Origin of the sequence: Variovorax sp. V35, from assembly GCF_041154465.1 — a bacterium.
GTDB classification, from domain to species: domain Bacteria; phylum Pseudomonadota; class Gammaproteobacteria; order Burkholderiales; family Burkholderiaceae_C; genus Variovorax; species Variovorax boronicumulans.
The window spans coordinates 5,519,661-5,633,686 of sequence record NZ_AP028666.1; the positions used below are offsets into that span (position 1 = coordinate 5,519,661).

Sequence of the window (114,026 nt, forward strand, 5' to 3'; positions counted from 1 at the left end):
CGAAGGTCGTGTACGAGCTCGAACACTTCGGCATGCCCTTCGACCGCAACCCCGACGGCACGATCTACCAGCGTCCGTTCGGCGGCCACACGGCCAACTACGGCGAGAAGGCCGTGCAGCGCGCCTGCGCCGCGGCCGACCGCACCGGCCACGCGATGCTGCACACGCTCTACCAGAAGAACGTCGAAGCCCGCACCCAGTTCTTCGTCGAATGGATGGCGCTGGACCTCATCCGCGACAACGAAGGCGACGTGGTCGGCGTCACGGCCCTCGAAATGGAAACCGGCGACCTGCACATCCTGCAGGCCAAGACCGTGCTGCTGGCCACCGGCGGCGCAGGCCGCATCTTCGGTGCGTCCACCAACGCGTTCATCAACACCGGCGACGGCTTGGGCATGGCCGCACGTTCGGGCATCCCGCTGCAGGACATGGAGTTCTGGCAGTTCCACCCCACCGGCGTGGCCGGCGCGGGCGTGCTGCTGACCGAAGGCTGCCGCGGCGAAGGCGCGATCCTGCTGAACAGCAACGGCGAACGCTTCATGGAGCGCTACGCGCCCACCCTGAAGGACCTGGCACCGCGCGACTTCGTGTCGCGTTCGATGGACCAGGAAATCAAGGAAGGCCGTGGCTGTGGTCCCAACAAGGACTACATCCACATGAAGCTGGACCACCTGGGTGCCGACACCATCCACAAGCGGCTGCCGTCGGTCTACGAGATCGGCATCAACTTCGCCAACGTCGACGTCACCAAGGAACCGATTCCCGTGGTGCCCACCATCCACTACCAGATGGGCGGCATCCCGACGAACATCAACGGCCAGGTCGTCATCCAGAAGGGTGAAGACAACAGCGCCGTGGTCAACGGCCTGTACGCGGTGGGCGAATGCTCCTGCGTGAGCGTGCACGGCGCCAACCGCCTGGGCACCAACTCGCTGCTCGACCTCCTGGTGTTCGGCCGCGCGGCCGGCAACCACATCGTCGAGTTCAACGACAAGCTCAAGGATCACAAGGAACTGCCCAAGGATGCGGCCGACCGCACCCTGCAGCGCCTGAACGAGCTCGAAGCCTCCACCGGCGGCGAATACGCCCAGGACGTGGCCGGCGAGATCCGCGCCGTCATGCAGCAGCACGCCGCCGTGTTCCGCAAGCAGGCCTCGATGGACGAAGGCGTGGTCAAGATCGCCGCCGTGCGCGAGCGCGTCAAGTCGATCGGCCTGAAGGACAAGTCCAAGGTGTTCAACACCGCCCGCATCGAAGCGCTGGAAGTCGACAACCTGATCGAAGTGGCGCAGGCCACCATGGTCTCGGCCGCCGCCCGCAAGGAATGCCGCGGCGCCCACACGGTGGAAGACTACGAGCGTCCCGCGGACGACCCGGTCGCACCGCTGGGCCGCGACGACGCCAACTGGATGAAGCACACGCTCTGGTACAGCGCGGACAACCGCCTCTCGTACAAGCCCGTCAAGCTGCAGCCGCTGACGGTGGCATCCGTGCCGCCCAAGGTCCGCACGTTCTAAGAATATTTACAAGGTCCATACGATGAAGCGCACATTCCAGATCTACCGCTACGACCCGGACAAGGACGCCAAGCCCTACATGCAGACGGTCGAGGTCGAACTCGACGGCCATGAACGCATGCTGCTGGACGCCCTGATGAAGCTCAAGGCGCAGGATCCCACGCTGTCGTTCCGCCGCTCGTGCCGCGAAGGCGTCTGCGGCTCCGACGCGATGAACATCAACGGCAAGAACGGTCTGGCCTGCCTGACCAACATGAACACGCTCAAGGGCACCGTCGTGCTCAAGCCGCTGCCGGGCCTGCCCGTCATCCGCGACCTGATCGTCGACATGACCCAGTTCTTCAAGCAGTACAACTCGATCAAGCCGTACCTGCAGAACGACACCGTGCCGCCCGAAAAGGAGCGCCTGCAGTCGCCCGAAGAGCGTGAAGAGCTCGACGGCCTGTACGAGTGCATCCTGTGCGCGAGCTGCTCCACGAGCTGCCCGAGCTTCTGGTGGAACCCCGACAAGTTCGTCGGCCCGGCCGGCCTGCTGCAGGCCTACCGCTTCATCGCCGACAGCCGCGACGAAGCCACCGCCGAGCGCCTGGACAACCTGGAAGACCCGTACCGCCTGTTCCGCTGCCACACGATCATGAACTGCGTCGACGTGTGCCCGAAGAGCCTGAACCCGACCAAGGCCATCGGCAAGATCAAGGAACTGATGGTGCGCCGCGCCATCTGACGGTTTTTCCGAGAAGCCTTACTTATGTCGCCCCCCGCCAACGCCCCCGATACGCTGCTCGGCGAACGCGCGCTGAGCAAGCTCAAGTGGCGTTGCCGGCGCGGCCTGCTGGAGAACGACCTGTTCATCGCCCGCTTCTTCGAGCGGCACGAATCCCACATGACCGTCGGTCAAGCGGGAGCGATGGAGACATTGATGGACCTGTCGGACAACGACCTCCTCGACCTGCTGCTGTGCAGAAAGGAGCCCGAGCCCGCATGGGCCGGGGCCGAGGTGGTCGCATTGCTGCAGCTGATGCGTACCGACGGCGCTCAGCGTCCTGCCATTTTTTCTCCTTCGTCCTGAATCCACCTCTGAAAGTAAACCGAAATGAAAGCATCCGATACCAAGGCCACGCTGTCGTTCAGCAATGGCGGCGACAACGTCGAACTGCCGATCTACAAGGGCACCATCGGGCCCGACGTGATCGACATCCGCAAGCTGTATGCACAGACCGGCATGTTCACGTACGACCCGGGCTTCATGTCGACCGCCGCCTGCCAGTCGGCCATCACCTACATCGACGGTGACAAGGGCGAGCTGCTGTACCGCGGCTACCCCATCGAGCAGCTCGCGACCAACTGCGACTTCATGGAAACCTGCCACCTGCTGCTGTACGGCGAGCTGCCGGACGCAGGCAAGAAGGCCAGCTTCACCAAGCTCGTGACGAACCACACGATGGTCAACGAGCAGATGCAGTTCTTCCTGCGCGGCTTCCGCCGTGATGCCCATCCGATGGCCATCATGACCGGCCTCGTGGGCGCCCTGTCGGCCTTCTATCACGACAGCACGGACATCAACAATCCCGAGCACCGCGAGATCGCCGCGATCCGCCTGATCGCGAAGATGCCCACGCTCGTGGCCATGGCCTACAAGTACACCGTCGGCCAGCCGTACATGTACCCGAAGAACGAACTCAGCTATGCAGGCAACTTCCTGCACATGATGTTCGCCACGCCGTGCGAAGAGTACAAGGTGAACCCGGTGCTCGAGCGCGCGCTCGACCGCATCTTCATCCTGCACGCCGACCACGAGCAGAACGCCTCGACCTCGACGGTGCGCCTGTGCGGCTCGTCGGGCACGAACCCCTTCGCGGCCATTGCAGCCGGCGTGGCGTGCCTGTGGGGCCCGGCCCACGGCGGCGCCAACGAAGCGGCGCTGAACATGCTGTACGACATCCAGCGCGAAGGCGGCGTGGAAAAGATCGGCGAGTTCATCAAGAAGGTCAAGGACAAGAACTCGAACGTCAAGCTGATGGGCTTCGGCCATCGCGTGTACAAGAACTACGACCCGCGCGCCAAGCTGATGCAGGAAACCTGCAACGAAGTGCTGACCGAGCTGGGCCTGGAAAACGACCCGCTGTTCAAGCTGGCCAAGGAGCTCGAGAAGATCGCCTTGGAAGACGAGTACTTCGTGTCGCGCAAGCTCTACCCGAACGTCGACTTCTACTCGGGCATCGTGCAGCGCGCCATCGGCATCCCCGTGCCGCTGTTCACCGCGATCTTCGCGCTGGCCCGCACGGTCGGTTGGATCGCCCAGCTGAACGAAATGATCGGCGACCCCGAGTACAAGATCGGCCGCCCGCGCCAGCTGTTCGAAGGCTCGCCCAAGCGTGACGTGAAGCCGATCTCGGCCCGCTGATCGAACGGCTGCGGAACCTCCGCTCCCTGAAAAAGCTGCCTCCGGGCAGCTTTTTTATTGCCCGTTCGGCATGCCCCTCCTCGCCAGCCGGCAGCGAGGTCATCGCGCATCGCGATGGCAAAGGCTTCAAAACAGGAAGAAAATAGCCAACTCATCGCCAAACGCGATGCCCAAGCCCCCATGAGCACGTCCGAACGCAACTTTGCCCGCCGCATCGACCTCACGTCGCTGCAGCTGTTCGTGGCCGTGTGCGAGCTGGGCAGCATCGGGCGCGCGGCGGAGCGCGAGTTCATTGCGGCCTCGGCCGTGAGCAAGCGGCTGTCCGACCTGGAAGCCACGCTCGGCACCGCCCTGCTCTACCGCCATGCGCGCGGCGTCGACCTCACGCCGGCCGGCGAAAGCCTGCTGCACCACGCCCGCTCGGTGCTCTACAGCCTCGAGAAGATGCAGGGCGAGCTCAGCGAATACGCCGACGGCGTGCGCGGGCACGTGCGGGTGCACGCCAACATCTCGGCCATCGTGCAGTTCCTGCCGGAAGACCTGGGCGTGTTCTCGCGCGCGCACGAGGCCATCAAGATCGACCTCGAGGAGCACCTGAGCAGCGAAGTGATCCGCGCGGTGCAGGAAGGCGCGGCCGACCTCGGCGTGTGCCACGTGGCCGGCGGCGCGGGCGAACTGCAGAGCCTTTCCTACCGGCACGACCGCCTCGCACTGATCGTTCCCGAGGGGCACGCGCTGGCCGCGCAGGACGCGATCGATTTCGTCGACTCGCTGGCCTTCGACCACGTGGGCCTGCACACCAACAGCTCGATCTACGTGGCGATGCACGAAGCGGCGCTCGGCGCCGGCCGCAGCGTGAAGCTGCGCATCCACGTCACGGGCCTGGACGCCATGTGCCGGATGATCGACAACGGCCTGGGCATCGGCGTGATGCCGCAGCGCGCCTTCGAACTCATGCACAACGGCATCGGCCGCGGCCTCGTGAGCGTGACGCTCAACGACGCCTGGGCGGCGCGCGAGATCCGGCTGGTGGCGCGCGACTTCTCCACCCTGCCGGTGGCGGCGCGCACGCTGGTGAACCACCTGCACGCGGCGGCCGATTCGGCCGACGCCACCGAACGACTCGCGGCCTAGACCGCGTCGACAGACAATCCATTTCCCCACGAAAGACAAGAGACCGACATGGCACGCACGCTCTACGACAAGATCTGGGACGAACACGTCGTCCACACCGAGGAAGACGGCACCGCGATCCTCTACATCGACCGCCACCTGGTGCACGAAGTGACCAGCCCGCAAGCCTTCGAAGGCCTGCGCGAGGCCGGCCGCAAGCTGTGGCGCATCAGCTCGGTGGTGGCCACTGCCGACCACAACACGCCGACCACCGGCTGGGAGCGCGGCTACGAAGGCATTGCCGACCCGACCAGCAAGGAGCAGGTCACCACGCTGGACCACAACATCGCCGAGTTCGGCGCCGCCGCGTTCTTCCCGTTCCTGAGCAAGCGCCAGGGCATCGTGCACGTGATCGGCCCGGAAAGCGGCGCGACGCTGCCGGGCATGACGGTGGTCTGCGGCGACTCGCACACCTCCACGCACGGCGCGTTCGGCGCGCTCGCGCACGGCATCGGCACCAGCGAGGTCGAACACGTGATGGCCACGCAGACGCTGCTGGGCAAGAAGGCCAAGAACATGCTCGTGAAGGTCGAAGGCAAGCTGCCCTTGGGCTGCACGGCCAAGGACATCGTGCTGGCCATCATCGGCAAGATCGGCACCGCCGGCGGCACGGGCTACACGATCGAATTTGCCGGCTCGGCGATTCGCGACCTGAGCATGGAAGGCCGCATGACGGTCTGCAACATGGCCATCGAGGCCGGCGCGCGCGCCGGGCTGGTGGCGGTCGACGAGAAGACCATCAGCTACGTGAAGGGCCGCCCGCTCGCGCCCACCGGCGTCGAATGGGACCAGGCCGTGAGCTACTGGCGCACGCTGCAGTCCGACCCCGGCGCGACCTTCGACGCCGTGGTCGAGCTCGACGCCACACAGATCCAGCCGCAGGTCACCTGGGGCACCTCGCCCGAAATGGTGGTCGAGATCAACGGCCGCGTGCCCGATCCCGACAAGGAAAAGGACGCCAGCAAGCGCAGCGCCATCGAGCGCGCGCTGGTTTACATGGGCCTGGAGCCCAACAAGGCCATGAACGACATCTTCATCGACAAGGTGTTCATCGGCTCGTGCACCAACAGCCGCATCGAGGACATGCGCGAAGCCGCCGCCGTGGTGAAGAAGCTGGGCCAGAAGGTCGCGAAGAACGTGAAGCTCGCGATGGTCGTGCCCGGTTCGGGTGTGGTGAAGGAACAGGCCGAGCGCGAAGGCCTCGACCTGATCTTCAAGGCTGCGGGCTTCGAATGGCGCGAGCCCGGCTGCTCGATGTGCCTGGCAATGAACGCCGACCGGCTCGAGCCCGGCGAGCGCTGCGCATCGACCAGCAACCGCAACTTCGAAGGCCGCCAGGGCGCCGGTGGCCGCACCCACCTCGTGAGCCCCGCGATGGCCGCCGCCGCAGCCGTGCACGGCCACTTCGTCGACGTGCGCACCTTCGCCTGATCTGGAGACATCACATGCAGAAATTCACCGTGCACAAGGGCCTCGTGGCCCCCATGGACCGCGAGAACGTCGACACCGACGCGATCATTCCCAAGCAGTTCCTCAAGTCGATCAAGAAGACGGGCTTCGGCGTGAACCTGTTCGACGAGTGGCGCTACCTGGACGCCGGCTTTCCGGGCCAGGACCCGGCCAGCCGCAAGCCGAACCCCGACTTCGTGCTGAACCAGCCGCGCTACGCCGGCGCCTCGGTGCTGCTGGCGCGCAAGAACTTCGGCTGCGGCTCGTCGCGCGAGCACGCGCCGTGGGCGCTCGACCAGTACGGCTTTCGCGCGATCATTGCGCCGAGCTATGCGGACATCTTCTTCAACAACAGCTTCAAGAACGGCCTGCTGCCGATCGTGCTGCCCGAGTCGCAGGTCTCGCAGCTGTTCGACGAAGCCTTCGCCTTCCCGGGCTACACGCTGACCATCGACCTGGAACGCCAGGTGGTGGTGAAGCCCGACGGCCAGGAGTTCGCGTTCGACGTGCAGGCCTTCCGCAAGTACTGCCTGATCAACGGGCTGGACGACATCGGCCTCACGCTGCGCCACAAGGACAAGATCAAGGCCTTCGAGACCGAGCGCCTGGCGCAAAAGCCCTGGCTCGCGCACACGATGATCTCGTGATCGGCGGCCTTTCCGTTTTCAAGAAAAAACCTCAGACCAACTTATGAAAATCGCAGTTCTCCCGGGTGACGGCATCGGCACCGAAATCGTGGCGGAAGCCGTCAGGGTGCTCGAAGTCCTCGACCTGAAGTTCGAGATGGAATCGGCTCTGGTCGGCGGCGCGGCCTACGAGGCGCACGGCCACCCGCTGCCCGAATCGACGCTGAAGCTCGCCAAGGACGCCGACGCGGTGCTGTTCGGCGCCGTCGGCGACTGGAAGTACGACAAGCTCGACCGCCCGCTGCGGCCCGAGCAGGCCATCCTGGGGCTGCGCAAGAACCTGGGCCTGTTCGCCAACTTCCGCCCGGCCATCTGCTACGAGCAACTGGTGGGCGCCTCGAGCCTGAAGCCCGAGCTGATCGCGGGCCTGGACATCCTCATCATTCGCGAGCTGACCGGCGACATCTACTTCGGCCAGCCGCGCGGCCGCCGCATCGCCACCGACGGCCACTTCCCGGGCGCCGAGGAAGCCTTCGACACGATGCGCTACTCGCGCCCCGAGGTCGAGCGCATCGCCCGCGTCGCCTTCGAGGCGGCCCGCAAGCGCAGCAAGCGCGTGACCAGCGTGGACAAGGCCAACGTGCTGGAGACCTTCCAGTTCTGGAAGGACATCGTGACCGAGGTCGGCAAGGAGTACCCGGACGTCGAACTCGACCACATGTACGTCGACAACGCAGCCATGCAACTCGTGAAGGCGCCCAAGAAGTTCGACGTGGTGGTCACCGGCAACATGTTCGGCGACATCCTCTCGGACGAGGCCGCGATGCTCACCGGCTCCATCGGCATGCTGCCCTCGGCCTCGCTCAATGCGAGCAACCAGGGCCTGTACGAGCCCAGCCACGGCAGCGCGCCCGACATTGCTGGCAAAGGGGTTGCCAATCCTTTGGCTACAATCCTGTCCGCTGCCATGATGCTCCGCTTCTCCCTCAACCAGCCCGAAGCTGCCGACCGTATCGAGTCGGCGGTCAAGCACGTGCTCGCCTCCGGGCTGCGCACGGGCGACATCTGGTCCGAAGGCACGAAGCGCGTCGGCACCCGCGAAATGGGCGACGCGGTCGTAGCAGCCATCACCAAAAAGACGATTACCGGCTAACCGCAGCCCGCTTCGTCACGCCCTCCCCCGGCCGACGAGTCGGGGGCAAAAAAGACTGATTTTTTCTTTCTTCACTAAGGGCAAACTGAAATGGCGAACGCATCCAAGCAACCTCTGGTCGGCCTCGTGGGCTGGCGCGGCATGGTCGGCTCGGTCCTCATGGACCGCATGCAGGCCGAAGGCGACTTCGGCCTCATCGAGCCGGTCTTCTTCTCGACCTCGAACGCGGGCGGCAAGGCCCCGGCGATGGCCAAGAACGAAACCACGCTCAAGGATGCGAACGACATCGAGGCACTGAAGAAGTGCGACATCGTCATCACCTGCCAGGGCGGCGACTACACCAGCGAGGTCTTCCCCAAGCTGCGCGCCGCCGGCTGGAACGGCCACTGGATCGACGCGGCCTCCACGCTGCGCATGAACGATGACGCGATCATCGTGCTCGACCCCGTCAACCTGCCCGTGATCCAGAACGCGCTCGCCAAGGGCGGCAAGAACTGGGTCGGCGGCAACTGCACCGTCAGCTGCATGCTCATGGGCGTGGGCGCCCTCTACAAGGCCGGCCTGGTCGAGTGGATGACCAGCATGACCTACCAGGCAGCCTCGGGGGGCGGCGCGCAGCACATGCGCGAGCTGCTGACCCAGTTCGGCACCCTGAATGCCGAAGTGCGCGCCCTGCTCGACGACCCGAAGTCGGCCATCCTCGAGATCGACCGCAAGGTGCTGCACAAGCAGCAGAACCTGAGCGCCTCCGAAATCGCCAACTTCGGCGCCCCGCTGGGCGGCTCGCTGATTCCCTGGATCGACAAGGACCTGGGCGACGGCATGTCCAAGGAAGAGTGGAAGGGCGGCGCCGAGACCAACAAGATCCTCGGCCAGGGCGCGGGCTTCGGCACCGCCGCCACGCCGGTGGACGGCTTCTGCGTGCGCATCGGCGCGATGCGCTGCCACAGCCAGGCCCTGACCTTCAAGCTCAAGAAGGACGTGCCGGTGGCCGACATCGAAGCGATGATCGCCGCCGACAACCCCTGGGCCAAGGTCGTGCCGAACACGCGCGAAGCCACCGTGAAGGACCTGACGCCGGTGGCCGTGACGGGCACCATGGACATCCCGGTCGGCCGCATCCGCAAGCTGGCGATGGGCCCCGAGTACGTCGGCGCCTTCACCATCGGCGACCAGCTGCTGTGGGGCGCGGCCGAACCGCTGCGCCGCATGCTGCGCATCCTGCTCGAAGCCTGATGCGGGCAGCTCAGGGCCTTGAAATACAAAAATGTTGCCGAAAGGCAACACAGGATGTCATCGGAAGTATGCGCGCACTGGGTAGATCAGGCGCATTGCCTTGTCAGTGCATGTTGATGATGCTAACGTCCTCTTACAAATTCAGGGCCTGAGCCGCCCCTATCAGCATGACAAGACATCTGTTGCCCGCGGCCCGCCCTTCGGCCGCCCGCCCCGCCCTGCCGTCGAATGGCTGGCGCCTTTCCATCCTGGGTGCCGCTGCGGCCCTGACGCTGGGACTGGCCAGCGCCGATGCCAGCGCCTTCGCGCTGGGGCCGCTGCGGGTGCAGTCGGCACTGGGCGAACCCCTGCGCGCCGAGATCGATGTCACTGAAATGGCCGCCAACGAGGCGGAAGGCCTGAAGATCAACATCGCCACGGCCGAAGCCTTCAAGAACGCAGGCATCCCGTACAACGCGGCCCTCGGCGACGTGAAAGCCACGCTGCAGCGCCGCGCCGGCGGCCAGTACGTCGTGCGCCTGGCCGGCAACCGCCCGCTCAACGACCCCTTCATCGACCTGCTGCTCGAAGCCAATGGCGCCTCGGGCCGCATCGTGCGCGACTACACCGTGCTGCTCGATCCGCCGGCCACGCGCCAGGCGGCAGCCGCGCCGGTCGCGCCCATCGCACCGCAGATCGCCACGCCGGTCGAGCGCCCCGCGCCCGCCCCGCGCGTGCGCCGCGAGCCTGCGCCTGCAGTCGCTGCAACGCCTGCACCCGCTGCGGCTGCACCGGCCCCTGCGACCGCACCGGCTCCTGCGCCGGCACGTGCCGCCGTCGCCGCGCCCAGCGGCGGCAGCGGCGAGCAAGTCACGGTGCGCCGCGGCGACACCGCCGGCAAGATCGCCTCCGCTCACAAGCCCGCCGATGTCTCGCTCGACCAGATGCTGGTCGCGCTGCTGAACGCCAACCCCGACGCCTTCGTCGGCGGCAACGTCAACCGGATGAAGGCCGGTGCCGTGCTCGACCTGCCGAACGCTGCCGCAGCGGCCGCCGTGCCGGCCGCCGACGCACGCCGCACGATCACCGCACAAAGCCGCGACTTCGGCAGCTACCGCCAGCGCCTCGCCGAAAACGCCCCGACCACCAACGTGGCCGCCGCGAGCCGCCAGGCCTCGGGCAAGCTGCAGGCCAGCGTGGAAGACCGCAATGCCGCCGCCAGCGCCCCCGACAAGCTCACAGTGTCGCAAGGCAACGCCGCCGCACGCGCCGCCGACGAAAAGGTCGCGCAGGCCCGCCAGGCGCAGGACAGCAGCAACCGCGTCGCCGAGCTCACGAAGAACATCAACGAGCTGAACAAGCTCAAGGCCGGTACCGGCACGGGCACCGGATCGTCCGCTGCGGCCGCCGCGCCTGCAGCGCCGGCCACCACGCCCGGCATCGCCGTTCCCGCGCCGCTGACCGGTGCCACGACGCCGACGCCAGCGGTCGCGGCCGCTCCTGTGCCCGCCGCGGCCGCCGCAGCCACTGCACCGGCAACGCCGGCGCCGGCAGCCGCTCCCGCTGCAACGCCCCCCGTCGCCGCGGCCTCCGCTGCAGCACCCGCCGCACCGTCGGCCACCGACGCAGCCGCCCTGCCCGTGGCAGCCGCAGCCAGCGCTGCAGCCGCCGCCGCGCCCATCGTCGCTCCCAAGCCTGTGGTCAAGGCCGCACCGCCGCCGCCCCCGCCGGAACGCAGCTTCCTCGAGGAGCTGCTCGACAACCCGCTGATGCTCGCGGGCGCCGCGCTGATCGCGCTGCTGGTCGGCTTCCTGCTGTACCGCGTGCTGGGCCGCCGCCGCGAAGAAATGAGCGAAAGCGTGTTCCTCGAGAGCCGCATCCCCAAGGACTCGTTCTTCGGCGCCAGCGGCGGCGAATCGGTCGACACCAAGAACCGCGGCGACTCCACCGTGTCGTCGCTGTCGTACTCGCCGAGCCAGCTCGACGCGGGCGATGTCGACCCGGTCGCCGAAGCCGACGTCTACCTCGCCTATGGCCGCGACCTGCAGGCCGAGGAAATCCTGCGTGAAGCGCTGCGCCTGAACCCGGACCGCACCGCCATCCACCTCAAGCTGCTCGAAATCCACGCCAAGCGCCGCGATGTGCGCGCCTTCGACGGCCTCGCCACCGAAGTGCACAAGCTGACCAATGGCGCGGGCTCCGAATGGAACCGCGTGGTCGATATGGGCAAGGACCTCGACCCGGGCAACCCGCTGTACGAATCGGGCACGGGCACCTCGCGAGGCGCCAGCCAGGCCGAAACCGCCGCATTCGCCGGCGCGCTGGCCGCCGCCGCCAAGCCGGCTGCTGTCGCCGCGGCCGCCGTCGTGGCACCGCCGCCCCCGGCCGCACCGCCCGTGGCGTCGGCCCCGCCGGCCTTCATGCCCTCGGTCGCACCACTGGACTTCGACCTCGACCTGACCCAGCCGCCCGCACCGGCACCTGCTCCGGTGGGTGCCAGCCTGCCGAAGTCGGTCTACGCGCCGACGGCCGCACCGGCCCCGCTGAGCAACGGCCACGCCGCAGCACCTGTCGATCTCGAAAACGATTTCGACACGGCCCCCGGCGCCCTGACTGCCCATACGCGCCCCTCGTCGCTGAACGACGCGGAGCACAACACCCGCCCGGCCATGCTGCGCGACACGCTGCCTGCGGACTCGGGCTTCATCGAGTTCGACATGAGCGCCCTCGCCGGCCTGCCGGCCCGCTCCGCCGCCGCCGAAGCACCGCGCTCTGCGGCCGTGGCCACCTCGCCGTCCGCCCTGGACGACGACGGTGACGACAACCCGCACGCCGTGAAACTCTCGCTGGCCCGCGAACTGCAGGCCATCGGCGACGTCGAAGGCGCGCGCTCGCTGGTCGAGGAAGTCGAAGCCGAAAGCGCCGGCGACCTCAAGTCGCAAGCCAAGCAGCTGCTCGCCGAACTGCGCTGAGCCGCTTGCCGACTGCCCTTCTGATCGCTTCGTGAGGCTGGCACTCGGCATCCGCTACAACGGCCAGGCATACGAGGGCTGGCAGAGCCAGCGCTCGGGCCGCACGGTGCAGGACAAGCTCGAAGCCGCCCTCGCGAAGTTCGCCGGCCTGCCCGCCGGCAGCCGGGTCAGCACGCTGTGCGCCGGCCGCACCGATGCCGGCGTGCACGGGCTGATGCAGGTGGTGCATTTCGACACCGACATCGAACGCGATCCGTTCTCCTGGATGCGCGGCACCAACCGCTACCTACCCGACGACATCGCGGTGCAGTGGGCGCACCCGGTGCCCGCCGAATTCCATTGCCGCGCCAGCGCCCTGGCACGCCGCTACGTCTACGTGCTCTCGCAATCGCCCGTGCGCCCCAGCCTCGATGCGGGCCGGGTCGGCTGGTCGATGTACCCGCTCGACGGCGATGCGATGCGCGCCGCGGCGGCGCTGCTGGTCGGCCGGCACGACTTCAGCTCGTTCCGCGCCTCGGCCTGCCAGGCCCTCTCGCCGGTCAAGGACCTGCGGCGCCTCGAGATCACGCGCGTGGGCGACGGTGAGCGCTGCCGCTGGCACTTCGAGTTCGAGGCCGACGCCTTCCTGCACCACATGATCCGCAACCTGATGGGCAGCCTGGTGCGCATCGGCCGCGGCGATGAACGGCCCGAATGGATCACCGAGGTGCTCGAGGCGCGCAGCCGCAAGGTGGCCGCGCCCACCTTCTCCGCCGACGGCCTGTACTTCCTCGGCCCGTTGTACGACGCCAAGTGGGGTCTGCCGGCCGAGGCCACGTTCCAGGGCGAGCGGGCTTCGTATGATGGCCCGCCATGACATCTCCTGCTCCTCTCGCCCCACGCACCCGCATCAAGATCTGTGGCCTCACGCGTGAGGCCGACGTGGACGCGGCGGTCGAGGCCGGCGCCGACGCGATCGGTTTCGTGCTCTACCCGAAGAGCCCGCGCGCCGTGAGCGTCGAACGCGCCGCCGAACTGGCCTCGCGCCTGCCGCCCTTCATCACGCCCGTGCTGCTGTTCGTGAACGCGGACGCTCCCGAAGTCCTGGCCTCCCTGGCCCGCGTGAAAGGCGCGATCGCGCAGTTCCACGGGGAAGAAACGCCCGAACAGTGCGAGGAAGCCACCGGCCCGGGACGCTTTCGTTACATGCGCGCCGCCCGGATTCCGCTGGGGGCTGCCGGGGCCGGCTTCGACCTCGTAAAATACGCGTCCGATTACTCCCGCGCCCAGGCCATCCTGCTCGACGCCCATGTCGAAGGTTATGGCGGAGGCGGCAAGGCTTTCGATTGGTCACTTCTTCCACCCGCCGTCGACGCTCACCTCGTCTTGAGTGGTGGGCTCACACCTGCAAACGTGAGCGATGGCATTCACAGCCTGCGGACGCGCTGCAAGACGCTGTCCGTTGATGTGAGCTCGGGCGTCGAAATCGACGGTCCCGGGCACAAGGGCCTCAAGGACGCCGGAAAGATCCGGGCATTCGTCGCCGCCGTGAGAGCCGCAGATGCGGCGAACACTGTCAAAGCCTCGGCTGCCGACGCTTCGTCCTTCTCCAGTTAGCCGCCGCACCCGATCGCATTCGGGCTGCGGCCCATCGATCGAGAACCATGCAAAGCCAATTCCAGGACTACCAGCAACCCGACGCCAGCGGCCACTTCGGCCCCTACGGCGGCACCTTCGCGAGCGAGACGCTCACTCACGCGATCAACGAGCTGCGCGACGCGTATGCGAAGTTCAAGGACGACCCGGCCTTCCTGGCCGAGTTCCACTACGAGCTGAAGCACTTCGTCGGCCGCCCCTCGCCGATCTACCACGCCGCGCGCACCAGCCGCGAAATGGGCGGCGCGCAGATCTACCTGAAGCGTGAAGACCTCAACCACACCGGCGCCCACAAGATCAACAACGTGATCGGCCAGGCGATGCTCGCGCGCCGCATGGGCAAGCCCCGCGTGATCGCCGAGACCGGCGCCGGCCAGCACGGCGTGGCCACGGCCACCATCTGCGCGCGCTACGGCCTCGAATGCGTGGTCTACATGGGCAGCCAGGACGTGAAGCGCCAGAGCCCCAACGTCTACCGCATGAACCTGCTGGGCGCGACCGTCGTGCCCGTCGAATCGGGCAGCAAGACGTTGAAGGACGCGCTCAACGAGGCGATGCGCGACTGGGTCACCAACGTCGAGAACACCTTCTACATCATCGGCACGGTGGCGGGCCCGCACCCCTACCCGACGATGGTGCGCGACTTCCAGAGCGTGATCGGCACCGAGTGCATCGCGCAGATGCCCGCCATGCTGGCGGCCGACGGCATCACCGGTGAAGCCGAGGGCAAGCAGCCCGACGTGGTGGTCGCCTGTGTGGGCGGCGGCAGCAATGCGATCGGCATCTTCCACCCCTACATTCCGTTCGCGGGCACGCGCCTCATCGGCGTGGAAGCCGCCGGCGAAGGCCTGGACAGCGGCAAGCACGCCGCCTCGATCCTGCGTGGCAGCCCCGGCGTGCTGCACGGCAACCGCACCTACCTGCTGCAGAACGACGACGGCCAGATCACCGAGACGCACAGCGTCAGCGCCGGCCTCGACTACCCGGGCGTCGGCCCCGAGCACGCCTACCTGGCCGACATCGGCCGCGCCGAGTACGTCGGCATCACCGACGTCGAGGCGCTCGAAGCCTTCCACTACCTGTGCCGCACGGAGGGCATCATTCCCGCGCTCGAATCCAGCCACGCCCTGGCCTACGCCCTGAAGCTCGCCAAGACCATGCGCCCCGACCAGTCCATCCTCGTGAACCTCTCGGGCCGCGGCGACAAGGACATCGGCACCGTCGCCGACCTGTCGGGTGTCGATTTCTACGACCGCCCCTCGATGCGCGGTCTGAGCGTGAAGGGAGGCAAGTGATGAGCCGCATTGCCGCCAAGTTCCAGGCCCTGCAAACGCAAGGCCGTCGCGCGCTGATCCCCTACGTCACCGCCGGTTTCCCCTTCGCCGACATCACGCCCGAGCTCATGCACGGCATGGTCGAGGCCGGTGCCGACGTGATCGAGCTGGGCGTGCCCTTCTCCGACCCGATGGCCGACGGCCCCGTGATCCAGAAGGCCGGCGAGGCCGCGCTGGCGCTGGGCGTCGGCATGAAGCAGGTGCTCGCCATGGTGGCGGCCTTCCGCGCCAAAGACACGACCACGCCGGTCGTGCTCATGGGCTACGCCAACCCGGTCGAGCGCTACGACCTCGTGCACGGCAAGAAGGCCTTCATCCGCGACGCGGCCGCGGCCGGCGTCGATGGCCTGCTGGTCGTCGACTACCCGCCCGAGGAATGCGAGGACTTCGCCGCCGACCTGAAAGCCGCCGGCATCGACCTGATCTTCCTGCTGGCCCCCACGAGCACCCCCGAGCGCATGGCGCAGGTGGCGCGCATCGCGAGCGGCTACGTGTACTACGTGTCGCTCAAGGGCGTGACCGGCGCCGGCCACCTCGACACCGAGGCGGTCGGGCGCATGATCCCGCGCATTCGGGAGCACGTGAGCATCCCCGTCGGCGTGGGCTTCGGCATCCGCGACGCGCGCACGGCGCAGGCCATCGGCTCGGCGGCGGACGCCGTGGTCATCGGCACGAAGATCATTCAACTCATCGAAGACCAGCCCCGCGACAACGTGGTGCCCACGGTGCGCGAATTCCTGGCCGGCATCCGCGAGGCGCTCGACGCCCTGCCGGCCGCCACGGCCAAGAACGCGGCTGGTCGATAATCACTGCCCTCACAAGGAGCCCCCATGAGCTGGCTTGAAAAACTGCTACCCGCCAAGATCGCACAAACCGACCCGTCCGAGCGCCGCCAGGTGCCCGAGGGCCTGTGGATCAAATGCCCGGCCTGCGAGACCGTTCTGTACAAGACCGACCTCGAGCACAACCAAAACGTCTGCCCGAGCTGCAGCCACCACCACCGCATCGGCGCCCGCGCCCGGCTCGATGCGTTCCTGGACGCCGAAGGCCGCTACGAAGTCGGCCAGGAAGTGCTGCCGGTCGACGCCCTGAAGTTCAAGGACAGCCGCAAGTACCCTGAGCGCCTGAAGGAAGCGCTGGAGAACACCGGCGAGACCGACGCGCTGGTCGTCATGGGCGGCTCGGTCCACAGCATCAGCGTGGTCGTGGCCTGCTTCGAGTTCGAGTTCATGGGCGGTTCCATGGGCAGCGTGGTCGGCGAGCGTTTCGTGCGCGGCGTCGAGACCGCCATCGAGCAGAAGGTGCCCTTCGTGTGCTTCACCGCCACCGGCGGCGCGCGCATGCAGGAAGGCCTGCTCTCGCTGATGCAGATGGCCAAGACCAACGCCGCGCTCACCCGCCTGGCGAAGAAGGGCCTGCCCTACATCAGCGTGCTGACCGACCCGACCATGGGCGGCGTGAGCGCCGGCTTCGCCTTCGTGGGCGACGTGGTGATCGCCGAGCCCAAGGCGCTGATTGGCTTTGCCGGCCCGCGCGTGATCGAGTCGACCGTGCGCGTGACGCTGCCCGAAGGCTTCCAGCGCGCCGAGTTCCTGCAGACCAAGGGCGCGATCGACTTCATCAGCGACCGCCGCGAACTGCGCAAAACCATCGCCAGCACGCTGGCCATGCTGCTGCGCCAGCCGGCCGACGCGGTGCTCTGACCTTCACCGTAGCTCAGGCTCCGGCCTGAACGCCCGCACGCCGAAAGGCGGTGCGGGCGTTTTGCTGTCTGGGGTACCCCGACGCGTCAGGCGCCGAGCCGGAACGCGAAGACCAGCAGGTTGCCCAGCACGATCGCCACCACCTGCAGCACCACGATGGCGGCCAGCGGCGACAGGTCGACGCCGCCGATCAGCGGAATGAAGCGCCGGAACGGCCGCACCAGCGGCTCGGCCAGGCGCGAGATCAGGTCGAGCAGCATCGGCGACGCGCCCGGAATCCACGACAGCACCGCGTACACCACCAGCAGCGCCGTCAGGCCCGACACCGCCAGCTGCAGCAGGCCGACCAGCGACACCAGCGGCAGCGCCGTGATCCGCGCCAGGCTGCCGGCCAACAGCCACAGCACCAGGAACTTGAGCATCACCAGCAGCCAGGCCGCGATCAGGCTCGCGAGGTCCCAGCGCTTCACCGCGGGCACGATGCGCCGCAGCGGCAGCACGATCCAGTCGGTGATGGCGAACACGAAACGCCCCAGCGGATTGCCGAAGGGCACGCGGTGGTACTGCATGTACAGGCGCAGCAGGCAGGCGCCACCGAGCAGGCCGACGATCACGTCGAGAAGAAACGAAGGAATCTGATAGAGCATGGGGCGCAGCCGTGAGCGGAATGCGATGATAGCCACGCAAGGTTCTTCGATGACGACACAACCCCTTTTGCATTCACTGCCATTGTTCCCACTCGGCACGGTTCTCTTCCCCGGCGGCCTGCTGCCCTTGCGCATCTTCGAGGTCCGCTACCTCGACATGATCGGCAAGTGCCGCAAGGCCGGTGCCCCCTTCGGCGTGGTCAGCCTGACGAGCGGCGCCGAGGTGCGCAAGGCCGGCGCCGAAGCCGAGAGCTTTGCCGCCGTCGGCACGCTCGCCGACATCCGCACCTTCGACGCCCCGCAAAGCGGCCTGCTGCAGATCGAATGCGTCGGCACGCAGCGCTTTCGCGTGCGCAGCAGCGAGCTGCAGAAGCACGGCCTGTGGATCGCCGAGGTCGAAGCCGTCGCCGACGACGTCGACCTCGAAATTCCCGACGACCTGCGCCACACCGCCACCGCGCTGCGCCGCCTGATCGACACCCTCGAAGAGCGCCGCCACGCGCAGGGCGACACCGTGCGCCTGCCGATCGGTGCGCCCTACCGCCTCGACGACTGCGGGTGGGTGGCCAACCGCTGGTGCGAGCTGGTGCCGATGCAGGTCGAGCTGAAGCAGCGCCTGATGGAACTCGACAGCCCGCTGATGCGGCTGGAGCTGGTGAGCGACCTGCTGGCGCGCACCGGCATCACTGAATAGTTCGCTTCTTTTTTCATAGCGTGTTGCGCAGGATTGACGGGCGCTCGCAGGCGGTTTCATTCAAGACCGATCAGCTAAAATGCCGGGCTCGCGCACGCTCCGGTTGCGCCTCATCCGCTCCTCATGTCCGATCACCTGACCCCTCCCATTCCCGCGCCCGCTGCTGCCCCCTCCTCGGCACCCGCCGTCGACGACAACCAGCTCATCGTCGAACGCCGCGAAAAGCTCAAGCTGCTGCGCACGGCGCAGACCGAAGGCAAGGGGGTCGCGTTCCCGAACGACTTCAAGCCCGGCCACCGCGCCGCGGCGCTGGTCGAGCAGCACGGCGGCACCGAGCCGGAAGCCCTGGAAGCACAGGCCGTCGCCGTCAGCGTGGCCGGCCGCATGATGCTCAAGCGCGTGATGGGCAAGGCCAGCTTCGCGACCGTGCAGGATGCCACCGGCCGCATCCAGCTGTACGTGACGCGCGACGCCATCGGCGAAGAGGCGTACGCCGACTTCAAGCGCTGGGACCTCGGCGACATCCTCGGTGCCGAAGGCACGCTGATGAAGACCAAGACCGGCGAGCTGTCGATCAAGGTCAGCCGCCTGCGCCTGCTCACCAAGAGCCTGCGTCCGCTGCCCGACAAGTTCCACGGCATGGCCGACCAGGAGCAGAAGTACCGCCAGCGCTATGTCGACCTGATCACCGACGAATCGGCCCGTGTGCGCTTCACCGCGCGCAGCAAGGCCGTGAGCGCGCTGCGCGAGTTCATGGTGGCCAACGACTTCCTCGAGGTCGAGACGCCCATGCTGCACCCGATCCCGGGCGGCGCCAACGCCAAGCCGTTCAAGACGCACCACAACGCGCTCGACCAGGAAATGTTCCTGCGCATCGCGCCCGAGCTGTACCTCAAGCGCCTGATCGTCGGCGGCTTCGAGCGCGTGTTCGAGATCAACCGGAGCTACCGCAACGAGGGCATCTCGGTGCGGCACAACCCCGAGTTCACGATGATGGAGTTCTACGCGGCCTACTGGAACTACCGCGACCTGATGGACTTCACCGAGACGCTGATCCGCACCATCGCCGACAAGGCCGTGGGCACGCAGCAGCTCACCTACGGCGGCAAGGCCGTCGACCTGACGCAGCCCTTCGAGCGCCTGACGATCCGCGAAGCGATCCTCAAGCACACCGATGCCGGTGACGGCGTGGACGACACCGCCTGGCTCATCAACGCCCTGCGCAAGCTCGGCCTGAGCGAAGAAAAGGACAAGCTCTCGCAGCGCAGCCTCGCCAGCCTGCAGGTGATGTACTTCGAGGAGACCGTGGAAGAGAAGCTCTGGCAGCCGACCTTCATCATGGAGCACCCGACCGAGATCTCGCCGCTGGCACGCGCCAACGACGAGCGCCCCGAGGTCACCGAGCGCTTCGAGCTGTACATCACGGGCCGCGAATTCGGCAACGGCTTCAGCGAGCTGAACGACGCCGAAGACCAGGCCGCGCGCTTCAACGCGCAGGTGGCCGCCAAGGACAGCGGCGACGACGAAGCCATGTTCTACGACCACGACTTCGTGCGCGCCCTCGAATACGGCATGCCGCCCACCGGCGGCTGCGGCATCGGCATCGACCGCCTGATGATGCTGCTGACCGATTCGCCGAGCATCCGCGACGTGATCCTGTTCCCGGCGCTGCGCAGGGAATCTTGAGCGTGTTGTCACCGTCGTCGCTGCCGACGATCGGCATCGACTTCGGCACCTCCAACTCCGCCGTGGCCTGCCGGGTCGACGGCGTGGCCCGCCTGCTGCCCATCGAAGGCGCGGCCACCACCTTGCCCACCGCGATCTTCTTCAACGCCGAAGACCGCACGACCCACTTCGGTCGCGACGCCATCGGCCAATACCTCTCGGGCACCGAAGGCCGCCTGATGCGCTCGCTGAAGAGCCTGCTCGGCAGCGCGCTGATGCAGGAGAAGACCGCCATCTACGACGGCCTTGTGAGCTTCGAGGACATCATCGCGCGCTTCCTGCGCGAACTGGCCATGCGCGCCAGCCGCGAACTCGGCCAGATGCCCGAGCGCGTGGTGATCGGGCGACCCGTGCATTTCGTGGATGACGATCCGAAACGCGATGAGCGTGCCGAGGAAAGCCTGCGCCACGCGGCCCGCGCCGCGGGCTTTCGCGAGATCGGCTTCCAGCTCGAACCGATCGCAGCCGCCTTCGACTACGAGCAGCGCATCACCAAAGAGTCGATCGTTCTCATCGTCGACATCGGCGGCGGCACCTCCGACTTCACCGTCGTGCGCGTCGGCCCCGAGCGAGCTGCACGCGAGGACCGCACCGACGACGTGCTGGCCACCAGCGGCGTGCACATCGGCGGCACCGATTTCGACCAGCGCCTGAACCTCGAACGCGTGATGCCGCAGTTCGGCTTTCGCCACACCGGGCCGCAAGGGCGCGAGGTGCCGAGCAAGGTGTTCTTCGAACTCTCGTCCTGGCACCTGATCAACTGGCTCTACGCCGCCAAGGCGGTGCGCCAGGCGAAAGACCTGCGCACGAGCTACGGCGACACGCGGTTGCACGACCGGCTGATGACCGTGCTCGAAGAACGGCACGGCCACCGCATCGCGAGCGCGGTGGAAGCGGCCAAGATCGATGCGTCAGTGACCGACGCGGCGACAGCCATCGACCTCTCCTGCGCCGAGCGCGGACTGGTGGCCTCGCTCACACCGGACGATATGGCGCAGCAGCTGGCCGGCCCGCTCGAGAACGTGATCGCCTGCGCACATGCGTGCGTCAAGCGCGCCAGCTTGCGCAGCAGCGACCTCGATGCGATCTACCTCACCGGCGGCTCTTCGGCGCTGCGGCCATTCCAGCACGCTCTGCGCAAGAGCTTTGCGGGCGTGAACCTGGTCGAAGGCGACCTGTTCGGTGGCGTGGCCACGGGGCTGGCCTGCGCGGCGCACACGGAGCGCCGTCGCGCATGAAGTACCTGGCGGGCTATCCGGCGCCCCTGCTGGACCAGGTCCGCCAGTTGGTCGCCGAGGACAAGCTGGGGGTGCTGCTCGGCAAGCGCTATCCCGACGGCGTGCACGGCATCCAGACCGATCGCGCACTCTACGACTACGTGACCGAACTCAAGAACGAGTTCATGCGCAAGGCCGCCCCGCTGTCGAAGGTGATGTTCGACAACAAGCTGCACGTGATCCGCAACGCGCTGGGCACACACACCACGGTGTCGCGCGTGCAGGGCGGGAAGCTCAAGGCCAAGCGCGAGATTCGGGTGGCGAGCCTGTTCAAGGACGTGCCCCTGGCGTTGTTGCGGATGATCGTCGTGCACGAGCTCGCGCACATGAAGGAGCGCGACCACGACAAGGCTTTTTACGCGCTGTGCATGCACATGGAGCCGGACTATCGGCAACTTGAATTCGACTTGCGGCTGTATCTGACGCACCTGGATTCAGACGGAACGCCGCTCTGGGCATCGAACGGCCGCGCTCATCGTCTGGCCGCCGAGTCAAACGGGGCGTAAACTTTTTCAGCTCGCAGGCGTTGGGCAAGATCCCGAGTGACTGCGAGGAGTGAAAAAATGAAACTCCTGATCACAGGCATCAACGGGTTTTGCAGGAAAAATGCTGTGACCAACGAAAATCTTGATCGAGCCCACCTCGACACCTTTGCTCGCAGGCAGCGCCCCTAGCCCGTGATCATTCAATGAATCCGAAACTGCATCTCACTTCTGTCGGCGACCCGCAAATGGTCGGGGAGATCGTCGAAGGCTTCCGGCTGGGATTGTGCGAGCTCGGGTACGACGTCACGTGGAACTACGCTCAGATCGATGCGGCTCGAGTCAACATCATCATGTTCGGGGCCGCATCGCTGAAGTGGAAGGATCTCGCTCATCTGGCGCCGAACTGCATCGTCGTGAACGTCGAGCAACTCGTGGAGGGTGGAAACGCCTTCAATCCGATCTATCTGGAAGTTCTGCGTAACAGCTACGTGTGGGAGTACAGCGAGCTGAACTTTAGAAGGTACGCGGAACTCGGCATACCGCACGCCAGCCTGGTTCCACTCGGCTACCAGGCCGGGGCGATCCTGGCGCCGCCGGAAGCTCAGGCCCCTCCCGTGGAAGACATCGATGTGCTTTTCTTCGGCAGCCTGAATGCGCGGCGACATCGCCTCCTCGATGAAATGCGCGAGCGAGGGTTGCGTGTCGAAGCACATCACTCGATTCCTGCCGAAGAGAGGTCTGCGCTCCTGATGCGAAGCAAGTTGATGCTCAATGTGAGCTATCTTGACACCACGCGAACCGTGGAGCTTCCGCGGCTGGCCGTAGGATTTGTCGCAAGGAAAGCCATCCTCACGGAGATCTACGATGACAGCGAATTGCGCGCCGAGTTGCGCCAGGGCCTTTTCGGCGTCCCCTACGAGCAGCTGGTCGACACAGCAGAGCGACTGATTTCCACGCCCGAGCAGTTGCGCGAACGCGCCGACCTGGGGCATCGGCTATTTACCGCGAAGTCCCAGGCTTCGTTCATTCAGCCAGCACTGAAACAATTCTTCGCTTGGCGCGAGAACCAGGCTGCGCGCTGATTCAGTTGACGGTTGAGGTGGGTTCGCCGCTCGGTTTCAGCGAAAAAAATCGGCCAACTCGCGCGCGAGTGTTTCCAACTCTTCCTGCGACATGCTCTCGATGGCGTTCGACGCGCGCAAGTTGTCGGAGTCGCGGATGCTCTCGATCAATGCATTGCGAGAACCCGAGTCGTGGTGCAAATGGAAGAGGGGCACGGGTATCGAGTGCCAGCGCAACCCCAGCCGCCCCGCCCTGCGCAGCAGTTCATCGTCCTCGCCGCCCCACCCCTCCAGGCGCGCGTTGTATCCGCCGACGCGGATGTACTCGCTGCGCTTGAACAGCACAATGCCCCCGTTGGCATTCGAGTACAGCACGCTGGTGTCCGCAGGCAACTGCTCCGCGTTGATCGATGCGAACCATGCGTAGTCGGGCGACTGCATGAAATTGCGCTTGAGCTCGCCGGCAATGTTGATGACGTTCCAGTAAGGGCACAGTACGTCGCTGTCGCCTCGGTCCAGCAGCGCATCGACGCAGCCGCGCAGCGTTGACGGTTGGGCAATGGAGTCGGCGTCATGGAAGCAGATGACAGGGCTGCGGGCCAGCCGAACGCCCGTGTTGTAGAGCATCGATTTGGGAAACGGCCCGTCGTGGTGGATGAAGACATGCCGGATCTTCGGATCATTCAACCTCTGCCACTCGAAGCGCGGAGTCGGCGCAGCCTCCATCAACCACAACCGGTAGTCGGTATAGGTGCGGCCCAGATGCGCCAGCACGGCGTAGAGGTTCTCTCGCCGCTCTTCATTCGCCTCCCTGTAGGAGACGATGATGTCGATATCACGAAGGGAGATCTTGTCGGCTTCGGCCATGGGACAACGCTTGTCAGAGGGGGCGATACAGCACCACATTGTGCCCGTCGGTCTGTTCCTTGTAGCGCGTGTCGCGAATCGTCAGGTTGACCGGCAGCTTCTGGCCGCTGGAATGTCCGTTGAAAAGTCCGGCCCCATTGACCGCACTCACCACCTCGGCCAGACCGGGCCCGGCCCAGTTGTCATATCCCATTCCGGGGCGGAAACGATGAGATAGCGCGACCGGTAGTTGAGAAATTCCAGCAGGTCGCGGCCTTGCGCGTGGAGCATGTGCTCGATGACATCGCCCAGGATCACCACGTCGTAGAGATCGTTGCTGCGCTCATGGAGCTTGTCGGCCGTGATCGGAAGAATCTGGTGGTAGCGTGTGCTTCCCAGCTTGTGGCAATGCACCGGCGTCGTGCCTGCCTACCGGACCTGCTGCGACGCGGCGTCCATCGCAGCCATGTACACGGACCGATAAGGCTCGGCGAGGCTCACGAAATGCACGAGCAACGTGTCTTCGCTTGCAAGCAAGGGTGGCGTGTTGATGGTCAGGTTGTCGAGCACGCTGCGCTCGTCCAGGAGCGACGCCTGGCTCAACACCTCGTTGGTGTAGTACTGGTCGCCCATGCTGCTGTAGACGCCCGACTTGTCGGCCACCTCGCCGATCCGCGACCAGATCTGCGCCAGCAATTCGAGGTTGCGCGGCGTGTTGCGGAACCCCATCACGCCGGAATTGAAGAGCCACGCGCCCACATCCTTGGCCAGCAGCAGGTCACGCCCCTGCAGCAGGGGCTCGATCGGACGAGACTGGTTGAAGAAGAGCACATCGGCATCGACCCAGATCACCCAGTCGTGATCTGGCAGGTGCTGTTGCAGCAGCCAACTCCTGACCCAGGAGCCGTTGATGCCCGGTTCGATCTCGTGGGGAACCTCGCGATACACGTGATACGCGTAGCCGTGCACGTCGCAGTAGCGGCGCACGTTGTGCTCCGAGACCCGGGCATAGGTCTGCACGTGGTGGGTGTAAAGCGTCACAAACGCGATGCGTGCGCCGGGGTTGAGGCTGCTGAGAGGTTCGTCGCCAAGCGAGGGGTATTGGGGTGGCTGCAGTACGGGCCGACCGTGCATCAGCGCGCCGTTGACTTCGCGCACCAGCAAGGCCTGCAGGTTCACGTCGTGCAGGACCTCGTCGCGCCATCCACCGCCTGGCAACGGAACAGGCAATGGCGCCAGATTGACCACGAAGACCCGCGCGTTGTGCCACTGCGCAATGCGCCAGGACACGTTGAAGTAGACATCGGCCACGATGCCATTGCACGCCAGCAGTCCCGCTGGACGCAGCCGTGCTGTCTCGTCGAGCCGGTCAGACTCCAGTGCAACGACATGGCCCGAGTCCACGATCAGCTGGTGCAGCAACGCCCGATTGGCCGCCGTGTTGCGCACGACCAGCGTGTTGGTCATGGCCGGCCCCGGTCGACCGTCGGTTGGCGGCCCTTCCGCCGCGAGCAGGTCGAAGCCTTGCACCAAGGTGTCGATGGCCACGGGGTGAAAGATCACCGAATCGCCATCGAGAAAAAGCAGCCAGTCACCCTCGTCCAGCGTCCGCAAATGGCGAAGGATCTGGCTGTACTTGGCGCTGGCACGCAGCGCCGGATGGATCAGCTTGTCGCTCTCCAGCCATTGGTGAGGGTAGCCAAACAGGCGACAGTAGTGCGCATGGTTGCGCAGCACAGCCTCATCCATGCGCTGAAAAAGACTGAGGCACAGGGGCATGGCGGGCTCTGGATTGGCGGGACAGCAGCGCTCAGATGTCCACGATCCGCCTTGCGTCGCGGTATCCGCGCGAGGCGACCAGCGTCTGCCAGTCGGGTGCGGCGCCCGTCGGCAGCAGGGCCTGCCGGCGCGCTTCGCTGTTCGTGTCCGGCTGCCATCGGCCCGCGCGCACGGCAGCCTCGAATCCGTCGAGGAAGTCGTCCAGCAAACGCCCGTCTCCCACACTCTGGTTGCACAACAGCGCCAGATCGCATCCGGCTTCGAGCGCAGCCAGCGCCGCATCTGTATAGCTCAGCAGCTCGCCATCGATGTAGCGCCCCGCCTCCATGCTCAGGTCATCGCTGAACACGGCGCCGTCGAACGCGAAGCGCTGGCGCAGGATTGCCTTGAGCCATTTCGACGAGAAACCCGCCGGCCGCTTGTCGACCTTCGGGTAGATCACGTGCGCCGGCATCACGGCCGCAAGCGTGCCGCCCAGCCAGTCGTAGGGCCGCGCGTCGTCGGCCAGGATGGCCTTCAGGCTGCGCCGGTCGACCGGGATCTCGACGTGCGAATCGGCCTGCACGAAGCCATGCCCCGGAAAGTGCTTGCCGCAGTTGCGCATGCCCATCTGCAGCATGCCGTGCATCACGCTCTTGGCGAGCAGCGCGACCACGCGCGGGTCGCGGTGAAAGCTGCGGTCGCCGATCACGCTGCTGCCGCCGTAGTCCAGATCGAGCACCGGCGCGAAGCTGAAGTCGACACCGCAGGCGCGCAGCTCGCCGGCCAGCACCTGCCCGGCGGCGGTGGCGACCTGCGTGGCGCGCAAGGCATCGTGCATCCACAGCTCGCCCAGGCTGCGCATCGAGGGCAGCCGCGTGAAGCCGTCGGTGCGAAAGCGCTGCACCCGGCCGCCTTCGTGGTCGACGCAGATCAGCAGGTCGGGCCGGATCGCCTTGATCTCGGCGTTCAGCGCGGTCATCTGCGCGCGATCCTGCCAGTTGCGGGTGAAGTGGATCACGCCGCCCACGTGTGGGTTGGCGAGGCGCCGGCGGTCGGCGGCGGTGAGTTCGGTGCCAGCCACATCGATGAGGAGCGGCGCGTGGTTCAGGTCGGTCATGTCGGTCGATCGGTCGGCAAGGCGCAACGGCGCCGGAGATTCGTTCAGGCCTTTTCCACCACCACGAAGCTGGCGGCGTACTCGGTTTCGTCGGTGACGGTCACGTGCGCTGTCAGGCCCTGCGCCTCGAACCAGTCTTTCAGCTCGCCGTGCAGCACGATCACCGGCTTGCCGCTGCGCAGGTTGGCGATCTCGCACAGGCGCCAGCTCATCGGCATGCGCATGCCCAGGCCGATGGCCTTGCTGAAGGCTTCCTTGGCGGAAAAACGCGTGGCGAGGTAGCTCAGGCCGCGCTTGGGCCAGCGTGCGGCGCGGGCCTGCCAGATGGCGAACTCGGCGTCGCTCAGGACCCGGCGGGCGAAGCGCTCGCCCTGGCGCTCGAAGGTGGCCGCGATGCGGCGCACGTCGCAGATGTCGGTCCCGATGCCGTAGATCATGCGGCGTCGGCGATGCAGCGCAGGTAGTCGCGCGTGGTCGCGGCGTACCCGAGTTCGAGCGCATCGGCGACGAAGGCATGGCCGATCGACACCTCGTGCACGCCGCGCACCGCGCGCAGGAACGGCGTGAGGTTGTCGCGGCTCAGGTCGTGGCCGGCGTTGACGCCCAGGCCCGCCGCATGGGCGGCCTGCGCCGCGGCCACGTAGCGCGCGAGCACGGCGGCTTCCTGCGGCGTGCCGCGCGAGGCGGCGTAGCCCTCGGTGTAGAGCTCGACGCGGTCGGCGCCCACGGCCTTGACGGCGGCCATCATCTCGGGGATCGGGTCCATGAACAGGCTCACGCGCACGCCCAGCGCCTTGGCTTCAGCGATCAGCGGGCGCAGGCGCTCGGCGTCTTCCGGGAAGCTCCAGCCGTGGTCGCTGGTCGACTGGGTTTCGCTGTCGGGCACGAAGGTGGCCTGATGCGGCTTGAGTTCGCGCACGAAGTCCATCAGGTTGTGGAAGGGGTTGCCTTCGATGTTGAACTCGATGCCCGGCCAGTCCTTGGCGAGCAGTTCCGACAGGTCGCTCACGTCATGCGCGCGGATGTGGCGCGCGTCGGGGCGCGGGTGCACGGTGATGCCCTGCGCGCCCGCGGCCAGGCAGGCCTGGGCCGCGCCCACCACGCTCGGGATGCCCAGGTGGCGCGTGTTGCGCACCAAGGCGACCTTGTTGAGATTGACTGACAGGGCCGTGGTACCGGCATCGCCCGAAGAAGTGCTCATAGTGCTTGCAGATCTCTCATCATTTGCCGCGTGCGCAGCGTGGTCACGCCGCAATGGTAGTTGAGCAAGGCCCGCAGCTGGTTGCGCAGGGCACTGTTGCTGCCGGCGTTCATCGTCGCGACCTCGCGCAGGGTGGCGGTGAACGGGGTGCGGTCGTCGAGCACCTCTTGAAGCGCTCGCCAGTCGGCACCGGCCAGCGCGGCCTCGTCCTTGGCCGCCTGGCGCAGGCCGGCTTCGGGCACGAGGGTGTAGCGCGTGCGGGCCGCCAGCGGCTCCAGGGTGAGCGTCTGCACGTCGAGCGAGGGCAGCAGGCCGACCGAACGCAGCAGCAGCAACTCGAAGGCGCGCAGCGCGGCGGCCTGCGTCGCGGCCTGGGCGCCCGCATGGTCGCCGGCCAGCACCTGCACCACGCCGGCGTAGGCGTCGAACAGCGCCTCGTGCGCGTCGTCGCGCGCCAGCAGGCGCAGCAGCAGTTCGTTGACGTAGTAGCCCGAGAGCAGCGCCTCTCCCGTCGGCATGACGTGGCCGCCCATCCATTCGGCGCCTTTCAGCGTGCGGATCTCGGCGTCGCCGCCGTAGTTGAGCTGCAGCGGCTGCAGCGGCAGCAGCACCGGGCGGAAATTGGAACTCGGCCGCTTCGCCCCCTTGGCCACGAGCGCGATGCGCCCGTGGTGGCGGGTGAAGACCTCGAGGATCAGGCTCGACTCGCTCCAGTCGTAGCGATGGAGCACGTAAGCCGGTTCATGCGAAACGCGATGAGCGGCGGCCACTTCATTCGTAGCCGAACGAACGCACGCGAGCTTCGTCGTCGGCCCAGCCGGAGCGCACCTTCACCCACAGCTCGAGGAACACCTTGGCGTCGGCCAGCTTCTCGAGCTCGACGCGGGTTTCCATGCCGATGCGTTTGATGCGCTCGCCCTTGTCGCCGATCACCATGGCCTTGTGGCCGTCGCGCTCGACCACGATGGTGGCGGCGATGCGCAGCAGGCGCTTCTGGCCCTTCTTCTGGGGCGGCTCTTCCTCGAACTTGTCGATGATGACGGTCGAGGTGTAGGGCAGCTCGTCGCCCGTGAGGCGGAAGAGCTTTTCGCGCACCAGCTCGCCGGCGAGGAATTTCTCGCTGCGGTCGGTGAGCTCGTCCTCGTCGTAGAACCAGGGCTGCTCGGGCAGGTATTTTTCGCAGATGCCGAACAGGCGCTCGACGTCCTTCGCGTTCTTGGCCGACATCGGCACGAATTCGGCGAAGCTGTGCTTGGCCTGCATCGTCTGCAGCCAGGGCGCGATGTCGCCGCGGCGGTGCACGTTGTCCAGCTTGTTGGCCAGCAGCACCGTGGGGATGCCCTTGCCCAGCAGCTTGAGCACGCGCTCGTCGGCCGGCGTGAAACTGCCGGCCTCGACCACGAACAGGATCAGGTCGACGTCGCCGACCGCGCCCTGCACGGTCTTGTTGAGCGACTTGTTCAGCGCGTTGGCATGCAGGGTCTGGAAACCCGGCGTGTCGACGAACACGAACTGCGTGGCGCCCAGCGTGCGCATGCCGGTGATGCGGTGGCGCGTGGTCTGCGCCTTGCGCGAGGTGATGCTGATCTTCTGGCCGACCAGCGCATTGAGCAGCGTCGACTTGCCCACATTGGGCTTGCCGACGATGGCGATCAGGCCGCAGTGCTGCGGCCCGGTGGCAGGCGTGTCGCCTGCGGTGTCTTCGGGTCCCGCTGCGGGATTGGTTACATCGTTCATTCTGATTTCACGCGGCGCCGCGTGCCTTGAGCCGGATCAACATGGCGGCCGCGGCAGCTTGCTCGCCGGCGCGGCGCGAGCCGCCGATGCCGCGCTCGCGAAGGCCCAGCTCGGGCACCTCGCACTCGACATCGAAGGTCTGCTTGTGCGCTGCACCCAGCGTCGCTGCCACGCGGTACACCGGCAGCTTCATTTTGTGGCCCTGCAGCCATTCCTGCAATTCGGTCTTCGGGTCTTTCGCGGCGGCTTCCATGCGCGGATTGATCTCGACCGCCTCGTAGAGCCGGTGCACCAGCGCCTGCGCGGCGGCAAAGCCGGCGTCCAGGTAGACCGCGCCGATCAGCGCTTCGAGCGCGTCGGCCAGGATGGAGGGCCGGTTCGGGCCGCCCGAGCGGGCCTCGCCTTCGCCCAGGCGCAGCAGCGGCGACAGCGCCAGTCCCAGCGCGAGCCGGTGCAGCGTGTCCTGCTTGACCAGGTTGGCCCGCACGCGCGACAGGTCGCCCTCGGGCAGTTCCGAGAGACGGATGTACAGCAGGTGCGAGACGGCCAGGTTCAGCACCGAGTCGCCGAGAAACTCGAGGCGCTCGTTGTGGTCGGCCGAGAAACTGCGGTGCGTGAGCGCGAGCTGGAGCAGGCGCGGGTCCGAGAACGTGTACTGAAGGCGCGCCTGCAGCGCGACGAGGCTGCCGTCCACCTTCTTGTTCGACACCGCGGTCAGCGGGACGCGCCCTTGTATTTGAGCGTCAGGTAGGCCGGCCCGAACAGGGGGATCTCGCGTTCGTACGCATACGACACCACGACCTTGTCGCCCACCTTCTTGATCTCGAGGTCCCGGCCGCTGACCGACTTGAAGTCGTCGATGGCCTGGGCACGGTCGAAGATCGCGCGGATCTCGGGCACCGTGGCGCCTTCCTTGGCCTTGTTGGCGGCCTTGTCGATGGCCTGCCATTCGATCAGCGTCGGAATGACCTGCGCGACGACAACGCCCACGCAGCCCAGCACCGCCGCGACGAACACCAGGCCGATGAACGAGATGCCGCGCTGGTGCGCGGCACTGCCACGGACGGACCGACTGTTGGTTCTCATGCCCTCTTACCCCTCGAACAGTAACGTTGACTGTTGATTAATTATTGAAACGGACCGATGCGACCGAGATCGCCGAAGTTCATCCAGACGAAGAAGGCCCTGCCCACGATGTTCTTGTCCGGTACGAATCCCCAGAAACGGGAATCGGCCGAATTATCGCGGTTGTCGCCCATCATGAAATAGTTGCCTTCGGGCACCTTGCACACCACGCCCTCGACCGAGTAGCGGCAGTTCTCGCGGAATGGGAAGTCGCTGGCACCCGGCACGAAGGCGGGGGCGTTCTCGTCGTTGAGGATCTTGTGCTGCTTGCCGCCGAGGTCTTCGTCGAACTGCTTCAGGATGCGCATCGACTCGCCATCGAGGTAGTCGGCGATCGGGGCCTTGCCCACCGGCTGGCCGTTGATCGTGAGCTTCTTGTTCAGGTAGGCCACCTCGTCGCCCGGGATGCCGACCACGCGCTTGATGTAGTCCATGCTGGGCTTGGGCGGGTAGCGGAACACCACCACGTCGCCGCGCGCCAGCGGCGTGCCATCGGTGAGCTTGGTGTTGACGACCGGCAGGCGCAGGCCGTAGGTGAACTTGTTGACCAGGATCAGGTCGCCGGTCAGCAGCGTGGGCATCATCGAGCCCGAGGGAATCTTGAAGGGCTCGTACAGGAACGAGCGCAGCAGGAACACCACCAGGATCACCGGGAACAGGCCCGCGGTCCAGTCGAGCCACCAGGGCTGCATCAGCAGGCGCTCGCTGGCCTTGGCGTCGGTGGTGTCGACCTGGGTGATGCCCTGCCCCGCCAGCCGCGTGTTGCGTTCAGCGATGGAGCTCTCGAGCGTGGCGGCGGCGCGTTCGCGCTGCGGCAGGAAGTAGAAGCGCTCGGCCAGCCAGTAGACCCCGGTGACCACCGTGGCCACGAACAGCAGCAGCGCGAAGTTGCCTTCGAGCGCGCCGAAATACCAGGCGCCGACGTAGCTGGCGAACGCCGCGAGAACCAGGGTGGTGAGGTATGCCATGTTCGTGGTGATCAGTCTTCGACTTGCAGAATCGCGAGGAAGGCCTCTTGCGGGACTTCGACGGAACCGATCTGCTTCATTCTTTTCTTGCCCGCCTTCTGCTTCTCGAGCAGCTTCTTCTTGCGGGAGATGTCGCCGCCGTAGCACTTGGCGAGCACGTTCTTGCGAAGTGCCTTGATTGTCTCACGCGCAATGATCGTGACCCCGATGGCCGCCTGGATCGCCACGTCGTACATCTGGCGCGAAATGATCTCGCGCATCTTCGACACCACCGCCCGGCCGCGGTACTGCGACTGGCTGCGGTGCACGATGATCGACAGCGCATCGACCTTGTCGCCGTTGAGCAGGATGTCGACCTTCACCACGTCGGAGGCGCGGTACTCCTTGAACTCGTAGTCCATGGAGGCGTAGCCGCGGCTCACCGACTTCAGCTTGTCGAAGAAGTCGAGCACGATTTCGCCGAGCGGCATCTCGTAGGTCAGCATGACCTGGCGGCCGTGGTAGGCCATGTTCAGCTGCACGCCGCGCTTCTGGTTGGCCAGCGTCATGACGGAGCCGACGTATTCCTGCGGCATGTACAGGTGCACGGTGACGATGGGCTCGCGGATCTCCGCCATCTTGCCGACGTCGGGCATCTTGGACGGGTTCTCGACCATGATCACTTCGCCGTCGTTGCGCACCACCTGGTAGACCACGCTCGGCGCGGTCGTGATCAGGTCCTGGTCGAACTCGCGCTCCAGGCGCTCCTGCACGATCTCCATGTGCAGCAGGCCCAGGAAGCCGCAGCGGAAGCCGAAGCCCAGCGCCTGGCTCACTTCGGGTTCGTAGCGCAGCGACGAATCGTTGAGCTTGAGCTTCTCGAGCGCGTCGCGCAGCGAGTCGTACTCGCTGGCTTCGGTCGGGTACAGGCCCGCGAACACCTGCGGCTGGATCTCCTTGAAGCCGGGCAGCGCCTCGGTGGCCGTGGCGGCAGCACCGCCGGTGCCGGGCCGGATCAGCGTGACCGTGTCGCCGACCTTGGCCGCCTGCAGTTCCTTGATGCCCGCGATGATGTAGCCCACCTCGCCGGCCTCGAGCGACGCGCGCGCTTCGTTGGCGGGCGTGAAGACGCCGATGCTGTCGGCGTTGTACATGGCGCCCGAGGCCATCATCTTGATGCGCTCGCCCTTCACGAGGCGGCCGTCGACCACGCGCACCAGCATCACGACGCCGACGTACGGGTCGAACCAGCTGTCGATGATCATCGCGCGCAGCGGGCCGTCGGGATTGCCGCGCGGTGCGGGCATGCGCGCGACGATGGTCTCGAGGATGTCGTCGATGCCGACACCGGTTTTTGCGGAGCACGGAATCGCGTCGGTCGCGTCGATGCCGATCACGTCTTCGATTTCAGTGCGCGCGTTGTCGAGGTCTGCGTTCGGCAGATCGATCTTGTTGAGCACCGGGATCACTTCGACGCCGAGGTCGAGCGCGGTGTAGCAGTTGGCCACTGTCTGCGCTTCAACGCCTTGCGATGCGTCGACAACGAGCAATGCGCCTTCACATGCGGACAGCGAGCGGCTCACTTCGTACGAGAAGTCGACGTGGCCCGGCGTGTCGATCAGATTGAGGTTGTAGACCTGTCCGTCGCGTGCCTTGTAGTGCAGCGCGGCGGTCTGCGCCTTGATGGTTATCCCACGCTCTTTTTCAATGTCCATCGAGTCGAGCACCTGCGCTTCCATCTCGCGTTCCGCGAGGCCGCCGCAACGTTGGATCAAACGGTCTGCGAGCGTCGACTTGCCATGATCGATGTGCGCAATGATCGAAAAATTTCTGATGTGATTCATCAACGGGAACGCTTAAGTACTTGAATTGGCTCGGGCGCCGAGGGGCGGGGCCAAGAAAAAAGGGCGCGTCTTCTGGAGACGCGCCCTGAACCAACAAGCAATGGCAACTGCAGTAGTTGGAACTTCATTGTAGGCAAAAAGGGAAGCACGTACATCCGGGAACAGGGTCCAAAGGGCTCGTTGCAGGTCCACAACATCAAAGATACTCACAACTTATCAACAGGATCGGTGGAGCAGTAGCTGAACAACTTGTGGGCGATCTGTGGAGCACCGGTGGACGGCTGTGTGACATCTCGCATCGTGAAGGCCATCGCCCTCTTTATGCGCTGACTGGCCGCCAGGAGCTGTCTATTCTACCGAAATTCGTCCTTAGCCCTTTTGTAAGTTAGTGACCGCAAACAAATCTTGGCGTTTTCGAGGCCTCGGATTTTTTTAGAGGCCGGCGCCGAAGCGTCGTAAACACCTCGAAAAAATGGCCCCAAACCCGACTGCCGGGTGGGGCCACTTGACGCCGCCGCCGTATCAGCGTGCGGGTCGGATCAGGGCGTACTGCGCCCAGTCGCCCCGACGGTAGAGCACGCTGAGCGACTTGGCCTTGTCCGCCTTGGCGACCGCCGCCTCGAATTCGCGGGCATTCGCCACCTCGAGATTGCCCACCGCGAGGATGACGTCACCCTCGCGCAGGCCGGCCCGCGCCGCGGCGTCGTTGGCGGCATCGACCTTCACGCCGCCCTTCAGCTTGAGCTCTTTCTTCTGCGCATCGCTGAGGTCGCTGACCGCGAGGCCGAGCGACTTGAGGGCCGCGGAAGCAGACGGCTTCGCAGCCGGCTCGTCGCGGTCGGTTGCGCGTTTGGCGGGCTTGTCCGGCTCGATCTCGGCGATGGTCACGCTGAGGTCGCGCGAGCTGCCGCGGCGGAACACGGTCAGCGTGCTCTTGGTGCCCGGCTTGGTATTGCCCACGAGGCGCGGCAGGTCGCTCGGCTTCTCGATCGCCTTGCCGTCGAACTTGGTGATGACGTCGCCCGGCTCCACGCCGGCCTTCTCGCCCGGCGAACCGGCTTCGACGCCGCGCACCAGCGCGCCCTGCGCCTTGCCCAGGCCGATGGCTTCAGCCACGTCCTTGGTGACCTGGTCGATCTGCACGCCGATGCGCCCGCGCGAGACGCGCCCCGAGGTGCGCAGCTGCTCGCTGACGCGGATCGCCTCGTCGATCGGGATCGAGAACGAGATGCCCATGAAGCCGCCCGAACGCGAATAGATCTGGCTGTTGATACCCACCACTTCGCCGCGCATGTTGATCAGCGGGCCGCCCGAGTTGCCGGGGTTGATGGCCACGTCGGTCTGGATGAACGGCAGGTACTCGCCCGTGTCGCGCTGCTTGGCGCTCACGATGCCGGCCGTGACGGTGTTCTCCAGGCCGAAGGGCGAACCGATCGCCATCACCCACTCGCCCACGCGCAGCTTGGAGATGTCGCCCACCTTCACCGCGGGCAGGCCTGTGGCTTCGATCTTCACCACGGCCACGTCGGTGCGCTTGTCGGCACCGATGATCTTGGCCTTGAACTCGCGCTTGTCGGGCAGCGTGACCAGCACCTCGGAGGCGTCTTCCACCACGTGCGCGTTGGTCATGACGTAGCCGTCGCCCGTCAGGATGAAGCCCGAGCCCACGCCACGCGGACGCTCTTCTTCCTGCTGCGGACGGTTCGGGCGCGGCCCCTGGCGCGGCGTGCCCGGCAGCGGCTGACCGAAGAAGCGGCGGAAGAACTCCTGCATTTCCTCGTCCATCTCGCCGTTGCCGCCGCCGCGCTGCGCGACCTTCTCGACGGTGCGGATGTTGACCACGGACGGACCGACCTGGTCGACCAGGTCGGTGAAGTCGGGCAGCGTGCGCGTCTGCGCATGCACCGACTCGACCGGCAGGAAAGTGGCGCCGGCCGTCATTGCCAGCGCAAAGGCCAGCAGACCGGAACGAAGCTTGTGTCCCTCGACTTTGAACATCATCGGTTGTCTTTCCAAAAGAACAGAGCTGCAAATAACGACAGAGGCTATGAGTACCCGGCGCCGGCTTGGTTCAGCCCGAACGCCTGCACGGCGTCAGCGCATCGCCCGTCAGCGCGTGCGCGCGAGGCTCTGGGCAAAGGCATTGAGCGTCTGCTGCGGCACCTCGCCGACCGCGGTCAGCCACCAGTCGCTGGCCGGTGCGGGCAGTCGCCGGCGGATCGCGTTGGTGGCGCCGATGGTCAGCACGCCGTCGCCCGGCGTGCGCGTGGGATCGTAGCGTTCGATGAAGAGCGAGACCGTCGCCAGGCCATCGGAGAAGGTCCACTGGACGGTGGTCGCCTCGGGCTTGGGCGGCTTGCCGTCGCCGGAGGGCAGCGCGGGGCGCCGGAAGAAGCTTCGGGGCTTGAATCCGGCCACGGGTGTGCGCAGCATCCAGCCTTCGTCCTGCGCGGTGCTGCGCTCGAGTTCGAGCTTCTCGATGCGGTAGCCGCTCGTGTTGGCCATCATCTGCGCGAGCGCCTGCGCCTTCACGGGCGCATCGAGCTGCAGTTCGGAGAACGCCGACTGCTCGACCACGCGGGTGTCGCTGTCGACGGTCTGGAGCTTCACCACGAGGCCGGAGCGGCGCTCACTCCAGATGCGGTAGCCGAAGCGCAGGCCGTCCCGCGGTACCAGCTGCACCACGTCGGCGTCGAAGCCCGCGACGCGGTCCTTGCCGATGGCGCGCACGTCGTAGTAGTCGCCCACCGACGAATCGGGCTTGTCGGGCAGGTTGGGGAAGAGGTCGAGGTTCTCGCGCTTCTCGACCTTCACGACCTTCGCCTCGGGCAGGAAGGTCATCACGTTGCGGTTGCGCCGGAAGGTCGAGCGCGGCGGGCCCGACAGCGCTTCGATTCGCTCCAGCTGGTGATCGCCGTCGCGCACGTGCCAGATGCGCGCGCTCGACAGGTCCCCGCCCGGGGCCGACACCACGAAGGTGCCCACGTAGCTGCGCTGCCGCGCGCCCGCATGCATGCGCTGCAGCCACTCGGTCACGCCCATGGCCGGCGGTTCGTCGGTCTGCGCCGAGGGCACGCTCTTCGTGTTCGCCGCACCGTAGCGGGTCTGCGCGGTGGCCATCTGCCCCAGGCAAAGAACAGCAAACGCGAGCACCAGGGTGCGTGCGGAAATCGGCATGTGAACAACGGTCATTGCAGGCGGCGACGGGCGCGCAATCAGCGCGTGGGGCCCTCGAAGGTGGCGTTGCGCAGGAAGCCGGACGGCATTTGCGATGCGCCACCGGCCTGCTGGTGAGCTTCGAGCAGCTGGTCAAGGCGCGGATCGCGCAGCATGACCTGCGGATTGCCGCTGCCGACCAGCACGCGGGTCGGCGTCAGGGCGCCGTTGCTGGGCAACGCACTGCCACCGGCAGCCGCCGCCAGAACCGAGTTCGCCACGGGCTGCTGCGCCGCTGCCAGTTGTGCACCTCCGCTCGGCACCGCGGCACCGTTGCCGACCAGCGTCCAGCTGATGGCCGCCACGGCCATCAGCGACGCGGCACCGGCCACCAGCTTCCAGCGGAACACCGGCTCGTTGGCCGCCTCGGCGCGTTGCCGCACGGGTATCGCGGCCGGCACGGCGGCGAGCGGCGCCACGGCCGCGGGCGGAGCGATCACGACCGGCTCTTCGGCAAGCCGCTGCTGGAAACGCGCCAGGAAGGCCGAGGTGTCGCTGCAGCGCGAATGCGCCGACGAGCGCAGCACATCGCCCACCACGTGGTACGCGTGCCAAGCGTCGCGCGAGTCGTCTTCAGCGCAGACGGATTCGATCGCACGCGCGAACGCTTCGCCCTGCAAATGGCCGTCCGCGAGTGCGGACACCTGTTCCCGAACCGTCATCGTCTGATTCATGTCATTCACCTGCTGATCTACCAACGCTTGCCGGACTGGTTGTCCAGCAGCGGCTTGACCCTGGCCGAAATGGCCTCGCGCGCCCGGAAAATACGCGAACGCACCGTGCCGATCGGACAATCCATGACCTCGGCAATCTCTTCGTAACTCATCCCCTCGATCTCGCGCAGCGTGACCGCCTGGCGCAACTCGGTGGGGAGCGCTTCCATGGCAGCCTCGACGGCACTGGCGATTTCGTTCGCCGCCATGACCGATTCGGGGGTTTCATCGCTGGTTGGTTCGTTTCCAGGACGGTAAGTTTCATCTTCGTCATCCGAGGACGAACGCAGTGCGCTTTCGGAGACGGTCGGATCGCGCTTCATGTCCACCAGCGCCTTCTTGGCGGTGTTCACCGCGATCCGGTACAGCCAGGTGTAGAACTGCGCCTCGCCGCGGAACTGGTGCAGTGCGCGGTAGGCGCGAATGAAGGTTTCCTGGGCGATGTCCTCGATCAGGTCGACATCGCGCACCATGCGCCCGATCAGCCGTTCGATGCGGCGCTGGTACTTGATGACCAGCAGCTCGAACGCCTTCTGGTCGCCCGCGACGGTGCGCTGGACCAACTGGAAATCGACCTCACCCGGGCGCGGCGCCTGCGCCGCCTCATCGGGCAGCGCGGACTCCGGAGGCACGGGAGGCAAGGACGTGGTCATCGAAACGGGTCAGGGCGCATCGGCCGGAGCGGTCGCGCGCCAGGGGTCGCCGGCCACCTCGGCGACCGGGGGCCGTGCGTAGACCGCACGGCGCACGTCGCGCCAGCGTTCCGGCATGGCCCGCTGCTCGAGCCAGACCCAGCGCGCCGCGCGGCCGGGTTCGGCCAGGCGGATCAGCAGCAGCGACTGGAAATCGAGCGCCACCACGGCGCGCGCGGCGAGCACGCCGCGCGTCGGATCGGCACCGGTCAGCGACCAGTGCAATCCGTCGAAATGCAGCGTCGCCGCACCGTCCCGCCGCAGGCCAAAGCCTGCCGCGACACCAGAGAAGACGACGCTGAGGAGCAGCAGCAGCTGACGCCAGCCATTGCTATCGAACAGATAGCAGGCCGCGCCCGCGCAGCAAACGCCCAGAGTCCAAAGGGCCAGAAGAATCCGGGTCGCGCCGCGGGTGCGCCCCACCGGATAGGTCACCGACGGTGCGCTGTGCATGGGAGAGCGACGCTCAAGCGCGCTTGAACACCAGCGTACCGTTGGTACCGCCGAAGCCGAAGTTGTTCTTGACCGCGACGTCGATCTTCAGATCGCGCGCCTCGTTGGCGCAGTAGTCGAGATCGCACTCCGGATCCTGGTTGAAGATGTTGATCGTCGGCGGGCTCTTCTGGTGATGCAGCGCAAGCACCGTGAACACCGATTCGATGCCGCCCGCGCCGCCCAGCAGGTGGCCGGTCATGGACTTGGTCGAATTGACGACGAGCTTCTTCGCGTGATCGCCGAACGCCAGCTTGACCGCGTTGGTCTCGTTGAGGTCACCGATCAGCGTCGAGGTGCCGTGCGCGTTCAAGTACTGGACCTCGTCGGCGTTGACACCCGCATTGGCCAGCGCCATCGCCATCGAACGGCGCGGGCCGTCGACGTCGGGCGCGGTCATGTGGTACGCGTCGCCGGTCATGCCGAAGCCTGAAACCTCAGCGTAGATCTTGGCGCCGCGCGCCTTGGCGTGTTCGTACTCTTCGAGCACCAGCACGCCGGAGCCCTCGCCCAGCACGAAGCCGTCGCGGTCCTTGTCCCACGGGCGCGAGGCCGTGGTGGGATCGTCGTTGCGGGTGCTCAATGCGCGAGGCGCGGTGAAGCCGCCGATGCCGAGCGGAGAAATGGTCGATTCGGCGCCGCCCGCGATCATGACGTCGGCATCGCCGTACTCGATCATGCGTGCCGACGTGCCGATGGCATGCAGGCCGGTGGTGCAGGCGGTCACGACGGCGATGTTCGGGCCCTTGAAGCCGTACTTGATCGAGACGTGGCCCGAGATCATGTTGATGATCGACGCCGGCACGAAGAACGGCGAAATGCGACGCGGGCCGCGGCTCGCGTACTCGCCATGCGTCTGTTCGATCATCGGCAGACCGCCGATGCCCGAGCCGATGTTGCAGCCGATGCGCACGGCCTTTTCATAGGACAGCGCGTCGCCGGTCGGCAGTCCGCTGTCCTGCACCGCCTGGATGGCGGCGGCGAGTCCCAGATGAATGAAGCGGTCCATGTGACGCGCTTCTTTCTCCGAGATGTATTGGGTGATGTCGAAACCCTTGACCTCACCGGCGAACTTGCAGGCGAAGGCGCTTGCATCGAACGCGGTGATGTTCGCAATGCCCGACTTCCCGGCCAACAGGTTGGTCCAGGATTCGGCTGCGGTGTTTCCGACAGGAGCGATGCAACCGAGTCCGGTCACGACGACGCGGCGTTTGGTCATGCCGGCAAACCTTTCTGGAAGCGCTGGACAGCTGCCGAGCGGCGCGGGCGGTTGAAAAAAGAGCCGCCGGCCGTCGTTGCAGTGTCAGCTGGCCGATCAGGCCTTTTGATTCTTGGTGGCGTAGTCGACGGCGTTCTGCACCGTCGTGATCTTCTCTGCGTCTTCGTCCGGGATCTCGATGCCGAACTCGTCTTCGAGTGCCATCACGAGTTCGACCGTGTCGAGCGAGTCAGCGCCGAGGTCGGCCACGAAAGCCTTTTCGTTCGTCACTTGGGACTCTTCCACGCCGAGTTGCTCGGCGATGATTTTCTTGACACGTGCTTCGATATCGCTCATTTGATTCCCTCTAAGGGTTGTAGGTAACTGGTGGATTTTAGCCGGGCGGCCCGTGGCATTTGCCCCGCGCTCCGGTACGGAAAAAGATTGCGCCTTTCGGCTACATGTGCATGCCGCCGTTGACGTGCAGTTCCTGCCCCGTCACGTACGAGGCCTGCGGCGATGCGAGGTAGGCCACCGCATGCGCGATGTCGGCCGGCTTGCCCAGGTGGCCCAGCGGGATCTGCGAGAGCAGCGCCTGTTGCTGGGCTTCCGGCAGGCTGGCCGTCATGTCGGTTTCGATGAAGCCCGGCGCGACACAGTTGACCGTGATGTTGCGGCTGCCGAGTTCGCGGGCCAGCGCACGGGTCATGCCCGACACGCCGGCCTTGGCGGCCGCGTAGTTGGCCTGGCCGGCATTGCCGGACGCGCCCACCACGCTCGTGATGCTGATGATGCGGCCATAGCGCTGCTTCATCATCGGGCGGATCACCGCGCGCGAGAGACGGAAGACGGCCTTGAGGTTGGTGTCGAGCACCGCATCCCAGTCGTCGTCCTTCATGCGCATGGCGAGCGTGTCGCGCGTGATGCCGGCGTTGTTGACCAGCACATGGATCGCGCCGTAAGCCTGCACGATCTCGTCGATCAGGGCTTCGACAGCAGCGCCGTCGTTCACGTCGAGCGCACGGCCGCGGCCGTCGAACGCGCTCAGCGCCTGGGTGATCTTGGCTGCGCCGTCATCGGTGGTGCCGGTGCCCACGACCTTGAGGCCGCGCTGCGCGAGTTCGAGCGCAATGGCGGCACCGATGCCGCGCGTTGCGCCGGTGACCAGGGCGACCTGGCCTTCGAATTTGGGAGTGCTCATAAGAGAGAAAGAGTATCGGGGCCTGGCGGCGTTCAGCCGGCGAGCGATTGTCGGACGTCCGCGAGGGTGGCCGGGTCGTACACCGACGCGGCTTCCAGTTCGGGGGCGATGCGCTTCACCATGCCGGCCAGCACCTTGCCGGGACCGCACTCGATGATGGCGGTTGCACCGCGCAGTTTCAAGGCCTGAACGCTCTCGACCCAGCGCACCGGACCGGCGGCCTGGCGCACCAGGGCGTCGCGGATGCGGTCGGCATCGGTCTCGACGGCCACGTCGATGTTGTTGAGCACCGGAATCTGCGGCGCGGCCAGCGCCACGCTCGCGAGCTTCTCGCGCAGGGCTTCGGCCGCGGGCTTCATCAGGCTCGAATGGAAAGGCGCGGACACCGGCAGCGGCAACGCGCGCTTGGCGCCGTTGGCCTTCAACAGCTCGCAGGCCTTGTCGACCGCGGCCTTGCTGCCGGCGATCACGGTCTGCATCGGATCGTTGAAGTTCACGGCCTCGACCACCTCGACGCTGCCGGGGCCGAACGTGGCGGTGGCTTCGGCGCAGCCGGCGACCACCTTGTCGGACGCCATGCCGAGGATCGCCGCCATCGCGCCGACACCGACCGGCACCGCCTGCTGCATGGCCTGCGCACGAAAACGCACCAGCGGTGCGGCCTGCGAGAGCGTGAGCACGCCCGAGGCCACCAGCGCCGAATACTCGCCCAGCGAATGACCGGCGACCACGGACGGCGTGGCGCCGCCTTCAGCCAGCCAGGCACGCCAGGCGGCCACGCCAGCCACCAGCATCACGGGCTGCGTGTTGGTGGTGAGCGCCAGTTCTTCCTTGGGACCGCTCTTGATCAGTGCACCGATGTCTTCGCCCAGCGCTTCGGAGGCTTCACGCAAGGTCTCGACCACGGCCGGGTGATCGCCCCAGGCGTCGAGCATGCCGACCGCCTGCGAGCCCTGACCCGGAAAGACAAAAGCAAAGGATTTCATTGTTGTTTCTTCGTCACCGCGCCGACGCCCGCTTCGGGGCGTCGCGACGCACTACAGATTCAATAGCACCGCGCCCCAGGTGAAGCCACCGCCCACGCCTTCCAGCATGAGGGTCTCACCCTTCTTCACCTTGCCCGAGCGCACGGCTTCGTCGAGCGCCAGCGGGATCGAGGCGGCCGAGGTGTTGCCGTGCTCGTGCACCGTGACGACCAGCTTCTCGCGCGGCAGCTTCAGCTTCTTGGCCGTGCCTTCCATGATGCGGATGTTGGCCTGGTGCGGGATCAGCCAGTCGATGTCGGCCTCGGTCTTGCCCGCCTTGGCGAGCGTGGCGCGCGCGGCGTCTTCGAGCACGCGGACCGCCAGCTTGAAGACGGCCTGGCCGTCCATGTGCAGCAGCGGCGTGCCGAGCACATTGCCGCCTGACACATGACCCGGCACGCACAGGATGCCGACGTGCTTGCCGTCCGCATGCAGGTCGCTGGCCAGGATGCCAGGCTCGTCGGAGGCCTCGAGCACCACCGCGCCCGCGCCGTCGCCGAACAGCACGCAGGTGGTGCGGTCGTTGAAGTCGAGGATGCGGGAGAACACTTCGGCGCCGATCACCAGCGCGCAGCGCGCGGTGCCCGTGCGGATCATCGCGTCGGCCACCGTCAGTGCGTAGACGAAACCGCTGCAGACCGCCTGGACGTCGAAGGCCGGGCAGCCGGCAATGCCGAGCTTGTGCTGAAGGATCGCGGCCGACGACGGGAACACCATGTCGGGCGTCGAGGTCGCGACGATGATCAGGTCGACGTCGCTCGCCTTGCGGCCGGCGGCTTCCAGCGCATGCTTCGCGGCTTCGAGGCCGAGATCGCTGCTGCTGACATCGGGCGCCGCGAAGTGGCGCGCGTGAATGCCGGTGCGCTCGACGATCCACTGATCGGAAGTTTCGATGCCGCGTGTCGCCAGATCCTTGGCAAGGTCGTCATTGGTGACGCGGCGGGGGGGCAGGTAGCTGCCGGTGCCGGTAATGCGCGAAAAAGGGGTCATCAAGCGTGAAGGGCTGTCGCGTCGGCCGGCACCGCCGACTCCTGCCGCGCGAGCAAAGGCGCGGCGTGGGCGATGCGGGCCCGCACGCGATCGAGCAGGTTGTTGCGAGCGGCATCATAAGCGCGATCCAACGCATGGCCGAAAGCCACTTCGTCGGCCGAGCCATGGCTCTTGAACACCAGCCCGCGCAGGCCCAGCAAGGCCGCACCGTTGTAGCGACGGTGATCCAGGCGACCTTTGAACGCTTTTAGAACCGGGTAAGCAACAATAGCCGCCAGTTTCGTGAGAATGTTTCGCGAAAACTCGACGCGAATGAACTCGCCGATCATCGACGCGACGCCTTCGCTGGCCTTCAGCGCCACATTGCCGACAAATCCGTCGCACACGACGATGTCGGTCGTACCTTTGAAAATGTCGTTCCCTTCGACGTTGCCGTAGAAGTTCAGATCCTTGGAGTTGGCAGCTGCACGCAGCAGTTGGCTGGCCTTCTTGATGGTTTCGCTGCCCTTGATGGCCTCTTCGCCAATATTGAGCAGACCTACCGAAGGCGATTCGTTGCCGGTCAACGCCGAAACGAGTGCGGAGCCCAGCACGGCAAACTGGAGTAGGTCCTCGGCGTCACAATCGACGTTTGCGCCGAGATCGAGCACGGTGGTCGCCCCACCCTTCACATTGGGCAGCTGGGGCGCAATGGCAGGACGATCGATGCCATCGAGCGTCTTGAGGAGATAGCGTGCGATCGCCATCAATGCGCCTGTGTTGCCGGCAGATATCGCCGCTTGCGCCGCGCCATCCTTGACCTGCTGGATCGCGACGCGCATCGAAGAGTCTTTCTTCTTGCGCAGGGCGATTTCGATGGGATCGTCCATGCCGACGACTTCGCTGGCCGGTACGATGCGGGCGCGCGGATGGTCGGCAAACCCCGCCAATGCGGCCGGCGCACCGACGAGCAGCAACGAGGCTTCGCTGTGCCGCTCGAGAAACGCGCGGCAGGCCGCGAGCGTGACACGCGGCCCATGGTCACCCCCCATGCAATCCACGGCGAGCGTGATTGCGGCGGGCGCAGCAGTGAGTTCGGGAGAAAAAGGCGCAGCCATCAAAACAAAGGCCCGACGCTACAGCAAAAGTAGCTTCGGGCCTTGGCCTTGGGATTCGAGATCAGGCTTCGGACTTGTTCTTGAGCACCTGACGGCCGCGGTAGAAACCGTTCGGGCTGATGTGGTGGCGCAGGTGCGTTTCGCCGGTGGTGGGCTCGACAGCGATGCCGGGCACGCCCAGGGCGTTGTGGGAACGGTGCATGCCGCGCTTGGAAGGCGACTTCTTGTTTTGCTGGACGGCCATGATGGCTCCTGGACGGTTAGGTGGGTGACTGGATGCGGGCTCAAGCGGTGGCAATGAGGCGAAAGCTCCGGCGGCATGCATGGAATGCCACGTTCTGCCTTTGCCTTGTATGCATTGCTGCTCACGGCGGCGCGCGCGAAGCCCATGATTATAGCCCAGCCAGAGAGAAAGGGCTACTTGCCCTCTTCGGGCTTGCGCGGACGCAACGCACCGAGCACGGCAAAGGGGTTCGGCTTGGCCTCCTCGGCCGCCTGGAAATCGTCGTCGCTGGAGGACAAGCGCACCGGCGTCGGGCACACGTCGTGGACCGGCATGACGGGGATTTCCATCAGCAGCTCGTCCTCGATCAGCCCGCGCAGGTCGAAATCGCGGCTGACGACCAGCAAGTCTTCATCGGACTCCTCGTCTTCCGCCTCGGCCGTGGCCTCGTCGGCCACGAAGCGGAACCAGCGGTCCACGAACAGTTCGGTGTCGACGGGCGACAGGCAGCGCTGGCAGACCAGGGGCACGGTGGTTTCGACATCCAGGTGCAGCCAGGGCGTCGCCTTGCCGTCGGCGCCGGGACGCTCTTCGCCGGTCGCTTCCCAGCGGACCACGGCATCGGTGGCCGGCGTCGCCAGTTCGGCGACCAGGCGTGCGAAACCCGGGACCGGATCAGCACCATCCAGCGTGGCAGCCGCCGCGGTGAACGCGGGCACATTGAGCCTTTCGGGGGCAAATTCTCTCTTCATCCGCCCCAGTCTAGCGCGCCGGCCGGCCTCCCAGGCGAGCAACCCGTCGAGCCGGTCGGGTCCGGTCGCTCACGCACAATCGCTGCATGCAACGCACCGTGATCCTCGCCTCGACCTCGCGCTACCGGCGCGAACTGCTCACCCGCCTCCATCTGCCCTTCGAGGTGCACGCCCCCGACGTCGACGAAACCCCGCTCGACGGCGAAACGCCCCGCGCGCTGGCCGAGCGCCTGGCACTGGAAAAGGCCAACGCCGTGGCCGCGCGCTTTCCCGACGCAGTGGTGATCGGCTCCGACCAGGTTGCCGACCTGGCGGGCGCAGCACTCGGCAAGCCCGGCGACCACGCACGGGCCACCGCCCAGCTGCGCCGCATGCGCGGCCAGACGCTGATCTTCCAGACCGCCGTGGCCGTCGTCTGCCATGCGACGGGCTTCGTCCAGCGCGACATCGCTCCCGTGCGCGTGGTGTTCCGCGACCTCTCGGACGCCGCCATCGAGCGCTATCTATTAGCGGAACAGCCCTACGACTGCGCCGGCAGCGCCAAGAGCGAGGGCTTCGGCATCGCGCTACTCGATGCCATCGACAGCGACGACCCGACCGCGCTGGTCGGTCTGCCCCTGATCCGCACCTGCCGGATGCTGCGCGCCGCGGGGGTCGACCTGCTGTGACCACAAAAGGCAAGCTCTACCTCGTCCCCGCGCCGCTCGATTTCGGCTGCGACCTCCAGGCCCCGCTGCAGGACGCCCTGCCGCTGGGCACGCTGCAGGCCGCCGCAGGCATCACGCACTGGATCTGCGAGAACGCCAAGTCGGCCCGCGCCTACCTGAAACGCATCGACGCCGTCGTGCCGCTGGCCGCGCCGCTGCAGGCGCAGAACATCCAGGAACTGCCGCGCGAGGTGCACAAGAAAGGCGACCACGCTGGCCAGTTCGACGCCCGCCCGCTGCTCGCCGCCGCACTCGAAGGCCACGACGTCGGCCTGCTGAGCGAAGCCGGCATGCCCGCCGTGGCCGACCCCGGCTCGTCGGTGGCGCGCGCCGCGCACGACCTGGGCATCACCGTCGTGCCGCTCACCGGACCGGTGTCTTTGCTGTTGGCCCTCGCAGCAAGCGGCCTGAACGGACAGAACTTCGCCTTCGTCGGCTACCTGCCGCAGGATGGCGGCGAACGCCAGGCGCGCATCCGCGAGCTTGAGGCGCTCGCACTCAAGACCGGTCAGACGCAGCTCTTCATCGAAACGCCGTACCGCAATGCCGCCCTGCTGCAGGCGCTGGTGCAGACGCTGCAGCACAACACCCGTCTCGCGGTGGCGCGCGGCCTGACGCTCGCCACCGCGCAGGTGCGCAGCGAGACGGTAAAAGCCTGGCGCGCAGCCAAGCCGCAGGCCACGACCGACGAGCGCCTGCCCGCCGTGTTCGCGATCGGGCGCTGAGGGTGGGGCCGGGCGTCACGGCCGGTACGCGCTGGGCGTCGCGCGCCCAGTTCTTCGCATCCGGTTTTATCTTCGCGACCTGGGGCGTGCATGTGCCGACGGTCAAGGCGCACTACGCCATCGACGAGGCGCAGCTTGGGCTCGCCATGCTCGCGGCCGGTGCCGGCGCGATGGTCGGCCTGACCAGCGCCGGGCGCTGGATCGGCCGCCACGGCCCGCGCCGCATGGCCGCGCTGTGCGGCTGCGTCTACGCACTGCTGATCGCCGGCCTGATCGCGATGCCCGGCTATGCCGCGCTGCTGGGCCTGCTGGCGGTGTTCGGCCTGGTCACCAGCGTGTTCGACGTAGCGATCAACACCGAAGCCGCGCAGCTCGAACTGCGCGGCGGCCAGCCGTTGATGAGCGGCATGCACGGCATGTTCAGCCTCGGCGGCATGGTCGGTGCCGCGAGCGGCAGCGCGGCGCTGGCCGCCGGCATGGCGCCGCAGACGCACCTGTGGACGGTGGCCGTGGTGATGATCGGGGTGGTCGCGATCGCATCGACGCGCATGCTGCCCACGCCAACCGCGCCCGCCGACGGTGCGGCCGCAGCGGACCACGGCTTTCGCCTGCCGCGCGGCGTGCTCGCGGTGCTCGGCGTGCTGGCCGCGCTGGGGCTGATCGCCGAGGGCGCCATTTACGACTGGAGCGTGCTCTACATGCAGCAGGAACTGGGCAGCCCACAGCAGCAGGCCGCACTGGCCTATGCGAGCTTTTCCGCCGCGATGGCGGCTGCGCGTTTCGGTGGCGACGCGATGCGCGCCCGTTTCTCACCCACGGCCTTGCTGCGCGGCAGCGGCCTGCTCGCGGCGGGGGCGATGACGTTGGTATTGCTGACCGACCTGCCCTGGCTCGCGCTGCTGGGCTTCGCGGGGGTCGGCGTCGGCTTTGCGAACGTGGTGCCGATCCTGTTCGGGGCCTCGGCCCGCGTGCCGGGTGTGGCGCCTGCCAACGGCATTGCCGCCGTGTCGGCCATCGCCTATCTGGGGTTCATGGCAGGGCCCGCGGTGATAGGCCTACTGGCGCGGGTCAGTTCGCTGACCGCCGCGCTCTATGTGGTGGTGGCCTTTGCCGCCGCGCTGGCAGCCTCGGCCCGGTTCACCGGCAGCGGCGACAGCAGCACCGCCTGAAAAAAGCCGCGCTCAGCGCAGCGCTGGCGAGGTCTTCAGCGCGCTCACCGAGGCCGCGCCCATGGCGGCGCCGAACTTCTTGGCCAGCTTCTCGGCCACGTTGTCGCGGCGCGTGTAGTCGATGACTTCCTCCGCCTTGATCACCTCGCGTGCCACGAAGTCGACGTTGCCCAGCTGGTCGGCCAGGCCGAACTCCACGGCCTGCTCGCCGCTCCAGAACAGGCCGCTGAACAGGCCCGGGGTGTCGAGCTTGAGGCGGTCGCCGCGGCCTGTCTTCACCACGTTGATGAACTGGGTGTGGATCTGGTTGAGCATCGCCTGGGCATGCGCGCGCTGCGCGTCGTTCATCGGGCTGAACGGATCGAGGAAGCCCTTGTTTTCACCGGCCGTCAGCAGGCGGCGCTCCACGCCGACCTTTTCCATCACGCCGGTGAAGCCGAAGCCGTCCATCAGCACGCCGATGCTGCCGACGATGCTGGCCTTGTCGACGAAGATCTTGTCGGCGGCCGCGGCGATGTAGTACGCCGCCGAAGCGCAGGTCTCTTCGACCACCGCGTAGACCGGCTTCTTGTGCTTGGCCTTCAGGCGCTTGATCTCGTCGTTGATGATGCCGGCCTGCACCGGGCTGCCGCCGGGCGAGTTGATCAGCAGCACCACGCCCTTGGCACCCTCGTCCTCGAAGGCCGTCTTCATGGCGGCGATCACGAACTCGGCGCTGGCGTCGCCGCCGTTGGCAATCTCGCCCTTGATCTCGACGACGGCCGTGTGGGCCGTGGTCTTGGCGGTGCTTGGCGTGCTGCGCGAGAACGCGAACCAGGCCAGGAACACGAAGAAAGCCAGCCAGCCCAGGCGCACGAAGGTCTTCCAGCGGCGCGTGGCCTTCTGCTCATTCAGGGAGGCGAACGCGAGTTTCTCGAGCGTGGCGCGCTCCCACCCGGGGCGCTGCGTGGGATCTTGGGCCATGGTGCGGGGGCTGTCTTGGGATGTCGTGAGGGGGACGGCCGGCTCCAGCGGTTCGAAACCCTGGGGTTCCCTGCGATTCGGATCGGTCATGTCAGAAGGAAAGAGGTTGGAGGTTCCAGTCAGTATGCCAGTGCACCACGCCGTCTTCTTCGCTCAGCGCGATCTTCACGAGCCCGCCGCGGCAGGGCCCGCCCGCGCATTCGCCGGTGTCGGGCTTGTAGACGGCGCCGTGGGTGGCGCACAGCAGCCACTGGCCGCTGTCGTCGAAGAAGCGGTCGGGCTGGAAGTCCATCTCCATCGCCACATGGCTGCAGCGGTTGAGGTACGCATGCGGCAGGCCCTCGAAGCGCACCGCGAAGGCGCGGCAGGTTTCACCGCCGTGGACCACGTCGAAGGGCACGGCGTTGCCACCCTCGACCAGGTCCGAGGCATTGCACAGCGGGATGCGCGAGTCGCTCATGCCTTGGCCCTCAGGCGTTGTCGAGCAGCCAGGCCTGCAGCTCGGCGATCGACTGCGCCACGTACAGCGGCTTGAACTCGTCGAAGGTGGACGACGCATGCGCGCCGAAGCCCACGCCCACGCTGGCGCAGCCGGCGTTCTGGGCCAGCTGCAGGTCGTGCGTGGTGTCGCCGATCATCAGCGTGCGCTCGGCCGGCACGTCGAGCTCTTCCATCAGTTCGAGCAGCATGCGCGGATGCGGCTTGCCGAAGGTTTCATCGGCAGTGCGCGAGGCGTCGAAGCGGTCGCGCAGCGCCACTGTCTTCAAAGCTTCGTTGAGGCCGCGGCGCGACTTGCCCGTGGCCACGGCCAGCTTGTGGCCGCGCGCGCGCAGCGCATCGAGCATGGGCAGTACGCCGTCGAACAGCACGAGGTCGTCCTGGTGCTGCAGGAAGTGATAACGGTAGCGGGCGCCGAGTTCGGGGTACTTTTCCTTGGGCACGTCGGGCGCCGCGCGCGCGAGCGCCTCGGCCAGGCCCAGGCCGATCACCCAGGCGGCATCGTCCTCGCTGGGCTTGGCACCGCCGACATCGACCACGGCCGCCTGGATGCAGCGCACGATCAGGCGGGTGGAGTCGTAGAGCGTGCCGTCCCAGTCGAAGGCGATCAGGTCGAAGCGAGGGGAGCGTGCAGGGCTGGCGGAAGAATCAGTCATGGGCCGTGGGGGTGGGGTGTTGCGCCATCGCCTCGAGCGCCGCGCGCGACATCAGCGCATGCAGCTCAGGCGGCAGCCCGGCCTGCAGCGCAATGCGCTCGCCGCTGGCCGGGTGGTTGAATTGCAGCCGCCACGCATGCAGGAACATGCGCTTGAGGCCGAGTTTGTGCAAGGCACGCTGCCGATCGGACTCGCCATATTTGTCGTCGCCGGCAATCGGATGCCCGGCCGAGGCCAGGTGCACGCGGATCTGGTGGGTGCGCCCGGTCTTGATGGTCACCGCCAGCAATGACAGCGGCGTGGCGTCGCCCGGCAGGCTGAGGCGGGCCAGCACGCGCACCAGCGTGACGGCCCGCATGGCGTCGGGGTGGTCCTTGGCGACCACGCGCACGCGGCGTTCGCCGGCACCGGCGCCCGAGCCGTCGGGCAGCAGGTACTTGGCCAGCGGCGCGTCGAGCACCTTCTTGTTGGCGGGCCAGTCGCCTTCGACCAGCGCCAGGTAGGTCTTGCCGGTCTCGCGCTCGCGAAACTGGTCCTGCAATGCCACCAGTGCGCTGCGCTTCTTGGCGACCAGCAGGATGCCGGAGGTTTCGCGGTCGAGCCGGTGCACCAGTTCCAGGAACTTGGCGCCCGGGCGCGCCGTGCGCAATTGTTCGATCACGCCAAAGCTCACGCCGCTGCCGCCGTGCACCGCGACACCGGCGGGCTTGTCGATGGCCAGCACGGCCTCGTCTTCGAGCAGCACCGGAAACTCGCGCGCCGGCGCCGGCGGCGTGGCGCCCTCTTCGGCGCGTGGCGAGATCCGCACGGGCGGAATCCGGACCAGGTCGCCGTCTTCGATGCGGGTTTCGGCCTGGGCGCGGCCCTTGTTGATGCGCACCTCGCCCGACCGGATGATCCGGTAGACGTGCGTCTTCGGCACGCCTTTCAGATGGCGAAAAAGGAAGTTGTCGAGCCGTTGCCCGGCGGATTCGGCGTCGACGGTCAGGAAGTGGATGGCGGCGTGCGGCGTGCCGGTGTCGGCGCCCGCGGGTCGATCCGCGGGATTTGGAGCCCCCGCGGGGCTTTTCTTCGCACCTATAATGTTTTTCACCAGCGCGGTCGTGTAAGTGCTTGATTAGACAGAAGTTTAGAGCACTGACGACCATGCTGTGAGGTCGATGCCGCTTTGGCGTCCAGCCCGCAAACCCCGCGCAATCGCGCAAAGTGGCAGGCCAGGCACCCAAGTCAAGCCGACACCCACGAAACACCGATACGGAATACCCAGCCTGCAGCTTCCAAGCTGCAGGCGGATCGAAGCGAGTCCCTTGTTGTGTTGATGCTGCTGATTCAAATATGCCTGCGCTGGTCGACCTGGTTTCGACCAGTCGCCTCAGGCATTGAATCGCCCGCAGTGCGCGCCACCCTTGCGCAACCGGCTGTCAAAAAGGCAGCCACCCAACACCGAATCTGGCTCGCGCCCATCCACGCGCCCCCACCCCGGCTGTCTTCTTGAGCTGACGCTCGAGAGGCCTGCTCGCGCCTGGCGCGGCAGTCACAGCATCCGGGGCCAAGCGGCAATTCCCTGGTTTCGCGGGCGTCGTCCGTGCATCGTTGGCTCGTCATGAGCCGGTAGAACGATACATATAAGGACAACGCATCATGAAGCGGATGCTGATCAATGCCACGCAGGCCGAAGAACGCCGCCTGGCCATCGTCGACGGGCAGAAACTGCTCGACTACGAAATCGAAATCGAAGGGCGCGAACAGCGCAAGGGCAACATCTACAAGGCGGTCGTGACCCGCGTCGAGCCGTCGCTCGAAGCCTGTTTCGTCGACTACGGCGAAGACCGCCACGGCTTCCTGCCGTTCAAGGAAATCTCCAAGCAGTACTTCGCCGAAGGCGTGTCGGCCAGCCAGGCCCGCATCCAGGACGTGATCCGTGAAGGCCAGGAACTCACCGTCCAGGTCGAAAAGGAAGAGCGCGGCAACAAGGGCGCGGCCCTCACCACCTTCATCTCGCTGGCCGGCCGCTATGTCGTGCTGATGCCCAACAACCCCCGTGGCGGTGGCGTGTCGCGCCGCATCGAGGGCGACGACCGCGCCGAACTCAAGGAGGCGATGGACCAGCTCGAGTACCCGAAGGGCATGAGCATCATCGCGCGCACCGCCGGCATCGGCCGCTCGGCGCCCGAACTCCAGTGGGACCTGAACTACCTGCTCAAGCTGTGGACCGCCATCGACGGCGCGGCCAAGGGCGGCAAGGGCGCCTTCCTGATTTATCAAGAATCGTCGCTCGTCATCCGCGCCATCCGTGATTACTTCAATCACGACATCGGCGACATCCTGATCGACACCGACGACATCTACGACCAGGCGCAGCAGTTCATGGCGCACGTCATGCCCGAGCATGCCGCCCGCGTGAAGCGCTACCGCGACGACGCGGCGCTGTTCAGCCGCTTCCAGATCGAGCACCAGATCGAGTCGGCCTACGCCCGCACCGTGCAGCTGCCTTCGGGCGGCGCCATCGTGATCGACCACACCGAAGCGCTGGTCTCGGTCGACGTGAACTCGGCCCGTGCCATCAAGGGCGGCGACATCGAAGAGACCGCCACCCGCACCAACCTCGAAGCCGCCGACGAAGTGGCCCGCCAGATGCGCCTGCGCGACCTGGGCGGCCTGATCGTCATCGACTTCATCGACATGGACGAGTCGAAGAACCGCCGCGAAGTCGAAAGCCGCCTGCGCGACGCGCTGCGCCAGGACCGCGCCCGCGTGCAGTTCGGCTCGATCAGCAAGTTCGGCCTGATGGAAATGAGCCGCCAGCGCCTGAAGCCGGCGTTGTCCGAAGGTTCGTCGATCCCCTGCCCCCGTTGCGGCGGCTCGGGCCACATCCGCGACACCGAATCGAGCGCGCTGCAGATCCTGCGCATCATTCAGGAAGAGTCCATGAAGGACAACACGGCCGCCGTGCATGTGCAGGTGCCCGTGGAAGTCGCTTCGTTCCTGCTGAACGAAAAGCGCCCCGAAATCGCCAAGATCGAGCTCAAGCAGCGCGTCACCGTGCTGATGGTGCCCAACAAGACGCTCGAAACGCCGAACTACAAGCTCGAGCGCCTCAAGCACGACGACCCGCGCCTCGATCACATCGAAGCCAGCTACAAGATGGCCGACGAGATCGAGGACCCGACCTCGGTCACGCGCCGTTCGCAAGAACCCACCAACAAGCAGACGCCGGTCATCAAGGGCGTGCTGCCCGACGCACCCGCGCCCGTGGTGCCGCCCAAGCCCGAAGCGGTGCGCGCTGCGCCCGCTCCCGCCCCGGTGGCCCCGCCCGCGGTGGTCGCTCCGGCCCCGGCACAGACAGGCTTCATGGCCTGGATCAAGAGCTTCTTCGGCGGCGCCTCGCCGGCGCCTGCACCGGCACCGGCGCCCAGCGCCATTCCGGTCGAAGCACCGAAGCCCCGCCGCGAAGGCGGTCGCCCGGGCCGTGACGGCGAAACGCGCGGTGCACGTGGCGCCGACGGCGAACAGCGCCGCGGCGGACGCGGCGGCGAAGGCCGTGGCGAAGGCGGCGGCCGTTCGGGTGGACGCGACGGCGACCGCCGTGGCGGACGCGGTGGCGAGCGCCGTGAAGGCGGCGAACGCCGCGGCGAGGCTCGCAACACCGAGCAGCGCAACGACAGCACCAACCCGGCACGCGAGCAACGCGAGCCCCGTGAAGCACGCGCACCGCGCGACGGCGAACAACGCCGTGGCGGTCGCGGCGAGCGCCGCGAAGGTGGCGAAGGCCGCAACGCACCGGCCGAAGCCCTGCTCGACGGCAACCTGAACCTCGACGCGCAGCAACAGCAGCCGGCACCCGGCGGCGACGAGAACGGCAATGCCGCAGCGGAACGCGCACCGCGCGCCCGCGGCGAGCGCCGTGAACGTGGCGAGCGCGGCGAGCGTGGTGAACGTGGCGGCGAACGCAACGAGCGCGGTGAGCGCAACGGCGATGCGCAGCAACAGCAGCCGCGCGATGAAGCCACCGCCGGCGACGGCGAGCGCCAGCCCCGCAGCGGCCGTGGCGACGAGTCGCGCGGCCCGCGCGGCGAGCGCAACGACGGCCGCCGCGAGCGCCGCAACGACGCGCCCGCTGCCAACGAAGGCGACGCACGCGTGGCCGAATCGGCTGCCGCTGGCGATGCCGAGCAAGGCAACAACGAAGGCAACGAGCAGCAAGCCCCCCGCCGCGAAGGCGAAGAGCGCCGCGGCCGTTCGCGCGACCGTTACGGCCGTGACCGCCGCGAACGCGGTCCGCGTGACGACGCCGGCAACGGTGGCAACGAAGCCAACGGCGCAGACGCCGCACCGGTCGCCGAAGGCGCCATGGCTGCCGAAGGCCAGGCCGAGCGCCAGCCGCAACAGCAACTGCCGCTGGTGGCGGAAGCCGCCGCAGTGGCCGTGGTCGCCACCGCGGTCGAAGTGCGCGAACCCGCACCGCAGGTGCAGGAGCAGCCGCGCTTCGAGCGCCCCGCCGCCCCCGCACCGGCACCCGTCGCAGCGCCCATCGTGGTCGAAGCCGCAGCCAAGCCCGCGGCAGCAGCGCCGGCCGGCAACGGCCGCGCACTGCCCAAGGTGCAGGCCTTCGAACTGCCGCTGAACGAGCTCGCGCAGATCGCCGAAAGCTCGGGCCTGCAGTGGGTCAACTCGGATGCCGAACGCATCGCGCAGGCGCGCGCCGCGATCGCTGCCGAGCCGAAGCCGGTGCACGTGCCGCGCGAGCGCCCGCCGGTGATCGTGCTCGACGAAGGCCCGCTGGTGCTGGTCGAGACCCGCCGCGACCTCGGTTCGATGTCGCTGCCGTTCGAGCAGCAACAGCAGCCGCAGGAACAGCAGCGCTCGCTCTGAGCCCTGCTCCCTCGCAAATGAAAACGGCGCCTCTGGCGCCGTTTTTTTTTGGCCTCGCGCTTCCTCAGGCCTGCAGCGGCAGTGCCTCGATGCCCGGCAGGTCCGGCATCTCCAGGATCAGTTGCCCGAAGCGGCAGGCACAGGGCGTCTTGCCGTTCTCGCTCCAGATCAGCGAGAAGTTCACGCTCGGCAGCGGCGGCAGGCCGTAGCGGCCGTCGACGATCTTCATGCCCGGCTCCACCTCTTCGCGCGTGAGCACCGTCACCGCGAGCCCCGCCAGCACCGCCGCGCGAATGCCCTGCGGGCTGGCCGAGGTGAAGACCACGTGCCAGTCGAGCGACGACGCGAGGTCGAGCGCCGACCCGGCCACCTGCCGGTTGACGCACGGCTTCGGAAAGAAGGCCAGCGGCAGCGATGCGCCCTTCGGCGCCTCGAAGGCCTCGGCCGCAGCCCACACCAGTTGCGTGCGCCGCAGGCAGGTGCCCTCCACCACGTCGGGCGGCGACATCACGACCGCGAGGTCGAGCTCGCCGGCGCGGATGGCCGCGCGCAAGTCGGTGTGCATGCTCACGCAGACCTCCATGCGCACCGCCGGAAACCCGCGCGCGAACTGCGAGAGCAGCGGCGGCAGGCGGTCGCCCATGAAGTTGTCCGGCACGCCGAAACGCACCACGCCCGAGATCGGCGAGGGCTGGAAGCGCCGCGTCATCGCGTCGAGCGTGTCGAGGATCTGCGTCGCGTAGCGCAGGAAATCTTCACCGTCCTCGGTCACCGTGAGGCGGCGCGTCGTGCGGTGCAGCAGCGGCCGGCCCACCTGCTCTTCGAGCTTGCGGATCTGGTGGCTGATGGCCGACTGGGTCAGGTGCAGGCGCTCGGCGGCGCGCGTGAAGCCGCCGGTTTCCTTGACGGCCACGAAGGCGCGCAACAGCGTGGGGTCGAAGTCCATGGCGATCCTGGATAAATGATGTTTCCTAATGAATTCTAGGAAATCAAATCATTTCCATCATGAAGAGGGTTTCACCAGAATCGGCCGCTCTGCCTTTTTGGAAACCGCCCGATGTCCCTCTCCCCTGCCGGCAAGAACCGGATCGCCCTGTCCGCGGTCTGCCTGATTGCCTTGATGTTCGGCCTGGAAATCTCCAGCGTGCCGGTCATTCTTCCCACGCTCGAAAAATCACTGCATGGCGACTTCAGCGACATGCAGTGGATCATGAACGCCTACACCATCGCCTGCACCACGGTGCTGATGGCCGCCGGCACGCTGGCCGACCGCTACGGCCGCAAGCGCGTGCTGATCTTCGGCGTGGTGCTGTTCGGTGCCACCTCGCTGGCGTGCGGCATCGCGGGCAACACGCCGGTGCTGATCGTCAGCCGCTTCCTGCAGGGCCTGGCCGGCGGCGCGATGCTGATCTGCCAACTCGCGGTGCTGTCGCACCAGTTCCAGGAAGGCAAGGAGCGCAGCAAGGCCTTCGCCATCTGGGGCGTGGTGTTCGGCATGGGGCTGGGCTTCGGGCCGATCGTCGGCGGCGCGATCGTCGCGCTGTCGAGCTGGCAATGGGTGTTCCTGGTCCATGTGCCGCTGGCCGTGGTGGCGCTGGCGCTCGTGTGGGGCAGCGTGGAAGAGTCCAGCGACCCTGACGCGAAGCGGCTCGACCTGCCGGGCATCGTCACGCTGTCGCTGGCGGTGTTCGGCCTCACCTACTTCATCACGCAGGGACCGGGCCTTGGGTTCGCGAGCCCCGTGGCCATCAGCATCCTCGTGGCGACGCTGGCCTGCTTCGCGGTCTTCGTGTGGGTCGAGAAGATCAACCCGCACCCGATGTTCGACTTCTCGGTGTTCCGCATCCGCAATTTCTCGGGCTCGATCGTCGGCTCCATCGGCATGAACTTCAGCTTCTGGCCGTTCATGATCTACCTGCCGATCTACTTCCAGAGCAGCCTGGGCTACGACGCCGTCACGGCCGGCTCGGCGCTGCTGGCCTACACGCTGCCCACGCTCGTGCTGCCGCCGCTGGCCGAGCGCCTGTCGATGCGCTACCGGCCCGGCGTGGTCATTCCGGCGGGGCTGTTCGTGATCGGCCTGGGCTTCATCGCGATGCGCTGGGGCAGCGGCGTGGCGCATGCGAGCTGGCTCACGTTGCTGCCCGGCTGCCTGCTGGCCGGCATCGGGCTGGGCCTGACGAACACGCCCGTGACCAACACCACCACCGGCTCGGTGTCGAGCGCCCGCGCGGGCATGGCCTCGGGCATGGACATGAGCGCGCGGCTGATCACGCTGGCCGTGAACATCGCGCTGATGGGCTTCCTGTTGCTCGAAGGGATTCACGCGCACCTGAAGAGCGCCCTGTCGGCATCGCTGGATGCAGAGCAGCTGCGCGCGCTGGCGGAAAAGGTCGCGGCGGGCAGCTTCGCGTCGCTGCCCGAGAGTTTTCCGGTGCTGTCTCAGGCCGATCCATCAGGCGCCGTCGTGCATGCGGCGCTGGTGAGCAGCTTCGGGTGGGTGATGCTCTACGGTGGCATCGGGGTGTGGGTGCTGGCCGGCCTCAGCCTGTTGATCTTCGGCAACGGCAAGCCGTCGGCGCGGGCGGCGGGCCTGACGGCCGCCAAGGAATCCGCGTGCTCCTGAGGCCAGGACGCACGACGAAACCCCAAAACGCTCAGGGCGTGTTGTCGACCTGCGCCGCGCGCTTCCACGCATCGGCCGCCTGCGCGTGGTCTTCGCGCGCCTCGGCCAGCTGGGCCAGCGCGAGCCAGGCGCGCCGGTAGAGGTCGGGGTCCTGCAAACCGAGCCCGGCCTGCGTGAGCAGCTGCTGGGCCTTGCCCCAGAGCTGGCGCTTCATGCAGGCCATGCCGGCGAGGTACTGCAGGTTGGCGTCGCGCGGGTTGTTGCGCTGCGCGCTTTCGATGCGTGCGAGCCAGTCGGCGTCCACCGAATCGAGCCCCGCTTCGAGTGCGCGCGTGAGCTTCACGCGCAGCCCGTCACCGAGGCCGCGCGGGTTCGCCACCATGCGCTCCCAAGCCGGCAGCAGCCAGCCGCGTGCCAGTGCCAGGTCACCACGCAGCGCGACCATGCGCTGGGCCGCGTGGATGGCCACCTCGGGCATCTGGCGTTCGGCAGAATCGAGTTCGGACCATGCGCGCAGCAGCTGCGCCGGGTCGTGCGCGCCGGTCAGCAGTTCGGTCGCGAGGCCGCGCACGATGCTTTGCGCCGCCGCATCGGAGAAGGCGCGGTGCTTGGCCAGCAGGCGCGCGGTGTCGAGCGCCTCGACCGTGCGACGGTCCTGCCGCGCGGCCTTGAGCCGCAGCCGCAGCGCCAGCGTGCGGCGTTGCGCGCCCTGCGGCAGTTCTTCGAGCCGTGCGAGCGCGGCCGTCGGGTCGCGGTCGTCGAGCGCCCAGCGCGCGGCGCGCAGCTGCACGCCTTCGCGGGTTTCCGGGCTCGCGAGCACGGTGCGGTCGGCGCTTTCATTCAGGGCCTGCTGCAGGTGCGCGTCGCGCGCGGCCTTGTCCTGCAGGGCCTGCGCGCTTTCGGCGGCCAGCAGGTGCGACAGCACGCGCACCTGCTGCGCCTGCGGCAGCTCGGCGCCGAGCGCGGCCAGTGTTTTTTCCTGCGTGAGCGCAGCTTGCGCGGCCTTGCGGGCGCGCGAGAAGCGGCCGGCGATCAGCTGCACCATCGCATCGAGCAAGGCGGAGTGCAGCATGCGTTCCTTCTGCTGCAGCCGCCAGTGGCGCGCCTGCGTGGGCAGCGAGAACAGCGCCGCGAGCGCGCGCAACGCGACGTGCAGCAGCACGAAGGTCAGCAGCAGGATCACGAGCACGAGGTTCAGCGAGAGATCGACCCGCCACGGCGGCCAGAACACGGTGATCGTGCCCTGGTTGTTGCCGGCGAAGAGCGCCACCGCCGCGGCGACGGCGAACAGCGCGAGGAGCCAGATTGCAGCGCGCATGAGCGGATCAGCGCCCTGCGGCCGCGGTGGTCAGCGCGGCCAGCGTGTCGTCGATGCGCACCGGCTCCGTGCTGCGCACGAGCTGCTGCAGTTGCTGCAGCTGCGTGGCCGCGGCCTGCGTGCGGCGCGAGGCCGGATCGAAATAGCGGTTGAGCGACGCGGTCACCTGGCCCAGTTCGCCACGCGCGGCATCCATCTGGCGCGACAACAGCGACAGCCGCGCGTTGAGCAGCTTGAGCTTGAGATTCTCGCGCAGGAAGTACGACTGCTCAGGCGCCAGCAGCACGGCCTCGGGGCTCTCGATGCGGCCCACGCGCACCAGCGAACGGGCCTCGCCGCGGATGGTCAGCAGCACACGCTGCCACCAGGGCGCATCGGCGGGAATGGGTTCGGGACGCCAGGCGTTGACGCCGTTGCCGCGAACGGCCACCGCATTGAGCGTGGGCAGGTCGTCCACGCTGCGCACCAGTTCGTCGAGCTTCTGCAGGGCTTCGGCGCTGTCGGTGCTGGCACTGCTGCGCAGGCGGTCGGCATCGCGCTGCATGGCGCGCTGCACGGGCGCGAGCCGCGGTTGCGCGGCGCGTGCGATGCGCAGGTCGCCGGCCTTGAGCGCGGCGAGCAGCGGCTCGAGGCTGCCAGTGACCTGCGCCTGCTGCAGCGCGAGGCGCACAGCGGATTCGATGTCGATCACCAGGTTCTCGTCGCGCGAACGCGAGAGGCTTTGAATGAGTTCTTCGAGCTGCGAGCGCTGCAGCGCGACTTCGGCCACGCGGGTCTCGATGAGCGCCACGCGGGCGGCGGCATCGCGCACCGTGTCGCTGGCCTGGCGGGCCAGCGTGCGCGCTTCCATCGACTGGGCGGTGGCCTCGGCGCTCTGGCGCGCAAGCTGTTCCTTCATGCCGCCGACCTTCTGCCACAACGCGATGGTCGACAGCAGCGCGATCAGCGCCACGAGGGCCACGAGGCCCATGCCGATGCGTGCCAGCAGGGTGGCCGCGGCCGCCTGGGCGGCGGGCGTCTGGTGCGGCGCCACCGTGGCGGGCACCTGCACCGGGGCGGCGGAAGGGGGAGAAAGGTCGTCGGACGGGGACGCGGCGCTCATGCGAAGGATTCTATCGACGCGATCAGCGCTTCCCGCAGGGGTGTGCAGACACGCAACGCCCCGAAACCCGCGGCCTGCGCGGCTTCGCCGATGCGTGCATGGGTGGCGATGGCGCACGCGGCCTGCCACGAGGTGCCCGGCATGGCGCGCTGCAGGTTGCCGATGGCTTCCGAGCTGCTGAAGAGCCAGACGCCGTGTCCGCCTGCGGCTTCGGTCGCGATGCGGCGCTGCGCCTCGTCGAGCGCGGGCGCCAGGCGCCGGTAGGCGACGACGGTGTCGCGCACGCCGCCGGCGGCGTCGATCTCGCGGGCCAGCCATTGGCGCCCGGCCGGCTGGCCGGCTTCGTCGCCACCGCGCACGATGAGCACGCGCACGCCCGGCGACACCTGCCCGTGGGCCAGCGCCCACAGCGCCTCGGAGTCGAAGCGCGTGGCGCCGGGTGGTGGGGCGTCGATGGCGGCGGGCGGCACGCCGGCGCGCAGCAGCGCGCGCTCGGTGCCGGGGCCGGTGGCCCAGAAGCGGCAACCGGCGAGGGTCGAGGTGCCCCGGTGCTGGAAGAAGTGATCGACGGCGGTGGCGCTCACGAACATCAGCGCCGCGTAGTCCGCGAGCCGCGCCCAGGCGGCGCGCAGCGGTTCCACCTCGAGCGCAGGCGCAATGGCGATCAGCGGCAGCGCCACGGCCTCGAGACCGGCCGACTGGAAATCGCGAACCCACGCCGCCGCTTCGTGCGCCGGCCGCGTGACGATGACAGGCCCCGCGCGCATCGCTCGGCGCCCACCGTGATCAGTGGGCACCGGCGTCGCGCAGCAACCAGGCGGCGTGCTGGCCGAGGGCATCGGCCCCCGCGAAGTCGCCGGCCTCGGCCTGCGCGTGCACGCGCACCAGCGGCGCATCGCCTTCCGGGTCGCCCCAGGCGGCATCGATGCGCAGCGTGCCGTCGGGCTGGCGGCGCGCATGGGCCGCGAGCGGCATGGAACAGCTGCCGCCCATCGCGCGGCTCACGGCGCGCTCGGCGGTGGTGCTGAGCCAGTCGCCCTTGTGGGCCAGCGGCGCCAGCAGGTCGATGAGATCCTGGCGGTCGGCACGCACCTCGATGCCGAGGGCGCCCTGCCCTGCGGCGGGCAGCATGGTGTCGGGGTCGAAGGCGACGCGGATGCGGTCTTCGAGACCCAGCCGCTTGAGCCCGGCCGCCGCCAGCACGATGGCGTCGTAGTGGCCTTCGTCGAGCTTGCGCAGGCGGGTGTCGAGGTTGCCGCGCAGCGGTTCGATGCGCAGGTCGGGCCGCTGCGCGCGCAGCAGCACCACGCGGCGCAGGCTCGAGGTGCCGACCACCGCGCCCTGCGGCAGTGCGTCGAGCGAGGCGTAGCGCGGCGACACCAGCGCGTCGCGCGGGTCTTCGCGCTCCAGCACGCAGGCCAGCGTGAAGCCCTCGGGCAGCTCCATCGGCACATCCTTGAGCGAATGCACGGCGATGTCGGCGCGCCCGTCTTCGAGCGCGGCTTCGAGTTCCTTGACGAAGAGGCCCTTGCCGCCGACCTTGCTCAGCGTGCGGTCCAGGATCTGGTCACCGCGGGTCGTCATGCCCAGCAGGCTGACGCTGTGGCCTCGTTCTTGCAAAAGCGTTTGCACGTGTTCGGCCTGCCACAGGGCCAGCCGGCTTTCGCGCGTGGCGATCACGATGTTGCTCAAGATCGCTCCCAAAAAAGTACATGGTTTCTGACCTCTGGAATGCTAGCATGTTGCGCCGCAGCAACGGAGGCGGCGCGTCCATTCAAGTCCCCAGGAACAACATCGAATGAAAGCCAGCAAGACTCCTGCATCTCCCGCCAAGCGCCGCCAGACCGAAGACCAGCCATTGATCGACGACATCCGGCTGTTGGGCCGAATCCTCGGCGACGTGATCCGGGAGCAGGAGGGCGACGAAACCTACGCGCTGGTCGAGAAGATCCGCACCCTGTCGGTGTCGTTCCGACGCGACGCCGACCATGCCGCCGACCGCGCGCTGAAGAACCTGCTCAAGGGCCTGAGCGCCGCCGAAACGGTGCGCGTGATCCGCGCCTTCACCTACTTCAGCCATCTGGCCAACCTGGCCGAAGACCGCCACCAGATCCGCCGCCGCACCGAGGCCGAGCGCGAAGGCTTGCAGGCCGACGGCGACCTGCAGACCGCCCTGGCCCGCATCCGCAAGGCCGGCATCAAGCCCGACGAGATCGTCGCCTCGCTGGCCCACAGCTACGTGTCGCCCGTGCTCACGGCGCACCCGACCGAAGTGCAGCGCAAGAGCATCCTCGACGCCGAGCGCGCCATCGCCCTGCTGCTGACCACGCGCGACGAGATCAAGCTGCGCCAGAACGCCTACGCGGGCGGCAAAGACGCGCTCTCGCCCATCGAGCTGGCCGACAACGAAACCCAGGTGCGCATCCGCGTCACGCAGATCTGGCAGACGCGCATCCTGCGCTTCTCCAAGCTCACCGTGGCCGACGAGATCGAGAACGCGCTGAGCTACTACGAAGCCACCTTCCTGCGCGAAATCCCGCGCGTGTACGCCGACCTCGAGAAGGCGCTGGTGCAAGGCGGGCAGACGCCCTCGGTCGCGCCCTTCCTGCGCATGGGCCAGTGGATCGGTGGCGACCGCGACGGCAACCCCAACGTCACGGCCGAAACGCTCGAGTACGCGCTGAGCCGCCAGTCGGAACTCGCGCTGCGCCACTACCTCACCGAGGTGCACTACCTGGGCGGCGAGCTGTCGCTGTCGGCCACGCTGGTCGACGTGTCGGTCGAGATGCAGGCACTGGCCGAGCGCTCGCCCGACACCAATGAGCACCGCAAGGACGAGCCCTACCGCCGCGCCCTCACCGGCGTGTACGCGCGCCTGGCGGCCACGCTGCGCGAACTCAGCGGCGGCGAGGCCGCGCGCCATGCGGTCGCGCCGCAGAACCCGTATGCGAACGCCGAAGAATTCCTGGCCGAGCTGCGCACCATCGAAGAGTCGCTGGTCGAGAAGCACGGCACCGTGCTCGCCGCGCCGCGCCTGCGCCCGCTGATCCGCGCGGTGGAGGTGTTCGGCTTCCACCTGGCGACAGTCGACCTGCGCCAGAGCTCCGACAAGCACGAGGCCGTGATCGCCGAGCTGCTGGCCACCGCGCGCATCGAACCGTCGTATGCGTCGCTGGCCGAAGAGGCCAAGCAAACGCTGCTGCTCAAGCTGCTCGACGACGCGCGTCCGCTGCGCGTGCCCGACGCCGACTACTCGCCGCTCGCCAGGAGCGAGCTGGCCATCTTCGCGGCCGCGCGCACCGCGCGTGCGCGCTACGGCGCGGCGGCCATCCGCCACTACATCATCAGCCACACCGAAACGGTGAGCGACCTGCTCGAAGCCCTGCTGCTGCAAAAGGAAGTGGGCCTGCTGCGCGGCGCGATGGACAGCAACGCGACCTGCGACCTGATCGTGGTGCCGCTGTTCGAAACCATCGAAGACCTGCGCAACGCCGCGCCCATCGTGCGCGCCTTCTACGCGCTGCCCAACATCCAGGCGCTCATCGAGCGCTCGGGCGCCGAGCAGGACGTGATGCTGGGCTACTCCGACAGCAACAAGGACGGCGGCATCTTCACCAGCAACTGGGAGCTGTACCGCGCGGGCATCGCGCTGGTGTCGCTGTTCGACGAGCTGAACAAGAAGAAAAAGAACCCGATCCGCCTGCGCATGTTCCACGGCCGCGGCGGCACGGTCGGACGCGGCGGCGGCCCGAGCTACCAGGCCATCCTGGCGCAGCCGCCCGGCACGGTGCGCGGCCAGATCCGCCTCACCGAGCAGGGCGAAGTCATCGGCTCGAAGTACGCCAACCGCGAGATCGGCCGGCGCAACCTCGAGACGCTGGTGGCCGCCACGCTCGAAGCCACGCTGCTGCCGCAGGGCAAGTCGGCACCGGCGAACTTCCTGTCGGCCGCGGGCGAACTTTCGACCGCCAGCATGGCCGCGTACCGCAAGCTGGTGTACGAGACCCCGGGCTTCGGCGACTACTTCTTCGGCTCCACGCCGATCCGCGAGATCGCCGAACTCAACATCGGCTCGCGCCCCGCTTCGCGCAACCCGAGCCACAAGATCGACGACCTGCGCGCCGTGCCATGGAGCTTCAGCTGGGGCCAGTGCCGCCTCACGCTGCCGGGCTGGTTCGGCTTCGGCTCGGGCGTGGAGCAGTTCCTGGCCGCCGCCGGCACCGCCGCGGGCAAGAAGGAACGCCAGGCGCTGCTGCAGCGCATGTACGTGCAGTGGCCGTTCTTTCGCACGCTGCTGTCGAACATGGACATGGTGCTGGCCAAGAGCGACCTCGCGCTGGCCTCGCGCTATGCGGAGCTGGTCACCGACCGCAAGCTGCGCCAGAAGGTGTTCTCGATGATCGAGGCCGAATGGCAACGCACCTCGGACGCGCTCACGCTCATCACGGGCGCCAAGCAGCGGCTCGAGGGCAATGCCGAGATGCAGCGCTCGGTGCGCCACCGCTTCCCCTACATCGACCCGCTGCACCACCTGCAGGTCGAACTGATGCGGCGCTACCGCGCGGGCGACGGCGGCGAGCGGCTGCAGCGCGGCATCCACATCTCGATCAACGGGGTGGCGGCGGGCCTGCGCAACACGGGCTGACCTGCACACAGCCTCCATGGACAAAGGGCGCCTTGTGCGCCCTTTCCTACGTGCGCTGTCGGCAATGAGGTACCTGTAAGGTCATTTAAAAGGGTACGGTCGGGACACGTTCACAGTTCTCGCAATCGCGCGGCAGCTCGAAGTCGTTTCACAGGAGCCCGTTGCAATGTCCGTCCCGCAGTCCCTTTCCCATTCTCAGATCGATTTCGTCGGCAGCGATTTCGAAGCCCTGGCTTCCCACATGCACCACTGTGCACGTGCCCACGGGCGATGGTTCTCGCTGCGAAGCCACATGCAACGTGTGCGTGCGCTCGCTGCGGGTCGCATTGTCACGATGGCCTGCGTGGCCGTGGTGTTGGGCATCGGCCTGTTCGCGGTCACTTGAGCGCCGCTGCCGTCGTCGACCGCCTCCAAGGGCTCAGTCACTACGCCCGGACCCTTCTGCTCGGTCCGCACGACCCGGTAGCCCTCCCGATTCGCGCCGAACTCTTCGGTGCCCAACGTTTCGAACAGCACGGCCACAGCCTGGCCCGTGCCCAGGTGGTGGAAGACGAGCACCACCGCGCGCGCGAAGGCGCGCCCTTCTTTCCGCGGGTCGACGAAAACCTCGAGTCGCTGCGCGCCGCCTTCGACTACATCGCGCTGATCTCGCTGAGCGGGCGCTATGTGTCGCCGGCAGCCGAATGGCTGCTCGACAACTTCCACCTCGTCGAGGCGCAGCTCCAGCAGATCCATGACGGCGTGCCGCGCAGTTACTACGCACGCCTGCCCAAGCTCGTCACGCCGCCGCTGGCGGGGCTGCCGCGCGTGTACGGCATTGCGTGGGCCTATGTGGCGCACACCGACAGCGTGCTCAACAAGACGTTGTTCACCGCCTTCCTCAACGCGTATCAGGACATCGACGAGCTCATGCTCGGCGAGCTGTGGGCGCTGCCCACCACCCTGCGCGTGGTGCTGCTCGAAAACCTGCGCCGCGTGGCCGAGCGCATCGCCGAGAACAAGGTCGCGCGCGAGATCGCGCATGCGGCCTGGGACGCGGCGCCGCACCTCTCGGTGCAGGACCTCGACGTGCTCTACCGCGCACTGCAGAGCCACGGCCTGCAGGACAGCTACCTCACGCAGCTGTGGCAGCGCCTGCCCGTCGAGCACGGCGACGACATGCCCGCGCTGGTGCGCTGGACCGAGCAGCACTGTCCCAACGGCCCGGCGTTGATCGGCGACGCGCAGAACGCGCAGGCCGCGGCCAACCTCACGGTCGGCAACATCATCACGACCTTGCGCATGATCGGTCAGGTCGAATGGAGCGACCTCATCGAGCCCGTGAGCCGCTCGCTGCGCGTGCTGCGCGAACTGCCGAGCTTTGCGAACGAGAGCGAACTCACGCGCCAGCAGATCACGCATGCGATGGAGCAGGTGGCGCGCAGCACCGAACGGCCCGAGCGCGAAGTGGCGCAGGCCGTGGTCACGCTGGCGTCCAGTGCGCCGGCCGACGAAGCCGGTGCCGAGACCGACCGCGCCGACGGCACTGCGGGCTACTACCTCTTCGGCCAGGGCCGGCCCGCGCTGATCGCGTCGCTGCAGGCGAACGCAGCGCCGGGCCAAGCCGCACGCACTGCGAGCGCGCGGCCCGCGCGCAGCCATCGCGGCTGGCGCCTGCCCGTCTACGTGGGGTCCGTCGCCCTCGGCACCGCGCTGCTGCTGGCCGCCGTGCTGCACGGTCTGCCGCATCGCGGCGACTGGACCACCGTCGCGGCGTTGCTGCTGCTCGCGTGGCCGCTGTCCGAAGCGCTGATTGCACTGGCGCAACGCATCATGGCGGAGTCGGTGCGCGTGCAGGCCCTGCCACGCCTCGATTTCGCGAACGGCATTCCCGAGCGGCACCGCGCGCTCGTCGTCATGCCCACGATGCTGGGCTCGACCGCGAACAACGCCAGGCTCGCGCACCGGCTCGAACTGCATTGGCTCGCCAACCGCGAGCCCCACGCGCAGTTCGCACTGCTGACCGACTGGGCCGACGCTTCGCAAGCGGCGATGCCCGACGACGCGCCCTTGCTCGATGACGCCCAGCAACGCATCGCCGCGCTCAACGCCAAGTACCCGCCGGCGGAAGGCGCCGCGCCGCGCTTCCTGCTGCTGCACCGCCCGCGCAGCTGGAGCGAGACCGAGCAGCGCTGGATGGGCTGGGAACGCAAGCGCGGCAAGCTCGAAATGCTGATGCGCCTGCTGGCCAGCGGCGACGCCAGCGGCTTTCTGCCGCTCGCACCGGGCCAGCAGCTCGCGCCCGGCCGCACGCCCTATGTGCTGACGCTCGACAGCGACACCGGCCTGCCGCCCGGCGCGCTGCGCGACCTCGTCTCCATTGCCGCGCATCCGCTGAACGCGCCCGAGATCGAGATGCCGAGCCGGCGCGTGGTCGCGGGCTTCGGCATCCTGCAGCCGCGCATCGTCACGCCGTTCCCGATGCGCAGCGAGCGCTCCTTCTTCCACTGGGTGTTCGCCGGGCAGTGCGGGCTCGACCCCTACGGCAGCGGCGCCTCCGACATCTACCAGGACGTGTTCGGCAGCGGCTCCTTCACCGGCAAGGGCTTGCTCAACGTGCGCGCGGTGCACGCCACGCTGAACGACCGCCTGCCCGACAGCGCCGTGCTGAGCCACGACCTGCTCGAAGGCAGCGTCGCGCGCTGCGCGATGGTCAGCGACGTGGTGCTGGTCGAAGACCATCCGCACCATGCCGGGGTGGCCGCCTCGCGCGTGCACCGCTGGGTGCGCGGCGACTGGCAGCTGCTGCCGCTGATGTGGCGCGCGCGCCGTTTCGGCATCGACACGCTGGGCCTGTGGAAGATGAGCGACAACCTGCGCCGGTCGCTGGTGGTGCCGGCGTCTTTCGCGCTGCTGGTGCTGGTGATCTTCACGCAGGCCATGCCGCTGGGCTGGGCGCTGGCCGCCGTCGGTGCGGCGCTCACGCTGGGCCCGCTGCTGGGCGCGCTGGCCGGCCTGGTGCCGACACGCCGCGCCATCGAGCTGCGCCACTTCTTCGACGCGGGCGCGGTCGAGCTGCTGCGCGCCCTGGCCGGCGCGGCCTGGCAGTTCGTGCAGCTGGCGGCGCAGACGCGCCTGCTGCTCGACGCGGCCTTCCTCGCCACCTGGCGGCTGGTCGTGAGCCGCAGGCACCTGCTGCAGTGGACGACGGCCGACCAGGCGCAGGCGCAATCGAGCCAGCGCCTGAAGCCCTTCGTGCGCAGCGCGGCCCTCAGCAGCGCGGTGTGCCTGGTGCTGGCCGTGCTCGCCAACTGGAGCGCCTGGCCGGTGCTCGGCCCCCTGCTCTTCGTGCTGTGGTCGCTGGCGCCCATCGCGGCCTGGTGGGGCAGCCGTGTCGACGCACACGCCGAAGACCCGCTCGCGCCCGCGCAACGCAGCTACCTCGAGACGCTGGCGCACGACACCTGGCGCTTCTTCGAGCACGTGGTCGGCCCGGACGACCACCACCTGCCGCCCGACAACCTGCAGCTCGAGCCGCAGCCGACCCTCGCGCACCGCACCTCGCCGACCAACATCGGCATGTACCTGCTGGCCACCTGTTGCGCGCGCGAGTTGGGCTGGATCGACACACAAGCCCTGCTGGCGCGCCTCACGGCCACGCTCGACACCGTCGATCGCATGCAGAAGCACAACGGCCACCTGTTCAACTGGTACGACACGCAGACGCTCAAGCCGCTGCCGCCGGACTATGTGTCCAGCGTGGACAGCGGCAACTTCGCGGGCCACCTCGTGGCCGTGGCGCAGGCCTGCCGCGCCTTCGCGGCGGACGCAAGCTGCCAGCCCCACGAAGCACCCGCACTGGAAGCACTGGCCCGACGCTGCGACGCGCTGCACGACGGCATGGACTTCAGCGGCCTCTACGACGCCAAGCGCCACCTATTCCACATCGGCCTGCGCGTCGAAGAGAACGTGCTCGACGCGAGCTACTACGACCTGCTGGCCTCCGAGTCGCGCCTGTTGAGCTTCCTGGCGATTGCCAAGGGCGACGTGCCGCGCCGCCACTGGATGGCGCTGGGCCGGCCGTTCCTGCTGGTGGGCTTCCAGCCCAGCCTGAAGTCGTGGTCGGGCTCGATGTTCGAGTACCTGATGCCCGCGCTCGTGATGACCGAGCCCACCGACGGCCTGCTGCAGGTGGCCAATGCCGCGGCCATCGCCGAGCAGCAGGCCTTCGGCCGCGCACAGAACATGCCGTGGGGCGTGTCCGAGTCGGCCTACTTCGCGCAAGACCATTCGCTGGCGTACCAATACTCGCCCTTCGGCGTGCCGCGCCTGGCCCTGCGGCGCACGCCACCGACCGACCACGTGGTGGCGCCCTACGCCAGCCTGATGGCCGCGCCGTTCGCGCCCGAAGCGGCGGTGCGCAACCTCGAGTTGCTCGAATCGCTCGGCGCGCGCGGCGAGTTCGGTTTTCACGACGCGATCGACTTCACCACCTCGCGCCAGGCCGAGGGCCAGGACTTCACCGTGGTGCGCAACTTCATGGCGCACCACCAGGGCATGTCGCTGGTGGCGCTGTGCAACGTGCTGCGCGGCGACGCGCCGCGCCGCTGGTTCGGCAGCACCGCGCTGGTGCAGGCGCACGAGTCGCTGCTGCACGAGCGCACGCCGCGCCAGATCATCGGCAGCGCCGACCCGCGCACGCCGCCCGAGCCCAGCCAGGCCGAGCTGGCGCCGCTGTTCCAGCCGCGCGTGGTCGACCCGACAGGGCCGGGCTTCCAGCCCACGCACCTGCTGTCGAACGGCCGCTACACGGTGGCGCTGCGTGCCAACGGCGCGGGCGTGAGCCGCTGGCGCGCATTCAACGTGACGCGCTGGCGCGACGATCCACTGCGCGACAGCTACGGCACCTTCTTCTATGTACGCGACGAAGGGAAAGCCGAGCTCACCTCGCTCACCGCCCTGCCCACGCCCGGCGCCGACTGGCACTACCGCACCCGCTTCCTGGCCGACCAGGTGCAGTTCGATGCGACCGGCCCCGGCCTGCAAGTGCGCACCACGGTGCTCATCAGCCCCGAGGACGACACCGAGCTGCGCAACATCACGCTGCACAACTCGGGCGACGAAACGCGCACGCTCGAACTCATCTCGTACTTCGAGCCGGTGCTGTCGAACCCCAAGGCCGACGAGGCACATCCGGCCTTTGCCAACCTGTTCGTCGAGTCGCGCTGGGAGCCCACGTGGCGCGCGCTGCTGCTGTCGCGCAAGCCGCGCCTGCATGGCGATGCGGTGGTGGCCGCGGTGCACTTCGTGGCCTCGGTCGATGCCCACGTGCTGTCGATCGACTGCATGACCGACCGGCGCGCCTTCATCGGCCGCAACCGCACGCTGGCCGACCCCGCGCTCGACCCGCAACCGCTCACGGCCCAGGGCAAGCCGATGAACGGCCTGGACCCCATCGCCTGCCTGCGCGTGCGCCTGTCGATTGCGCCGGGCACCACCGCGCGCCTGAGCTTCGCCACCGCCGCCGACGAAAGCATCGAGGCGCTGATGCCCTGCATCGACCGCTACCTGCAGCCGATGCACGTGGAACGCGCCACCCGCATGGCCGCCACGCTGGCGCAGGTGCGGCTGCGCGACCTGAGCATCGCGCCCGCGCAGAACCTGGCGCTGCAGGACCTGACGACCATCCTCACCTACACCACGCCCCGCGTGATGCGCGACCGCGGGCTGATCGACCTGCGCCAGATCTGGCGCTTCGGCATCTCGGGCGACAAGCCCATCGTGCTGGTCTACATCCACTCGATGAACGGCATGGGCCTCATCAACACGCTGCTGCGCGCGCAGCCGTGGTGGGGCTTCGGCGGCGTGGCCTGCGACCTCGTGGTGCTCAACAGCGAACCGAATTCGTACCTCATGCCGCTGCAGCGCGAGATCGAAATGCTGCGCACGCGCGTCGCACAGCAGACGCAGAACAGCTTTCCGCGCAACGACACCGCCGGTTTCTACCTGCTGCGCGACCAGGACGTGGTGCCCTCGGAAAAGGCCGCGCTCTCCAGCCTGGCGCGCGTGGTGTTCACGGCCGACGGCCGCGCGCTCGAAGTGCAGGTGGCGGCGTTGCATGAGGCACGCAGCCCGACGATTGCGGACGACAGCAGCGCGCCGGTGCAGCACCGCACGCCGCTGTTGACGCGGCACGCACCCTCATCGACCACCACGGCACCCACCGGCGACTTCGACGCCGAGAGCGGCGAGTACCGCTTCGAGGTCGGCGCCGACCGCCGCACACCGCGCCCGTGGATCAACGTGATCGCCAACGCCACCTTCGGCTTCCAGGTGTCCGAATGGGGCACCGGCTACACCTGGGCCGGCAACAGCCGCATGCACCAGGTCACGCCGTGGTCGAACGACCCGGTGCAGGACCCGGCCTTCGAGCACTACCTGCTGCAGGACGTGGCAACGCGCGAGATGCTGCCGCTGACACCTGCCGGCGGTGGCGACGGCACCACCCGCCACCGCGTGCGACACGGCCAGGGCTACACCGTCTTCGAGTGCCGCCAGGGCGACCTCGCACTCGAAACCACCTTCTTCGCGGACCGCGACGAGGCCGTCAAGCTGGTGCATGTGCGCGTGCGCAACGAAGGCGCCGGCCAGCGCCGCCTGCGCGCGCTCGCGATGGTCGAGTGGCAACTGGGCGCCGCGCGCGGCGAACGGCGCACCGTGCATTGCTGGAAGCCCGAAGACCAGCCGGCCGTGTTCGGCCAGCAGCGCGAATCGAGCGCGGGCTTCGGCGGCAGCGCGGCTTTCCTGCTGCTCGCAGGCCTGCAGGGCGCAACGACCGGGGCCACGCAATGGACCTGCGACCGCAACGAATTCTTCGCCGGCCGCGGCATCGTCGAAGTGCCCGACACGCTGGCGCGGCGCGCGGGCAGCGGGCTCGATGCCTGCGCGGCGATTGGCGGTGAGTTCGTCGTGGCGGCGGGCGAAACCGCCAGCTTCAGCTTCGTGCTGGGCCATGCGGGCAATGCCGACGCCGCGCTCGAGCTTGCGCGCCGCTGGCGGCAGCGCGACGTGCCGGAGGCGCTGGCGCAGGTGCGCGACTTCTGGGACGAGCTGCTGGGCCGCCTGCAGGTGCGCACGCCCGACCCGCTGTTCGACGCACTGGTCAACCGCTGGCTCGTGTACCAGACGCTGGCCTGCCGGCTCTGGTCGAAGGCCGGCTTCTACCAGGCCGGCGGTGCCTTCGGTTTTCGCGACCAGCTGCAGGACGCGATGGCCTTCGCGCTCACCGACCCGCCGCGCCTGCGCGCACAGATCCTCGTGAACGCGGCGCGCCAGTTCCCCGAAGGCGACGTGCAGCACTGGTGGCACATGCCCGGCGGCGCCGGCGTGCGCACGCATTTCTCCGACGACCTGCTGTGGCTGCCGTATGCGTCGGCGCACTACGTCGAGGTGACGGGCGATGCCTCGCTGCTCGACGAGATGGTCGGCTTCATCGAAGGCCCCGGCATTCCCGAGGGCGCCGAAGACGCCTACTACGCGCCGCAGAACAGCGGCCGCATGGCCACCGTGTTCGACCATGGCGCGCGCGCCATCGACCGCAGCCTGAAGACCGGCGTGCACGGCCTGCCGCTGATGGGCACCGGCGACTGGAACGACGGCATGAACCGCGTCGGCCACGAGGGCCGCGGCGAATCGGTGTGGCTCGCGTGGTTCCTGTGCAGCGTGGTCGAGCGCTTCGCGCCCATCGCGCAGGCGCGCGGCGAACACGAACGCGCCGCGCGCTGGACCGCGGCGCGCACGGGCTGGATCGCCGCGCTGCACGACGCCGGCTGGGACGGCGCCTGGTTCCGCCGCGCCTTCTTCGACAACGGTGCGCCGCTGGGCTCGTCGATCAACAGCGAGTGCCGCATCGACCTGATCGCACAGGCCTGGTCGGTGCTCTCGGGCGCCTCGGACGCGGCCCACACCGGCCCGGCCATGGCCGCCATCGGCAAGCACCTGCACGACGAACCGGCCGGCCTGCTGCGGCTGCTGGCGCCGCCTTTTTCCCAGTCGACCCACAACCCGGGCTACATCCAGGCCTATCCGCCGGGCGTGCGCGAGAACGGCGGCCAGTACTCGCACGGCGCCGTGTGGGCGCTGATGGCGCAGGCGCTGCAAGGCGACCATGAAGCGGCTTGGCAGAGCTTCGAAGGCCTGAGCCCGGCCCACCGTTCGCAGCACCCCGAGCGCGGCCCGGTCTACGAGCTGGAGCCCTACGTGATGGCAGGCGACGTCTACGGCGCTGCGCCCTATGTGGGCCGGGGCGGCTGGAGCTGGTACACCGGCTCGGCCGCGTGGCTGCATCGCGCGGCCGTCGAGACCTTGCTGGGCCTGAACGTGAAGGGCAGGCAGTTGTCGATGACGCCGCATGTGCCCGCGCACTGGCCGGGCTTCGAGCTCGCGCTGCGGCTCGGCACGCACCGGCTGACGCTGCAATGGGGCACCGTCGAAGGCGCCGCCGCGCCCACGCACCATGTGGCGGTGGGCGAATGGATCGACTGGCAGGCGCTGCCGGCGGATGCGGTGCTGCGGGTCGCTCAAGCGGCAGGCAAGGGGCAGATGACGGCGTAGGTTATGGTCCGGACCCGCTTTCACCCCGCGCATTCATGACCAAAATCCAGTTCCGCCGACGCGTCATCGTCCTGATCCTCCTGTGCGTGGCCGTGGGCGGCGGCATCGTGCGGCACTACGCGGCGCCCGGCACCACCACGCGCGACATCGCCACGCTGCTGATGGTGCTGTGGGTGCCGATCATCGGCAACGTGATCGGGTGGCTCATCGGCAAGCTGCCGCGCCGCACGCCGAAGCAGGCGCCGCCCGCAGGCTTCGACGCGCTGCCCGAGTTCACGCCGCACCTGGCCGTGGAACTCACCTTCCGCCGCCCCTCGGTGCCGGCGCAGGACGTGCCGCTGGGCCCCGGCGAATACCGGGGCGCGCTGGTGCTCGACACCGAAGGCTTCTCGGCGCGCTGGCGCGTGCCGCAGGGCACCTCGCTCGCGCGCGGCACGCCGGTCGCGCTCGACATCGAATTTCTCTCGCCGGCCGTTGCGCAGCCGAAGTTCGTGCAGGGCACGGCCTTCCGCGTGCTGGTCGACGAATCGTTCGTGGCCGATGGACAGGCGCTGCAGTTGCGCCCTGCCCACACTTAATCCCGGCAACTCCAATAAACGGTGATGGCGAAAGGCGCCATCGCCGCATCCCCGGACGGCTTCAGGCACCAAAGGGGTCGATTGTTCGCCGCAGGGAAACTGTCTACTGCTCCACCGCCCCTTGGTCGCAAGGCGGCCGGCTCGCACACTCCAATGCCCCCTCACCGGCATTGGCGTCTTCATCGCCGATGCGTTCAAGGACTGCATCTCCATGATGAATTCTTCCGGCAGCAACCCCTGCATCGACGACCTGGCGGCGCCCGCGCGCGACGCCGTGGCCGCCCCCACCCGCTCCGCGTGGCTCGCGGTCGGCTCCATTGCCGTCGGCACCTTCGCGATGGTGTCGACCGAATTCATGCCCATCGGCCTGCTCACCGACATCGCGCGCGGCCTGAACGTGTCGGACGGTACGGCCGGTCTGATGATCACCATGCCCGGCGTGCTCGCCGCCTTCGCCGGGCCAGCGCTGATCGTCGCCTCGGGCCGGCTCGACCGGCGCACGGTGCTGATCGCGCTCACGCTGCTCTTGATCGCCTCGAACCTGTTGGCCGCGTTCGCGCCCAACTTCACGACCATGCTGGTCGCGCGCCTGATGCTCGGCCTGGCCGTGGGCGGCTTCTGGACCTTCGCGCCCGCCGCCGCCACGCAGCTGGTGCCCGACGCCTCGAAGGCGCGCGCCATGTCGCTGGTGCTGGCCGGTGTGTCGGCCGCCACGGTGCTCGGCGTGCCCGCGGGCTCGTGGCTGGGCACGATGTTCGGCTGGCGCGCCTCGTTCGCCGTGACCGGCGCCCTGGCTGCGGCGGTGCTGCTGGTGCAGCTGTGGCTGCTGCCCGCGATTCCGCCGCAACGCGCCATCGGTGCGCGCGACCTGCTCACGCCGCTCACGCGCCGCATGGCGCAGGTCGGCCTGCTCGCGGTGCTGTTCTTCATCGCCGGCCACTTCGCGGCCTACACCTACCTGAAGCCGCTGCTGCAGCAGGTGTTCGGCCTGCAGGCCAATGCGGTCTCGACGCTGCTGCTGGTCTATGGCGCGGTCGGCTTCATCGGCACCTTCCTGGGCGGCAGCCTGGTGGCACGCAGCGTGCGCGGCACCACCCTGCTGGCGGCGCTGATGCTGGCCACGGCGCTGCTGCTGTCGACGCTGATCGGCACCGGCATGGTGGCCGGCGCGGTGGTGGTGGTGATCTGGGGCGTGGCCTTCGGCCTGATTCCGGTGGCGCTCACCGGCTGGATGATGGAAGCCGTGCCCGACGCGCAGGAAGCCGGCCAGGCCCTGCTGGTGACGGGCTTCCAGGTGGCGATCGCCTCGGGCGCGCTGATCGGCGGCCTGATGGTCGACAGCCGCGGCATCTCGCCCACGATGGTGCTCAGCGGCGTGCTGGTGCTGATCGCCGCGCTCATCGTCGGCACGCTGGGCCGCGCACGCGGCGGCGCGGCGCCGCTGGCGGCCATTCCGGAGTAAGTACCTTCAACGGCGGCCGGGCTTCTTGCCGGCCGCCACGATCGCCTCGAGCACCGTGCGCAGCGCCTTGTTGAGCGGCTTGTCGCGACGGATCACCACCGCCAGTGTGCGGTGCATGCGCGGGGCCAGGCGGCTGGCCTTCAGCGCCGGGTGGGCGCCGCGCCCCGCCATCGACATGCCGGGCACCAGGCCGTAGCCCAGCCCCGCGGCCACCATCTCCTTCATCGCCTCGACGCTGCCCAGCTCCATCACGGGCTGCGGCTGCAGGCCCTCGGCGGCAAACCAGCGATCGACCAGCTTGCGCGTGTTGGCCGCGGGCTCGAACAACACCAGCGGCAGCGGCGCCAGGTCGGCCGGCGTGACGCGGGCCTTGAGCGGCGCGAGGTCGGCGCGGCCGATGGCGACGAACTCGTCATCGCACACGGGGATCACGCTCAGCGAGCGTCCGGCCGCGGGCAGCGTGACCAGCGCGAGGTCGATGCTGTTGTCTTCCACCTTGCGCACGTGCTCGTCGGTGTTGCCCGTGCTCACCACCACGCTGAGCGCCGGGAAGGCCTCGCGCAGCTGGCGCAACACGGCCGGCAAGAAATACAGGCAGGCCGTGGCGCCGGTGCCCAGCCGCACGCGGCCCGTGACGCCGCGCGCATGGTCGGCCAGCGCGTCGATCGCGTTCTCGACCGCCGCCTCGATCTGCGGCACATGGCGCAGCAATTCCGCACCGGCCGGCGTGGCCCGCGCGCGCTTGCCGACACGCTCGATGAGCCGCACGGCGAGCCGGCGTTCGAGCTGGCGCACCTGCAGGCTCACGGCCGGCTGCGACAGGCCGAGCCGGTCGGCCGCGGCGGAGAAGCTGCCGGTGTCGATCACCAGGGCGAAGGTGGCGAGTTGGTCGAGGTTGAGGTTCTTTTCCAAAGTATTCCTTATGCGCTGCATAGGTTGACCAAGCTTCACTTATCGATCCTGGCTCGTCAAGATCGACCCATGTCCTCTCCCACCCTCGCTCTCGCCACGCTCGACATCGCCGATGCCGAGCCCCACCACATGGCCCGCGTGCAGGCCATCTACAGCCACTACGTGCAGAACGACCTGTGCTCGTTCGAAGAAGAAGTACCCACCCTCGCGCAGATGCAGGCACGCCGCATCGACGTGCAGGAACGCGGCCTGCCCTACCTCGTGGCGTTGAAAGACGGCGAGGTGGCCGGCTATGCCTACGCCGGCCCCTACCGCGCGCGCTCGGCCTATCGGCACACGGTGGAAGACTCGATCTACGTCGCGCCCGACATGCACGGCCACGGCATCGGCACGGCGCTGCTGCAGGCGGTGATCGACCGCTGCACCGCGGCCGGCTTCATGCAGATGGTCGCGTGCATCGGCCACAGCGGCAACGCGGGCTCGCAGCGGCTGCATGCGAGCCTGGGCTTCGAGAGCGTCGGCGTGCTGCGCCACGTCGGCTTCAAGTTCGGCCGGTGGGTCGACACCGTGCTGATGCAGCGTGCACTGCGCTGACCCCGCCCCAACGCCGCAGCGCGGATGGCTGGCGCTGCTGTGCGCCAGCCGCCTGCTGCAGGGAATGATCGTCACGGCCTACTCGGGCGTGCTGCCGTTCATGCGCGACGACTGGCAGATGACGGCCGCGCAGGCCGGCTCGATCCAGAGCGCCTGGCACGTGGGCTACATGAGCTCGCTGTTCGCCGTGGGCCTGCTGGCCGACCGCTTCGGCCCGCACCGCATCTTCGCGGTCGGCGGCGTGATCGGCGCCGCCGCCTCGCTGACCTTTGCCCTTTTCGCACACGACCACCGCTCGGCCCTGCTGCTGTACGGCCTGGCGGGGCTGTGCGCGGGCGCCTCGTACACGCCGGGGCTGCAGCTGCTGTCGCTCAACGCCGGGCCGGCGGTGCGCGGGCGCGCGATGGGCCTCTTCCTCGGCGCGGCGTCGATGGGCTATGCGCTGTCGCTCGCGGTGGTGGCGGGCTTCAGCGCGGTGGCGCACTGGCGCACCGGGCTGCTCGTGGCCGCAGGCTGCACGGTGATGGGCGTGCTGCTGGCCCAGCTCGCGCTGCGGCGCATGGCACCGCCCGTGCCACCGGTCGCCGGTGCGCCGCGCGAAGGCGTGCTGCAGGCGCTGAACGCGACCGTGCGCGACCGGCCCGCGATGGCCGGCAACTGGGCCTACGCCTTCCACTGCTGGGAACTGATGGCACTGTGGGCCTGGCTGCCCGCCTACCTCATGGCCTCGTCGCGCGGCGGCGCGGCCGCATGGCCGGCCGCGGGCATCGCGCTCGCGGCGTTCGCGCACCTCGTGAGCGTGTTCGGCAGCGTGGTGGGCGGCGCGGCCTCCGACCGGCTGGGCCGCGCGCGCGTGATGATGATCGCCACCCTCGCGAGCCTGAGCCTGTCGTTCAGCTTCGGCTGGATGTGGACCTGGCCGCTGTGGGCGCTGGCCGCGATGGCGGCGCTGTACAACCTGCTGGCCATCGCCGATTCGTCGGTCTACTCGACCGCCCTGGCCGACGTGGTGGCGCCGCACCGGCTCGGCGTGGCGTTCTCGGTGCGCTCGGTGATGGGCTTCGGCGCGGGCGCGCTCAGCCCGTGGGTGTTCGGGCTCGCGCTCGACTGGGGGCAGGCGCGGTTCGGCTTCGGCAGCACGTACGCGTGGGTGGCGGCGTGGAGCTCGGTCGGGCTCGGGGCGCTGCTCGGGCCGTGGATGATCGTGCGCTTCGCGCGCCTCAGCGCGGCAGCGGTGCCGCCCCGCGATAGCCCAGCATCGCGTCGTACAGATCGGTTCGCCGGTCACGGTGCAGGTCGTTGAGCGGCGTCCAGATCGGCGCGGAGCGCGCGGCGCCCAGGTCGACGTCGGCATAGAGGATCGTCTCTTCCTCGGGCCCCGCGATGCGCCCCATCGGCCAGCCGTTGGTGCCCGCGATCAGCGAGTTGCCCATGAAGCCCGTGCCGCGCTCCTGCCCCACGCGGTCGGCGGTGGCGATGAAGACGTTGTTGGCGTGCGCGGCCGTCATCGTCAGGTAGGCCGCCATGCACACGCCGCTGGCGTCGTACAGCGGAGGCGGCGTCCAGACCCAGCCCGTGGGCACGCAAATGATGTCGGCGCCCTGCTGCGCCACGATGCGCGGCGCCTCGGGAAACCAGATGTCCCAGCACACGAGCAGGCCAATGCGGCCGATCTTCGTCTCGAACACCGGGTAGCCCTCGTTGCCGGGCGTGAACCACAGCTTCTCGTGGTTCCACAGGTGGGTCTTGCGGTAGCGGCCGATGTAGCCCTCGGGGCCGACGAGCACGGCGGTGTCGAACAGCTGCATGCCGTCCTGCTCGGCCAGGCAGCCGACGAGGTACACGCCGTGCTGCGCCGCGAACGCGACCCAGCCCTGCACCGTGGGGCCGTGCGGCACGGGCTCGGCGTGGGCGAAGGCCTCGGCGCGGCCGTTGAAGCAGTAGCCGGTGGTCGCCAGCTCGGGCAGCACGATGAGCTGCGCGCCGCCGGCCACCGCCGCTTCGAGCTGTTGGCGCACGGCAGCGGCGTTGCGCGCGAGGTTCTCGACGCCGACCTGCGGGTCGAACTGCACGACGGCCACGCGCACGGGGCTGGCGCGCAGGCCGGGCACGGCGTCGCCGCTGGAGGGGATGTCGTGGGAAACGGGGGTCGGGAGGGTCATGGTCATTTCAGGTTTCAAATTAAAACCACTCGGATGCTAGTCGCATCGGTTTTAATTTGCAACCAATCCAACGCTACGGTCTAATCCCGCCATCCCAGGGATGCACAGGACAAACACACGATGGCCAGGAGAAAAAGTCTGAGGTTCGACGCCTGCCCGATGGCGCGTGCGCTCGAGATCGTCGGCGACCAGTGGTCGCTGCTGATCGTGCGCGACGCCTTCGACGGCATGCGGCGCTTCGGCGAGTTCCAGCAGAGCCTGGGCGTGGCCAAGAACATCCTGGCCGACCGGCTGAAGTGGCTGGTGCAGGAAGGCGTGTTCGATCTCGTGCCCGCCTCGGACGGCTCGCTCTACCAGGAGTACGCGCTGACGGCCAAGGGCCGCGGCCTGTTCCCGGTGGTGGTCGGCCTGCGGCACTGGGGCGAGGCGAACCTGTTCGCGCCCGGCGAGCCGCATTCGGTGCTGCTGGAGCGCGAGAACGGTGAGCCGGTAGCGCCGATCGACCTGCGCACGCGCGACGGCCAACCGCTCGACCCCGCCGCGACCTTCGTGAAGAAGCTGCCCGTCACGGCCCCCTGACAGCGCCGCCCGCTCAGTCGTTGCCGATCGGGTACTCCAGCGCGACGCGGATCTGGCGCGTGTTGAGTTCGGCCTGCGCCTTGTTGTTGCGGTGCTCGCCGTAGCGCAGCAGAAAGGCCAGGCCCTTGGCACTGCCTTGCTGGACCGTGTAGCGCAGCCAGAGGTCGCGCTCCCAGTGCCGGCCGCCCTGCCCGTAGCCCAGCCATGCGTAGCCTCCGCGCGGCGGCACCCGGCTGCCGTCGATGCCACTGCCGCGGATGTAGGCCGCGCCCAGGCTCAACCCGGGCGCACCCCAACGCGCGGCATCCACTTCGTACCGCAGCTGCCACGACCGCTCATGCGGCGCATTGAAGTCGGACAGCTGCGCTGCATTGCCGAGCCAGACGGCGCCGCGCGTCACGTAGTCGAACGGCGTGTCGCCCGCGACCTTCTGCCAGCCCAGGCCCACGCGGTGGGGGCCGTGGGTGTAGCTGGTCATGAGGCTCGCGGTGGTGTTGTCCACCGGGCCGGCCAGCGCGCGGCCCGTGTCCTTGCTGCGGTACACCTGCAGGTCGAAGGACAGCGCACGCTTCTGCGGGAGCGGCACCGTGTAGTGGGCGCCCAGGTAGCCCGTGCGCCAGGTGTCCTCCAGGCGTGCGACATAGGCCGTGAGCGACAGCGAAGCGCTGCCCTTCCAGGTGCCGCCGGCAAAGTCGAACACGTCGCCGCGCGGTGACTTCGGGTCGAGGTAATTGACGATCAACGGGTGGTTCGTGCCGCGCGCATGGCGGTCGGTCGATCCGGTGAAGCGGCCGGCCTGCAGCGTGAGCGTGTCGAACTCGCGGCTCGTCAGCAGCCAGCCGCGCATGGTCTCGGGCAGCAGGCGGGAATCGGACGCGCTGAAGACCGGCGTCTTGACGCGTTGCTCACCCACCGTCAGCACGGTGGCGGAGATTCGCGCCTTCAGCGCCACGCCGCCGCGCGCGATGCCGTCCTGCGCGTAGCCCGCGCCGTCCACCGGCAGCATGCGGATCTTGCCGACGCGCAGATCGTCGCCGTCGAGGCTGCGCGCGAGCGAGGCATGCGCGTCCACGCCGAAGCCGATCCAGCCCGGCGTGAAGCCGGACGCGAGGGTGCCCATGACGCCGTAGCCCCACTCCTGCGCGTGATCGCTGCGCCGCACCCGGGGCAGCGAGGCATTGCGCCCGCCGTTGCTGCGATCGCCGTGCAGGTAGCTACGGTGCTCGTACACGCTGCGCTGGAGCACGTGCCAGCGCGTGTCCTCGACGAAGCCGCCGCCTTCGGCCGCGAGGGCGGACGTGCCCAGCATCGCGAGGGCCGCGCCGCAGACCCGCTTCATCGCCGGCCCTTCACAGGTACTTGAGCCACGCGATGTCGCGGCGCCGCGCCTTCAGGGCGGCGAAGGCGCGCACCGCCGGATACAGCGCGAAGGCCAGCACGCCGGTGGTGAGCCACACCATCCAAACACTGTCGAACCCGAAGAGCCGGCCCTGGTTGGGGCCCCAGACCGCCTCGGCCCCCAGGTAGAGGAACTTGAGCACGTACAGGTGCAGCACATAGAAGAACATGGGCGCCGCGCCGAACACGGCCAGCGGCGCGAGCCAGGGCGCGCCCTGCCGGCGCTCGAACAGGCGCAGCAGCCACAGCCCCACGCCGAGCGTCAGCGCGATGAACAGCAAGGACGGCGGGTACTTCGTGACGTTGAGGAAGGCCATCACGGTCGTCAGTGCGCTGTCGCCTGCTGCCCAGGGCTTGTCGCCGTAGGCATTGAGTGCGCGCAGCGCCACGAAGCCAATGAGCAGGCCCACGGCCCATGCGAGCAGCCGCCGCTGGCGCTGCGGCGCATCGGCGCCGGGCAGAAACCACGGCCCGGCGACGTAGCCCAGCGCGATGATGCCGATCCACGGCAGCAGCGGGTACGACGTGCGCAGCCTCAGGGCCTCGGACACCTCGATCCAGCCCCGGTCGTGCAGCACCGCCCAAGGCACGTGCAGCACATGGCCGACGGGAAAGTGCACGCCGTCGAGCAGGTTGTGCCCCGCCACCAGCACCACGCCCAACACGACCAGCGCCCGGCGCGGCAGCCACACCAGCGCCGACAACGCCAGCATCGACAGCCCGATCACCCAGATCACCTGCAGGAACACGGTGGCCGGCGGGAACTGGAAGGTCCACGCAAAGTTGACGACCGTGACCTCCAGCAGCACGAGGAACAGGCCCCGTTTCCACAGGAACGAGGACGCCGCTGCGCGGCCGTCCGCCTGCTTCGCACCGTAGAGAAAGGCCGACAGCCCGGTCAGGAACACGAACACCGGCGCGCACAGGTGCGCCAGCAGGCGGCCGAAGAACAGCGCCGGCGGCGTCTGCGCCACGAGCATCGGGTCGGGCACCTGGTGGTGCAGGTAGAAGGTCTCGCGCACGTGGTCCAGCAGCATGAACAGGATCACGAGGCCGCGCAGCGCGTCGATGGAGAGCAGCCGGGCCGGGGCGCCGGCCCCGGGTGGCAGGGAAGCGGATGGAACGTCGGGCATTTAATTATTGCGAATTGATTCGCAATAATTTACAGCATCGGACGATGCACCCTCCTGAAGGGTTTGAAGGGCCGGTTTATTCGCCCAGCAGTTCGCCGATCGGCTGCAGGTCTTCCACCCGGTCGCAGATCGACTTGATGACCATGGTGATCGGGATGCCCAGCAGCAGCCCCCAGATGCCCCACAGCCAGCCCCAGAAGATCACGCCCACGAACACGGCCACCGGGTTCATGCGGCTGGTGCGGCTGGTGAGCCAGGGCATCAGCAGGTTGCCCACCACCGTGTGAATGGCCAGCGACACGCCGCCCACCAGCAGCGCCATCTCGATGCTGCTGAACTGCAGGAAGGCCATGAGCCCCGCCGCCACCAGCACGATCACCGAGCCGATGTAGGGAATGAGGTTGGTCACGGCCGCGATGATTCCCCACACGGCCGCGTTCTCCACGCCGAGCAGCCAGAACGCCAGGCCGGTGGCCAGCCCCACCAGCCCGCTCACCAGGATCTGCACCAGCAGGTAGCGCTCGATGTTGCGCGTGATGTCGTCCAGCACGTGCACCGTGACCTTCTTCTTCTGCAGGCTGGGCCCGGTGATCTTGATGAGCTTGCGCCGGAAGGTGTCGCCCGAGCACAGCGCGAAGTAGGTGAGGAAGGCCACGAGGGTGAGCTGTCCCATCGCATTGAGCAGGCCGACCGTGCCGCTCACCAGGTAGTCGCGCACGTTGAAGCCCGGCCGCTCGATCACGACGCGCGCCACGCCCTTGCGCGAAGCGACGCGCGCCGAGTTTTCCTCGGCCGCCTTCTCCAGTTGCGCGGCGGCCTGCTGCACGCTGTCCAGCGGCGTGGCGCTGGCGTTCTTGTCGCGGCGCATGGCCTGGCCCAGCTTCTGCGCGGCGACCGGCAGCGAGTCGAGCAGCTGCGAGGCGCTGCCCGAGAGCGAGTAGCCGGTCCACCCGAGCCCGCCGAACAGGCCCAGCAGGATCGCCGCCGCGCCGATCCAGCGCGGCACGTACCAGCGGTGCAGGCGCTCGACCAGCGGCGACAGCGCGTAGTTCAGCAGCAGGCTCAGCATCAGCGGCACGAACACGGCCTGCCCCCAGCGCAGCGCGAAGACGCTGGCGAGCACGGCCAGCACCACGAGCGAGGCGCTGCGCACGTCGACCGGCATGTGCAGCACGAAGCGCCTGCGCAGGGCGGAGGTCGCCTCTTCGGCGGTCGCGCTCGCCTCGACCGGCGCAGCGGGCTCGACGGGTTCGACCGGCGGCGGCGGCGCCGGAGCGGGTGCAGGCGCAGGCGGCGGCTCATCCGCAGCCACCGGCCGTTCAGGCGCCGGCTTCGGGCCGGCCGGGGTGTCGTCGGTCATCGCGATTCCTTCAGCATCTCGCGCACCGCGGCCAGCTGGCGGCGCGACACCGCCACGGGCTCGGGCACCGAGTCCAGCCGCAGCGCCCAGCCATCGGCGTCCTCGCCGTCGTCGTAGCGCTCGAGCGCGCGGATGGCCGAGCGCGCCACCAGCGCATTGCGGTGCACGCGCAGGAAGCGGTTCGGGTAGCGCTCCTCGAAGTCGTTGAGCGAGCCGTCGAGGATGTGGCTGCGCGTGGCGGTGCGCACCGTGAGGTACTTGTATTCGGACTTGAGGTAGAGCACCTCGGACAGCGGCACGCGCTCGGCGCGGCCCCGGTCCTGGATCAGCACGCACTCGGGCGTGGCCTCGGGGGCCGGCTGGGCGGCGCGGCGCTCCTTCAGGAAGCGTTCGACCTTCTGCAGCGCCTGCTGCAGCCGCTCGGCGCGCACGGGCTTGGTGAGGTAGTCGACCGCCTCCAGCTCGAAGGCCGTGACCGCGTGGCTGGCGTGCGCCGTCACGAACACCACGGCCGGCGCGTCGGGCCGGCTGCGCAGCGCGCGCGCCACCTCGATGCCGTCCACGCCGGGCATGTGCACGTCGAGCAGCACCAGGTCGAGGTCCATCGCGGCCAGGTGCGCCAGCGCCTCCTCGCCCTGCGCGGCCTCGGCCGCCACCTCGGCGGCGGGCGAGGTGCAGTCGCGCAGCAGCGTGCGCAGGCGCGAGCGGGCCAGGGCTTCGTCGTCAACGATCAGGGTCTTGAGGCTCATGATTCGGCGGGGATGGCAATGCGTACGCGGTAGTTCTTCTGGTCCATGCCGGCGCTGAACTGCATCTGCATGTCGTGCAAGAGGCGCAGCCGCTCGCGCACGTTGTCCAGGGCGATGCCGTGGCCGCGCGGCAGCGGCTCGTCGGCCCAGCGCAGCGGCGGCAGGCTGTTGACCACCTCGATCACGACCATGCCGCCGCGCCGCTCGGTGCGGATGCGCAGCTTGCCGCCCTCGGGGCTGGGCTCCACGCCGTGCTTGATGGCGTTCTCGACCAGCGGCTGCAGCAGCAGGGGCGGCAGGCGCGCGTCGCTGGCGGCGGCATCGAGGTCCCAGCGGATGCGCAGGCGCTCGCCGAAGCGCACCTGCTCGATGGCCAGGTAGCGCTCGGCCAGCGCGATCTCGTCGGCCAGCGTGCCCGATTCGCCGGGCACGGTGAGCGCCTGGCGGAACAGCTCGGCCAGGTCTTCGAGCATGGTCTCGGCCTTGGCCGGCTCCTCGCGCACCAGCGCGATGGCGCTGTTGAGCGTGTTGAACAGGAAGTGCGGACGGATGCGCGACTGCAGCTCTTCGAGCCGGGCCGTGGTGGCGGCCGGCGTCTGGCCGCGCGCGCGCAGCACCATCGCCGCCATCACCAGCCCCGCGAACAGCGCGCCGGCCAGCGCGCTGGCCAGCCAGGGCGCGCTGGCGATCACGCCAGTGAGGCGCAGCAGGCCGCAGCCGTACAGCGAGGCCACGGCGCCCAGCACGGCGCCCGCGGCGTATTGCCCGGGGGGCGGCAGGCGCCGCAGCTGCTTCTTGAGCCCGCAGGCCGCCACCAGCCACAACAGCGTGGCGGGCAGCGCGCCGCCGGTGACCGTGGCCGCCTGCACCAGCCATTCGCCGAAGGAGCCGACCACGAACAGCGTGGCCACCGCCACCACCGCTTCGACGAACACCACGGTGCGCAGCACCACGCCGATCTGGCAGGCGTCGAACAGCGCCGGACCGCCGCGCACGGGCGCGCGCACGCGTTCCGGCGACGAAGCGGACGTGGAGGGGGAGCTGGCCGATAAAATCGCCGGGTTGCGCATCGCAGACATCAGATCCATCGGGTGACCAACCCATTATTGCCTTCCTGGACGGCTCCCATGACCCAAAACCAACTCGACAAGAAATCCGAAGCCTGGTCGGCCCTGTTCTCCGAACCGATGAGCGACCTGGTGAAGCGCTACACCTCCAGCGTCTTCTTCGACAAGCGCCTGTGGCAAGCCGACATCGAGGGCTCGCTGGCGCACGCCGGCATGCTCGCGGCCCAGGGCATCATCAGCGTGACGGACCACGCCGCCATCGAGCGCGGCATGACGCAGATCCGCAGCGAAATCGAGGCCGGCAGCTTCGAATGGAAGCTCGACCTCGAGGACGTGCACCTGAACATCGAGGCCCGCCTGACCCAGCTCGTGGGCGACGCCGGCAAGCGCCTGCACACCGGCCGCAGCCGCAACGACCAGGTCGCCACCGACGTGCGCCTGTGGCTGCGCGGCGAAATCGACCTCATCGGCGACCTGCTGGTCGAGCTGCAGAAGGCGCTGGTCGACATCGCCGAGAAGAACGTCGAGGTGATCCTGCCCGGCTTCACCCACCTGCAGGTGGCCCAGCCCGTGAGCTTCGGCCACCACATGCTGGCCTACGTGGAAATGTTCAGCCGCGACGCCGAGCGCATGGGCGAGGTGCGCAAGCGCGTCAACCGCCTGCCGCTGGGCGCCGCCGCCCTGGCCGGCACCAGCTACCCGCTGGACCGCGAGCTCGTGGCGCGCACCCTGAAGATGGACAGCGTCTGCCAGAACAGCCTGGACGCCGTGAGCGACCGCGACTTCGCGATCGAGTTCACCGCCGCCGCCAGCCTGTGCATGGTGCACGTGAGCCGCCTGAGCGAAGAACTCATCATCTGGATGAGCCAGAACTTCGGCTTCATCAACATCGCCGACCGCTTCACCACCGGCTCGTCGATCATGCCGCAGAAGAAAAACCCCGACGTGCCCGAGCTGGCGCGCGGCAAGACCGGCCGCGTGGTCGGCCACCTGATGGCGCTCATCACGCTCATGAAGGGCCAGCCGCTGGCCTACAACAAGGACAACCAGGAAGACAAGGAGCCGCTGTTCGACACCGTCGACACGCTCAAGGACACCCTGCGCATCTTTGCCGAGATGATCGGCGGCATCACCGTGAAGCCGCAGGCCATGGAAGCCGCCGCGCTGCGCGGCTACGCCACCGCCACCGACCTGGCCGACTACCTCGTGAAGAAGGGCCTGCCCTTCCGCGACGCGCACGAAACCGTGGCCCACGCCGTGAAGGCCGCCACCTCGCACCAGGTCGACCTGTCGGAGCTGCCGCTGGCCGTGCTGCAGCAGTTCAACCCGAACATCGAGAAGGACGTGTACGACGTGCTGAGCCTGCGCGGCTCGCTCAACGCCCGCAACGTGCTGGGCGGCACCGCGCCCGTGCAAGTGAAGGCACAGGTCGCCCGCCACCGCGCGCGCCTGGGCTGAAGCCCGCGGCCACGCCACCGAGGGCCGCGCTTCATGTTCTACGCCATCCCGCTCGAAAACAAGCCGAGCTGGCGCAACCCGCCGTGGATGACCGTGCTGCTGATCCTCCTGAACATGCTCGTGTTCTGGGGGCCGCAGCGCAGCGAAGACAACGGCCGCGAGCGCGCCGCGCAGTTCTACGTGCAGAGCGTGCTGCCCGAGCTGGAGCTGCCGCCCTTCGTCGAGTGGCTCGAAAAAACCGACCCCAAGCGCGGCAAGCTGGCGCGCCGCATGCTGGCGCATGAAGAGGCCTACCCGCAGCTGCTCGAAGGCCTGCAGAACGACCAGCCTTTCCTGAAGAAACTGCGCGCCGACCAGGTCGTGACGCCCGCGAACCCGCGCTTCGACGAATGGCAGCGCGACCGCCGCCAGTACGAGGCGATGCTGCCCGCGCCGTTCACCGCGCGCTGGTCGCAGGACTACGGCAAGGACGCCGAATTCAAGCCCTGGACCTGGCTCACCGCCACCTTCCTGCACGGCAGCACGGGCCACCTGCTGGGCAACATGCTGTTCCTCTTCCTGTTCGGCTTCTCGGTCGAGCTGGCGCTGGGGCGCGGCACCTACCTGAGCTTCTACCTGCTGGGCGGCGTGGGTTCCGCGCTGCTGGCCGGCTGGGCCTATGCGGGCAAGGGCGGCTACGGGCTGGGTGCCTCGGGCGCGATCTCGGCGCTGATGGGCATGTACGCCGTGATGTACCGGCTGCGGCGCATCCGCTTTTTCTACCAGCTGTTCTTCTATTTCAACTACGTCACGGCGCCCGCCCTGCTCTTGCTGCCGGCCTGGATCGTCAACGAGCTGGTGCAGCACTGGATCGGCGGCCAGGGCATCGCCTACATGGCCCACCTGGGCGGCCTGCTGACGGGCGCGGCGCTGATGGCCGGCGCCATGTGGCTGGGCCGCGTGAAGACGCCCGAGACCGTGAAGTCGGAAATGGTGACCGACGACCACCGCTTCGACCAGCACGTGGCTGCCGCGCGCAAGCTGTCGGCGGCCATGAAGTTCGAGCCCGCGTGCGTTGAATGGCGCGCCGCCGCCGCCCTGCGCCCCGGCGACACCGACACGCTGCGCGCCTGGTTCAACACGGCGCGCCTGCAACCTGCCAGCGACGACTTCCACCAAGCCGCGCGCCGCATCTTCCGCCTGCCCGCCACCGATGAAGACACCCTGGCGCTGCAGCACAGCAGCTTCACGACCTACCTCGACCAGGCCAAACCGGGCGTGCGACTGAAGCCCGACGACATGGCCCGGCTGGCGCGCCGCTTCACGCGCATCCGCCAGTTCGGCGACGCCGACAAGCTCTGCCGCATCCTTCTGAAGACCGCGCCCGACCACCCCGAGCTGGCCGACACGCTCTCGGTGTGCGCCAACGGCCTGCTGCATGCGGGCGAACGCGATCGCGCCCTGGGCCTGCTGCCGCACCTGCTGCGGCTGGCGCCCAACGACATGGTCACGCGCGCGTTGCAACGCACGTAAAAAACCCGGCGCGAGGCCGGGTGCGTTGATGAAGCGCCGCAGCGCTTACTTGTCGTTGTGCAGGTAGGTGGCCTGCTTCGGCAGCAGCAGGCTGACCAGGAAGGCCACGCCCATCATCGCCGTCACGTACCAGTAGAAGTACGACTCGTGGCCGATCGACTTCAGGCCCAGCGCCACGTACTCGGCGCTGCCGCCGAAGATGGCATTGCCCACCGCGTACGACAGGCCCACGCCCAGCGCGCGCACTTCGGGCGGGAACATCTCGGCCTTCACGATGCCGCTGATCGAGGTGTAGAAGCTCACCACCGCCAGCGCCAGCGTGATCAGCACGCCGGCCATCAGCGGGCTGCTCACGCTTTGCAGGTTGCTCAGCACGGGCACCGTCATCAGCGCGCCCAGGGCGCCGAACAGCAGCATGTTGCTGCGACGGCCGATGCGGTCCGACAGCGCGCCGAACAGCGGCTGCATGCACATGTACAGGAACAGGCAGGCCGTCATCACGTTGCTGGCGGTCTTGATCGACATGCCGGCCGAGTTCACCAGGTACTTCTGCATGTAGGTAGTGAAGGTGTAGAAGATCAGCGAGCCGCCGGCCGTGTAACCCAGCACGACGAGGAAGGCGCGCTTGTGGTGCTTGAACAGCTCGGCGACGCTGCCGGCGCCCTTGGCGGCGCGGGTCTTGGTGCTGGCCGTTTCGGTCAGCGTGCGGCGCAGCATCAGCGCCACGACGGCGGCCAGGGCACCCAGCACGAAGGGAATGCGCCAGCCCCAGGCCTTGAGCTCGGCCTCGGTGAGCAGCTGCTGCAGCACCACCACGGCCACCACGGCCAGCAGCTGGCCGCCGATCAGCGTGACGTACTGGAACGACGAGAAGAAGCCGCGCTGGCCGCGCATGGCCACTTCGCTCATGTAGGTGGCGGTGGTGCCGTACTCGCCGCCGACCGACAGGCCCTGCAGCAGGCGCGCGGCCAGCAGCAACGCGGGCGCCCAGGCGCCGATCTGCGCGTAGGTGGGCAGGCAGGCAATGACCAGCGAGCCGACGCACATCATGACGACCGAGGTCACCATCGACGTCTTGCGGCCCTTGCGGTCGGCCAGCCGGCCGAACAGCCAGCCGCCGATCGGGCGCATCAGGAAGCCGGCGGCGAACACGCCGGCGGTGTTCAGCAGCTGGACCGTCGGGTCCGACTTGGGGAAGAACGAGGGCGCGAAGTAGATCGCGCAGAAGGCGTAGACGTAGAAGTCGAACCACTCCACCAGGTTGCCGGACGAGGCGGCAAAGATGGCGAAGATGCGCTTGCGCTTTTCCTCGAAGGTGTAGGGGGTGGTGTCGCGGGTCGCGTCCGGGATGGAAGCGCCGGCGCTCGTGCTGCTGCTGGCAATGGCGGTCATGCGGGGGGTCCTTGTCTCTGGCTGCAGCCCCCGCGAAGCCCGCGGAAAGCCGTGCCGGGGAGTCTGGTCCGCCGGGGGCACGCTGTCGTCCGTAGGGCCCCCGCCGCGGGACTGCGTACCGGTACGCAGGGGTAAACCCTAAGTTCTAGCCAGAAGTTGGGGCGCCTTCAGGGCGACGCTCCCGCCGACGGGGCACCTTGCTCCGCGAATGTCCCCCGGGCTTCGCCCTCCTCCTTGATTTCGCTGCGCAAGGCACCCCATCGGCGTGAGCTTGTTCAGTGCAGTCGTTGATCGGCCGCACACCGACGCCGCTTCCCGTGCCCAGGACACCGGGTGCTTCCCGCAGCGAAATCAAGGAGGAGCCGAAGGCGGGGGACATTCGCGGAGGGAAGTACCCGGTGGCCTGGGCACGCGCCCCGAACAAACCTACAACCCGTGCTCGCGCAGGAAGCGATCCAGCTCCAGGCTGCTCGAAAAACCCAGCTTCGCGAACATGTGCGCCCGGTGCGTTTCCACCGTGCGCAGCTCCAGCGGCGCGAGTTCCTGCGCGATGCGTTTGTTGGGCAGGCCTTCGGCCACGAGCCGGGCGACCTGCATCTCGCGCGGCGTGAGCTTGGCCCACAGCGCCTGCGCGGCCTGCCGGGCCTGGCGGCGCACGGCGATCTCTTCGGCTTTGTGCAACGCCTTGGCGATGCTGTCGAGCAGGCGCTCGTCGTTGCAGGGCTTTTCCAGCCAGCCGAAGGCGCCGTTCTGCACCGCCTCGACCGCCATCGGGATGTCGCCGTGCCCGGACAGGAAGATCACGACCAGCGGGCTGTCCTGCGCGCGCAGCGCGTCGAACACCTGCAGGCCGCTCATGCCCTCCATGCGCAGGTCGAGGATGGCGCAGCCCGGGCGCTGCAGGTCGGCACCGGCCAAAAAGGCCTCGCCCGAGGCGAAGGCCTGCACCGCATGGCCGCGCGACAGCAGCAGCAGGCCCAGGGAGCGGCGCACGGCCTCGTCGTCGTCGACGACGCACAGGTGGTTGGCAAGCAGGGGTGCGTTCACGGGGAAGCCTCCAGTTCGAGGGTGAAGACCGTGCCGCCGCCGGGCCGGTCGGCGAACGACAAGCGGCCGCGGTGGGCCTCCACGATGGTGCGGCAGATGTTCAGGCCCAACCCGAGCCCGCCGGCCTTGGTGGTGAAGAAGGGCGCAAAGACCTGCTCGGCCAGCGCGGCGTCGATGCCGGGGCCGTGGTCCGCGATGCGAATGTGCACGCGGCCTTCGCGCAGCTCGGCCTCGACCTCGACCACGCGCCGCTCGGGCGGCGTGCCCTGCTGCATCGCCTGCAGGCTGTTGGACAGCAGGTTCAGCAGCACCTGCTCGAGCAGCACGCGGTCGCCGCGCACCGGCGGCAGCGCGGGCGGAATGCGCACCTCGGCGCGCACCTGCCGCTGGCGCATCTCGCCCTGCAGCAGCGCCAGCGCATTGGTCACCAGCGCGGCCACGGCGCAGTCTTCGGTGCCGGCGGTGCGCTGGCGCACGAAGCCGCGGATGCGCCGCACGATCTCGGCGCTGCGTTTGGCCTGCGCCACGGTCTCGTCGAGGCTGCTGGCCAGGAGCGGCTGGTTGCCCTGCGCGGCGAAGGCCTTGGCGGCGCTGGCGAAGTTGCTCAGCGCCATCAGCGGCTGGTTGAGTTCGTGGGCCAGCGTGGAGGCCATCTCGCCCAGGCTGGCCAGGCGCTGCGCGTGCTGCAGCTGCTCGTCGTTCTGGCGCTGGCGCAGCTCGGCGCGCTTCTGCTCGGTGATGTCGACCACCGAGCTCATCCAGCCGCTGTGGCGGCCGTCGGCGTCGATGAGCCGCGCGGTGTAGACCATGGTGATGACCTCGTGCCCGTCGCGGTGCCGCAGGCGCGACTCGAAGCCCGAGCGCGCGGGCTGCCCGCTCATCATGGCCTCGTAGTGGAACCAGTGCTGCGTCACGTCGTCGGGGTGCCAGTAGGGGTACGGCGGCAGCCGCCCCAGCAGCTCGTCGGCGCCGTAGCCGGTCATCTCGCAGAAGGCCGGGTTGACGTAGATGATGCGGCCCTGCAGGTCGCGCGCGCGCATGCCGACCAGCAGCGAGTCTTCCATCGCCTTGCGGAAGGCGTGGGCCTGGTCCAGCTCGTGGGTGCGCTCGCGCACGCGCAGCTCGAGGTCGCGCCGCGCGTCGCGCTGCTCGGCGAAGCGGCGCTCGCGCAGCCGCCAGTACAGCGCCCCCAGCAGCAGCACGCCGGCGCCCAGCAGGCCGAGCATCCAGGTGCGCTCGCGGGCGCGGGTGACTTCGGCGTGGTCGGCCATCACCGTCAGGGTCCAGCCCAGGTCGGGCAAGGGCTCGTCGACGGCGAGAAAACGGCGCGCCTTGCCACCGACCGTGGTGCGCACCAGGTAGCCCGGCGCGCCTTCGATGTGCTCGACGCGCCAGGGCAGCGGCGCGAAGCGGGTGCGCGTGCCGTACTGCTGGTCGTGCTCGATGCCGGCCAGGTCGGCGGGGCTCAGCGCCCGCGTGGCCTGGTACATCCAGCCCGGCACCGAGCTCAGGAACACGATGCCGCGCGCGTCGGTCAGCAGGATCGGGTCGCGCACGAAGGCCCAGGCGTCGTGCAGCTGGCGCAGGCTGACCTTGACGGTGACCACGCCCAGCACCTCGCCGCCGCCCTCGGCGCGCACCGGCGCCGACATGAACAGCCCCGGCTCGCCCGTGGTCTGGCCCACGCCGTAGAACAGGCCGCGCCGCCCGGCCCGTGCATCGAGAAAGTACGGCCGGTTGGCGTACGACTCGCCCACGAAGCTCTGCGGCGTGGCCCAGTTGCTCGCGGCCAGCGTGAGGCCCTGCGGGTCGGTGAGGTACAGCGCGTCGGAGCCCGCGAGGCGGTTCACCTCCTCGATGTGGTGGTTGGCGCGCTGCCGCGCGGCGGGGTCCTGCGGATGGGCCAGCACGGCCAGCACGTCGGGGTGCATGCCGGCGGTGAACGGCAGGTAGCCGTACTTGCCGGCGGCGTCGCGCAGGCCGAGCACGTGCACTTCCATGGCGCGGCGGATCGAGTCGGCCTGGAAGTTCGCCTCGCGCCGCGCGGCCCACTGGCCGGCCACGGCGATCAGCAGCAGCGCCAGCGCCACGGCGCCCGCCCAGGCCACCAGCGCGCGGCGGCGGGAACGCGCCGGCGATGCAGACGAAGAGGAAGCAGGAAGGGACGGTTCGGGCGAAAGGGGCGGCATGGGAGGCAGGTCCGCAGGTCCGGCCGGCGCGGCGTGCGGAATTTTGCCTTGATCCGCGGGCCGGCCCCCTCTCAGGCCGCCGGCCGCAGCAGCCAGCGCACTTCCTGCGTCTGCTCGCTCTCGGGGTAGCGGGCCTCGAGCGTCGTGAGGATCGGCTGCGCCATGTCCGTGCGGCCCAGCCCCTGCACCAGCGCGCGGGCCGCGAGTTCGTAGGCCTGCGGGATCGCCGCGTGACCACGGAAGCGCTTGTCGAAGCCCGACAGCAGCGCGAGCGTGCCGTGCGCGTCGCCGCCACGCCATTCGGCGCGCGCCATCGCGATGACCATCGCCGGGTCGTCGAGCACGAAGGTCTTGTCGATGGCGCGGCAGGCCTTGAAGACCTTCAGCGCGTCCGATGCGAGGTCGCGCCGCATCAGCAGCGGGATGAAGCGGCGCGCGTGGTCGAACAGCGTGTCCTTCTTCTCGGGCATGAGCGCCAGCACGCGGTGGTAGCGGCGCTGCGCGGCCAGGTCGTCGGCGTCGGCGGTGCGCTGCGCCTCGTAGGCGATGCCCAGCGCGGCGGCCAGGTCGCCATCGGTGATGCACTGCGCCACCTCGGCGTCGGTGCGCTGCGCGGCGATCTGCGCGGGCGTGCGGCGGTCGACCGGCGCGCCGATGTCGGCGCCCGCGCCGGGCACGAGGTCGATGCCGAAGGCGTCGTGGTGCTGGTACATCACGTAGCCCAGGAGGCTCGCCATCACCCAGCCGAAGTAGATGAACGCGAAGTTGACGATCGGCAGCACGATGCGCCCGTCGAACACCGGCAGCACCATCGAGATCGCCACCTGCGCGCCCGTGCTCAACAGGAACAAAAAGAAGCACAGCAGCGCATAAGGCCAGCCGATGGTGCGCATCGCGTCCATCACGTAGCCCGGGTTCATGGCCTGGAAGAAGCTGCCCGACTGCACCAGCACGATCACCGCCGCCGGGAAGGTGAAGGACATGATGAAGAGGCCCACCGTGCCCAGCACCGGCTCGTACCACGCGAGCCAGCCGATGAGCATCGTCTGCACCAGCGAGATGGCGAAGAGCTTCCACGGCAGGTAGGTCCACTCGTCGCTCGATTCGCGCCCGAAGTCGGCCGAGTCGCGGATGCCGCGCGCGCCCAGCGCAATGACCTTGAAGCCGTAGCGGCTGGCCGCCAGGATGATGCCGACCTCGATGACGATGAAGGCCAGCGCATCGGGCAGGAAGAACACGGCCTCGAACAGCAGGCTGCAGAACGACAGCACCAGGCCGTAGGCCAGCGGCCGCAGCTGGAGCGGAAAGGCGAAGAAGCTGTTGAGGCGGTGCCAGAACGGCGGAGGCGGCGGCAGGGAGTCGCGGTCGATCATGGCGGGGCCTGGGGCGTTGCTGCTGCGGCTACTTGCGGAAGAAGTCGCTCTGGCTCATCGCGCCCGCGCCGCCCAGGCGCACCACGGTGACGCCGTTGGAATGCACGAGGCGCATCTGGCCGAGTTCGCGCTCCAGACGCTGGGTGAAACTGCTCTTGTACTGCAGCACCGACTCGCCCATCTTCAGCACGCTGGTGCCCGTGACGGTGGCGCTCTTGCGGTCGGTGGCCACCTCGATGCTGTCGATGTGGTAGTCGTACTCGATGGTGAGGATGCCGCCCATGCGGTCGCCGACGGTGCGAAACAGCTCGATGTTTTCCTTCACCGTGTCGCAGGCTTCGTCGCGGTTCTGGGTGGTCTCGAGGGTGCGGCCCATGGCCGTGACCTTGCTCTCGATCACCGCCTTGCGGCTGAGTTGCTTGCAGATCGCCTCGGCGTCGCGCGAGTACACGGCGTGGGCGTCCTTCCGGTAGTAGTCGCGCACCATCGCCTCGTCGAGCTTGCGGCCGCCGACAAAGAAATACCACGCGCCCACGCAGAGCGCGATCACGATCGCAATTTGCTTCATTCCCGCCCCCGCGCGCACGCGGTCCCGCTCCGTTTTGCGGCGCAGTATACGTTGCCGAATGTTTCCAAACGGCGGCGCAGCGGGGGTTCCCGGCGCTTCAGCCGGCGCGGTAGAAGATGTAGTCGGCCTGGTACTTCACGACCTGTTTCTGGCCCAGGTTCGTGGCGCCACAGGCGGCGGCGGGGGCCACGCCGCCCTGCGTGGCGACGCGCTGGATGTAGCTCACGCCCTGCATGGCGCCCATGCCGGTGGCGGGGTTGGCCTTCACCAATTGGTGGGGAATGTTGCCGCTGCCGTTCGGCGCCACCGCCACCTGCGTGGCCGTGACCTTCGAGCCGTCCGCGTTCTCCCAGGTGGCAGGCGGGCCGTAGTACTTGCCGACCTGCTTGCCGGCGCGGTCCATCAGTTTGGCGTCGGGGCCGACGAAGACCCATTCGTGCGCGCCCGGCGTGTTGGCCTTGGCGCGGCATTCGTAGGTGATGTCGCCGGCGCCCACGGTTTCCATGGCCACGCGGTGGCCGGCGGGCACCTTCACGGCGTCGGGCAGGCTGGCCTGCGAGAACACCGGCGCGGGCTTGGCGCCCATGCCGGAACAGGCGGCCAGGCCAAGCGCCGCTGCGGTGGTGGAAGCCAGGACGGTCAGGGTGCGGATGTGCATGGTCGTTTCCTCGGTGTCTGTTTGATCGGTGGTGAAAGAGAAAGAGCCGCCGTCTGGAGTTCTGCATCTCGACGCCCCCTGTCCCGTGTACGCAGCCCGATGGCCAATGGATTCAGGCGGGCCGCGCTGAATCCGCCGCCCCCGCCGGGCCGTACCTCGGACATGCGCACCGATGCCCCACAATCCGCCGATGACCGCACCCAGCCCCGACGCCGAACTGATGGCGCTGATCGACCGGATCGGCCATCGCGACGAAGCCGCCCTGCGACAGCTGTACGACCGCACCGCGCCCCGCCTCATGGGGCTGGCGATGCGGGTGGTGCGCCAGCGCGAGTGGGCCGAAGACGTGCTGCAGGAGTCCTTCCTCACCGTCTGGCGCGTGGCCGGCGACTACCGTGCCTCGCTGAGTCCGCCGCTGGCCTGGCTGGGGCTCATCGTGCGCAGCCGCTCGCTCGACTTGCTGCGCCGCCGCACCGCCGACCGCGCCCAGCTCACGCAGGAGTTCGACGAGCTGATGGCCGACACCTTCGAATCCGACACGCCCAACCCGGCCGACATGGCCGATGCGAGCGAGCAGGCCTGGGCGCTGCACCAGTGCCTGAGCCAGCTCGAGGGCCGCCAGCGCGAGGTGGTCAGCCTGGCCTACCTGCGCGAGATGAGCCACGGCGAACTGGCCGAACAGCTCAAGCTGCCGCTGGGCACCGTGAAGACCTGGATTCGGCGCGGGCTCGAGAAGCTGCGCACCTGCATGGGCCGCTTCGCCTGACCACGAGACCCGCCCCATGAACCTCCTTGCCCACCCCGAACTGCTCGAACTGCTGGCGGCCAGCCATGCGCTGGGCACGCTGCGCGGCGGCGCCCGCCGCCGCTTCGAAACCCTGGCGCGCGAGCAGGCGCCCGTGCGCGCCGCCGCACTGGTCTGGCAGGGCCGGCTGGCCGGCATGACCGAGCTGCAGCAGCCCGTCGCGCCCGACCCGGCCGTCTGGACCCGCATCCGCAACCTGATCGACGCCGAGCAGGCGCAGCAGGCCCTCGAGCGGCAGCGCGACAACGCCGCGCCCATTGCGTCTGCATCGACCGGCGGCTGGCTGCGCAGCCTCGCGCTGTGGCGCGGCGCCGCCGCAGCGGGCGCGCTCGTGGCCGTGCTGGCCGTGGGCGTGGGCCTGAACCTGCGCGAGCAGCTGATCAATGCGCCCGCCGTGCAGTACGTGGCCGTGCTGTCCGACGACAAGGCCGCCGCCTCCATGCTCGTGACCTTCGACCCGAAGAAGAAGCAGCTCGTACTGCAGCGCGTGGGCAGCTTCCGCGAAGGCGCCGACAAGTCGCTGCAGCTGTGGGCCCTGCCGCCCGGCGGCGCGCCGCGCTCGCTCGGCGTGCTGGACAATGCACCGGCGCTGCGACTGGCCGCCTCGGAATCCGATGTGCGCGTGCCGGCGCTGGCGATCAGCCTGGAGCCCAAGGGCGGCGTGCCGAGCGCGGGCGGCCCGACCGGGCCGGTGCTGTTCCATGGCCCGTTGATCGAAAAAACGCTCTGACCCTGTCCTGAATTTCTCCGCTTCCGTTCTCTTTCCGATGCCTTCGATGAAATCCGCGCTGGCGGCCACCGCCGCCCTGCTGCTGGCAACCGCCGCCTTCACCGCCCAGGCCCAGACCGCGGCCGCCGCCTTCCCCTACGAAGCCGACGGCGCCGCGGCCGCCGACACCGCCTCCGCCTACCTCGCCGCCAAGGCCCGCTGGCACAACGAACTGGCCGCCTTCGCGCGTGCCGACCAGGAGCGCTTTCCGCAACCCGGCGGCGTGGTGTTCGTGGGCAGCTCGACCGTGCGCATGTGGACCCGCCTCTCGCAGGACTTTTCCCGCGTGCCGGGCGGCATCGTCAACCGCGGCTTCGGCGGCTCGACGCTGGCCGACTGCGCCCTGTTCGCGCGTGATCTCGTGGTGCGCTACAAGCCCCGGCAGGTGGTGCTCTATGCGGGCGACAACGACCTGGCCGAAGGCCGCACGCCGCTGCAGGTGCTCGACAGCTTCGCGCGCTTTGCCAACACGGTGCGCGCCGAGCTGCCCGACGCGCGCATCAGCTTCATCTCGGTCAAGCCCAGCCCGTCGCGCGAGCAGCTGATGCCACAGATCCGCGAGACCAACCACGTGATCTCGGCCTACCTGAACCTGCTGCCCAACAGCGAGTACATCGACATCCACACGCCGATGCTCGGCGCGGATGGACGGCCACGCCCCGAACTGTTCCGCGGCGACCGGCTGCACCTGACGGACGAGGGCTACCGGCTGTGGCAGTCGGTGGTGGCGCCGCACCTGCCGATGCCGCCTGCGCCGCCAGTTGCGCCGACCAACGCGCCCTGATCAGGGCGGCGGCAGCAGGTCCTGGTATTCGGGGAGCGTGAGCAGCTCCAGGTCGGGGAACTTGCGCACCGCCGCCTGGATGTTCTTCAGCGTCTGCGCCATGCGGGCGCGCACCGTCTTGCGCACCCAGGCCTGATCGTCGGGCGAGAGGCTGGCCAGGTAGTAGGCGCCCGGCACGCAGCCGTGCAGGAAGTTCTCGGCCTTGGCCTTGGCTTCGTTGAGCCGCTTCGCGTGGACCTGGGCGATCACTTGCGTCAGGTCGGCGCCCGGTGAAGCCTTGCGCGCATCGTTCAAGGCCGACATCGCGGGCCCGCTGCTCTCGAACGACGCGGGATGGCAGTGGACCCACGACAGGAACATCCGATCGGCCGCCGACTGGCGATCCGACCCATCGAAGTCGATGCGCCCGCTCAGCTGTTTCGCCGCGTCGGCATGGCCGTGTTCGGCCCCGAGCCAGCGCCAGCGCAGGCCCTCGCTCCAGCCGGCGCCACGCCCGAGAAAGACCGCCAGGGATTCGTAGGCAGGCGGATAGCCCTCTGCCGCCGCCGAGCGAAGGTCTTCCATCGCACGGGCGCGGGTCGCGGCATCGACCTCCGAGCCCAGCAGGAGCGCCGAACCACGGCGCACACGGCCAAGGGCGGAGCTGCTGTCGAGTGCGATTTCGCAGGCCGACGAGTAGTTCGGGCTGTAGCAGTTCAGCCAGCGCTGCACTTCCTGCTGCACCGCCTCCGGCAGCGCCGAATGCGCCGCAGCACCCCACGCCAGCACGCAGGCCGCCAGCGCACGTCTCCAAAAAACGGAATCGATCATCGCCCTCCCCCTCTTCTCAAAAAAACGAGCGGCGCTCCCTACAGACACCTACGCCGGCGCAGGCTCCGAAGGCACATCGTCCGCCGGCGGCGGCACGTCGGCGCCGCGTGTGAAGCGTGCCACGAAGTACATCCCCGCAAACACCGCCGCCAGCAGCAGGCCGTCGCCCCACCAGGGCCGCGCCATCTGGTTGTCGCCGTAGAAGGCCAGCACCAGCAGCACCGCCACGAGGTGCGCGCAGAACACCGGCAGCGAGGCCGAGCCCATGGCCTCGAGCCAGTGCAGGCGCGGGATCTTGCGCATGAGCCAGGGCCCGAAGCGCACCGCCAGGATGCCCAGCGCCACCAGGTTCACGATGCGCAGCGGGCCGAGCTGCCACTTGTCGAACAGCAGGTTCATTTCCACATCGCCGCCGAACGGCGCCTGGCCGTTGATGCCGGTGTGGCGCCAGTAGAAACCGTACAGCGCGATGCCCGCCGCCAGCACCAGCAGCCAGGCCGGAAAGCGCAGCGGCCGGGCCTCGGGCGCATTGCGGCTGGCGCCCAGGCACAGGCCGGCGAACCACAGGAACTGCCAGGCGTAGGTGTTGAAGGCGCCCATCTCGTGGAACGGCACCGGCACGCCGAGGTAGCGCACCGCCAGTCCGTAGACCCATTCGCTGAGCCCGAACTGCGCCATCGCCCAGACCGTGGCGCTGGCCACCATCACGAGCGTCCAGCCGTGGCGCATGGCAAAGGCCAGCACCCAGGGGCTCATGAGCATGAAGAAGATGTACATCGGCAGGATGTCCAGCAGCGGCGGTTCGTAGATCAGCAGCAGCCCGAACAAGAAACCGTCGCGCGGCTCGGCCAGGTAGTACGACACGAGGTTCTTGACCGCCGGCTGGTCGATGTGCACGCCGAGCGCGGCGATCACGGTGAACAAAAACAGCAGGATCGCCGCCTGGCACAGGTAGACCTTGAGCACGCGCCGCCAGAAGGCCTGGCGCATCGAGTCGACGCCGCGCACGTGGCCGATGCGGCTGTAGACCAGCCCCGCCACGAAGGCCGACAGCAGCACGAAGCCCTCGGCGGCCGACACGAAGCCGAAAGGCTGGCCCAGCGGATCGGTCAGCCGCGTGGGCAGGTGGGTGACGGTCATCAGCACGAGCATCAGCCCGCGCAAGGCGTCTATTTCCCAGTAGCGTTTCATTCGGTCGGCGGCGAGGTCTTGGTGGCGGTCTGCGCAGCGCACGCACGACGTCAGCGATTGTAAGAAGACCGGCGTACGTCGACCGAACGCGCGCTTCAAACACGCACGGCCTATGACGCTTGGCACTCCCGGAGCGCCATGCAAATCGGCTACGCTGCGCGCTGCCTCAAGGTGGAGAACTCCGTGAACCGTTTCATTCCGACATTGCTACTGGCCGCCGGCGCGCTCGCGGCGGGCCCGGGCTTTGCACTTCAGATCACCAGCCTGACCCCGCAGGGCGAAGTGGCGCGCGTGCGCCAGGTCGTCGCCAAGTTCGATCAGGCGGCGGTCAACTTCGGCGACCCCAAGGCGCCCGCGCCGCTCACCGTGAGCTGCTCGGACGCGCAGGCCGGCAAGGGCACCGGCCGCTGGACCGACGCCAAGGCCTGGGTCTACGACTTCGAGAACGACCTGCCGCCCGGCGTGCGCTGCTCGGTCACCCGCGTTCCCACCTTCAAGCCGGCCGGCGGCGGCGAGCTGACCGGCCCCGAACGCTATCAATTCAATAGCGGCGGCCCGTTCGTGCGCAACTACATGCCGGGCACCTACGCCCGCATCGACGAGCAGCAGATGTTCGTGCTCGAGCTCAACGGCGCGGCCACCATCGACAGCGTGCGCCAGAACGTCTGGTGCGCGGCCGACGGTGTCGGCGAACGCATTCCGGCCAAGCTGCTCGAGGGCGAGGCGCGCACCGAGCTGCTCAAGGCCTTCCACCGTGAGAAGGAAGCCGCGAAAGACCCGCTGCGCTTCATCACGATGCAGTGCAACCGCACGCTCACGCCGGGCGCCAAGGTGCAGGTCGTCTACGGCAAGGGCGTGGCCACGCCGTCGGGCGTCGCCAACAACGTGGAACGCCGTTTCGACTACCAGGTGCGCGAGCCTTTCGCCGTGTCCTTCACCTGCGAGCGCGAGAACGCGCAGGCCGCCTGCCTGCCGCTGCGCCCGATGCAGCTGCAGTTCAACGCGCCGGTGACGCGCAAGGTGGCGTCGCAGATCGTGCTCAAGGGCGACGGCAAGACGATCAAGGCCACGCTCGAAAGCGGCGGCGGCTCGCAGAACGACGACGACGTGGTCAACAGCGCGAGCTTCGGCCCGCCGCTGGCCGAGAGCACGCAGTTCAGCATCGAGCTGCCTTCCGGCTTCCAGGACGCCTCGGGCCGCGCGCTGGGCACGCCCGGCAGCTTTCCGCTGAAGGTGGCGACCGGCGCCATGCCGCCGCTGGCCAAGTTCGCGGCCTCGCCCTTCGGCGTGATCGAGCGCCTGGCCGAGCCCGGCACCCCGGCCATGATGCCGGTCACGGTGCGCCGCGTGGAGCCGCAGCTGATGGTGCAGGCGCTCACGCCCGGCAAGGTGAGCGACCTCAACCCCAAGACCGACGCCGAGATCATCGCGTGGTACCGCAAGGTGCGCCGCTACGACAGCTACACGGTCAGCCGCGACACCGCGCGCCGCGACGTGAAGGGCGCCCTGCCCCCGGTGATCGACAAGAACGAACGCTCGCACGTGCAGACGCGCATGGTGTCGCTGCTCGGCGGCCAGCCGGGCGTGAAGGCCCTGGACATGCCCAAGGCCGAGAGCGGCGACCCGCGCCCCTTCGAGGTCGTCGGCATCCCGCTCACGCCGGGCTTCCACGTGCTGGAGATCGCCTCGCAGAAACTCGGCGAAGCCCTGCTCGACGAGCGCTACAACGCCGGGCGCACGATGTACGTGCGCACCACCGCGCTGGCCACCAACCTGGCGGTGCACTTCAAGCTGGGCCGCGAGAACTCGATGGCCTGGGTCACCACGCTCGACAAGGGCAAGGTGGTGGCGGGCGCCGAGGTGCGCGTGTCCAGCTGCGACGGCAAGGCCGTGGCCACCGGCACCACCGACGCCAGCGGCATCGTGATGCTCAACGGCGTGTCGCCCGATGCACCCAGCTGCAACGGCCCGAACGAGTACGAGACCAGCGCCTGGTTCGTGAGCGCGCGCGCCAAGGACGACAAGGGCGTGGAAGACCTCGCCTTCACCTGGAGCGACTGGCAGCGCGGCATCGAGCCCTGGCGCTTCAACGTGCCCACCAGCCTGGACGTGCGCCCCGACGGCATCGCCCACACCATCTTCGACCGCACGCTGCTGCGCGCCGGCGAGACGGTGTCGATGAAGAGCCTGCTGCGCACGCAGACCAGCAAGGGCTTCGGCCTGCCGGCAGACCGGCCCGACACGCTGGTCGTGACCCACATGGGCAGCGGCCAGCGCTTCACCCAGCCGCTGGCCTGGCGCAAGACCGCCACCGGCGGCCTGAGCGCAGAGAACAGCTTTGCCATTCCGCCGGCCGCCAAGCTCGGCGTGTACCAGGTCGAGCTGCGCAGCGGCGACGGCACCAATGACGAAGGCAACAACCGCACCTACTCGACCGGCATCTTCCGCGTCGAGGAGTTCCGCCTGCCGGTCCTCGAAGGCCGCATCGCGCCCACCGAGAAGAAGCCGCTGGTGGCCGCCACGAGCGTGCCCACCGACGTGCAGATCAACTACGTGGCCGGCGGCGGCGCCGCCAACCTGCCGGTGCGCGTGTCGGCCATGGTGCGCGGCAAGGGCCTGAGCTTTTCCGACTACGACGCCTTCAGCTTCAACCCGCCGCGCGCTTCCGGCGACGGCAGCGAAGCCGCCACCGCCGCCGACACGAGCGCCGGCGAGGAAGACCTCAACAGCGTGAACGACACCCGCGTGATCGCCGACAAGCTGCCGCTCACGCTGAACAAGGACGGCGCCGGCAAGGTCACGATCGACAAGGTGCCCAAGGTGAAGGCCGCGCGCGAGCTGCTGCTCGAAGCCACCTACGCCGACCCGAACGGCGAGGTGCAGACCATTCGCAGCACGCAGACGCTGTGGCCCGCGTCGGTCATCGCCGGCATCAAGACCGAGGGCTGGGTCTCGACCAGCCAGAAGCTCAAGTTCCAGGCGCTCGCGCTCGACCTCACGGGCAAGCCCCAGGCCGGCGTGACGCTCAACGTGCGCGCCGTGGCGCGCATCACCACCACCAGCCGCAAGCGCATGGTGGGCGGCTTCTACACCTACGACAACAAGACCGAAACGAAGGACATCGGCACCGTCTGCTCCGGCAAGAGCGACTCGCGCGGCCTGCTGCTGTGCGAGTCGGAGCTGAAGGAAGCCGGCGAGGTCGAGCTGGTGGCCAGCGCCACCGACAGCGACGGCCGCAGCGCCAGCGCCGTGAGCTCGGTCTATGTGACCAAGCAAGGCGAACTGTGGTTCGGCGGCGAGGACAACGACCGCATCGACGTGCTGCCCGAAAAGAAGAGCTACCAGCCCGGCGAGGTCGCCAAGTTCCAGGTGCGCAGCCCGTTCCGCTTTGCCACCGCGCTGGTGGCCGTGGAACGCGAAGGCATCATCGAGACGCACGTGGTGCAGCTGGACGGCAAGGACCCGACGGTCAGCCTGCAGGTCAAACCCGAGTGGGGCCCGAACGCCTACGTGAGCGTGCTCGCGCTGCGCGGGCGCCTGCGCGAAGTGCCGTGGTACAGCTTCTTCACCTGGGGCTTCAAGGCACCGCGCGAGTGGTGGACCGCCTTCTGGTACGAGGGCAAGGAATACGTCGCGCCCACGGCCATGGTCGACCTGAGCAAGCCCGCCTACCGCCTGGGCATGGCCGAGATCCGCGTCGGCACGCGCGCGCACCAGATCGACGTGACCGTGACCAGCGACAAGCCCAGCTACCCGATCCGCAGCAAGGCGCAGGTCACCATCACCGCCAAGCTGCCCGACGGCAAGCCGGCCGCCGGCGCCGAAGTGGCGCTGGCCGCGGTCGACCAGGCGCTGCTGGAGCTCATGCCCAACGACAGCTGGAACTTGCTCAACGCGATGCTGCAGCGGCGCAGCTGGGGCGTGAGCACCTCCACCGCGCAGATGGAAATCGTCGGCCGGCGCCATTACGGGCGCAAGGCCGTGCCCGCGGGCGGCGGCGGCGGCAAGGGCCAGACGCGCGAGCTGCTCGACACCCTGCTCGTGTGGAACCCGAAGATCGTGCTCGACGCCAACGGCCAGGCCGTGGTGACGGTGCCGCTGAACGACGCGCTCACCACCTTCAAGATCGTGGCCGTGGCCGACGCGGGCACCAGCCTGTTCGGCACCGGCCAGGCCAGCATCCAGGCCACGCAAGATTTGCAGATCATCAGCGGCCTGCCGCCGCTGGTGCGCGAGGACGACCAGTTCCGCGCGCAGATCACCTTGCGCAACACCACGCAGAAACCGATGAAGGTGGAAGCCACGCCGCGCGCCACGCTGCTCACGCTCGAGACGCAGACCGTGGACATCCCGGCCGGCGAATCGCGCGAGGTGGCCTGGAACGTGACCGCGCCCGCGCAGCTCGCGCAGACGCGCGCCGAAGCGATCCTGTGGGAGATCGAGGCGAAAGACACCGTCGGTGGCGCGCGCGACGCGCTCAAGGTGCGCCAGCGCATCGTGCCCGCCGTGCCGCTCACGGTGCAGCAGGCCACGCTGGTGCAGGTCGACGGGCCGTTCACGCTCGACGTGGCACCGCCCGCCGACGCCCTGCCCGGCCGCGGCGGCCTGAAGATGTCGCTGCAGCCCAAGCTGGCCGAAGGCCTGCCGGGCGTGCGCGACTGGTTCGCCAACTACCCCTTCAGCTGCCTCGAGCAGAAGACCAGCAAGGCGGTCGGCCTGCGCGACGCGAAGATGTGGCAGGGCGTGCTGGCCACGCTGCCGACCTACCTGGACAGCGACGGCCTGGCCAGCTACTTCCCGCCGCGCGACGGCGAAGCCAACCGCGGCAGCGACATCCTCACGTCGTACCTGCTCGCGGCCACGCACGAAGCGGCCCAGCTCAACCCGGCCTTCGCGCTCGCCGACGACGCGCGCGCACCGATGGAATCGGGCCTGATCGCGTTCGTCGAAGGCCGCGTCACGCGCGAGTTCTGGAGCCCGCGCAAGGACCTGGACGTGCGCAAGCTCGCCGCGCTCGAAGCCTTGTCGCGCTACGGCAAGGCCAAGGGCAGCATGCTCGGCAGCATCACCATCGCGCCGAACCAGTGGCCCACCAGCGCGGTGATCGACTGGGTCAACATCCTGAAGCGCGTGAACGACGTGCCGCAGCGCCAGCAGCGCCTGGACGAGGCCAACAATGTGCTGAAGGCGCGCCTGTCCTACCAGGGCACCAAGCTCATCTTCAGCACCGAACAGGACGACTACTGGTGGTGGCTCATGACCAACGGCGACGTCAACACCGCGCGCCTGCTGCTCACGGTGATGGAAGACCCGGCCTGGAAGGACGACATCGGCAAGCTCGCCAACGGCTTCATCGGCCGCCAGCAGAACGGCGCCTGGCACACCACCACCGCCAACCTGTGGGGCGGGCTGGCGCTGGAGAAGTTCAGCAAGGTGTTCGAGAGCACGCCGGTGGCCGGCGTCACCGCCGCCACGCTGGGCGCGGTGAAGGCGCAGGTCGACTGGAGCAAGGTGGAGCGCGTGAAGGCCAGCGACGCAACCGGCGCGCCGAACCAGACCACGATGTTCGGCGCGCCCGCCTCGCCGGGCAACCTGCGCAACAACACGATGTTCGTGCCCTGGTCCGCATCGCCCACGGGTGCGCCCGTGCGCGACACGCTGCTGGTCACGCAGCAGGGCACCGGCAAGCCGTGGCTCACGCTGCAGTCGCTGGCCGCCGTGCAGCTGAAGGCACCGTTTGCGGCGGGCTACGCGCTGAAGAAGACCGTCACGCCGGTCGAGCAGGCCGTGGCCGGCAAGTACACGCGCGGCGACGTGCTGCGCGTGAGCATCGAGGTCAACGCCAGCACCGACATGACCTGGGTCGTGATCACCGACCCGGTCCCGGGCGGCGCCACCATCCTGGGCAGCGGCCTGGGCCGCGACTCGCAGATCGCCACGCAGGGCGAGAAGAAGAGCGGTTCCGGCTGGCCGGCGTTCGAGGAGCGCAGCTTCGAGGCCTTCCGCAGCTACTACGAGTACCTGCCCAAGGGCGTCGTGAAGATGGAATACACCGTGCGCCTGAACAACGTCGGCGACTTCGCGCTGCCGCCCAGCCGCGTGGAAGCGATGTACGCGCCCGAGATGTTCGGCGAGACGCCGAATGCGCGGGTGAAGGTGGAGGCGGCGAAGTAGCAGGAGCCACGGTGAAGGCGGGCCGTCATCCCGCCTTCACCGCTTCTCGTCACCATCGCGGCGAACCCACTACCTGGAGAACCCCATGGGCCTGGCCATTTGCGTCGGCATCCTCGCCGACCTGATCGAGAACGATCCCGAGAGCGCCGAACACTTCGAGGCAGATTTCGCCGCCGCGAACCGCAAGCTCGCCGAAGCCGGCCTGCCGCCGCACGTCGAGCCTCGCACGCTGCCGCCGCTCGAATCCCGCGCGCCGCTGGACGGCCTGCCCTATTCGTTCATCCACTACCTGCGCCGCGCCTACGCACACCGCGTGACGACGCCCGGCTGGATCGCCACGCCCTTGCCGGAAGACACCGATCCCACGGAAGACGAGACGCTCGAAGACGTGGCCAACATGTTCGAAAGCCACCTGCTGTGCCACTCCGACGCGGAAGGTTTCTACCTGCCGGTCGAGTTCGACGAAGTGATCTTTGCCGAGGAAGACGAGACCGACCTGCCCGGCGGCATGCTCGGCTCGTCGTACCGCCTGCTCGAGGAACTGGTGCTGGTGGCGCCCGCCCTCGGCATCACGCTTTCGGACGGCGAGCTGTCCGACGAGGAAGCCGCGCGGATCGCCGACAGCATGGGCGAGGACGAAGGCCTCTACCGCGAGACCGAATCGTGGCTGCTGCTGTACGAATCGGCGCGGCTGAGCATCGCGCACAAGACGGCGATCGTTTTCACCTGAGGGCGATGCGGCTGATCGATCGGCTGTAAGGTCCGCAGACCATGTTCGAGACCACCATCCACTGGGTCCGCGACATACAGCCGCATCGGCTGGGCCTGATGGCACGCCCGCGCGGCGGCGACCAGCTGCGCGAGGAGGTGGCGGCCTGGCAGCGTGCCTCGCTGGACATGGTGGTCTCCCTGCTCGAGGCGCAGGAAATCAGGGCACTTGAACTCCGGGAAGAGCCTGCGCTGTGCGCCGAACATGGCATCGCGTTCCGGCATTTCCCGATTCCGGACCGAGGCCTGCCGGCCTCGCAGCGGGACGCGGCGGCCTTCATTGCCGAACTGGGCGCCGAACTCGCGAGCGGAAAGGCCATCGCCATCCACTGCCGCGCAGGCATCGGCCGCACGGGCCTCATCGCGGGCAGCCTGCTGCACGGGCTCGGCGTTCCGCGCCAGAACATCTTTCACCTGCTGAGCCGCTCGCGGGGCGTCGACATGCCCGACACACCGGAACAGGCGGAATGGGTCGCGCAGTACATCCTCGGCACCCACCGCCCACCGCCCCCATGAAGAAGTCGATCCGCATCGGTCGCGCGCCAGTCGATCCACAGGCGCCGTCGGGAAGCGAACACGACGGATCGCTCTCGTGCCCCAAGCCCTGGGACGCACTCGAAGCCACCGCCACGCCCGGCGTCCGGTATTGCAGCGACTGCGGCAAGAACGTGTTCCAGGTGAACACCACCGAAGAAGTGCGCGAGGCCGGCCTGCTGGAGCGCTGCATCGCGATCGCGGACGACAGCGCCCATGCCCGCGCACACGACAGCGCAACGAACACGCACGACACCCGCCCCATGACGCCTCCAAACCGCATTCACTTCGCCGGCAACCCCTGGCCCGAAGGCCACCCCATCAAGGAGTTCCGCTGGACAGCATCCGTGAGGAACAACGAGGTGTGGTTCGACCTGCACCTGCGCAGCGAGGACTACGACGTCGAGCGCGAGATCGACGAGCCCGAAGACGAGGACATCGATTACCCGTCCGACTGGGACGCACCCGGGGTCTGGACCAACTACCACCGCTGCACGCTGTCGTCGACCGCCTGGGGCGACGGCGGCGGCTTCGCGGTCTGCGCACTGTCCGACTTCAGCTTGGCGCACATCGACGGGCTCGAGGTCAGCATCGACCTGCCGCCGCCCGACGACATGGAAGACAACGTCTTTCACATCTACCTGCTCGGACACGACGCCGCGGCCCACCACCGCATCCGCTTCGACCGCATCGCGGGCACCGACCGCTTCGACATCACGTGGACCGGAAAGATCGCGCTGGCCTATGCCGGCGACTGCGAATACAAGTACGACTTCAGCGCGCGGCTGCACGATGTCGAAGCACCGCGCATTCCCGCATGAACGCTGCCGTCCATTCCCATGAAGCGCCTACTCGAAATCCGCACCTACCGCCTCAAGCCCGGCACCCTCGACGACTTTCACCGCGCGATGCATGAGCGCGCGGTGCCCATGCTGCGCGGCAAGGGCATGGACGTGGTGAGCTACGGCAAGTCGGACCACGAGGAAGAGAGCTACCACCTCGTGCGCGCCTACGCGAGCCGCGAGGCGCTGGAGGCCGAGCAGGCGGCGTTCTACGGTTCCACCGAATGGCGCGAGGGCCCGCGCAGCGCACTGGTCGACCGCATCGAGACCTACCTGAACACGCTGCTGTGGCTCTCGCCGGAGGGCGTCGACAGCCTGCGCGCGCTCAACGAACCAGCGCGTTGAACATCTGTCGACGACGCACGGTGCGCGGGCCTACACTGCGCCTCCCGTCATCCCCCCAACTCACTGGAGAAACGCATGAACACCCAGGAAATCGCCGCCAAGCTCGTGGCGCTGTGCAAAGCAGGGACATTCGATGAAGCCCAGGCGCTCTACGCGCCGGAGGCCGTCAGCGTCGAGGCCAGCGCGCCGCCCGGCATGTCGCGCGAGTCGGTGGGCCTGTCGGCCATCCGCGCCAAGGGTGAATGGTGGGTGGCCAACCACGAGGTGCACTCGTTCCAGGTGGCCGGCCCCTGGCCGCACGACGATCGCTTCATCGTGGGCTTTCGCTTCGACGTGACCATGAAGCCCACGGGCCAGCGCTTCACGATGGAAGAGATGGCGCTGTACACCGTCAAGGACGGCAAGATCGTGCGCGAAGAGTTCTTCTACGAGGGCGACTGAGCCCAGGCCGACGCGCGGCCGGATCGCCCGTCGGCTTCACCATTGTTGACGATTGAATCGTTCTCTCCATGGCAACGCCAATGGGCACCTCCCGCCTTCTGAACTAACGTCGAAACCGACGCCTGCACGGGCTGTCCGGCAGGCGCACCGGCGTTCATTCACAGAGGGAGGAAATCATGGTCACAGGACTCCACGTCACGCAACAACGCTCGTTCACCAACCCGGCGGACTACGAGGCGTTCTCGCTGATCCGCGTGCACAACCAGCGGCTGGCGCCGCTGGGCGGGCGCAACGCCTGGGTGGTGCTGAAGACGAACGCCGGCAAGCGCTGCTGCCGCATGATCCGGGGCATCGGCCGCGACCCGGGCTTCCCCGAAGACGGCATCGAGATCGACTACGAAACCCGGCTCGCGCTGCAGATTCCCAAGAGCAGCATCAACATGCAGGGCTTTCACGGCTGCGCGATGGAAATCCGCCGGGCCACCGCGCTCGAGGTGCTGCGCGCGCACTGGGACCACCCCGATCCCGCCTACCGCATCCCGCTGCAGCTCAGCCTCGTGAGCTTCGTGCTGGGTGTCATCGGGCTGGGGCTGGGTGTCCTGAGCCTGAAGTAGCCTTTGCCCGGCGGATGCTGCGCAAGAAAACGCGATTTCGCTAGACTGGCCGCGCGGCCCTTGCGCCGCGCCTGACCGGAGCATTCGCCATGTGCCGCAGCATCAAGACCCTCTACAACTTCGAGCCCCCTGCCACCGAGCAGGAGATCCGCGCCGCCGCCCTGCAGTTCGTGCGCAAGCTCAGCGGCTTCAGCGTGCCGTCGCGCGCCAACGAGCAGGCCTTCGAACGCGCCGTGGACGAGGTGGCCGCCACGGCCGCGCGGCTGATCGACTCGCTGGTCACCACGGCCGAGCCGCGCGACCGGGCCATCGAGGCCGAGCGCGCCAAGGCGCGGTCTGCGCTGCGTTTCGGGGCAGCTGCTTCGACCTCGGACGCATGAAAAAGACTTTGTTCCCGCGCTGAACGGCGCACCGCCCTTCCCACACCACCAGGAGCATCCATCCCCATGCCCATCGAACTCTGGCTCGCCTTCGTCGCCGCTTCGGCGCTGCTGTTGATCATTCCGGGGCCGACCATCCTCACGGTGATCAGCTATTCGATGTCGCACGGCCGCCGCGCCAACGTGCCGCTGGTGGCCGCGGTGGCGCTGGGCGATTCGACCGCGCTGGTGGTGTCGCTGCTGGGGCTGGGCGCGCTGCTGGCCGCGTCGGCCTTCTGGTTCACGGTGGTGAAGTGGGCCGGCGGCCTGTACCTGCTGTACCTGGGCATCAAGCTGCTGCGCGCCGGCATCTCGTCCACCGAGACCGCCGCGCCGGCCGCACCGGCCTCGCGCTGGCGCCTGTTCGCCAACACCTACCTGGTGACGGCGTTGAACCCCAAGGGCATCGTGTTCTTCGTGGCCTTCCTGCCGCAGTTCATCAGCCCGGGCGCCGACGTGTCGCATCAGATGTGGGTGCTGGCCCTGACCTTCGTGGCGCTGGCCACGCTCAACGCCACGCTCTATGCGGTGTTCGCGAGCTCTGCCGGCCGGCTGCTCGCCTCGCAGCGCGCGCAGCGGCGCTTCCACCTGGCGGGTGGCTCGCTGCTGAGCGCGGCCGGCCTGTGGGCGCTGATGGCGCGCCGCGCTGCCTGAGCACATCCACACGCGCACAAGAAAGAAAAAAGACCGCGGGGCTGCGTGCCTCGCGGTCTTTTTCTTTGGGGGCCTTCGGCCCCGGTGTCAGTAGCGGTAGGGGTTGTTCGGCCGGCGGTCGTAGCGATTGGGCACGCCGTCGTTGTCGCGGTCACGGTCGTAGCGGTTGGGCACGCCGTCACGGTCGCGGTCGTAGCCGTGGCCGCGCGGGGGCGGGCCCCGGTCGTAGGGTGCGACCACGCAACCAGCCAGGATGGCCGAGGCGGCCAGCAGAAGCGCGAGTGTTTTCGTCATGCGGAGTTCTCCTTGGGTGGGCTGTACGGTCGGGCCCGCCTGCTGCGAGCCCGTACCGTATTGAAGCCCCGCCGCGTGCGCATCGGGTGTCCAGATGCAGGCGCTTGTGTGAAGTTCGTTACCGGATGTGGAACCTTTGCCTGCGCTTGAGCACGCCGTAGCGACGTGGCACGATCCCGCCGATGACCGCCACGCAGCCCCAGCCCTCTCTGCCCGACCTCGCACGGCTGCGCCGCGTGCGCGACCGCATCGACCGCGAGCACGCGCAGCCGCTGGACGTGGAAGCGCTCGCGCGCGACGCGAACATGTCGGCCGGCCACCTCAGCCGCCAGTTCCGTCTGGCCTATGGCGAGTCGCCCTACGCCTACCTGATGACGCGGCGCATCGAGCGCGCGATGGCGCTGCTGCGCCGCGGCGACCTGAGCGTGACCGAGGTCTGCTTCGAGGTCGGCTGCGCCTCGCTGGGCACCTTCACCACGCGCTTCACGGAGCTGGTCGGTGTGTCGCCCGGCGTCTACCGGCGCGAGGCGGCGCAGGCGACGGCGGGCATGCCGGCGTGCATCGCCAAACAAGTGACGCGCCCGATCAGGAATCGAGAAGCGCGAAACCCCGCGTCGCACCTAGCATGACGGCCCGACACAACCACGGACCCTCGCCATCATGAATCTCAGCATCCATTCGAGCTTTCTCCCGCACACCGACCCGCAGGCCTCGCTGGCCTTCTACCGCGACACCCTGGGCTTCGAGGTGCGCAACGACGTCGCCTACGGCGGCATGCACTGGATCACGGTCGGCCCGGCCGGCCAGCCCGCCACCTCCATCGTGCTGTACCCGCCGGCCGCCACGCCCGGGCTCACCGACGACGAGCGCCGCACCATCGCCGAGATGATGGCCAAGGGCACCTTCGCCTCGCTGCTGCTGGCCACGCCCGACCTCGAAGGCACCTTCGAGCGCCTGCAGGCCCGCAGCACCGAGATCGTGCAGGAGCCCACCGACCAGCCCTACGGCGTGCGCGACTGCGCGGTGCGCGACCCGGCGGGCAACCTGATCCGCATCCAGCAGACGCGCTGAGCCGGCCCGCCGGCGCCGCAGCCCCCCGACCTCCTGCACGGGCGCCGCCGCCATGGCGACCCCGTGTCCCTTCCAGAGACGAAAGACCCGATGAGCAGCAAGGCCCCGAAGAAGGAAGCAAAGAGCGCAACGCGCACGAAGGACGCGAACGGCAGGCACGCCGCCGACCACCACGACCTCATCCGCGTGCAGGGCGCGCGCGTGAACAACCTGAAGGACATCAGCGTCGAGCTGCCCAAGCGCCGGCTCACGGTGTTCACGGGCGTCTCGGGCTCGGGCAAGAGTTCGCTCGTGTTCGGCACCATCGCGGCCGAGTCGCAGCGGCTCATCAACGAGACCTACAGCGCCTTCGTGCAGGGCTTCATGCCGACGCTGGCGCGGCCCGAGGTCGACGTGCTCGACGGCCTGACCACCGCGATCATCGTGGACCAGGAGCGCATGGGCGGCGACCCGCGCTCCACCGTCGGCACGGCCACCGACGCCAACGCGATGCTGCGCATTCTGTTCAGCCGCCTGGGCAAGCCGCACATCGGCTCGCCCAGCGCCTTCGCGTTCAACGTGCCCTCGGTGAAGGCCACCGGCGCGATCACGGTGGAGCGCGGCGCCAGCAAGACCGTGAAGCAGACCTTCAGCCGCACCGGCGGCATGTGCCCGCGCTGCGAAGGCCGGGGCGCGGTCACCGACTTCGACCTGAGCGCCTTCTACGACGACAGCAAGTCGCTCAACGAAGGTGCGCTCACCATCCCGGGCTTCAGCACGGAAGGCTGGTACGGGCGCATCTTCAACGGCTGCGGCTTCTTCGACCCCGACAAGCCGATCCGCAAGTTCACCAAGAAGGAGCTCGACGCCCTGCTCCACAAGGAGCCGACCAAGATCAAGATCGACGGCATCAACCTCACCTACCAGGGCCTCATTCCGCAGGTGCAGAAGTCGTTCCTGGCCAAGGACGTCGAGGCGATGCAGCCGCACATCCGCGCCTTCGTCGAACGCGCCGTGACCTTTACCACCTGCCCCGACTGCGGCGGCACGCGGCTGAGCGAAGCGGCGCGTTCGTCGCGCATCAAGAAGCTCAACATTGCCGAGGCCTGCGCGATGCAGATCAGCGACCTCGCCGCGTGGGTCGGCGGCCTGAACGAGCCTTCGGTGGCGCCGCTGCTGGCCAAGCTGGCGCACACGCTCGATTCTTTCGTCGAGATCGGCCTCGGCTATCTCAGCCTGGACCGCCCCTCGGGCACGCTCTCGGGCGGCGAGGCGCAGCGCGTGAAGATGATCCGCCACCTGGGCTCCTCGCTCACCGACGTGACCTACGTCTTCGACGAGCCGACCATCGGCCTGCACCCGCACGACATCCAGCGCATGAACGAGCTGCTGCTGCGGCTGCGCGACAAAGGCAACACGGTGCTGGTGGTGGAACACAAGCCCGAGGCCATCGCCATCGCCGACCACGTCGTGGACCTCGGTCCCGGCGCGGGCGCGGCGGGCGGCACGGTCTGCTTCGAGGGCAGCGTGGCAGCGCTGCGCACCAGCGGCACGCTCACGGGCCGGCACCTGGACGACCGGGCCGCGCTCAAGAAAAAGCTGCGCCAGCCCACCGGCGCACTGCCGATCCGCGGCGCCAAGGCGCACAACCTGCGCAACGTCGATGTCGACATTCCGCTCGGTGTGCTGGTGGTCGTGACAGGCGTGGCGGGCTCGGGCAAGAGCTCGCTGGTGCACGGCTCGATTCCCGCCGGCGCGGGCGTGGTGGCGGTCGACCAGGGCGCGATCCGCGGCTCGCGGCGCAGCAACCCGGCCACCTACACCGGCCTGCTCGACCCGATCCGCAACGCCTTCGCCAAGGCCAACGGCGTGAAACCGGCCCTGTTCAGCGCCAACTCCGAAGGCGCCTGCCCCACCTGCAACGGCGCGGGCGTGATCTACACCGACCTGGCGATGATGGCCGGCGTGGCCACCATTTGCGAGGAGTGCGAGGGCAAGCGCTTCCACGCCTCGGTGCTCGAGCACCGCTTCGGCGGGCGCGACATCAGCGAGGTGCTGGCGATGCCGGTGACCGAGGCCGCGGCCTTCTTCGGCGAAGGCCCGGCGCGCACGCCGGCCGCGCACGCCATCCTGCAACGCCTGGCCGACGTGGGCCTGGGCTACCTGAGCCTGGGCCAGCCGCTCACCACGCTGTCGGGCGGCGAGCGCCAGCGGCTCAAGC

Annotated in this window: 101 protein-coding genes (2 of these 101 cut by a window edge); 50 read left to right on the forward strand and 51 right to left on the reverse strand. The window is 68.4% G+C overall.

What is annotated here, in order from left to right:
- The 15 genes from sdhA to accD all read left to right on the forward strand — a co-directional run.
- Positions 1-1,517, forward strand: partial view of a succinate dehydrogenase flavoprotein subunit gene (gene sdhA / locus ACAM42_RS25370; protein ID WP_369629800.1) — the 3' portion only. 292 nt of this gene lie to the left of the window's left edge; 1,517 of the gene's 1,809 nt are visible here — the last part of the coding sequence; the start codon falls outside the window, past its left edge; its stop codon occupies positions 1,515-1,517.
- Between the two features lie 22 nt (positions 1,518-1,539).
- A complete protein-coding gene (locus tag ACAM42_RS25375; protein ID WP_062479706.1) occupies positions 1,540-2,241 on the forward strand; it encodes a succinate dehydrogenase iron-sulfur subunit in 702 nt (233 codons plus the stop codon).
- A gap of 24 nt (positions 2,242-2,265) precedes the next feature.
- On the forward strand, positions 2,266-2,586 hold the full coding sequence (locus tag ACAM42_RS25380) for a succinate dehydrogenase assembly factor 2 (protein WP_307637448.1): 321 nt from the start codon (positions 2,266-2,268) through the stop codon (positions 2,584-2,586).
- 24 nt (positions 2,587-2,610) lie between these two features.
- A complete protein-coding gene (gene gltA / locus ACAM42_RS25385) occupies positions 2,611-3,921 on the forward strand; it encodes a citrate synthase (protein ID WP_062479703.1) in 1,311 nt (436 codons plus the stop codon).
- A 180-nt stretch (positions 3,922-4,101) separates the two neighbouring features.
- A complete protein-coding gene (locus ACAM42_RS25390; protein WP_369629801.1) occupies positions 4,102-5,055 on the forward strand; it encodes a LysR substrate-binding domain-containing protein in 954 nt (317 codons plus the stop codon).
- A 48-nt stretch (positions 5,056-5,103) separates the two neighbouring features.
- Positions 5,104-6,525: a 3-isopropylmalate dehydratase large subunit gene (leuC, locus tag ACAM42_RS25395; RefSeq protein WP_369629802.1), complete on the forward strand. Its 1,422-nt coding sequence runs from the start codon at positions 5,104-5,106 to the stop codon at positions 6,523-6,525.
- A 14-nt stretch (positions 6,526-6,539) separates the two neighbouring features.
- Positions 6,540-7,190: a 3-isopropylmalate dehydratase small subunit gene (gene leuD, locus ACAM42_RS25400; protein ID WP_062479700.1), complete on the forward strand. Its 651-nt coding sequence runs from the start codon at positions 6,540-6,542 to the stop codon at positions 7,188-7,190.
- A gap of 43 nt (positions 7,191-7,233) precedes the next feature.
- Positions 7,234-8,322: a 3-isopropylmalate dehydrogenase gene (gene leuB / locus ACAM42_RS25405; RefSeq protein WP_062479698.1), complete on the forward strand. Its 1,089-nt coding sequence runs from the start codon at positions 7,234-7,236 to the stop codon at positions 8,320-8,322.
- Positions 8,323-8,412: 90 nt separating this feature from the next.
- On the forward strand, positions 8,413-9,558 hold the full coding sequence (asd, locus tag ACAM42_RS25410; protein ID WP_062479697.1) for an aspartate-semialdehyde dehydrogenase: 1,146 nt from the start codon (positions 8,413-8,415) through the stop codon (positions 9,556-9,558).
- A 167-nt stretch (positions 9,559-9,725) separates the two neighbouring features.
- On the forward strand, positions 9,726-12,509 hold the full coding sequence (locus ACAM42_RS25415) for a FimV/HubP family polar landmark protein (RefSeq protein WP_369629803.1): 2,784 nt from the start codon (positions 9,726-9,728) through the stop codon (positions 12,507-12,509).
- Between the two features lie 31 nt (positions 12,510-12,540).
- A complete protein-coding gene (truA, locus tag ACAM42_RS25420; RefSeq protein WP_159275650.1) occupies positions 12,541-13,365 on the forward strand; it encodes a tRNA pseudouridine(38-40) synthase TruA in 825 nt (274 codons plus the stop codon).
- Positions 13,362-14,105 carry a phosphoribosylanthranilate isomerase gene (locus ACAM42_RS25425; RefSeq protein ID WP_139702441.1) on the forward strand — a complete coding sequence of 248 codons (744 nt, stop codon included), beginning with the start codon at positions 13,362-13,364 and terminating at the stop codon, positions 14,103-14,105. The genes truA and ACAM42_RS25425 overlap by 4 nt, the downstream gene beginning before the upstream one ends.
- A 47-nt stretch (positions 14,106-14,152) precedes the next feature.
- Positions 14,153-15,439: a tryptophan synthase subunit beta gene (gene trpB / locus ACAM42_RS25430; protein WP_139702440.1), complete on the forward strand. Its 1,287-nt coding sequence runs from the start codon at positions 14,153-14,155 to the stop codon at positions 15,437-15,439.
- Positions 15,439-16,284: a tryptophan synthase subunit alpha gene (gene trpA, locus ACAM42_RS25435; RefSeq protein ID WP_159275647.1), complete on the forward strand. Its 846-nt coding sequence runs from the start codon at positions 15,439-15,441 to the stop codon at positions 16,282-16,284. The genes trpB and trpA overlap by 1 nt, the downstream gene beginning before the upstream one ends.
- 24 nt (positions 16,285-16,308) lie before the next feature.
- Positions 16,309-17,181, forward strand: a complete 873-nt coding sequence (gene accD, locus ACAM42_RS25440) for an acetyl-CoA carboxylase, carboxyltransferase subunit beta (protein WP_062475492.1) — start codon at positions 16,309-16,311, stop codon at positions 17,179-17,181.
- 86 nt (positions 17,182-17,267) lie between these two features.
- Here the strand turns inward: accD and ACAM42_RS25445 are convergent, their stop codons facing one another.
- On the reverse strand, positions 17,268-17,828 hold the full coding sequence (locus ACAM42_RS25445) for a YggT family protein (RefSeq protein ID WP_056572059.1): 561 nt from the start codon (positions 17,826-17,828) through the stop codon (positions 17,268-17,270).
- Between the two features lie 49 nt (positions 17,829-17,877).
- On the opposite strand from ACAM42_RS25445, the gene ACAM42_RS25450 reads away from it, so the two are divergent.
- From ACAM42_RS25450 to ACAM42_RS25470, 5 genes are all read left to right on the forward strand, one after another.
- Positions 17,878-18,522 carry an LON peptidase substrate-binding domain-containing protein gene (locus tag ACAM42_RS25450; RefSeq protein ID WP_369629804.1) on the forward strand — a complete coding sequence of 215 codons (645 nt, stop codon included), beginning with the start codon at positions 17,878-17,880 and terminating at the stop codon, positions 18,520-18,522.
- 123 nt (positions 18,523-18,645) lie between these two features.
- The gene (gene lysS, locus ACAM42_RS25455) at positions 18,646-20,208 is read left to right on the forward strand and encodes a lysine--tRNA ligase (protein ID WP_159273206.1); all 1,563 of its coding nucleotides are present in this window, start codon (positions 18,646-18,648) and stop codon (positions 20,206-20,208) included.
- Positions 20,205-21,485 carry an Hsp70 family protein gene (locus ACAM42_RS25460; RefSeq protein WP_369629805.1) on the forward strand — a complete coding sequence of 427 codons (1,281 nt, stop codon included), beginning with the start codon at positions 20,205-20,207 and terminating at the stop codon, positions 21,483-21,485. Before lysS ends, ACAM42_RS25460 begins: the two co-directional genes overlap by 4 nt.
- Entirely contained in the window at positions 21,482-22,030 is a 549-nt protein-coding gene (locus tag ACAM42_RS25465) for a M48 family metallopeptidase (protein ID WP_369629806.1), read from the forward strand. Before ACAM42_RS25460 ends, ACAM42_RS25465 begins: the two co-directional genes overlap by 4 nt.
- Before the next feature lie 182 nt (positions 22,031-22,212).
- On the forward strand, positions 22,213-23,091 hold the full coding sequence (locus ACAM42_RS25470; RefSeq protein ID WP_369629807.1) for a hypothetical protein: 879 nt from the start codon (positions 22,213-22,215) through the stop codon (positions 23,089-23,091).
- 36 nt (positions 23,092-23,127) lie between these two features.
- Here ACAM42_RS25470 and ACAM42_RS25475 read toward each other — a convergent pair whose 3' ends face one another.
- The 25 genes from ACAM42_RS25475 to ACAM42_RS25595 form a co-directional block, all read right to left on the reverse strand.
- Positions 23,128-23,937, reverse strand: a complete 810-nt coding sequence (locus tag ACAM42_RS25475) for a galactosyltransferase-related protein (RefSeq protein ID WP_369629808.1) — start codon at positions 23,935-23,937, stop codon at positions 23,128-23,130.
- 13 nt (positions 23,938-23,950) lie between these two features.
- Positions 23,951-24,130 (reverse strand): hypothetical protein, encoded by a 180-nt coding sequence (locus ACAM42_RS25480; protein WP_369629809.1) that lies wholly within the window; start codon positions 24,128-24,130, stop codon positions 23,951-23,953.
- A 215-nt stretch (positions 24,131-24,345) separates the two neighbouring features.
- The gene (locus ACAM42_RS25485; RefSeq protein ID WP_369629810.1) at positions 24,346-25,695 is read right to left on the reverse strand and encodes a galactosyl transferase GMA12/MNN10 family protein; all 1,350 of its coding nucleotides are present in this window, start codon (positions 25,693-25,695) and stop codon (positions 24,346-24,348) included.
- Positions 25,696-25,726: 31 nt separating this feature from the next.
- Positions 25,727-26,794 (reverse strand): beta-N-acetylhexosaminidase, encoded by a 1,068-nt coding sequence (gene nagZ / locus ACAM42_RS25490; RefSeq protein WP_369629811.1) that lies wholly within the window; start codon positions 26,792-26,794, stop codon positions 25,727-25,729.
- Between the two features lie 44 nt (positions 26,795-26,838).
- Entirely contained in the window at positions 26,839-27,231 is a 393-nt protein-coding gene (gene acpS, locus ACAM42_RS25495) for a holo-ACP synthase (protein ID WP_056572075.1), read from the reverse strand.
- Positions 27,228-27,995 (reverse strand): pyridoxine 5'-phosphate synthase, encoded by a 768-nt coding sequence (locus ACAM42_RS25500; protein WP_159275638.1) that lies wholly within the window; start codon positions 27,993-27,995, stop codon positions 27,228-27,230. The genes acpS and ACAM42_RS25500 overlap by 4 nt, the downstream gene beginning before the upstream one ends.
- Positions 27,992-28,765 carry a DNA repair protein RecO gene (recO, locus tag ACAM42_RS25505; protein WP_369629812.1) on the reverse strand — a complete coding sequence of 258 codons (774 nt, stop codon included), beginning with the start codon at positions 28,763-28,765 and terminating at the stop codon, positions 27,992-27,994. The genes ACAM42_RS25500 and recO overlap by 4 nt, the downstream gene beginning before the upstream one ends.
- Position 28,766: 1 nt before the next feature.
- On the reverse strand, positions 28,767-29,732 hold the full coding sequence (gene era / locus ACAM42_RS25510) for a GTPase Era (protein ID WP_056572080.1): 966 nt from the start codon (positions 29,730-29,732) through the stop codon (positions 28,767-28,769).
- Positions 29,733-29,739: 7 nt separating this feature from the next.
- The gene (gene rnc / locus ACAM42_RS25515) at positions 29,740-30,426 is read right to left on the reverse strand and encodes a ribonuclease III (protein WP_056572447.1); all 687 of its coding nucleotides are present in this window, start codon (positions 30,424-30,426) and stop codon (positions 29,740-29,742) included.
- Between the two features lie 20 nt (positions 30,427-30,446).
- Entirely contained in the window at positions 30,447-30,818 is a 372-nt protein-coding gene (locus ACAM42_RS25520; protein ID WP_062475531.1) for a DUF4845 domain-containing protein, read from the reverse strand.
- 41 nt (positions 30,819-30,859) lie between these two features.
- Positions 30,860-31,825 (reverse strand): signal peptidase I, encoded by a 966-nt coding sequence (gene lepB / locus ACAM42_RS25525; protein WP_062475534.1) that lies wholly within the window; start codon positions 31,823-31,825, stop codon positions 30,860-30,862.
- An 11-nt stretch (positions 31,826-31,836) separates the two neighbouring features.
- Positions 31,837-33,648 carry a translation elongation factor 4 gene (gene lepA / locus ACAM42_RS25530; protein WP_070062248.1) on the reverse strand — a complete coding sequence of 604 codons (1,812 nt, stop codon included), beginning with the start codon at positions 33,646-33,648 and terminating at the stop codon, positions 31,837-31,839.
- Between the two features lie 522 nt (positions 33,649-34,170).
- Positions 34,171-35,649 carry a DegQ family serine endoprotease gene (locus tag ACAM42_RS25535; RefSeq protein WP_070062247.1) on the reverse strand — a complete coding sequence of 493 codons (1,479 nt, stop codon included), beginning with the start codon at positions 35,647-35,649 and terminating at the stop codon, positions 34,171-34,173.
- A 108-nt stretch (positions 35,650-35,757) separates the two neighbouring features.
- Positions 35,758-36,825, reverse strand: coding sequence for a MucB/RseB C-terminal domain-containing protein (locus ACAM42_RS25540; RefSeq protein WP_369629813.1), 1,068 nt, complete (start codon positions 36,823-36,825; stop codon positions 35,758-35,760).
- A gap of 38 nt (positions 36,826-36,863) precedes the next feature.
- Positions 36,864-37,538, reverse strand: coding sequence for a sigma-E factor negative regulatory protein (locus ACAM42_RS25545; RefSeq protein ID WP_369629814.1), 675 nt, complete (start codon positions 37,536-37,538; stop codon positions 36,864-36,866).
- A gap of 17 nt (positions 37,539-37,555) precedes the next feature.
- Entirely contained in the window at positions 37,556-38,230 is a 675-nt protein-coding gene (rpoE, locus tag ACAM42_RS25550) for an RNA polymerase sigma factor RpoE (protein WP_235926394.1), read from the reverse strand.
- Between the two features lie 9 nt (positions 38,231-38,239).
- Positions 38,240-38,722 (reverse strand): hypothetical protein, encoded by a 483-nt coding sequence (locus ACAM42_RS25555; RefSeq protein WP_369629815.1) that lies wholly within the window; start codon positions 38,720-38,722, stop codon positions 38,240-38,242.
- A gap of 13 nt (positions 38,723-38,735) precedes the next feature.
- Complete coding sequence (gene fabF / locus ACAM42_RS25560; RefSeq protein ID WP_369629816.1) at positions 38,736-39,980, reverse strand: beta-ketoacyl-ACP synthase II; 1,245 nt, start codon at positions 39,978-39,980, stop codon at positions 38,736-38,738.
- 96 nt (positions 39,981-40,076) lie between these two features.
- Positions 40,077-40,316, reverse strand: coding sequence for an acyl carrier protein (acpP, locus tag ACAM42_RS25565; protein ID WP_007830471.1), 240 nt, complete (start codon positions 40,314-40,316; stop codon positions 40,077-40,079).
- Positions 40,317-40,416: 100 nt separating this feature from the next.
- Positions 40,417-41,160, reverse strand: coding sequence for a 3-oxoacyl-ACP reductase FabG (gene fabG / locus ACAM42_RS25570; RefSeq protein ID WP_062475549.1), 744 nt, complete (start codon positions 41,158-41,160; stop codon positions 40,417-40,419).
- A 32-nt stretch (positions 41,161-41,192) separates the two neighbouring features.
- Entirely contained in the window at positions 41,193-42,146 is a 954-nt protein-coding gene (gene fabD / locus ACAM42_RS25575; protein ID WP_369629817.1) for an ACP S-malonyltransferase, read from the reverse strand.
- A gap of 51 nt (positions 42,147-42,197) precedes the next feature.
- Positions 42,198-43,175 carry a beta-ketoacyl-ACP synthase III gene (locus ACAM42_RS25580; protein ID WP_070062242.1) on the reverse strand — a complete coding sequence of 326 codons (978 nt, stop codon included), beginning with the start codon at positions 43,173-43,175 and terminating at the stop codon, positions 42,198-42,200.
- On the reverse strand, positions 43,175-44,272 hold the full coding sequence (gene plsX / locus ACAM42_RS25585) for a phosphate acyltransferase PlsX (protein WP_082818146.1): 1,098 nt from the start codon (positions 44,270-44,272) through the stop codon (positions 43,175-43,177). Before plsX ends, ACAM42_RS25580 begins: the two co-directional genes overlap by 1 nt.
- Positions 44,273-44,333: 61 nt before the next feature.
- Positions 44,334-44,516 carry a 50S ribosomal protein L32 gene (gene rpmF, locus ACAM42_RS25590; protein WP_057592299.1) on the reverse strand — a complete coding sequence of 61 codons (183 nt, stop codon included), beginning with the start codon at positions 44,514-44,516 and terminating at the stop codon, positions 44,334-44,336.
- 173 nt (positions 44,517-44,689) lie between these two features.
- On the reverse strand, positions 44,690-45,247 hold the full coding sequence (locus ACAM42_RS25595; protein ID WP_095746469.1) for a DUF177 domain-containing protein: 558 nt from the start codon (positions 45,245-45,247) through the stop codon (positions 44,690-44,692).
- An 86-nt stretch (positions 45,248-45,333) separates the two neighbouring features.
- Here ACAM42_RS25595 and ACAM42_RS25600 point away from each other — a divergent pair, with 86 nt between their 5' ends.
- The 3 genes from ACAM42_RS25600 to ACAM42_RS25610 are packed head-to-tail and all read left to right on the forward strand — an operon-like array spanning position 45,334 to position 47,848.
- Positions 45,334-45,915, forward strand: coding sequence for a nucleoside triphosphate pyrophosphatase (locus ACAM42_RS25600; protein ID WP_369629818.1), 582 nt, complete (start codon positions 45,334-45,336; stop codon positions 45,913-45,915).
- Positions 45,912-46,679: an SAM-dependent methyltransferase gene (locus ACAM42_RS25605; RefSeq protein WP_369629819.1), complete on the forward strand. Its 768-nt coding sequence runs from the start codon at positions 45,912-45,914 to the stop codon at positions 46,677-46,679. The genes ACAM42_RS25600 and ACAM42_RS25605 overlap by 4 nt, the downstream gene beginning before the upstream one ends.
- A 2-nt stretch (positions 46,680-46,681) precedes the next feature.
- Positions 46,682-47,848 (forward strand): MFS transporter, encoded by a 1,167-nt coding sequence (locus ACAM42_RS25610; RefSeq protein ID WP_369629820.1) that lies wholly within the window; start codon positions 46,682-46,684, stop codon positions 47,846-47,848.
- Between the two features lie 12 nt (positions 47,849-47,860).
- Here the strand turns inward: ACAM42_RS25610 and ACAM42_RS25615 are convergent, their stop codons facing one another.
- Genes ACAM42_RS25615 through ACAM42_RS25630 form a run of 4 tightly spaced genes read right to left on the reverse strand, consistent with a single transcriptional unit; the run spans position 47,861 to position 51,058 of the window.
- Entirely contained in the window at positions 47,861-48,901 is a 1,041-nt protein-coding gene (locus ACAM42_RS25615) for a S49 family peptidase (protein ID WP_095949576.1), read from the reverse strand.
- A gap of 1 nt (position 48,902) precedes the next feature.
- Positions 48,903-49,271, reverse strand: coding sequence for a Rieske 2Fe-2S domain-containing protein (locus ACAM42_RS25620; RefSeq protein WP_070062237.1), 369 nt, complete (start codon positions 49,269-49,271; stop codon positions 48,903-48,905).
- 10 nt (positions 49,272-49,281) lie between these two features.
- Positions 49,282-49,965 carry an HAD family hydrolase gene (locus ACAM42_RS25625; protein ID WP_095949578.1) on the reverse strand — a complete coding sequence of 228 codons (684 nt, stop codon included), beginning with the start codon at positions 49,963-49,965 and terminating at the stop codon, positions 49,282-49,284.
- On the reverse strand, positions 49,958-51,058 hold the full coding sequence (locus tag ACAM42_RS25630; protein ID WP_062475576.1) for an RluA family pseudouridine synthase: 1,101 nt from the start codon (positions 51,056-51,058) through the stop codon (positions 49,958-49,960). The genes ACAM42_RS25625 and ACAM42_RS25630 overlap by 8 nt, the downstream gene beginning before the upstream one ends.
- A 548-nt stretch (positions 51,059-51,606) precedes the next feature.
- On the opposite strand from ACAM42_RS25630, the gene ACAM42_RS25635 reads away from it, so the two are divergent.
- Complete coding sequence (locus ACAM42_RS25635) at positions 51,607-54,837, forward strand: Rne/Rng family ribonuclease (protein ID WP_369629821.1); 3,231 nt, start codon at positions 51,607-51,609, stop codon at positions 54,835-54,837.
- A gap of 64 nt (positions 54,838-54,901) precedes the next feature.
- Here the strand turns inward: ACAM42_RS25635 and ACAM42_RS25640 are convergent, their stop codons facing one another.
- A complete protein-coding gene (locus ACAM42_RS25640; protein ID WP_159273187.1) occupies positions 54,902-55,783 on the reverse strand; it encodes a LysR family transcriptional regulator in 882 nt (293 codons plus the stop codon).
- A gap of 111 nt (positions 55,784-55,894) precedes the next feature.
- Here ACAM42_RS25640 and ACAM42_RS25645 point away from each other — a divergent pair, with 111 nt between their 5' ends.
- Positions 55,895-57,463, forward strand: coding sequence for an MFS transporter (locus tag ACAM42_RS25645; RefSeq protein ID WP_369629822.1), 1,569 nt, complete (start codon positions 55,895-55,897; stop codon positions 57,461-57,463).
- Between the two features lie 31 nt (positions 57,464-57,494).
- Here ACAM42_RS25645 and ACAM42_RS25650 read toward each other — a convergent pair whose 3' ends face one another.
- The 4 genes from ACAM42_RS25650 to hemC are packed head-to-tail and all read right to left on the reverse strand — an operon-like array spanning position 57,495 to position 61,575.
- Positions 57,495-58,781 (reverse strand): heme biosynthesis protein HemY, encoded by a 1,287-nt coding sequence (locus tag ACAM42_RS25650; protein ID WP_062482750.1) that lies wholly within the window; start codon positions 58,779-58,781, stop codon positions 57,495-57,497.
- 7 nt (positions 58,782-58,788) lie between these two features.
- Entirely contained in the window at positions 58,789-59,883 is a 1,095-nt protein-coding gene (locus tag ACAM42_RS25655) for a uroporphyrinogen-III C-methyltransferase (protein WP_095949583.1), read from the reverse strand.
- Positions 59,880-60,650 (reverse strand): uroporphyrinogen-III synthase, encoded by a 771-nt coding sequence (locus tag ACAM42_RS25660; protein WP_369629823.1) that lies wholly within the window; start codon positions 60,648-60,650, stop codon positions 59,880-59,882. The genes ACAM42_RS25655 and ACAM42_RS25660 overlap by 4 nt, the downstream gene beginning before the upstream one ends.
- A gap of 19 nt (positions 60,651-60,669) precedes the next feature.
- Positions 60,670-61,575, reverse strand: coding sequence for a hydroxymethylbilane synthase (gene hemC, locus ACAM42_RS25665; RefSeq protein WP_369629824.1), 906 nt, complete (start codon positions 61,573-61,575; stop codon positions 60,670-60,672).
- Positions 61,576-61,681: 106 nt separating this feature from the next.
- Between hemC and ppc the strand changes: the two genes are divergently transcribed.
- The 5 genes from ppc (at position 61,682) to ACAM42_RS25690 (ending at position 75,160) form a co-directional block, all read left to right on the forward strand.
- Complete coding sequence (gene ppc / locus ACAM42_RS25670) at positions 61,682-64,528, forward strand: phosphoenolpyruvate carboxylase (RefSeq protein WP_354342724.1); 2,847 nt, start codon at positions 61,682-61,684, stop codon at positions 64,526-64,528.
- A 166-nt stretch (positions 64,529-64,694) separates the two neighbouring features.
- Positions 64,695-64,913, forward strand: coding sequence for a hypothetical protein (locus tag ACAM42_RS25675; protein ID WP_062474298.1), 219 nt, complete (start codon positions 64,695-64,697; stop codon positions 64,911-64,913).
- Entirely contained in the window at positions 64,910-73,120 is an 8,211-nt protein-coding gene (locus ACAM42_RS25680; RefSeq protein ID WP_369629825.1) for a glucoamylase family protein, read from the forward strand. Before ACAM42_RS25675 ends, ACAM42_RS25680 begins: the two co-directional genes overlap by 4 nt.
- Positions 73,121-73,155: 35 nt before the next feature.
- Positions 73,156-73,698 carry a hypothetical protein gene (locus tag ACAM42_RS25685; RefSeq protein ID WP_159273181.1) on the forward strand — a complete coding sequence of 181 codons (543 nt, stop codon included), beginning with the start codon at positions 73,156-73,158 and terminating at the stop codon, positions 73,696-73,698.
- Between the two features lie 211 nt (positions 73,699-73,909).
- Positions 73,910-75,160, forward strand: a complete 1,251-nt coding sequence (locus ACAM42_RS25690; protein ID WP_062474304.1) for an MFS transporter — start codon at positions 73,910-73,912, stop codon at positions 75,158-75,160.
- Between the two features lie 6 nt (positions 75,161-75,166).
- On the opposite strand, the gene ACAM42_RS25695 is transcribed toward ACAM42_RS25690, so the two are convergent.
- Positions 75,167-76,093: a LysR family transcriptional regulator gene (locus tag ACAM42_RS25695; protein WP_369629826.1), complete on the reverse strand. Its 927-nt coding sequence runs from the start codon at positions 76,091-76,093 to the stop codon at positions 75,167-75,169.
- Positions 76,094-76,141: 48 nt separating this feature from the next.
- On the opposite strand from ACAM42_RS25695, the gene ACAM42_RS25700 reads away from it, so the two are divergent.
- Together ACAM42_RS25700 and ACAM42_RS25705 are read left to right on the forward strand one after the other, a co-directional pair.
- A complete protein-coding gene (locus ACAM42_RS25700; RefSeq protein WP_369629827.1) occupies positions 76,142-76,666 on the forward strand; it encodes an N-acetyltransferase family protein in 525 nt (174 codons plus the stop codon).
- Positions 76,653-77,969 (forward strand): MFS transporter, encoded by a 1,317-nt coding sequence (locus tag ACAM42_RS25705; protein ID WP_369629828.1) that lies wholly within the window; start codon positions 76,653-76,655, stop codon positions 77,967-77,969. Before ACAM42_RS25700 ends, ACAM42_RS25705 begins: the two co-directional genes overlap by 14 nt.
- On the opposite strand, the gene ACAM42_RS25710 is transcribed toward ACAM42_RS25705, so the two are convergent.
- Positions 77,887-78,828, reverse strand: coding sequence for a nitrilase family protein (locus ACAM42_RS25710; protein ID WP_369629829.1), 942 nt, complete (start codon positions 78,826-78,828; stop codon positions 77,887-77,889). The two genes, ACAM42_RS25705 and ACAM42_RS25710, sit on opposite strands and share 83 nt — an antisense overlap.
- 120 nt (positions 78,829-78,948) lie before the next feature.
- On the opposite strand from ACAM42_RS25710, the gene ACAM42_RS25715 reads away from it, so the two are divergent.
- Positions 78,949-79,407: a helix-turn-helix domain-containing protein gene (locus ACAM42_RS25715; protein WP_095746483.1), complete on the forward strand. Its 459-nt coding sequence runs from the start codon at positions 78,949-78,951 to the stop codon at positions 79,405-79,407.
- A 13-nt stretch (positions 79,408-79,420) separates the two neighbouring features.
- Here ACAM42_RS25715 and ACAM42_RS25720 read toward each other — a convergent pair whose 3' ends face one another.
- The 5 genes from ACAM42_RS25720 to ACAM42_RS25740 all read right to left on the reverse strand — a co-directional run bounded on the left by ACAM42_RS25720 (position 79,421) and on the right by ACAM42_RS25740 (position 85,126).
- On the reverse strand, positions 79,421-80,746 hold the full coding sequence (locus ACAM42_RS25720; protein WP_369629830.1) for an OprD family outer membrane porin: 1,326 nt from the start codon (positions 80,744-80,746) through the stop codon (positions 79,421-79,423).
- Positions 80,747-80,756: 10 nt separating this feature from the next.
- Positions 80,757-81,938, reverse strand: a complete 1,182-nt coding sequence (locus tag ACAM42_RS25725; RefSeq protein ID WP_369629831.1) for a DUF1624 domain-containing protein — start codon at positions 81,936-81,938, stop codon at positions 80,757-80,759.
- Positions 81,939-82,014: 76 nt separating this feature from the next.
- The gene (locus tag ACAM42_RS25730) at positions 82,015-83,298 is read right to left on the reverse strand and encodes an AI-2E family transporter (protein ID WP_369629832.1); all 1,284 of its coding nucleotides are present in this window, start codon (positions 83,296-83,298) and stop codon (positions 82,015-82,017) included.
- On the reverse strand, positions 83,295-84,047 hold the full coding sequence (locus tag ACAM42_RS25735; RefSeq protein WP_369629833.1) for a LytR/AlgR family response regulator transcription factor: 753 nt from the start codon (positions 84,045-84,047) through the stop codon (positions 83,295-83,297). The genes ACAM42_RS25730 and ACAM42_RS25735 overlap by 4 nt, the downstream gene beginning before the upstream one ends.
- Positions 84,044-85,126 (reverse strand): sensor histidine kinase, encoded by a 1,083-nt coding sequence (locus tag ACAM42_RS25740; RefSeq protein ID WP_307586769.1) that lies wholly within the window; start codon positions 85,124-85,126, stop codon positions 84,044-84,046. The genes ACAM42_RS25735 and ACAM42_RS25740 overlap by 4 nt, the downstream gene beginning before the upstream one ends.
- Before the next feature lie 48 nt (positions 85,127-85,174).
- Here ACAM42_RS25740 and argH point away from each other — a divergent pair, with 48 nt between their 5' ends.
- The gene (gene argH / locus ACAM42_RS25745; RefSeq protein WP_070062218.1) at positions 85,175-86,572 is read left to right on the forward strand and encodes an argininosuccinate lyase; all 1,398 of its coding nucleotides are present in this window, start codon (positions 85,175-85,177) and stop codon (positions 86,570-86,572) included.
- A 33-nt stretch (positions 86,573-86,605) separates the two neighbouring features.
- Positions 86,606-88,084, forward strand: a complete 1,479-nt coding sequence (locus tag ACAM42_RS25750; protein WP_369629834.1) for a rhomboid family intramembrane serine protease — start codon at positions 86,606-86,608, stop codon at positions 88,082-88,084.
- A gap of 45 nt (positions 88,085-88,129) precedes the next feature.
- Here ACAM42_RS25750 and ACAM42_RS25755 read toward each other — a convergent pair whose 3' ends face one another.
- The 6 genes from ACAM42_RS25755 to ACAM42_RS25780 all read right to left on the reverse strand — a co-directional run bounded on the left by ACAM42_RS25755 (position 88,130) and on the right by ACAM42_RS25780 (position 95,311).
- Entirely contained in the window at positions 88,130-89,476 is a 1,347-nt protein-coding gene (locus ACAM42_RS25755) for an MFS family transporter (RefSeq protein ID WP_159275605.1), read from the reverse strand.
- Positions 89,477-89,902: 426 nt separating this feature from the next.
- The gene (locus tag ACAM42_RS25760; protein ID WP_139702402.1) at positions 89,903-90,523 is read right to left on the reverse strand and encodes a response regulator transcription factor; all 621 of its coding nucleotides are present in this window, start codon (positions 90,521-90,523) and stop codon (positions 89,903-89,905) included.
- Positions 90,520-92,712 (reverse strand): ATP-binding protein, encoded by a 2,193-nt coding sequence (locus ACAM42_RS25765; RefSeq protein WP_095949597.1) that lies wholly within the window; start codon positions 92,710-92,712, stop codon positions 90,520-90,522. Before ACAM42_RS25765 ends, ACAM42_RS25760 begins: the two co-directional genes overlap by 4 nt.
- 71 nt (positions 92,713-92,783) lie before the next feature.
- Positions 92,784-94,085 carry a hypothetical protein gene (locus ACAM42_RS25770; RefSeq protein WP_062474330.1) on the reverse strand — a complete coding sequence of 434 codons (1,302 nt, stop codon included), beginning with the start codon at positions 94,083-94,085 and terminating at the stop codon, positions 92,784-92,786.
- A gap of 28 nt (positions 94,086-94,113) precedes the next feature.
- Entirely contained in the window at positions 94,114-94,653 is a 540-nt protein-coding gene (locus ACAM42_RS25775; protein WP_369629835.1) for a hypothetical protein, read from the reverse strand.
- Between the two features lie 97 nt (positions 94,654-94,750).
- Positions 94,751-95,311, reverse strand: coding sequence for a DUF3455 domain-containing protein (locus tag ACAM42_RS25780; RefSeq protein WP_369629836.1), 561 nt, complete (start codon positions 95,309-95,311; stop codon positions 94,751-94,753).
- Positions 95,312-95,501: 190 nt separating this feature from the next.
- Between ACAM42_RS25780 and ACAM42_RS25785 the strand changes: the two genes are divergently transcribed.
- The 3 genes from ACAM42_RS25785 to ACAM42_RS25795 are packed head-to-tail and all read left to right on the forward strand — an operon-like array spanning position 95,502 to position 97,669.
- Positions 95,502-96,077 carry an RNA polymerase sigma factor gene (locus ACAM42_RS25785; RefSeq protein ID WP_369629837.1) on the forward strand — a complete coding sequence of 192 codons (576 nt, stop codon included), beginning with the start codon at positions 95,502-95,504 and terminating at the stop codon, positions 96,075-96,077.
- Between the two features lie 16 nt (positions 96,078-96,093).
- Positions 96,094-96,846 carry an anti-sigma factor gene (locus ACAM42_RS25790; RefSeq protein WP_095949601.1) on the forward strand — a complete coding sequence of 251 codons (753 nt, stop codon included), beginning with the start codon at positions 96,094-96,096 and terminating at the stop codon, positions 96,844-96,846.
- A gap of 37 nt (positions 96,847-96,883) precedes the next feature.
- Complete coding sequence (locus ACAM42_RS25795; RefSeq protein WP_369629838.1) at positions 96,884-97,669, forward strand: SGNH/GDSL hydrolase family protein; 786 nt, start codon at positions 96,884-96,886, stop codon at positions 97,667-97,669.
- Here ACAM42_RS25795 and ACAM42_RS25800 read toward each other — a convergent pair whose 3' ends face one another.
- Both ACAM42_RS25800 and opgC read right to left on the reverse strand, forming a co-directional pair.
- Positions 97,670-98,479 (reverse strand): hypothetical protein, encoded by an 810-nt coding sequence (locus ACAM42_RS25800; protein WP_369629839.1) that lies wholly within the window; start codon positions 98,477-98,479, stop codon positions 97,670-97,672.
- A 48-nt stretch (positions 98,480-98,527) separates the two neighbouring features.
- Complete coding sequence (gene opgC / locus ACAM42_RS25805) at positions 98,528-99,670, reverse strand: OpgC domain-containing protein (protein ID WP_062474337.1); 1,143 nt, start codon at positions 99,668-99,670, stop codon at positions 98,528-98,530.
- 183 nt (positions 99,671-99,853) lie between these two features.
- Here opgC and ACAM42_RS25810 point away from each other — a divergent pair, with 183 nt between their 5' ends.
- The 9 genes from ACAM42_RS25810 (at position 99,854) to ACAM42_RS25850 (ending at position 110,461) form a co-directional block, all read left to right on the forward strand.
- The gene (locus ACAM42_RS25810) at positions 99,854-105,844 is read left to right on the forward strand and encodes an alpha-2-macroglobulin (protein WP_369632803.1); all 5,991 of its coding nucleotides are present in this window, start codon (positions 99,854-99,856) and stop codon (positions 105,842-105,844) included.
- Between the two features lie 85 nt (positions 105,845-105,929).
- Entirely contained in the window at positions 105,930-106,574 is a 645-nt protein-coding gene (locus ACAM42_RS25815; protein ID WP_369629840.1) for a hypothetical protein, read from the forward strand.
- A 41-nt stretch (positions 106,575-106,615) separates the two neighbouring features.
- Positions 106,616-107,128: a tyrosine-protein phosphatase gene (locus ACAM42_RS25820; protein ID WP_369629841.1), complete on the forward strand. Its 513-nt coding sequence runs from the start codon at positions 106,616-106,618 to the stop codon at positions 107,126-107,128.
- Positions 107,125-107,967, forward strand: coding sequence for a hypothetical protein (locus tag ACAM42_RS25825; RefSeq protein ID WP_369629842.1), 843 nt, complete (start codon positions 107,125-107,127; stop codon positions 107,965-107,967). The genes ACAM42_RS25820 and ACAM42_RS25825 overlap by 4 nt, the downstream gene beginning before the upstream one ends.
- Before the next feature lie 18 nt (positions 107,968-107,985).
- Positions 107,986-108,333, forward strand: a complete 348-nt coding sequence (locus ACAM42_RS25830; RefSeq protein ID WP_369629843.1) for an NIPSNAP family protein — start codon at positions 107,986-107,988, stop codon at positions 108,331-108,333.
- Positions 108,334-108,408: 75 nt separating this feature from the next.
- Positions 108,409-108,774, forward strand: coding sequence for a nuclear transport factor 2 family protein (locus ACAM42_RS25835; protein WP_095746497.1), 366 nt, complete (start codon positions 108,409-108,411; stop codon positions 108,772-108,774).
- A gap of 176 nt (positions 108,775-108,950) precedes the next feature.
- Positions 108,951-109,388, forward strand: a complete 438-nt coding sequence (locus ACAM42_RS25840; RefSeq protein WP_307694858.1) for a hypothetical protein — start codon at positions 108,951-108,953, stop codon at positions 109,386-109,388.
- 89 nt (positions 109,389-109,477) lie between these two features.
- Complete coding sequence (locus tag ACAM42_RS25845) at positions 109,478-109,768, forward strand: DUF2277 domain-containing protein (protein ID WP_369629844.1); 291 nt, start codon at positions 109,478-109,480, stop codon at positions 109,766-109,768.
- A gap of 66 nt (positions 109,769-109,834) precedes the next feature.
- Entirely contained in the window at positions 109,835-110,461 is a 627-nt protein-coding gene (locus ACAM42_RS25850; protein ID WP_369629845.1) for a LysE family translocator, read from the forward strand.
- Between the two features lie 87 nt (positions 110,462-110,548).
- Here ACAM42_RS25850 and ACAM42_RS25855 read toward each other — a convergent pair whose 3' ends face one another.
- Entirely contained in the window at positions 110,549-110,755 is a 207-nt protein-coding gene (locus ACAM42_RS25855; protein ID WP_062474353.1) for a hypothetical protein, read from the reverse strand.
- 182 nt (positions 110,756-110,937) lie between these two features.
- Here ACAM42_RS25855 and ACAM42_RS25860 point away from each other — a divergent pair, with 182 nt between their 5' ends.
- The 3 genes from ACAM42_RS25860 to ACAM42_RS25870 all read left to right on the forward strand — a co-directional run.
- Complete coding sequence (locus tag ACAM42_RS25860) at positions 110,938-111,384, forward strand: helix-turn-helix transcriptional regulator (protein WP_369629846.1); 447 nt, start codon at positions 110,938-110,940, stop codon at positions 111,382-111,384.
- Positions 111,385-111,415: 31 nt separating this feature from the next.
- Complete coding sequence (locus ACAM42_RS25865; protein WP_062474355.1) at positions 111,416-111,826, forward strand: VOC family protein; 411 nt, start codon at positions 111,416-111,418, stop codon at positions 111,824-111,826.
- 90 nt (positions 111,827-111,916) lie between these two features.
- Positions 111,917-114,026, forward strand: the 5' portion of a protein-coding gene (locus ACAM42_RS25870; protein ID WP_369629847.1) for an ATP-binding cassette domain-containing protein. It continues 302 nt past the right edge of the window; 2,110 of the gene's 2,412 nt are visible here — the first part of the coding sequence; the start codon lies at positions 111,917-111,919; its stop codon lies beyond the right edge, outside the window.

Bases quoted from the DNA above. Each gene is read 5' to 3' on its own strand.
- ACAM42_RS25375 (WP_062479706.1), top strand. From the start codon at position 1,540: ATGAAGCGCACATTCCAGATCTACCGCTACGACCCGGACAAGGACGCC.
- ACAM42_RS25380 (WP_307637448.1), top strand. From the start codon at position 2,266: ATGTCGCCCCCCGCCAACGCCCCCGATACGCTGCTCGGCGAACGCGCG.
- gltA (WP_062479703.1), top strand. From the start codon at position 2,611: ATGAAAGCATCCGATACCAAGGCCACGCTGTCGTTCAGCAATGGCGGC.
- ACAM42_RS25390 (WP_369629801.1), top strand. From the start codon at position 4,102: ATGAGCACGTCCGAACGCAACTTTGCCCGCCGCATCGACCTCACGTCG.
- leuC (WP_369629802.1), top strand. From the start codon at position 5,104: ATGGCACGCACGCTCTACGACAAGATCTGGGACGAACACGTCGTCCAC.
- leuD (WP_062479700.1), top strand. From the start codon at position 6,540: ATGCAGAAATTCACCGTGCACAAGGGCCTCGTGGCCCCCATGGACCGC.
- leuB (WP_062479698.1), top strand. From the start codon at position 7,234: ATGAAAATCGCAGTTCTCCCGGGTGACGGCATCGGCACCGAAATCGTG.
- asd (WP_062479697.1), top strand. From the start codon at position 8,413: ATGGCGAACGCATCCAAGCAACCTCTGGTCGGCCTCGTGGGCTGGCGC.
- ACAM42_RS25415 (WP_369629803.1), top strand. From the start codon at position 9,726: ATGACAAGACATCTGTTGCCCGCGGCCCGCCCTTCGGCCGCCCGCCCC.
- ACAM42_RS25425 (WP_139702441.1), top strand. From the start codon at position 13,362: ATGACATCTCCTGCTCCTCTCGCCCCACGCACCCGCATCAAGATCTGT.
- trpB (WP_139702440.1), top strand. From the start codon at position 14,153: ATGCAAAGCCAATTCCAGGACTACCAGCAACCCGACGCCAGCGGCCAC.
- trpA (WP_159275647.1), top strand. From the start codon at position 15,439: ATGAGCCGCATTGCCGCCAAGTTCCAGGCCCTGCAAACGCAAGGCCGT.
- accD (WP_062475492.1), top strand. From the start codon at position 16,309: ATGAGCTGGCTTGAAAAACTGCTACCCGCCAAGATCGCACAAACCGAC.
- ACAM42_RS25445 (WP_056572059.1), bottom strand. From the start codon at position 17,828: ATGCTCTATCAGATTCCTTCGTTTCTTCTCGACGTGATCGTCGGCCTG.
- ACAM42_RS25450 (WP_369629804.1), top strand. From the start codon at position 17,878: ATGACGACACAACCCCTTTTGCATTCACTGCCATTGTTCCCACTCGGC.
- lysS (WP_159273206.1), top strand. From the start codon at position 18,646: ATGTCCGATCACCTGACCCCTCCCATTCCCGCGCCCGCTGCTGCCCCC.
- ACAM42_RS25465 (WP_369629806.1), top strand. From the start codon at position 21,482: ATGAAGTACCTGGCGGGCTATCCGGCGCCCCTGCTGGACCAGGTCCGC.
- ACAM42_RS25470 (WP_369629807.1), top strand. From the start codon at position 22,213: ATGAATCCGAAACTGCATCTCACTTCTGTCGGCGACCCGCAAATGGTC.
- ACAM42_RS25475 (WP_369629808.1), bottom strand. From the start codon at position 23,937: ATGGCCGAAGCCGACAAGATCTCCCTTCGTGATATCGACATCATCGTC.
- ACAM42_RS25480 (WP_369629809.1), bottom strand. From the start codon at position 24,130: ATGGGATATGACAACTGGGCCGGGCCCGGTCTGGCCGAGGTGGTGAGT.
- ACAM42_RS25485 (WP_369629810.1), bottom strand. From the start codon at position 25,695: ATGCCCCTGTGCCTCAGTCTTTTTCAGCGCATGGATGAGGCTGTGCTG.
- nagZ (WP_369629811.1), bottom strand. From the start codon at position 26,794: ATGACCGACCTGAACCACGCGCCGCTCCTCATCGATGTGGCTGGCACC.
- acpS (WP_056572075.1), bottom strand. From the start codon at position 27,231: ATGATCTACGGCATCGGGACCGACATCTGCGACGTGCGCCGCATCGCG.
- ACAM42_RS25500 (WP_159275638.1), bottom strand. From the start codon at position 27,995: ATGAGCACTTCTTCGGGCGATGCCGGTACCACGGCCCTGTCAGTCAAT.
- era (WP_056572080.1), bottom strand. From the start codon at position 29,732: ATGAACGATGTAACCAATCCCGCAGCGGGACCCGAAGACACCGCAGGC.
- ACAM42_RS25520 (WP_062475531.1), bottom strand. From the start codon at position 30,818: ATGAGAACCAACAGTCGGTCCGTCCGTGGCAGTGCCGCGCACCAGCGC.
- lepB (WP_062475534.1), bottom strand. From the start codon at position 31,825: ATGGCATACCTCACCACCCTGGTTCTCGCGGCGTTCGCCAGCTACGTC.
- lepA (WP_070062248.1), bottom strand. From the start codon at position 33,648: ATGAATCACATCAGAAATTTTTCGATCATTGCGCACATCGATCATGGC.
- ACAM42_RS25535 (WP_070062247.1), bottom strand. From the start codon at position 35,649: ATGATGTTCAAAGTCGAGGGACACAAGCTTCGTTCCGGTCTGCTGGCC.
- ACAM42_RS25540 (WP_369629813.1), bottom strand. From the start codon at position 36,825: ATGCCGATTTCCGCACGCACCCTGGTGCTCGCGTTTGCTGTTCTTTGC.
- ACAM42_RS25545 (WP_369629814.1), bottom strand. From the start codon at position 37,538: ATGAATCAGACGATGACGGTTCGGGAACAGGTGTCCGCACTCGCGGAC.
- rpoE (WP_235926394.1), bottom strand. From the start codon at position 38,230: ATGACCACGTCCTTGCCTCCCGTGCCTCCGGAGTCCGCGCTGCCCGAT.
- ACAM42_RS25555 (WP_369629815.1), bottom strand. From the start codon at position 38,722: ATGCACAGCGCACCGTCGGTGACCTATCCGGTGGGGCGCACCCGCGGC.
- fabF (WP_369629816.1), bottom strand. From the start codon at position 39,980: ATGACCAAACGCCGCGTCGTCGTGACCGGACTCGGTTGCATCGCTCCT.
- acpP (WP_007830471.1), bottom strand. From the start codon at position 40,316: ATGAGCGATATCGAAGCACGTGTCAAGAAAATCATCGCCGAGCAACTC.
- fabG (WP_062475549.1), bottom strand. From the start codon at position 41,160: ATGAGCACTCCCAAATTCGAAGGCCAGGTCGCCCTGGTCACCGGCGCA.
- fabD (WP_369629817.1), bottom strand. From the start codon at position 42,146: ATGAAATCCTTTGCTTTTGTCTTTCCGGGTCAGGGCTCGCAGGCGGTC.
- ACAM42_RS25580 (WP_070062242.1), bottom strand. From the start codon at position 43,175: ATGACCCCTTTTTCGCGCATTACCGGCACCGGCAGCTACCTGCCCCCC.
- plsX (WP_082818146.1), bottom strand. From the start codon at position 44,272: ATGGCTGCGCCTTTTTCTCCCGAACTCACTGCTGCGCCCGCCGCAATC.
- rpmF (WP_057592299.1), bottom strand. From the start codon at position 44,516: ATGGCCGTCCAGCAAAACAAGAAGTCGCCTTCCAAGCGCGGCATGCAC.
- ACAM42_RS25595 (WP_095746469.1), bottom strand. From the start codon at position 45,247: ATGAAGAGAGAATTTGCCCCCGAAAGGCTCAATGTGCCCGCGTTCACC.
- ACAM42_RS25600 (WP_369629818.1), top strand. From the start codon at position 45,334: ATGCAACGCACCGTGATCCTCGCCTCGACCTCGCGCTACCGGCGCGAA.
- ACAM42_RS25615 (WP_095949576.1), bottom strand. From the start codon at position 48,901: ATGACCGATCCGAATCGCAGGGAACCCCAGGGTTTCGAACCGCTGGAG.
- ACAM42_RS25620 (WP_070062237.1), bottom strand. From the start codon at position 49,271: ATGAGCGACTCGCGCATCCCGCTGTGCAATGCCTCGGACCTGGTCGAG.
- ACAM42_RS25625 (WP_095949578.1), bottom strand. From the start codon at position 49,965: ATGACTGATTCTTCCGCCAGCCCTGCACGCTCCCCTCGCTTCGACCTG.
- ACAM42_RS25635 (WP_369629821.1), top strand. From the start codon at position 51,607: ATGAAGCGGATGCTGATCAATGCCACGCAGGCCGAAGAACGCCGCCTG.
- ACAM42_RS25640 (WP_159273187.1), bottom strand. From the start codon at position 55,783: ATGGACTTCGACCCCACGCTGTTGCGCGCCTTCGTGGCCGTCAAGGAA.
- ACAM42_RS25645 (WP_369629822.1), top strand. From the start codon at position 55,895: ATGTCCCTCTCCCCTGCCGGCAAGAACCGGATCGCCCTGTCCGCGGTC.
- ACAM42_RS25650 (WP_062482750.1), bottom strand. From the start codon at position 58,781: ATGCGCGCTGCAATCTGGCTCCTCGCGCTGTTCGCCGTCGCCGCGGCG.
- ACAM42_RS25655 (WP_095949583.1), bottom strand. From the start codon at position 59,883: ATGAGCGCCGCGTCCCCGTCCGACGACCTTTCTCCCCCTTCCGCCGCC.
- ACAM42_RS25660 (WP_369629823.1), bottom strand. From the start codon at position 60,650: ATGCGCGCGGGGCCTGTCATCGTCACGCGGCCGGCGCACGAAGCGGCG.
- ppc (WP_354342724.1), top strand. From the start codon at position 61,682: ATGAAAGCCAGCAAGACTCCTGCATCTCCCGCCAAGCGCCGCCAGACC.
- ACAM42_RS25675 (WP_062474298.1), top strand. From the start codon at position 64,695: ATGTCCGTCCCGCAGTCCCTTTCCCATTCTCAGATCGATTTCGTCGGC.
- ACAM42_RS25685 (WP_159273181.1), top strand. From the start codon at position 73,156: ATGACCAAAATCCAGTTCCGCCGACGCGTCATCGTCCTGATCCTCCTG.
- ACAM42_RS25690 (WP_062474304.1), top strand. From the start codon at position 73,910: ATGATGAATTCTTCCGGCAGCAACCCCTGCATCGACGACCTGGCGGCG.
- ACAM42_RS25695 (WP_369629826.1), bottom strand. From the start codon at position 76,093: ATGCAGCGCATAAGGAATACTTTGGAAAAGAACCTCAACCTCGACCAA.
- ACAM42_RS25700 (WP_369629827.1), top strand. From the start codon at position 76,142: ATGTCCTCTCCCACCCTCGCTCTCGCCACGCTCGACATCGCCGATGCC.
- ACAM42_RS25710 (WP_369629829.1), bottom strand. From the start codon at position 78,828: ATGACCCTCCCGACCCCCGTTTCCCACGACATCCCCTCCAGCGGCGAC.
- ACAM42_RS25715 (WP_095746483.1), top strand. From the start codon at position 78,949: ATGGCCAGGAGAAAAAGTCTGAGGTTCGACGCCTGCCCGATGGCGCGT.
- ACAM42_RS25720 (WP_369629830.1), bottom strand. From the start codon at position 80,746: ATGAAGCGGGTCTGCGGCGCGGCCCTCGCGATGCTGGGCACGTCCGCC.
- ACAM42_RS25725 (WP_369629831.1), bottom strand. From the start codon at position 81,938: ATGCCCGACGTTCCATCCGCTTCCCTGCCACCCGGGGCCGGCGCCCCG.
- ACAM42_RS25730 (WP_369629832.1), bottom strand. From the start codon at position 83,298: ATGACCGACGACACCCCGGCCGGCCCGAAGCCGGCGCCTGAACGGCCG.
- ACAM42_RS25735 (WP_369629833.1), bottom strand. From the start codon at position 84,047: ATGAGCCTCAAGACCCTGATCGTTGACGACGAAGCCCTGGCCCGCTCG.
- ACAM42_RS25740 (WP_307586769.1), bottom strand. From the start codon at position 85,126: ATGTCTGCGATGCGCAACCCGGCGATTTTATCGGCCAGCTCCCCCTCC.
- argH (WP_070062218.1), top strand. From the start codon at position 85,175: ATGACCCAAAACCAACTCGACAAGAAATCCGAAGCCTGGTCGGCCCTG.
- ACAM42_RS25750 (WP_369629834.1), top strand. From the start codon at position 86,606: ATGTTCTACGCCATCCCGCTCGAAAACAAGCCGAGCTGGCGCAACCCG.
- ACAM42_RS25755 (WP_159275605.1), bottom strand. From the start codon at position 89,476: ATGACCGCCATTGCCAGCAGCAGCACGAGCGCCGGCGCTTCCATCCCG.
- ACAM42_RS25765 (WP_095949597.1), bottom strand. From the start codon at position 92,712: ATGCCGCCCCTTTCGCCCGAACCGTCCCTTCCTGCTTCCTCTTCGTCT.
- ACAM42_RS25770 (WP_062474330.1), bottom strand. From the start codon at position 94,085: ATGATCGACCGCGACTCCCTGCCGCCGCCTCCGCCGTTCTGGCACCGC.
- ACAM42_RS25775 (WP_369629835.1), bottom strand. From the start codon at position 94,653: ATGAAGCAAATTGCGATCGTGATCGCGCTCTGCGTGGGCGCGTGGTAT.
- ACAM42_RS25780 (WP_369629836.1), bottom strand. From the start codon at position 95,311: ATGCACATCCGCACCCTGACCGTCCTGGCTTCCACCACCGCAGCGGCG.
- ACAM42_RS25785 (WP_369629837.1), top strand. From the start codon at position 95,502: ATGACCGCACCCAGCCCCGACGCCGAACTGATGGCGCTGATCGACCGG.
- ACAM42_RS25790 (WP_095949601.1), top strand. From the start codon at position 96,094: ATGAACCTCCTTGCCCACCCCGAACTGCTCGAACTGCTGGCGGCCAGC.
- ACAM42_RS25795 (WP_369629838.1), top strand. From the start codon at position 96,884: ATGCCTTCGATGAAATCCGCGCTGGCGGCCACCGCCGCCCTGCTGCTG.
- ACAM42_RS25800 (WP_369629839.1), bottom strand. From the start codon at position 98,479: ATGATCGATTCCGTTTTTTGGAGACGTGCGCTGGCGGCCTGCGTGCTG.
- opgC (WP_062474337.1), bottom strand. From the start codon at position 99,670: ATGAAACGCTACTGGGAAATAGACGCCTTGCGCGGGCTGATGCTCGTG.
- ACAM42_RS25815 (WP_369629840.1), top strand. From the start codon at position 105,930: ATGGGCCTGGCCATTTGCGTCGGCATCCTCGCCGACCTGATCGAGAAC.
- ACAM42_RS25820 (WP_369629841.1), top strand. From the start codon at position 106,616: ATGTTCGAGACCACCATCCACTGGGTCCGCGACATACAGCCGCATCGG.
- ACAM42_RS25825 (WP_369629842.1), top strand. From the start codon at position 107,125: ATGAAGAAGTCGATCCGCATCGGTCGCGCGCCAGTCGATCCACAGGCG.
- ACAM42_RS25830 (WP_369629843.1), top strand. From the start codon at position 107,986: ATGAAGCGCCTACTCGAAATCCGCACCTACCGCCTCAAGCCCGGCACC.
- ACAM42_RS25835 (WP_095746497.1), top strand. From the start codon at position 108,409: ATGAACACCCAGGAAATCGCCGCCAAGCTCGTGGCGCTGTGCAAAGCA.
- ACAM42_RS25840 (WP_307694858.1), top strand. From the start codon at position 108,951: ATGGTCACAGGACTCCACGTCACGCAACAACGCTCGTTCACCAACCCG.
- ACAM42_RS25845 (WP_369629844.1), top strand. From the start codon at position 109,478: ATGTGCCGCAGCATCAAGACCCTCTACAACTTCGAGCCCCCTGCCACC.
- ACAM42_RS25850 (WP_369629845.1), top strand. From the start codon at position 109,835: ATGCCCATCGAACTCTGGCTCGCCTTCGTCGCCGCTTCGGCGCTGCTG.
- ACAM42_RS25855 (WP_062474353.1), bottom strand. From the start codon at position 110,755: ATGACGAAAACACTCGCGCTTCTGCTGGCCGCCTCGGCCATCCTGGCT.
- ACAM42_RS25860 (WP_369629846.1), top strand. From the start codon at position 110,938: ATGACCGCCACGCAGCCCCAGCCCTCTCTGCCCGACCTCGCACGGCTG.
- ACAM42_RS25865 (WP_062474355.1), top strand. From the start codon at position 111,416: ATGAATCTCAGCATCCATTCGAGCTTTCTCCCGCACACCGACCCGCAG.